Source organism: Pelagicoccus enzymogenes (assembly GCF_014803405.1).
Taxonomy (GTDB): Bacteria; Verrucomicrobiota; Verrucomicrobiia; order Opitutales; family Opitutaceae; genus Pelagicoccus; species Pelagicoccus enzymogenes.
The window spans coordinates 288,358-403,700 of the sequence record NZ_JACYFG010000002.1 but is presented as its reverse complement, the minus strand read 5'-3'; the positions used below and the strand labels follow the sequence as shown (position 1 = coordinate 403,700).

The 115,343-nt window shown below is 57.2% G+C and carries 85 protein-coding genes and 2 tRNA genes (1 of these 87 running past the window's edge); 45 read left to right on the top strand and 42 right to left on the bottom strand.

The window, feature by feature from the left end; translation table 11 throughout:
- Nucleotides 1–33: 33 nt before the first annotated feature.
- Nucleotides 34–1,068, top strand: a complete 1,035-nt coding sequence (locus IEN85_RS01425; protein ID WP_191615277.1) for a Gfo/Idh/MocA family protein — start codon at nt 34–36, stop codon at nt 1,066–1,068.
- Between the two features lie 99 nt (nt 1,069–1,167).
- On the opposite strand, the gene IEN85_RS01420 is transcribed toward IEN85_RS01425, so the two are convergent.
- From IEN85_RS01420 to IEN85_RS01410, 3 genes are read right to left on the bottom strand one after another with little or no spacing between them, the layout of a single operon-like run.
- Nucleotides 1,168–1,608 carry a hypothetical protein gene (locus tag IEN85_RS01420; protein WP_191615276.1) on the bottom strand — a complete coding sequence of 147 codons (441 nt, stop codon included), beginning with the start codon at nt 1,606–1,608 and terminating at the stop codon, nt 1,168–1,170.
- Between the two features lie 18 nt (nt 1,609–1,626).
- Nucleotides 1,627–2,553, bottom strand: coding sequence for a hypothetical protein (locus IEN85_RS01415; RefSeq protein ID WP_191615275.1), 927 nt, complete (start codon nt 2,551–2,553; stop codon nt 1,627–1,629).
- 36 nt (nt 2,554–2,589) lie between these two features.
- Entirely contained in the window at nt 2,590–4,302 is a 1,713-nt protein-coding gene (locus IEN85_RS01410; protein WP_191615274.1) for a hypothetical protein, read from the bottom strand.
- 467 nt (nt 4,303–4,769) lie between these two features.
- Here IEN85_RS01410 and IEN85_RS01405 point away from each other — a divergent pair, with 467 nt between their 5' ends.
- The 3 genes from IEN85_RS01405 to IEN85_RS01395 all read left to right on the top strand — a co-directional run bounded on the left by IEN85_RS01405 (nt 4,770) and on the right by IEN85_RS01395 (nt 7,286).
- Nucleotides 4,770–5,504: a M48 family metallopeptidase gene (locus IEN85_RS01405; protein ID WP_191615273.1), complete on the top strand. Its 735-nt coding sequence runs from the start codon at nt 4,770–4,772 to the stop codon at nt 5,502–5,504.
- A gap of 170 nt (nt 5,505–5,674) precedes the next feature.
- Complete coding sequence (locus IEN85_RS01400; protein WP_191615272.1) at nt 5,675–6,469, top strand: GNAT family N-acetyltransferase; 795 nt, start codon at nt 5,675–5,677, stop codon at nt 6,467–6,469.
- 67 nt (nt 6,470–6,536) lie between these two features.
- Complete coding sequence (locus tag IEN85_RS01395) at nt 6,537–7,286, top strand: lysophospholipid acyltransferase family protein (RefSeq protein WP_191615271.1); 750 nt, start codon at nt 6,537–6,539, stop codon at nt 7,284–7,286.
- Nucleotides 7,287–7,293: 7 nt separating this feature from the next.
- Here IEN85_RS01395 and IEN85_RS01390 read toward each other — a convergent pair whose 3' ends face one another.
- The 4 genes from IEN85_RS01390 to IEN85_RS01375 form a co-directional block, all read right to left on the bottom strand.
- Nucleotides 7,294–8,412 (bottom strand): hypothetical protein, encoded by a 1,119-nt coding sequence (locus tag IEN85_RS01390; RefSeq protein WP_191615270.1) that lies wholly within the window; start codon nt 8,410–8,412, stop codon nt 7,294–7,296.
- 195 nt (nt 8,413–8,607) lie between these two features.
- Nucleotides 8,608–9,975 carry a hypothetical protein gene (locus tag IEN85_RS01385; RefSeq protein WP_191615269.1) on the bottom strand — a complete coding sequence of 456 codons (1,368 nt, stop codon included), beginning with the start codon at nt 9,973–9,975 and terminating at the stop codon, nt 8,608–8,610.
- A gap of 20 nt (nt 9,976–9,995) precedes the next feature.
- Nucleotides 9,996–10,655, bottom strand: a complete 660-nt coding sequence (locus IEN85_RS01380; protein ID WP_191615268.1) for a PspA/IM30 family protein — start codon at nt 10,653–10,655, stop codon at nt 9,996–9,998.
- A gap of 452 nt (nt 10,656–11,107) precedes the next feature.
- The gene (locus IEN85_RS01375) at nt 11,108–12,121 is read right to left on the bottom strand and encodes an aldo/keto reductase (RefSeq protein ID WP_191615267.1); all 1,014 of its coding nucleotides are present in this window, start codon (nt 12,119–12,121) and stop codon (nt 11,108–11,110) included.
- Between the two features lie 211 nt (nt 12,122–12,332).
- Between IEN85_RS01375 and IEN85_RS01370 the strand changes: the two genes are divergently transcribed.
- The 3 genes from IEN85_RS01370 (at nt 12,333) to IEN85_RS01360 (ending at nt 15,991) form a co-directional block, all read left to right on the top strand.
- Nucleotides 12,333–14,243 (top strand): RecQ family ATP-dependent DNA helicase, encoded by a 1,911-nt coding sequence (locus IEN85_RS01370; protein WP_191615266.1) that lies wholly within the window; start codon nt 12,333–12,335, stop codon nt 14,241–14,243.
- Between the two features lie 256 nt (nt 14,244–14,499).
- Nucleotides 14,500–15,063 carry a hypothetical protein gene (locus IEN85_RS01365; RefSeq protein ID WP_224772385.1) on the top strand — a complete coding sequence of 188 codons (564 nt, stop codon included), beginning with the start codon at nt 14,500–14,502 and terminating at the stop codon, nt 15,061–15,063.
- 178 nt (nt 15,064–15,241) lie between these two features.
- The gene (locus IEN85_RS01360; RefSeq protein ID WP_191615265.1) at nt 15,242–15,991 is read left to right on the top strand and encodes a 5'-nucleotidase, lipoprotein e(P4) family; all 750 of its coding nucleotides are present in this window, start codon (nt 15,242–15,244) and stop codon (nt 15,989–15,991) included.
- A gap of 38 nt (nt 15,992–16,029) precedes the next feature.
- On the opposite strand, the gene IEN85_RS01355 is transcribed toward IEN85_RS01360, so the two are convergent.
- The 5 genes from IEN85_RS01355 to IEN85_RS01335 all read right to left on the bottom strand — a co-directional run bounded on the left by IEN85_RS01355 (nt 16,030) and on the right by IEN85_RS01335 (nt 22,216).
- Entirely contained in the window at nt 16,030–16,998 is a 969-nt protein-coding gene (locus IEN85_RS01355) for a D-2-hydroxyacid dehydrogenase (RefSeq protein WP_191615264.1), read from the bottom strand.
- An 85-nt stretch (nt 16,999–17,083) separates the two neighbouring features.
- The gene (locus IEN85_RS01350; protein ID WP_191615263.1) at nt 17,084–18,328 is read right to left on the bottom strand and encodes a tetratricopeptide repeat protein; all 1,245 of its coding nucleotides are present in this window, start codon (nt 18,326–18,328) and stop codon (nt 17,084–17,086) included.
- On the bottom strand, nt 18,325–19,671 hold the full coding sequence (locus IEN85_RS01345) for an ATP-binding protein (protein WP_191615262.1): 1,347 nt from the start codon (nt 19,669–19,671) through the stop codon (nt 18,325–18,327). The genes IEN85_RS01350 and IEN85_RS01345 overlap by 4 nt, the downstream gene beginning before the upstream one ends.
- 111 nt (nt 19,672–19,782) lie before the next feature.
- Complete coding sequence (locus IEN85_RS01340) at nt 19,783–20,484, bottom strand: LytR/AlgR family response regulator transcription factor (protein WP_191615261.1); 702 nt, start codon at nt 20,482–20,484, stop codon at nt 19,783–19,785.
- 7 nt (nt 20,485–20,491) lie between these two features.
- Nucleotides 20,492–22,216: a sensor histidine kinase gene (locus IEN85_RS01335; RefSeq protein ID WP_191615260.1), complete on the bottom strand. Its 1,725-nt coding sequence runs from the start codon at nt 22,214–22,216 to the stop codon at nt 20,492–20,494.
- 150 nt (nt 22,217–22,366) lie between these two features.
- Between IEN85_RS01335 and IEN85_RS01330 the strand changes: the two genes are divergently transcribed.
- Genes IEN85_RS01330 through IEN85_RS01320 form a run of 3 tightly spaced genes read left to right on the top strand, consistent with a single transcriptional unit; the run spans nt 22,367 to nt 27,058 of the window.
- Nucleotides 22,367–22,843: a (2Fe-2S)-binding protein gene (locus tag IEN85_RS01330; protein WP_224772384.1), complete on the top strand. Its 477-nt coding sequence runs from the start codon at nt 22,367–22,369 to the stop codon at nt 22,841–22,843.
- The gene (locus IEN85_RS01325) at nt 22,840–25,014 is read left to right on the top strand and encodes a xanthine dehydrogenase family protein molybdopterin-binding subunit (protein WP_191615259.1); all 2,175 of its coding nucleotides are present in this window, start codon (nt 22,840–22,842) and stop codon (nt 25,012–25,014) included. Before IEN85_RS01330 ends, IEN85_RS01325 begins: the two co-directional genes overlap by 4 nt.
- 58 nt (nt 25,015–25,072) lie before the next feature.
- Nucleotides 25,073–27,058, top strand: coding sequence for a M64 family metallopeptidase (locus tag IEN85_RS01320; RefSeq protein ID WP_191615258.1), 1,986 nt, complete (start codon nt 25,073–25,075; stop codon nt 27,056–27,058).
- Between the two features lie 131 nt (nt 27,059–27,189).
- On the opposite strand, the gene IEN85_RS01315 is transcribed toward IEN85_RS01320, so the two are convergent.
- From IEN85_RS01315 to IEN85_RS01300, 4 genes are all read right to left on the bottom strand, one after another.
- Complete coding sequence (locus tag IEN85_RS01315; RefSeq protein WP_191615257.1) at nt 27,190–28,083, bottom strand: alpha/beta hydrolase; 894 nt, start codon at nt 28,081–28,083, stop codon at nt 27,190–27,192.
- 10 nt (nt 28,084–28,093) lie between these two features.
- A complete protein-coding gene (locus tag IEN85_RS01310) occupies nt 28,094–30,004 on the bottom strand; it encodes an Lnb N-terminal periplasmic domain-containing protein (RefSeq protein WP_191615256.1) in 1,911 nt (636 codons plus the stop codon).
- Nucleotides 30,005–30,107: 103 nt separating this feature from the next.
- Nucleotides 30,108–30,575, bottom strand: a complete 468-nt coding sequence (locus IEN85_RS01305; protein WP_191615255.1) for a DUF3015 family protein — start codon at nt 30,573–30,575, stop codon at nt 30,108–30,110.
- 327 nt (nt 30,576–30,902) lie between these two features.
- Nucleotides 30,903–32,093 (bottom strand): methyl-accepting chemotaxis protein, encoded by a 1,191-nt coding sequence (locus tag IEN85_RS01300; protein WP_191615254.1) that lies wholly within the window; start codon nt 32,091–32,093, stop codon nt 30,903–30,905.
- Nucleotides 32,094–32,381: 288 nt separating this feature from the next.
- Between IEN85_RS01300 and IEN85_RS01295 the strand changes: the two genes are divergently transcribed.
- Entirely contained in the window at nt 32,382–33,101 is a 720-nt protein-coding gene (locus IEN85_RS01295; RefSeq protein WP_191615253.1) for a phosphoadenylyl-sulfate reductase, read from the top strand.
- A gap of 182 nt (nt 33,102–33,283) precedes the next feature.
- Here the strand turns inward: IEN85_RS01295 and rpmB are convergent, their stop codons facing one another.
- Together rpmB and IEN85_RS01285 are read right to left on the bottom strand one after the other, a co-directional pair.
- The gene (gene rpmB / locus IEN85_RS01290) at nt 33,284–33,514 is read right to left on the bottom strand and encodes a 50S ribosomal protein L28 (RefSeq protein ID WP_191615252.1); all 231 of its coding nucleotides are present in this window, start codon (nt 33,512–33,514) and stop codon (nt 33,284–33,286) included.
- Between the two features lie 97 nt (nt 33,515–33,611).
- A complete protein-coding gene (locus tag IEN85_RS01285) occupies nt 33,612–34,616 on the bottom strand; it encodes an SAM-dependent methyltransferase (protein ID WP_191615251.1) in 1,005 nt (334 codons plus the stop codon).
- A gap of 115 nt (nt 34,617–34,731) precedes the next feature.
- Between IEN85_RS01285 and tsaD the strand changes: the two genes are divergently transcribed.
- Complete coding sequence (gene tsaD / locus IEN85_RS01280; RefSeq protein WP_191615250.1) at nt 34,732–35,766, top strand: tRNA (adenosine(37)-N6)-threonylcarbamoyltransferase complex transferase subunit TsaD; 1,035 nt, start codon at nt 34,732–34,734, stop codon at nt 35,764–35,766.
- A 114-nt stretch (nt 35,767–35,880) separates the two neighbouring features.
- On the opposite strand, the gene IEN85_RS01275 is transcribed toward tsaD, so the two are convergent.
- On the bottom strand, nt 35,881–37,080 hold the full coding sequence (locus tag IEN85_RS01275) for an isochorismatase family protein (protein WP_191615249.1): 1,200 nt from the start codon (nt 37,078–37,080) through the stop codon (nt 35,881–35,883).
- A 140-nt stretch (nt 37,081–37,220) separates the two neighbouring features.
- On the opposite strand from IEN85_RS01275, the gene IEN85_RS01270 reads away from it, so the two are divergent.
- Nucleotides 37,221–37,784, top strand: a complete 564-nt coding sequence (locus IEN85_RS01270; RefSeq protein WP_191615248.1) for a hypothetical protein — start codon at nt 37,221–37,223, stop codon at nt 37,782–37,784.
- A 22-nt stretch (nt 37,785–37,806) separates the two neighbouring features.
- On the opposite strand, the gene IEN85_RS01265 is transcribed toward IEN85_RS01270, so the two are convergent.
- Nucleotides 37,807–38,178: a hypothetical protein gene (locus tag IEN85_RS01265; protein ID WP_191615247.1), complete on the bottom strand. Its 372-nt coding sequence runs from the start codon at nt 38,176–38,178 to the stop codon at nt 37,807–37,809.
- Between the two features lie 320 nt (nt 38,179–38,498).
- Here IEN85_RS01265 and IEN85_RS01260 point away from each other — a divergent pair, with 320 nt between their 5' ends.
- Nucleotides 38,499–39,413: a tetratricopeptide repeat protein gene (locus tag IEN85_RS01260; protein WP_191615246.1), complete on the top strand. Its 915-nt coding sequence runs from the start codon at nt 38,499–38,501 to the stop codon at nt 39,411–39,413.
- Between the two features lie 76 nt (nt 39,414–39,489).
- On the opposite strand, the gene IEN85_RS01255 is transcribed toward IEN85_RS01260, so the two are convergent.
- Nucleotides 39,490–40,644 carry a porin gene (locus IEN85_RS01255; protein ID WP_191615245.1) on the bottom strand — a complete coding sequence of 385 codons (1,155 nt, stop codon included), beginning with the start codon at nt 40,642–40,644 and terminating at the stop codon, nt 39,490–39,492.
- Between the two features lie 461 nt (nt 40,645–41,105).
- On the opposite strand from IEN85_RS01255, the gene IEN85_RS01250 reads away from it, so the two are divergent.
- The 7 genes from IEN85_RS01250 (at nt 41,106) to IEN85_RS01220 (ending at nt 48,558) form a co-directional block, all read left to right on the top strand.
- Complete coding sequence (locus tag IEN85_RS01250; RefSeq protein WP_191615244.1) at nt 41,106–41,945, top strand: phosphate ABC transporter substrate-binding protein; 840 nt, start codon at nt 41,106–41,108, stop codon at nt 41,943–41,945.
- 166 nt (nt 41,946–42,111) lie between these two features.
- The gene (gene pstC, locus IEN85_RS01245; RefSeq protein ID WP_191615243.1) at nt 42,112–43,704 is read left to right on the top strand and encodes a phosphate ABC transporter permease subunit PstC; all 1,593 of its coding nucleotides are present in this window, start codon (nt 42,112–42,114) and stop codon (nt 43,702–43,704) included.
- 9 nt (nt 43,705–43,713) lie between these two features.
- Nucleotides 43,714–44,856: a phosphate ABC transporter permease PstA gene (pstA, locus tag IEN85_RS01240; RefSeq protein WP_191615242.1), complete on the top strand. Its 1,143-nt coding sequence runs from the start codon at nt 43,714–43,716 to the stop codon at nt 44,854–44,856.
- 58 nt (nt 44,857–44,914) lie between these two features.
- Nucleotides 44,915–45,697, top strand: a complete 783-nt coding sequence (gene pstB / locus IEN85_RS01235) for a phosphate ABC transporter ATP-binding protein PstB (protein WP_191615353.1) — start codon at nt 44,915–44,917, stop codon at nt 45,695–45,697.
- Between the two features lie 101 nt (nt 45,698–45,798).
- The gene (gene phoU, locus IEN85_RS01230) at nt 45,799–46,467 is read left to right on the top strand and encodes a phosphate signaling complex protein PhoU (RefSeq protein WP_191615241.1); all 669 of its coding nucleotides are present in this window, start codon (nt 45,799–45,801) and stop codon (nt 46,465–46,467) included.
- A gap of 61 nt (nt 46,468–46,528) precedes the next feature.
- Complete coding sequence (locus tag IEN85_RS01225; protein WP_191615240.1) at nt 46,529–47,371, top strand: class I SAM-dependent methyltransferase; 843 nt, start codon at nt 46,529–46,531, stop codon at nt 47,369–47,371.
- Nucleotides 47,372–47,469: 98 nt separating this feature from the next.
- A complete protein-coding gene (locus IEN85_RS01220) occupies nt 47,470–48,558 on the top strand; it encodes a tetratricopeptide repeat protein (protein WP_191615239.1) in 1,089 nt (362 codons plus the stop codon).
- A gap of 24 nt (nt 48,559–48,582) precedes the next feature.
- Here IEN85_RS01220 and IEN85_RS01215 read toward each other — a convergent pair whose 3' ends face one another.
- Nucleotides 48,583–49,287 (bottom strand): hypothetical protein, encoded by a 705-nt coding sequence (locus IEN85_RS01215; protein ID WP_191615238.1) that lies wholly within the window; start codon nt 49,285–49,287, stop codon nt 48,583–48,585.
- Between the two features lie 216 nt (nt 49,288–49,503).
- Between IEN85_RS01215 and IEN85_RS01210 the strand changes: the two genes are divergently transcribed.
- Complete coding sequence (locus tag IEN85_RS01210; RefSeq protein ID WP_191615237.1) at nt 49,504–50,349, top strand: hypothetical protein; 846 nt, start codon at nt 49,504–49,506, stop codon at nt 50,347–50,349.
- Between the two features lie 84 nt (nt 50,350–50,433).
- Nucleotides 50,434–51,237, top strand: coding sequence for an Hsp33 family molecular chaperone HslO (locus IEN85_RS01205; protein WP_191615236.1), 804 nt, complete (start codon nt 50,434–50,436; stop codon nt 51,235–51,237).
- Nucleotides 51,238–51,309: 72 nt separating this feature from the next.
- Here the strand turns inward: IEN85_RS01205 and IEN85_RS01200 are convergent, their stop codons facing one another.
- Nucleotides 51,310–52,275 carry a VPDSG-CTERM sorting domain-containing protein gene (locus IEN85_RS01200; RefSeq protein ID WP_191615235.1) on the bottom strand — a complete coding sequence of 322 codons (966 nt, stop codon included), beginning with the start codon at nt 52,273–52,275 and terminating at the stop codon, nt 51,310–51,312.
- A 255-nt stretch (nt 52,276–52,530) separates the two neighbouring features.
- Here IEN85_RS01200 and IEN85_RS01195 point away from each other — a divergent pair, with 255 nt between their 5' ends.
- Complete coding sequence (locus IEN85_RS01195; RefSeq protein WP_191615234.1) at nt 52,531–53,697, top strand: M24 family metallopeptidase; 1,167 nt, start codon at nt 52,531–52,533, stop codon at nt 53,695–53,697.
- Nucleotides 53,697–54,497, top strand: a complete 801-nt coding sequence (locus IEN85_RS01190; RefSeq protein ID WP_191615233.1) for a DNA-formamidopyrimidine glycosylase family protein — start codon at nt 53,697–53,699, stop codon at nt 54,495–54,497. Before IEN85_RS01195 ends, IEN85_RS01190 begins: the two co-directional genes overlap by 1 nt.
- Nucleotides 54,498–54,543: 46 nt before the next feature.
- On the opposite strand, the gene pdxH is transcribed toward IEN85_RS01190, so the two are convergent.
- Nucleotides 54,544–55,185 carry a pyridoxamine 5'-phosphate oxidase gene (gene pdxH / locus IEN85_RS01185; RefSeq protein ID WP_191615232.1) on the bottom strand — a complete coding sequence of 214 codons (642 nt, stop codon included), beginning with the start codon at nt 55,183–55,185 and terminating at the stop codon, nt 54,544–54,546.
- A gap of 99 nt (nt 55,186–55,284) precedes the next feature.
- Entirely contained in the window at nt 55,285–55,536 is a 252-nt protein-coding gene (locus IEN85_RS01180; RefSeq protein ID WP_191615231.1) for a hypothetical protein, read from the bottom strand.
- Nucleotides 55,537–56,119: 583 nt separating this feature from the next.
- On the opposite strand from IEN85_RS01180, the gene IEN85_RS01175 reads away from it, so the two are divergent.
- The 3 genes from IEN85_RS01175 (at nt 56,120) to IEN85_RS01165 (ending at nt 58,895) form a co-directional block, all read left to right on the top strand.
- Nucleotides 56,120–56,521, top strand: a complete 402-nt coding sequence (locus IEN85_RS01175; RefSeq protein ID WP_191615230.1) for a phnA protein — start codon at nt 56,120–56,122, stop codon at nt 56,519–56,521.
- Nucleotides 56,497–57,399: a 3-methyladenine DNA glycosylase gene (locus IEN85_RS01170; RefSeq protein ID WP_191615229.1), complete on the top strand. Its 903-nt coding sequence runs from the start codon at nt 56,497–56,499 to the stop codon at nt 57,397–57,399. The genes IEN85_RS01175 and IEN85_RS01170 overlap by 25 nt, the downstream gene beginning before the upstream one ends.
- Nucleotides 57,400–57,530: 131 nt before the next feature.
- Nucleotides 57,531–58,895, top strand: coding sequence for an OmpP1/FadL family transporter (locus IEN85_RS01165; RefSeq protein ID WP_191615228.1), 1,365 nt, complete (start codon nt 57,531–57,533; stop codon nt 58,893–58,895).
- A gap of 99 nt (nt 58,896–58,994) precedes the next feature.
- On the opposite strand, the gene IEN85_RS01160 is transcribed toward IEN85_RS01165, so the two are convergent.
- Nucleotides 58,995–60,374: an MATE family efflux transporter gene (locus IEN85_RS01160; RefSeq protein WP_191615227.1), complete on the bottom strand. Its 1,380-nt coding sequence runs from the start codon at nt 60,372–60,374 to the stop codon at nt 58,995–58,997.
- A 196-nt stretch (nt 60,375–60,570) separates the two neighbouring features.
- Here IEN85_RS01160 and IEN85_RS01155 point away from each other — a divergent pair, with 196 nt between their 5' ends.
- Together IEN85_RS01155 and IEN85_RS01150 are read left to right on the top strand one after the other, a co-directional pair.
- Nucleotides 60,571–61,854, top strand: coding sequence for an O-acetylhomoserine aminocarboxypropyltransferase/cysteine synthase family protein (locus IEN85_RS01155; protein ID WP_191615226.1), 1,284 nt, complete (start codon nt 60,571–60,573; stop codon nt 61,852–61,854).
- A gap of 132 nt (nt 61,855–61,986) precedes the next feature.
- A complete protein-coding gene (locus IEN85_RS01150; protein WP_191615225.1) occupies nt 61,987–62,862 on the top strand; it encodes a DMT family transporter in 876 nt (291 codons plus the stop codon).
- Here the strand turns inward: IEN85_RS01150 and IEN85_RS01145 are convergent.
- Together IEN85_RS01145 and IEN85_RS01140 are read right to left on the bottom strand one after the other, a co-directional pair.
- A complete protein-coding gene (locus IEN85_RS01145; RefSeq protein WP_191615224.1) occupies nt 62,833–63,264 on the bottom strand; it encodes a VanZ family protein in 432 nt (143 codons plus the stop codon). The genes IEN85_RS01150 and IEN85_RS01145 overlap by 30 nt on opposite strands.
- Before the next feature lie 114 nt (nt 63,265–63,378).
- Nucleotides 63,379–64,590 carry an MFS transporter gene (locus IEN85_RS01140; RefSeq protein ID WP_191615223.1) on the bottom strand — a complete coding sequence of 404 codons (1,212 nt, stop codon included), beginning with the start codon at nt 64,588–64,590 and terminating at the stop codon, nt 63,379–63,381.
- 389 nt (nt 64,591–64,979) lie between these two features.
- Between IEN85_RS01140 and IEN85_RS01135 the strand changes: the two genes are divergently transcribed.
- Nucleotides 64,980–65,056 (top strand) — tRNA-His (locus IEN85_RS01135).
- Between the two features lie 469 nt (nt 65,057–65,525).
- On the opposite strand, the gene IEN85_RS01130 is transcribed toward IEN85_RS01135, so the two are convergent.
- Nucleotides 65,526–65,927, bottom strand: a complete 402-nt coding sequence (locus IEN85_RS01130; protein ID WP_191615222.1) for a bacteriohemerythrin — start codon at nt 65,925–65,927, stop codon at nt 65,526–65,528.
- Between the two features lie 144 nt (nt 65,928–66,071).
- Between IEN85_RS01130 and trpA the strand changes: the two genes are divergently transcribed.
- Together trpA and IEN85_RS01120 are read left to right on the top strand one after the other, a co-directional pair.
- Nucleotides 66,072–66,914 carry a tryptophan synthase subunit alpha gene (gene trpA, locus IEN85_RS01125; protein ID WP_224772382.1) on the top strand — a complete coding sequence of 281 codons (843 nt, stop codon included), beginning with the start codon at nt 66,072–66,074 and terminating at the stop codon, nt 66,912–66,914.
- Nucleotides 66,915–66,975: 61 nt separating this feature from the next.
- Complete coding sequence (locus tag IEN85_RS01120; protein ID WP_191615221.1) at nt 66,976–67,401, top strand: DUF6941 family protein; 426 nt, start codon at nt 66,976–66,978, stop codon at nt 67,399–67,401.
- Nucleotides 67,402–67,464: 63 nt separating this feature from the next.
- Here the strand turns inward: IEN85_RS01120 and IEN85_RS01115 are convergent, their stop codons facing one another.
- The 3 genes from IEN85_RS01115 to gdhA form a co-directional block, all read right to left on the bottom strand.
- Nucleotides 67,465–69,633, bottom strand: a complete 2,169-nt coding sequence (locus IEN85_RS01115; protein WP_191615220.1) for a thioredoxin domain-containing protein — start codon at nt 69,631–69,633, stop codon at nt 67,465–67,467.
- 65 nt (nt 69,634–69,698) lie between these two features.
- Nucleotides 69,699–73,271 carry a CRTAC1 family protein gene (locus tag IEN85_RS01110; RefSeq protein ID WP_191615219.1) on the bottom strand — a complete coding sequence of 1,191 codons (3,573 nt, stop codon included), beginning with the start codon at nt 73,269–73,271 and terminating at the stop codon, nt 69,699–69,701.
- Nucleotides 73,272–73,703: 432 nt separating this feature from the next.
- A complete protein-coding gene (gdhA, locus tag IEN85_RS01105) occupies nt 73,704–75,041 on the bottom strand; it encodes an NADP-specific glutamate dehydrogenase (RefSeq protein WP_191615218.1) in 1,338 nt (445 codons plus the stop codon).
- A gap of 210 nt (nt 75,042–75,251) precedes the next feature.
- Here gdhA and IEN85_RS01100 point away from each other — a divergent pair, with 210 nt between their 5' ends.
- A complete protein-coding gene (locus tag IEN85_RS01100) occupies nt 75,252–76,664 on the top strand; it encodes a hypothetical protein (protein WP_191615217.1) in 1,413 nt (470 codons plus the stop codon).
- Nucleotides 76,665–76,790: 126 nt separating this feature from the next.
- Here the strand turns inward: IEN85_RS01100 and pyk are convergent, their stop codons facing one another.
- The 4 genes from pyk to IEN85_RS01080 all read right to left on the bottom strand — a co-directional run bounded on the left by pyk (nt 76,791) and on the right by IEN85_RS01080 (nt 81,827).
- On the bottom strand, nt 76,791–78,254 hold the full coding sequence (gene pyk / locus IEN85_RS01095; protein WP_191615216.1) for a pyruvate kinase: 1,464 nt from the start codon (nt 78,252–78,254) through the stop codon (nt 76,791–76,793).
- Nucleotides 78,255–78,370: 116 nt separating this feature from the next.
- Nucleotides 78,371–79,162 (bottom strand): MBL fold metallo-hydrolase, encoded by a 792-nt coding sequence (locus IEN85_RS01090; RefSeq protein ID WP_191615215.1) that lies wholly within the window; start codon nt 79,160–79,162, stop codon nt 78,371–78,373.
- A 100-nt stretch (nt 79,163–79,262) separates the two neighbouring features.
- On the bottom strand, nt 79,263–80,693 hold the full coding sequence (locus IEN85_RS01085) for an ATP-binding cassette domain-containing protein (RefSeq protein WP_191615214.1): 1,431 nt from the start codon (nt 80,691–80,693) through the stop codon (nt 79,263–79,265).
- A 33-nt stretch (nt 80,694–80,726) separates the two neighbouring features.
- Entirely contained in the window at nt 80,727–81,827 is a 1,101-nt protein-coding gene (locus IEN85_RS01080; protein WP_191615213.1) for a LacI family DNA-binding transcriptional regulator, read from the bottom strand.
- A 149-nt stretch (nt 81,828–81,976) separates the two neighbouring features.
- Here IEN85_RS01080 and IEN85_RS01075 point away from each other — a divergent pair, with 149 nt between their 5' ends.
- Both IEN85_RS01075 and IEN85_RS01070 read left to right on the top strand, forming a co-directional pair.
- Complete coding sequence (locus IEN85_RS01075) at nt 81,977–84,133, top strand: glycoside hydrolase family 3 C-terminal domain-containing protein (protein WP_191615212.1); 2,157 nt, start codon at nt 81,977–81,979, stop codon at nt 84,131–84,133.
- A 12-nt stretch (nt 84,134–84,145) separates the two neighbouring features.
- Complete coding sequence (locus IEN85_RS01070; protein ID WP_191615211.1) at nt 84,146–85,177, top strand: NAD(P)-dependent alcohol dehydrogenase; 1,032 nt, start codon at nt 84,146–84,148, stop codon at nt 85,175–85,177.
- Nucleotides 85,178–85,280: 103 nt separating this feature from the next.
- Here the strand turns inward: IEN85_RS01070 and IEN85_RS01065 are convergent, their stop codons facing one another.
- The 3 genes from IEN85_RS01065 to IEN85_RS01055 form a co-directional block, all read right to left on the bottom strand.
- Nucleotides 85,281–87,272 (bottom strand): endo-1,4-beta-xylanase, encoded by a 1,992-nt coding sequence (locus IEN85_RS01065; protein WP_191615210.1) that lies wholly within the window; start codon nt 87,270–87,272, stop codon nt 85,281–85,283.
- 102 nt (nt 87,273–87,374) lie between these two features.
- Nucleotides 87,375–88,010 carry a response regulator gene (locus tag IEN85_RS01060; protein ID WP_191615209.1) on the bottom strand — a complete coding sequence of 212 codons (636 nt, stop codon included), beginning with the start codon at nt 88,008–88,010 and terminating at the stop codon, nt 87,375–87,377.
- Complete coding sequence (locus tag IEN85_RS01055) at nt 88,007–91,090, bottom strand: sensor histidine kinase (protein ID WP_191615208.1); 3,084 nt, start codon at nt 91,088–91,090, stop codon at nt 88,007–88,009. Before IEN85_RS01055 ends, IEN85_RS01060 begins: the two co-directional genes overlap by 4 nt.
- A 286-nt stretch (nt 91,091–91,376) precedes the next feature.
- On the opposite strand from IEN85_RS01055, the gene galB reads away from it, so the two are divergent.
- Both galB and IEN85_RS01045 read left to right on the top strand, forming a co-directional pair.
- Complete coding sequence (gene galB, locus IEN85_RS01050) at nt 91,377–94,115, top strand: beta-galactosidase GalB (protein WP_191615207.1); 2,739 nt, start codon at nt 91,377–91,379, stop codon at nt 94,113–94,115.
- 41 nt (nt 94,116–94,156) lie between these two features.
- The gene (locus IEN85_RS01045; RefSeq protein ID WP_191615206.1) at nt 94,157–96,097 is read left to right on the top strand and encodes a sialate O-acetylesterase; all 1,941 of its coding nucleotides are present in this window, start codon (nt 94,157–94,159) and stop codon (nt 96,095–96,097) included.
- 26 nt (nt 96,098–96,123) lie between these two features.
- Here the strand turns inward: IEN85_RS01045 and IEN85_RS01040 are convergent, their stop codons facing one another.
- Nucleotides 96,124–98,577, bottom strand: coding sequence for a tetratricopeptide repeat protein (locus IEN85_RS01040; protein WP_191615205.1), 2,454 nt, complete (start codon nt 98,575–98,577; stop codon nt 96,124–96,126).
- A gap of 215 nt (nt 98,578–98,792) precedes the next feature.
- Here IEN85_RS01040 and IEN85_RS01035 point away from each other — a divergent pair, with 215 nt between their 5' ends.
- Entirely contained in the window at nt 98,793–102,266 is a 3,474-nt protein-coding gene (locus tag IEN85_RS01035; RefSeq protein WP_224772381.1) for a CRTAC1 family protein, read from the top strand.
- 21 nt (nt 102,267–102,287) lie between these two features.
- Here IEN85_RS01035 and IEN85_RS01030 read toward each other — a convergent pair whose 3' ends face one another.
- A complete protein-coding gene (locus IEN85_RS01030; RefSeq protein ID WP_191615203.1) occupies nt 102,288–102,716 on the bottom strand; it encodes a hypothetical protein in 429 nt (142 codons plus the stop codon).
- Nucleotides 102,717–102,819: 103 nt separating this feature from the next.
- A complete protein-coding gene (locus IEN85_RS01025) occupies nt 102,820–106,503 on the bottom strand; it encodes a TonB-dependent receptor plug domain-containing protein (protein WP_191615202.1) in 3,684 nt (1,227 codons plus the stop codon).
- A 491-nt stretch (nt 106,504–106,994) separates the two neighbouring features.
- Here IEN85_RS01025 and IEN85_RS01020 point away from each other — a divergent pair, with 491 nt between their 5' ends.
- The 6 genes from IEN85_RS01020 to IEN85_RS00995 form a co-directional block, all read left to right on the top strand.
- Complete coding sequence (locus tag IEN85_RS01020) at nt 106,995–108,029, top strand: LacI family DNA-binding transcriptional regulator (protein ID WP_191615201.1); 1,035 nt, start codon at nt 106,995–106,997, stop codon at nt 108,027–108,029.
- A 190-nt stretch (nt 108,030–108,219) separates the two neighbouring features.
- Nucleotides 108,220–109,203: a GTP cyclohydrolase FolE2 gene (gene folE2, locus IEN85_RS01015; RefSeq protein ID WP_191615200.1), complete on the top strand. Its 984-nt coding sequence runs from the start codon at nt 108,220–108,222 to the stop codon at nt 109,201–109,203.
- Between the two features lie 68 nt (nt 109,204–109,271).
- Nucleotides 109,272–109,348 (top strand) — tRNA-Pro (locus IEN85_RS01010).
- A gap of 948 nt (nt 109,349–110,296) precedes the next feature.
- The gene (locus IEN85_RS01005; RefSeq protein ID WP_191615199.1) at nt 110,297–111,553 is read left to right on the top strand and encodes an FG-GAP repeat domain-containing protein; all 1,257 of its coding nucleotides are present in this window, start codon (nt 110,297–110,299) and stop codon (nt 111,551–111,553) included.
- Between the two features lie 292 nt (nt 111,554–111,845).
- On the top strand, nt 111,846–114,827 hold the full coding sequence (locus IEN85_RS01000; protein ID WP_191615198.1) for a TonB-dependent siderophore receptor: 2,982 nt from the start codon (nt 111,846–111,848) through the stop codon (nt 114,825–114,827).
- A 310-nt stretch (nt 114,828–115,137) separates the two neighbouring features.
- On the top strand, nt 115,138–115,343 hold the 5' end (the start) of the coding sequence (locus IEN85_RS00995) for a tetratricopeptide repeat protein (RefSeq protein WP_191615197.1). 1,393 nt of this gene lie beyond the right edge of the window; 206 of the gene's 1,599 nt are visible here — the first part of the coding sequence; the start codon lies at nt 115,138–115,140; its stop codon lies off the right edge, out of view.

The window sequence follows — 115,343 nt, the reverse complement described above, 5'->3', positions numbered from 1 at the left end:
TAGTCCACTTTGGAATACACCATTTTTCTGGGCATGAAGAAGCTCAGGATTGGGGTTATTGGAGCAGGAGCGAACACGCGGTTGCGTCATATTCCGGGGTTCAAGGAGATCGAGGGCGTTAGCGTCGATGTCGTTTGCAACCGCAGCGAAGGGTCTTCGCGTTCGGTGGCGGATGCCTTTGATATTCCTCGCATCGCCAAGGACTGGAAGGAAGTGGTGGCCGATCCGGAAATCGATGCGATCTGCATTGGCACGTGGCCGTACCTGCACGCGGAGATCACCGTTGCGGCTTTAGCCGCGGGCAAGCATGTTTTGACGGAAGCTCGCATGGCCATGAATACCGAGGAAGGCGAGGCCATGGTGGAGGCGTCTTTGAACCGGCCTGAGCTCGTGGCGCAGATCGTGCCTTCTCCTTTCACTCTCAAGTGGGATGCGACGATCAAGAAGATCCTGGCCTCCGGCGAGTTGGGCGAGTTGCGGGAAGTTTCCTTTACCAAGGCTCTAGGCCTCAACGTGGACAGCAAGGCTCCGTTGAACTGGAGGCAGGACCGGGCGCTGAGCGGCAACAACACCTTGATGCTGGGCATCTATTACGAGGTCGTGCAGCGGTGGCTAGGCGAGGAACCTGATCGTTTGCTGGCCAGCGGTGCCGTATTCACGAAGCAACGACAGAAGGGCGCCAACGGAGAGTTGGTCGAGGTGGAGATCCCTGAAACCATCGACGTGATTGCGGAGTACGAAAGTGGTCTGCGCCTCGTCGGTCGCATGACGGGACTGGAACTCGGATCCGGAAGCGATGGATATGTAATCGCCGGCAGCAAGGGAACGCTTCGCATGGACCTGAAGGCAGGTAAGCTGAGCAAGTGTTTGCTTGGTGGTAAGGAGACGGTCGTGGAACCTGCTCCGGAAGATGTTGCGGACTGGAACGTGGAAGCGGATTTCGTGAATAGCATTCGCGAAGGGGCTCCTATCGAACTGACGAATTTTGCGGACGGGCTGGCCTATATGCGTTTCACCGATGCGGCGATCAAGTCGCTGGCGGAAGATTCCGTTTGGGTGAGCGTGTGAAGGGCGGCGAATTTGCTGCTTTGGAGTTAAAAAAAGAGGACGGCTTCGGATGAAGCGGTCCTCTTTTTTATTGTGGGGTGAAAGTTCTGGTTCTTGCTCCTATTTCTTTCCCTCTTCGCCTGTGAGTTCGGGGATGAGGTAGGGGTTGTCGATGTCCTCGGCGACGCCCATGTTGTCCGGAGTGGCGTTGAAGTCGAAGCGGATGATGTCGACGGTGCTGCTGCTCAAGGAGGGATTCTTTAGAACGACCGAGAGTCGGATCTCTTCGAGAAGCTTCTTTTGTCGCCGGGCGTAGTTGAGGTCCTCAAGAGGTCCGTAGAGGTAGGTGAGCAGCTCGTGTTTGTAGCGAATGTACCAGCCTTCGTCGGAGAGTCCGTACTGGGTGACGTCGATTCCAGGGTAGGTTTCGTTGAACTTCTGTTTCGAGAAACGAGCTCCGTCTGCGATGGCTTCGACAGGATAGACGATAATTCTCTCTTGTTGGGCCTGGGCGAGGCAAGTGGCCGCGAGGGCGACAGCGACTGCGAGAAGCGTTTTCATAGTGGGGTGAATCAAGAACTATAGATTCGAAGGGACGGCGACGTCGTCGATTGTTCCCTTGCCGCGTTTGCTACCGGAGGAGCCTCCGATGTCTTCGGGCATGGCTTGGCCATCGCCTTCGGTGGCTTCGTTTTGTTGGTTGCTGGAATTGGGCCGACCTTTGCGGGCGTTTTGGGTTTCCGCGCTTTCTCCGCTTTCGCCGGACTCGCCGCTTTCACCGTCGGAGGCGAGCTCGCCATTTGGGTCTATCTGCTCGCCTTCGCTGCCGATCGCTTGCTCTTCGGGAGCGGGTGGCATCTGGCTGGAAATGGAGGATTGGCTACCGGATTGTCCGCTCTGTCCCTGTTGGCTCTGTGACTGCTGTCCTTGCTGTCCCTGCTGGTTTTGCGACTGCTGCCCTTGTTGCCCTTGTTGCCCTTGCTGACCTTGTTGTTGGGATTGTTGGCCTTGAGGCATCTGCCCTTGTTGTCCCTGTTGTCCTTGGCTGCTTTGCTGCTGGCCCATCGGCGGCTGGCCTTGGCTTTGGGACTGGGACTGCGATTGGCTTTGGGAAGAGGGCATGGGGAAGGGGCTCTTTTGTCCTCCGCTTTGTCCTCCGCCGCTGCCACCGCCCATGATGGGAGGCATTCCCGAGCTGCCGCCGGCTGCTTGGGCTACGGCGCCGGCCATGCCGCCAGGCATGCCGAGCGGGTTTCCGTTGATGCCGGGGATGTTGGTTTGGATCTCGATGGGAGGGAGCTGCGATTCGTTAACCGGCGTGATGCTACCGCCCAAAGGGGTGTTGTTTCCTTTGATCTTGCCTCCGTTGGAACTCGCCCCGTTCTGCACCGCGTCGTAGATCGAGGGATCGGGATCGATTTGGGCTTGGACTGTGGCGAAAGCGCTCAAGCCCAGCGCGACAGAAAACAGTTCTAGGCGACGAAGGTATTTGTGCGAGTTTGCCATGTTTCGAGTGGTCAGGGGTTCGGGAAATGGACGGATTTAGTAATCGTTTTTAACGTTAGCTGAGACGGTGATGGGGTCTTGGCTCATGCCGCCTCGGATTTGAATGCCGAAGCGAACGTCTTGGTAGCCTTTCTTGCGGCCGATGATGAAGTACTTGCCGGGGAGCAGGTCGACTGTGGTGGTGTCGAACTTTTCCGGTTTGCGCATCGAGGGGCCTTGCACGCTGACCCAGGTGGAACCGTCGGAAATGAGGGTAACGGAGACGGGTTGGCTCTGCAGTTGCAGGAACTTGCGGAGGCGTTCTCCTTCCTCGGTCAAGGCGAGGTACTCTGGCTTAGACCGCATTGCCTCGTCAAAGGTTCGTATCGCCAGCTGGAATTCTGTGCGTTGGGCTTCGGATTTGGCGACTTCGATGAGGGTTTCGTAGCGCAGGATGCTGCGAATCATGCGGCCGGTCCGCAAAAGCCCATCCTTGGCTTCCTTAAGGTCAGGTTCCATCTGGACGAGCTCTTGGTATAGGTTGCGGGCGCTTTCCCAGTCGAACTCGCGTTCGAACTCGTAGGCTTGGGTGATGCGAGTGACGATGTCGTTTTGGTGTTTTTCCGCGGCCGCTCTCTCGATGGCCGCCTCGATGTCGCTGCGGTCGGGAAAGATCTCCAGGGCGGCTTGGTAGTTCACGATGGCGTCTTGGAAGCGTGACTCGCTGATCGCGATCTGGGCTGCGGAATAGGCTGCGGTGAAGTCTCTCTCGGCGATCTTGCGTTTGACGCGGGACACCCCGGACTGGGCCTTGGCGGAACCGGAGTCGATTTTAGCTGCCTGCTGGTAGTGCTGCAGGGCTGTTTCGAGCTGGTCGGAATCCTCGCTGGCCTTCGCGGATTCGAGTGCTGCGTAGACTTTGTCTGCGACGCGCGAGCGCTCTAGCTGCTTGAGCGCCTCTTCGTTGGTGGGGTCCAGTTCGAGGACTTTGGTGAAGGATGCGATGGCTTCCTCGCTCTTGCCTTGAGCAATGAAGCGGTTGCCTTGGGCGGCGTTGCTGCGGATGAACTCTTGCTTTGCTTGCTGGACCGCGTCGAGGGACTTGGATGCCTCTTCCATTCTTTGGAGGGCGAGGGTGAAACTTCCGGAATCGAGAAATTTCTTGGCCTCGGATGCGAGCCCGAATGCGGCTTCGAAGCTATCCTCGTCCAAGTGTTTGACGATTTCCAGCTCGCCGGAGCGTACGAGGAATCCGTCGTAGAGCCCGCGGGCCTTTTGCTTGTTTTCGACTTCGGTCGTGAAGTCTTCGATCAGGGCGTCGACGCTGTTGTATTGAGCGATGGCGCGGGCGAAGCGGTTCTTGGCCATGAGGTCGTCGGCCTCGATTTTCTCCTTCTCGATATTGATGAGCTTTTGTCGCAGCACTTCGTTGCCGGTGATCGGCATCTGGCGGGCGGCTTCGAGCTGGCGGTCTACGGAATCCTTTATTCCCTGGGCGCGGGAAACGCTTTCGAAGGCGCGACGAGGGTCAGCCTCGGCGGCGGCTCCGGCGGCGGCGATTTCCTCCGGGCTAGCGGTTGGGGGTGTATAGAAGAACAGGAAGTAGCTGACGATTCCGATACCCACCACGAGCAGGGTTACGATGGCGCCACCCAAGTAGGCTTTCACGGCTGGCTTCGAATTTGCCCCCAAGTCGTCTTCCTCGGGATTCCAGTGGATAACCTTGTGTTTCTTGGGCGTCTGTTGAGAGGGATCTTGGAGATCTGCCATGATTTAAAACTCCTTTGTGAAGGTCGCTTCTTGCGGGGGTGTCGGGTTGCTTGGTTAACGAGTGGTTGAACGAACGATGGGTCACACTATGCCAATTGCGTGCACAAGTGAAGCGTCGTTGAAGGAAATTACGAAAAGCTTAAGAATCTGGATTCAGCCTAAGTCTATTGGACGAGCATTCGGCGGCGGTGTTCAATCGGGATCTGAGGTATTTTCCGCTAGGTAAACGCCTAGTGAAATCGACCTAGGAAGTGGATACGCAGAGTTGGGCTTATCTATTGCAAAAGTGGCCACTTGAGGCGAGGGTCTTTGAAACCAAGTCCTGTTTCCGGACGTATCCCTTGTTGTTACGTGTAGACCCGTTTGTTCCAACCATGAAGACTTCAAAGTTTATCCTGCCCGTTCTGCTTAGCTCCGCCGTTCTTCTCAGCTCTTGTAGTACTACACCTGTTACAGGACGCAAGCAGATGAATCTCACGTCCGACACGAAGGTGGCGGAGATGACGATCGCCGCTTTCGAAGACATGAAGCGGCAAATGCCGATCTCTACCCATGCTGCCTACAACGAGATGTTGCAGTCGGTGGGCAATCGGATTTCCCAGCAAGTGTTTTGGGACATGCCATTGGCGGAGTGGGAATTCGTAGTGTTCGACCAAAACGAAGTGAATGCCTTTGCCATGCCGGGCGGCAAAGTCGGCATCTTCACGGGGCTTTTTCAAATCGTGAAGACGGAGGATGAGCTTGCTTCGGTAGTGGCTCACGAGATCGCTCACGTGACCGCGCGGCACACGCACGAACGCATTTCGCAGCAGATGGTAATCGGCGCCGGCGGGCAGCTCGTGGGAATCGCAGCCGCGGTGACGGGAGCGGGCGTGGCCGGTCTAGGGGGCGGTTCCTACATCAACATGACGCCCATGATCATGGGACTCTACGGCATTGGCACGGGGCAAGCAGCTCAAGCCTGGGACCAGAAGAAAGAGGCGGAGGCCGACCACATCGGTATCATGTACATGGCAAAAGCCGGATACGATCCGAACGCGGCGATCACCGTGATGGAGCGCATGGTCGAGCTGGAAGGAGGAATGGGGGGCAACAACTACAATTCCACCCACCCATCCTCCATGGATCGCCTCAACGCCCTGCATAGCTACTTGGAAGACGCGCTCGCGGAGTACGAGAAGTCGAAAGAATTCTTTTACTGATAGCTGCGAGCCTGAGCGGGCGTTTTGTATCAGAATGGTGAATGCGAGGTGACGCCTGCGTTAAAAGCGTAGCTTCCCGTTTGGGCGATATTGACTCCCTTGTCCTGAAATGGATGATGCGAGACTTAGATGGATGAGGAATCCAGCTCTCTACCTCATTTTTTAAAGCTATGCCCATCAGCGCCAACGATAGGAGAAAGCGGGTCGAACGCTTCATACCTCCGTCACCGACCTCTGCTTACAAAGTCCGCATCTCCGGCAGCGACCTCGACATCGCCCAGGCTCAGCGACTTCGCTACCGCGTTTTCAACCTAGAGCTAGGCGAAGGCCTTGCAGCGTCTGAGGCGACCGGTAAGGACGCGGATCCCTTTGACTTGGTGTGCGACCATCTGCTGGTCGAGCACGTCGTTTCAGGTGAGATCATTGGCACCTATCGTTTGCAGACAGGCGAGTCCGCTTTGGCCAACATCGGCTACTACAGCGAGCAAGAGTTCGATTTCGCTCCTTACGAATCGATCCGGTCGGAGACGATCGAGCTGGGGCGGGCTTGCATCGCCAAGGAGCACCGCAACATGGTGGTGCTTGGCTTGCTTTGGAAGGGGATCGCCCAATACGCGAAGCTTTGCGGAGCCCGTTACCTGATCGGCTGCAGCTCCATTACCTCTACCAATCCTTTGGAAGGGCAGGCAGCGTTTCGGAAGCTGTCCCGCTACTTGGTCGCTCCTGAATTCCTGACGAAGGCCACGGAGAAGTACGACTGCAGCGCAACCGGCGAGGACGAGTCTGAAATCATTGCCCTGTCCCGCACGGTGGACATCCCGCGCCTGATGCGAGCCTACTTGACTCTAGGGGCGCGGATTTGCGGAGAGCCGGCGCTTGATCGGGAGTTCAAGACGATCGATTTCCTGACCTTGCTCGACCTGCGATCGCTGGGCCCGCGAGCCATGTCCAAGTTTTTGGGCTAGTCGCAAGGCCTTTGTCGTTCACGCCAAAAGCTTGTAAAGGAGCTGCTGGTTCGCATTGAAACGATGCGTGAATTTTTTCGTAGCTAAGCTCCGTCAGCTAGGCCGACTTTTGGGTCTCGTCGGCGTATTCGCGATTGCCGGACTGGACTTTCTCTTTCGTGTTGGCCGAAAGCCGAGTCGGCCGGAGCGTTCAGCTTGGTTGCAGCGCAATGCGGCTCGCATGTTGAAGCTGATGGGCTTTCGCGTTTCGGTGGTAGGCCCGGTCCCCGCTGGCGGATTCATTGCTCCCAATCACCTCAGCTACATGGATATCATCGTCTTGGCTTCTGTGACTCCTCAGGTGTTCTTGTCGAAGGTGGAGGTTGATTCTTGGCCGGTGGTAGGCTCCTATTGCCGCATGGCGGGGACGCTGTACATCGATCGCAGGCGCCGATCGGACGTGGCGACAAAGGAAGCTAGCTTTTCCGAGGTGATCGAGGCAGGTTTGAACATGACATTCTTTCTGGAGGGCACTTCCACGGACGGTCGAGCTGTGCTGCCTTATCGAGCCTCCCTCTTGCAACCGCTTGTCGACAACGATTGGCCAATCACTCCGGCGTATTTGAAATATGAATGCGAGCAAGGCGACGTGGCTCAAGACGTTTGCTGGTGGGGCGACATGGGCTTTGCCTCTCACCTGCTTCGCCTTTGCAAGGTTAAGTCCGTTCGAGCTACGATTGTATTCGGAAACCAACGACGGCCCGGTAATGATCGCAAGGCCCTCGCCAAGGAATTGTACGAGGAGGTTCTAGGCTTGAGCGAGAAGTATCGCTGCTAGGGGTTGCCTACTCTAGCTGTTTGGATTTCAACTTTTTTCTGAGAAGCTCTTGGTACTCTAGGATGAGCCTTTCGTTCTTCGAAAACATGCTGAAAAACTGAATGACATTTGGGTAGGCATTGATAGTTGCTTGCGACCCACCCCAATTTTTTATCTGAAATCCACTGTTCCCATCGAGGAAACTCTTTATCTCGAGCTCTATTTGCGAGAATTTACCGGATTCAGCCAGTTGATATAGTTCATCGAGATGTGTAGAGAGTTGATTCGCTGTTTGATTCTCCAAAAGTGTGGGGTATCCCGCTATTCGAGTCTTCGGCAAGAGACTGATTGTGTTGCTGAAGAATATTTTTTCTTGGATGAATGTGCGTCTTAATAATTCGAGAGGTTCGACGCGTATTTGAATCTTAATTATCCCTTCACGTAGCGTATCTTCGGATACGTCGTAGTTTTCTACTATATCCTTTGCAGTCGAAAGGCAAATGAAGGAGACAGCTGTCCATGAGAGCTGCTCTATCAGCGATCGAGCGCATGGCTTTGCTCTCTCTGCAAGGTCTGCATAGTTGTGGAGCTTTAAGAGCGCTTGGTCCGCCGAGTCGTTGTTTGCATCCAGAATCGAATTCCAGGCCAAACTTTTTGCATAGGTGCGAAGATTGCCATAGTTGAATCCTGACGAAAAAGGAAAATCGCTCGGAGCTCCTCCTATCAGATCGAATGCTTCAAGTTCCGTGATGATCCTCTCGGCTTCCTGCAGTTGATCTCGATTGTGTCTAATCTCTTTGGAGTGCTCTTTGAGGTATTCAAGTTTTCCTTCGAATGAGAGATCTTGGATTTTGTAAGGATCGAAGCCTTTTCCTTCATTACGTGTCGCTGCTGCTTCCTGTCTTACTTTGGACTCCCTGCTCCGTATTGAGCTATGTATATAGGGAGAAATCTGAATCTCAGTGAGCTCCCGGATAAGTGCATGGCTTTCTTCAGCACCTTCTGGGTCTGGGTAGTAGTCCTGATAGTTAGTTGAAAAGTTGAGCTTCGGCTCGTCCGTGGCCCCCCAGATGACGACGAAGGTGACGACTAACCAAAAAATGACTCCGATCACGATCGGAGTTTTAAAGGCATTTTTATCCTTCATTGTGTCGGGAGCATGGAGGCAGTGGTGACGAGCGAGGCTTGTTTCGCGTCGTGGGTTTTCGGCTTCATCGAAGCGACAGCTTAGGTATCAGCAGCCCTTTGCCAAACGGAAAGGATGTTCCTGCAAAAACGGCGGGCTCTCGACGAGCCCGCCGCTGCGGTTTTCCAATCTCCAAGTCGGAAAGGCGTTGTTTTCCTAGTTCCAATCGTCGAGCTTGCGGCGGAAGCCCTTGCCTTGGGCGAGAAGCGTCTGCCAGTTTCGCTCGACGTAGGAGGCGGCCAGAATAACGGCGACACCAGTCGCTGCGAGGGATAGCCACAAGTTGTTGCGATAGAGTTCGGCGGCGTAGCTCACGTGGTATGCGAGGCTGAGGCCCGTGCCGGCGAGTCCCATGAAGAGCACGATCTTCTCGCGAATGGTGTAGGAGTATATCGTGCAGCCGATGGCTACGAGGAGAGAGGTGAGAGCGGTGAAAAGGCCGTCGACGTTTGCCATCTGCAGAGTGGCCACGCTGATCGCGGTAGCGGTCGCGATGAAGCGAAAAGAGCGTCCGGATTCGCGGGTTCGGTGCGAGAGGAGAATCACCAGCAGTGCGCTCGGCATGACGAGCAGCAAGAAATACGAGTCCGTACCGAAAATTCGGATACGATCTGCGATCGGAAACCCTATGCTGATGCAGGCGACCGCGAGGGGAGGAAGGCTGAGGTGCTGGTAGAAGCGTTTCCAGGCGACGCTGTTGGTAGCCTGTGGCAGTCCGAAGAAGAACAGTGTGGCAATGGAAGCAGAGAAGAGGGCAACCAGAAGGTTCGAGGTTTCGTAGAGCAGCACGCTGCGTAGCAGCAGGAGGCCGAAAGGCACGAACAGCAGCGAACGCATCGCTCTTCCGTCCCAGGTGCGTAGAACGCTCGATTTCGAGAAGGTTTTGCGATCGAAGTAGGCGAGCAATCCAAGAAGGACGAAGCCCATGCTTGCTACCGTCAATTCGTCACGCAAAGGCACGAGGAGAGCGGTGTTGGCCAATAGGTAGAGGGCGGTCAGCTTCTTGGCGGCAGGCCGTGCCATTGCTGAAAAACCGAAGAACGCGTATGCGGTGAGCAGTACGAATGCCGCCACTAGCGTCAATATGAGCAAGGACGTTCCGATGGGTGAAAACTGGAAGACTTCGAAGTATTCAGGAAACTGGGACGTCGTTCCCTTGATTTGCGCGTAAACGATGGCGCCCAATTGGCAAAAGAGCACGGGGATGAAGGCGGTTCCCAGAGAGAGGAAGGTGCGCGCTCCTTTGTCTTCCTTGAGCTTCAGTCCGCAGAATACGCCGGCTAGGGTGAGGGCGCTGGTGAGAGCGAAGAAGCTGTAATAGCGGATTAAGGGGGCGGCGTCCATCCATCCTCCGAGCAAGAAGGTGATGGCCGAGCCGGCTAGCGAAAGGCCGCCGATCCATCGAAGCAATTGAGGCAATCGACTCCAAATGCGTCGTTCGTCTGCTGATTGGCCTTCCTCGTCTTGTTCATTGGCCCCTGCCTCTGGCAGGGGAAGTTGTTCTAGGGCGCTATCTTGGTTCATTCTGGAGATTGGGTTGGGGGTTATGCTTGGTGAGCTGTTTTGTTCTCAAGGGAGGGCTCGAGTTGCTCGAGTTCCTCTTCGAGGGCGGCGAATTCCTCCTCGCGAAGAAATTCGTCCTCGAGCGAGTCGGTGCAGGCGCTGGATGCGATTTCTGATTCGGCGAGCTTCAGTTCCCAGCGTTCGAAGGTGTCTTCCAATTGCTCGCCGGAGGTGGCCGAGTAGTCTTGGCAAATCTTCATGGCCTTGGCACGGCTGGCCCTGGTGCTGAAGGCGCGCTTGCGCAGCTTGAGCTCGTCGATCTTGTTCTGCAGCTTTCGCAGGTCAGCTTCGATGCTGTCGGCGAGTTGGTTGTGGCTGGGGATTTCTTTTTCCAGCTGAGCGATTTCCGATTCGACGCTTTTGCCGCGGCGCAGGCACTCGATGGCTTTCGCTTTGTCGCTTTCGCGGAGGGCGAGGGCTCGTTCCTTCCAGCGTTCGCGGCTCTGCTCCAACTGGCAGCGTTTGTCCTTCATCCGTCGGATTTCCTGCTTCAGGCGGCCAAGCTTTACCGTGGCGTGGGCGGCGGCGGTTTGCAGTTCCTGTATGGAGCTTGCCACCAAGGATTCGTGGTTCTCGACCTTGCTGATGACAGAGTCGAAGCCGGAGACGATACTGGCGGTCCAGATCTTGAGTTTTCTCATTATGCGTGCGGTTGTGTTCATTGGATGGCGATTTGCCATTTTTCGAACAAGGCTTTGCACGGGGGATGCCAGAGAAGTGACTGATTCTGCGGCGAATGTTTTCTAAGGTGTTGAATTACAGTTGGAAAGGCGGTTTGTTCTTTTTCGGGAGACTCGTCTCGATGGGGTTCTTCGGGTGTTTTTTTGCCAGTGTGAGCCAGGCGTAAAATGTACAGTCGATCCAAACGTTAGTGTTTAGAGGAGACATGACGAAAGGGCTCCAGACTGTTTCTGAAGCGCGGCATTTCATGGGATGCAGGGATAGGCTCTGGTGGGTGTCATTGTAGTTCCTTGCCTAATTCCTATCTGCATTTCCTCCTTGGGAAGCGACCTTGGGTCGCGATTGGAGACCGGTTGATCGCGACGCAAAGTCGCTTCCTACAAAATGTAATAAGTGTTTAGCTTATACCGCTCTAGTAGCCTTTGTAGTGCTCCAGTGAACCAGTAGCTGCGATGGTGGCGACGCGTTGGCTTATTTCTTGGCGTTGGACTTCGTCGAGTTTCGCGAAGCTACGGGCGCTGGCGATGTTTTCCTTTACCTGTTCGACGGTGGCGGTGCCGCTGGTAAGGGAGGCGATGGGGAAGGAAAGAGCGTAGTGGTGAGCCTCCTTGGGCGTGAGCTTTTCGGGAACGATGGCTTGGCGGTCTTCTCCGGCGTTGCGTCCCCAGGGAGCGGCTCCGCCAAAGAAGGACCCGCCGGCCATTGTTTTCATGGCGATTACGCCGAGCTCCTTTTCGAGAGCGACCGGCAGGGCATGGTTGATGAAGCTGTGGTAGCCGGTATCGACGACATTGATTGGCATGAGCACGACCTCGAGCTCTGGCAGGCCGCGTCGCATCATATGGATGTTGGCATCCGGGTGGGTGTGGCCGCTGAAGCCGATATGCTTGATCTTTCCAGCGGCCTTGGCCTCGAGCAAGAAGTCGTAGACTCCGTTCTTGATACGGTTTTCTGCGTCCTCTTCCGACTTGATCCAACGCATGAGATAGATGTCCAAGTAGTCCGTCTTCATGCGGCTGAGAGATTCGTCGAGGTGTCGGCGGGCGGTTGCTCCGTCTTCGGCAGTCGTCTTGGTCATCAGGGTGATATGCTCCCTGTACTTCGGGGTGAGAAACTTGCCGAAACGCTCCTCGCTACGGCCTTTCTGGTAGCCTTGGGCAGTTTCGAAGAAGCGGCAGCCCCCCTCGATCGCCGCTTCGATACGAGCTGCTGCAGACTTTTCCGAGTGTGATCCGATGTGGGCGCCGCCGATGCAGAAGAGCGTCACGTCGAGGCCCGTCTTGCCCAGGGGGCGTTTGGGGAGCACGTAGCCGAGAGCGTCTGAGCTTTCGGCTCGAAGCGGAAGCTGGGCTCCGATCAAGCCTGCCGTCAGCAAGCTCGAGGTTTTCAGGAAATGGCGGCGGTTTATTGGACGGGGGGTATCCATGTTAACTAGCATTTTCGGGCTTTCAAGTCAGGCGTCAACAGGCTGTGGGGCTCAACCGTTTAGCTGAAGGCTTCCTAGGGGGATCCCAACAGATAAGGTGTAATTGAACTTCACCTACACGAAAACTGACGACTTTGGTATTGCTCTATGCGATTGGCAGATATGGTCGCTTGCAACGGACAGGCGACCCTGAGAGCGTCGAAGCGTGCCTATGCCAAAGTTAAAAGAGACGCTGTCCGAAGTCTTCGGGTTTACTTCCTTCCGAGAGGGGCAGGAAGCGATCATCGAGCAAATTCTCGATGGAAATTCGGCACTGGCGGTTTTTCCTACAGGGAGTGGCAAGAGCCTTTGTTACCAGTTGCCGGCGCTGTTGCTTGATGGTCTGACGGTGGTGATCTCGCCTCTGATCGCCTTGATGAAGGACCAGGTCGACTTTCTGCAGTCGAAGGGTGTGAAAGTGGCTCGGCTCGACTCGAGCCTTTCGGCGGAAGAGGCGCGTCAGGTCTACCGGGATGTGAGGGCGGGCTCCTTGAAGCTCCTCTATGTCGCCCCTGAACGTATCTCCAACGAACGCTTTTTTGCGGCAATCGAAGGGAATTCCATATCGCTGATGGTCATTGACGAGGCTCACTGCATATCCGAGTGGGGACATAACTTTCGCCCGGAGTACTTGAAGTTGGCGATTGCGGCCAAGGCACTGAAGGTCGAGCGGGTGCTGGCGCTGACAGCTACTGCTACTCCTTCTGTAGTTGAAGACATAATACGGGAGTTCGGAATCAAGCCGGAGGCCTATGTCAATACAGGTTTCCATCGTCCCAATCTCTTTCTTTGCTTTTCGCCGACTCCTGAGTCGCAACGTATACAGGTTCTCAAGGAGCGCTTGGGGCAGAATGCCCATGGTCCAACTGTGATCTACGTCACGCTGCAGAAAACCGCGGAGGAGGTCGCGGAGGCTTTGGGGACTGCGGGCTTCTCGGCGCGAGCCTATCACGCGGGAATGAAGAGCGAGCAACGCTCGGAGATCCAAGATTGGTTTATGGCGTCGGCGGATGGGATCGTAGTGGCGACGATTGCCTTTGGCATGGGTATCGACAAATCTGACATACGGCGGGTTTATCATTACAATCTGCCGAAAACGCTGGAGAACTATTCGCAGGAAGTTGGACGCGCGGGACGAGATGGAAAGGAATCGTACTGCGAAGTGCTGGGGTCCGACGACGATTTGGTTGTGCTGGAAAACTTCGTGTTCGGCGATACGCCTACGGAGGAAGCGGTCGACTCGTTGGTTGCCTTTATCCTCAGGCAAAAAGACGAATTCGATATTTCGATGTATCATCTTTCCCAGGACACGGATATTCGTGGGTTGGTGCTAGGGACCTTGCTGACATATCTGGAGCTAGAGGGAATCATTAAATTTACGGCTCCCTTCTACAGTGAATACAAGTTCAAGTACTTGCAGCCAAAGGCGAATGTATTGGCTGCCTTCAAGGGAGAGCCGGGCGAGTTTTTGCGTAGCTTGCTTGCCCAGGCGGAGGAGAAGAAAACGTGGAGTTACTTGAATTTGGATACGGCGGCGACCGCATTGGGAGCGGATCGGGCACGTATCGTAAAAGCCTTCAACCACCTCGAGGAGTTGGGGATGCTGGAAGTAGGAGTCAGCGGTTTGCGCCAGGGGATGCGAATCCTCTCGCGTCCAGACGCAGAGAGGGTACGCGCCTCCTTGATCGGGAAGGTTAAGCGCAACGAAGAGGGCAACCTGCGACGCATCGCCCAAGTCGTGGGCTTGATCAATCATGATGGCTGCAAAACTCAGCACCTGTTGGCTTATTTTGGCGAAACGCTTGAGCAGGCTTGCGGACACTGCGAGCATTGCCGGAGCGGAAGAGTCGTTTCGATAAAAGGGGTGGATCGCGGCTTGAGCGATGGGGAGCGAGAGGTCCTGTCCCGTTTCAGGAACGAGCGCCCGGCTGGGTTGGGGGCGCCGCGCGAGGCGGCCCGGTTTCTATGCGGCATCACAAGTCCGAAGACCAGCAGAACGAGAAGCAGCAGGGGGCCGTTGTTTGGAGCGTTGGAAACGGCCCCTTTTCAAGCTGTGTTGGAAGAACTGGAGAAGGGGCTGTGATTGGGCTTGTTTTCGAATTCTCTAAGTCCCTCTGCATCTAAGGGTTGAGCCTTCCAGATCTGTCTGGCTTTTTGTCACTCGTCGAGTTGCCTTACGTATTCTTCGAGAATGAGGGGAACTTGGATTTTTCCTGCAGCTGGAAGTTGCGAAGGGGGAATTACTTATGGAAGTAGCCCGTGCTAGGCTCTACGTGATGGCACTAGTTTTGCTGATAGAGTCAGGACTCTATTCCAAAGTTATTAACCCAAAAAACAGCATGAAAAAATTACTCCAAATATCAGCTCTCATCGGCGCCATCGTTGCCATTCCAGCGGTGCATGCGATTTCGTACGACGTTTACGCGAAGGACAATTCCTCCAATGGGGGAACGCCTGTGAACACTATCTCCCTATCTGCCGGACAGGCGTTCACAACAAACGCATCCCTGGATGATCTGTGGAGCGCGGGAGCGAATCCACGCTGGTCGAATGCTGACGGACTGCTCGGAAACCTGTTTGCGACTGGGACGGATGATTCTGGAGCGAGTGTGGGAACGCTTATCGGACAGGCCTTCGGTCCTTACAATGACGATGGCTTTTCGGCTCCCTACGGAGCTCTGGTAGGCAAGATCGGTTCGAGCTACATTTTGCTCGGAACGTCCTTTGCGGGTGTGGCCCCCGAAGCGGGTGTCCTGCAGCTCATGTACTGGGATTCCAATGCCTATGACAACACCGAGTATATCACCGTTGAGGTAAATGCAGTTCCAGATGCTGGGGGAATTGCTCTCTCGCTTATGGGGATCGCAGCGCTTGTCGGTTTCCGGCGCTTCTCTCGTCGATAGTTGTTAGACTTTCTCTCGAGCCGACCGCGTAACGCGGTCGGCTTTTTTGTATCCGAAATTTAGATATAGCCTAAACTTCGGTGTAATGAAATTTTGGCTGCGTCTTAACTTGCGTGCTTGTCAGGCTGATGTCAGCAAGTTCTGCATGTTTGCGAAGAGGGTTTTTAAGCGAGAAAGTATGAACAGGGCAGGAGCTGCGGTCCTTTTGCTTTTGGGAGTTTGTTCGCGGGTTCCTGTCGCTGCTTCGCTGGACGGTGGCATCAGCGAGTTGCAAGCGGAAGAGTGGGCGTCAATGCCGAACGATTTGCATTGGATGCGCAACGCGGCGGAGTATCAGGCCATGACTCGCCAGCTTTATGCGTCAGCGACGAAGGTGCTGGAGGAACGGGTCGCTTCGGGAGAGTTCGAAGGAAAGCAATGGGGCGTAGCCCTGGACGCGGACGAGACGGTGCTCGATAATTCCCTGGAGGCGAAGGAGCGGCGGGGAGCTGATTTCGACATGGACCTATGGCACGACTGGTGCCGGCGGGAAGAGGCTCCTGCGGTGCCGGGATCGGTGGCGTTTACTCGTCGGGTCAAGGAACTGGGGGGCAAGGTAGCGATCGTTTCGAACCGTAGCGTCGTCGTTCAGGAATCTACGGAAGCGAACCTTATAAAACTGGGAGTCCCTTTTGACGTGGTCCTATTGATGGAAGACGACGACGAAAAGGAACCGCGTTGGGAGCGGGTCGAATCCGGCAACGCGAAGGCTGGTTTGGAGGCTTTCGAGATCGTGATGTTTTTTGGAGATAACATCACTGACTTTCCGGGGCTAACGCAGGATCTGGCGAAGGAAGGCGAGTCGTCTGCATTCTCGGATTTTGGATACAAGTATTTCGTTTTCCCAAATCCGGTTTACGGGTCGTGGGCGACGAACGCCAAGTTTTGAAGGCGTCTTCGGGGAAGCCGCGCCACCATTCGTAACGCCTAAATGACGCGGTTCTCCAATGTTTCGCCTTTTTCGAAGCGGGCGAGGTTTTTGAGGAAGTGATCGATGCAGGCTTCGGCTTCTCCGGCGAATCCTCCAGCAGTGTGCGGAGTGATGAAGCAATTCGATTGCTGGCGTAGGGGGTGATCCAACGGCAGGGGCTCGGGATCTGTGACATCGAGCCAAGCCTCGCGCAATTGCTGGTTCTTCAGGGCTTCGACGAGAGCGTCTTGGTCGACGGTGGTGCCGCGGCCGATATTGTAGAAGACGCTGCTGGGCTTGAGTTGGGCGAATCGTTCTGCGTTGAAGAAATGCTTGGTCGCCTCGCTGTCGGGCAGGATGTTGACGATGTGGTCGGACTCGGCGAGAGCGGCTGGTAGTTCGGATTCGGATACGACAGGCATGCCTTCGTCGCCACGTGGCGTGCGTCGGTATACGGTAAGCTGCATTTCGAAAGGGGCAAGCAGCTCTGCCAAACGACGGCCGATTGCCCCGAATCCGAGGATGAGCGCTCTTTGGCCCCGCAAGGGGACGCCGCCTGAACGGATCGCCTGCCAGGCTTCGGTGCCGTTGGGCGCTTGGGATGCGAGGGCTTGGGGAAGCTGGCGAGATTGGGCGAGCATGAAGGCGAGGGCGTGGTCAGCGCAGGCCTCGTTGAATACGTGGGCGCTGTTGCATATGGGGATTCCGCGTTGTGTCATCGCCTCCCGAAAGTCTGGAGTGTCGTAGCGGGTGATACCGGAAGAGCTGACTTGTATCCATTTTAAGGATGACGCTTTTGCAACTGCATCGGTTTGGGGTTGGCCGAATATGATGTCGCAGTCGTAGAATTCCGGCTCGATATCGCCGAGACCGAGCACGGTTGCAGGCTTGGCGGGGATTACGAGTTGGTGCCCGCGTGTCCCATTTACGATGCGGGACTTGAGTTCAGGAGTAAGGGGGAAGTCGATGTATATCTTGTAAGGCATGGAGAGTGGTGGGGGTGGGCAGCGGCCTTGTGCCGCGATTTTTAGTGTTGGGAGATCGCGGCAGGAGGCCGCTTCCCTCAAACATCTAGTTGCGGAAGAAGGCGCTGAGCCAGGTGAAGGCGACGCCGGTGATGATTGCGATGGTGGCGGGACCGTCGGCAGTGGCGGGATCGCCGGAGAGGTAAAGAGCGAAAGCGCCGAGGGCGCAGAGACACTGGGCGACGATGACGAGGCCCAGCAGTTTTAGCTTCCCCGGATTGGTCGCGTATTCTGCGGCGGCGACGGGAAGTGAGCAGGTGGCAAAGGCGAGAGCTCCGTAAAGCAATCCCTCGATGTTAGTGCTGAAGTGGAGGGCGAGGCTGGCTAGGATCATGGCGACGCAGGCTCCCACGCCAGCGGCGACTTTGCGTTGGCGCTCGGAGAGGGCGTAGCGTCCCATGGGATGGACGAAAAGCAGCAGGTTGAAGAGGCTGCTCGCGGTCCAAGTGAAGAAAGCGAACACGCCGTAGACGATACGCACGGCGGAAGCTACTCCATACTGTCCAGCGGAGGCGAGGCTTTCGGAGAGGATGCGTTGCGCGAAATAGCCGCCAAAGATGATTCCCATTTGCACCCCGGGTTTGAGGCGGCTCATGAAGAAGATGTACTTCAGGAACAGGGAGTAGACGAAGTGCTTGGCTTTGAGGGCTTCGACGAGGCCTTCTTTGGCGTCCTCGAAATTCGGGGCGAGGCGGAGGGCTTCGCAAAAGTGTTTGGCGGCTTCGTCGTATTTGCCCCCTTCGAGCAGGACGTGTCCTTTTTGGTAGTGGGTGTATGGATTTTCTGGATCGCGCTTGAGCGCGTAGTCGAGGGAGTCTTGGGCGTCGTCGCTTCGTTTGAGCTTGGTGAGTGCGTTGGCTCGGGCGTTGGTGCAGAGCACGTGGTCGGAGTCGAAGCTGAGGCCCGTTTCGGCGAGCTCGAGCGACTTTTCCCAATCGGCCTTGCGGGCGGCCAAATACGCGAGCAGTCCGAACATGTCGGAATCTTCTGGATACATCCGCAGCGCTTGGTTGGCTGCGGCCTCCGCCTTCTTCCAATTCTCTAGATGGTAGTGCACGCGAGCGATGTGGGCATGCGTGTAGGGGTTGTCGGGATCGAGGCTGAGGGCCTCCTGCGCGGGAGCGAGAGCGTCGCGGTCCTTGTTCTGCTGCATCAAGGCGGAGGACAGGTAAAGGTAGGCGAGGGCTGCGTTGGGATCGTCTTGGATCGCCAAGCGGGCGTACTCTTCGGCGTCGGAGCCGCGGTTTTGCTCAAGCAGGAGCTGAGCGCGTTCGAGGTTTGGGCTGCTCATCGCTTGATCTTGAGGTAGTCGAGAATTTCGTCGTAGAGGCCGGACTGGTTGGCGTAGAGGGCGTGGTTTTTGGCGGAGGAAAACCAGTCCTTGGAGCTTGCCTTGGTCTTGGAAGCGGCCTTGAGCAGGGCTTTGGTGCGGAGGGGGACGATGTTGCCCGTCTTCATCGCTTCGTCGAGGGTATCCTCCACGGCGACGTCGACGATGGACTTGAGGTCGGCTCCAGTGAGGCCATCGGTTTTCTTTGCCAGCTTGGCGAAGTCGATGTCCTCGGATGGTTTCTCGGCCAGCATGAGCTGCAGGATTGAAGTGCGGGCTTCGAGGTCGGGTGGCGGGACGAATACGATCTGGTCGAAGCGTCCGGGGCGGCGGAAAGCCGGATCAAGGTGCCAAGGGGCGTTGGTGGCGGCGAGGACGAGCACGCCTTCGTTGGAGTAGTCGACTCCGTCGAGCTCCGAGAGGAATTGGTTGATGAGCTGGCGACCGGCGCTTTGGCGCATGTCGGAGCGGTTGGCGGCTACGGCGTCGACCTCGTCGATGAAGAGCACGGAGGGGGCGTTGCGGCGGGCTTGCTCGAAGAGGTCGTGCAGGTTGTTTTCGCTTTGCCCGATCCACATGCTGAGGATTTCGTGCAGGCCGATGCTGATGAAGTTGGCTTTAACCTCGCCGGCGGTGGCGCGGGCGATATGGGTTTTGCCGCAGCCGGGTGGGCCGTAGAGGAGAACGCCGCCGCCGATCTTTTTCCCGTAGGCTTTGAAGAGTTCCGCATTTTTGAGCGGGTGGATGATCTTCATGCGGATCTGCTCCTTTACCGATTCCATGCCGCCGACGTCGGCGAAGGTGATCTTGGGCTTTTGCACGTCGGTCTCGAATTCGCCCGGGTGGTCGCCGGCGGGGAGTTTGTTGGGATGGTCGTGTGGGTCGGAGCTTTCGATGAGGAAGGGTGCGAGCTCGTCGGCTACTTCCTCGTCCTCGCACTTGGGGTCGAGGGCGATGGCCTTCTTGTAGTGCTCAGCGGCGAGGACCAGCTCGGTGGTGTTGCTGAGCAGCTTGGCGAAGAGAAGGTGGCCCTCGGCTTCGAGCTGGTTTTTCTTCTCGAGGCTTTCGAGCACGACGAGTGCTTCGGAGTGCTTGTCCTGCTGGCTGTAGGCTTTGGCGAGGGCGATTTGCAAGTCGCGATTGCCGGGGTCCTGCGAAAGGCCTGACTTGAGTTCGCGCTCTGCGGAGGCGAAGTGCCCGTACTTGAGGAGGGCGTTGGCGAGGTGTCCGATCAGCGGAATGTTGTCTGGGCTGAAGGCGAGGGCTTGTCGGAGGGCTTGGATTTCCTGCGGTTCTTCACTCATGGCATTTGTTGGGATAGTCTGATCCTTAATTGGCTAGGCGAATGTACGAGGCAATCCCATTGTCACATGCGTTTTGAAATAGCGTATTCTAGCTTAGAATACGTGTCGTCTTCAGTAGCCGAGCTTTGCTTTGAGTTCCTTGGTCTTGCTGCGACTGAGGGGGATGCTGCGTCGGCTGGAAAATTGGAGGAAGTTCTTGTGGTCGGGACCCATTGCGAGGCCGCTTACGGCGGCCATGTTCGCGATGTAGGATTTGTGGACGCGCTCAAAGCTGGGAGGGAGAAGAAGTTCGAGATCCTTGAGCATCTTGTCGTGGGCCCGCCTTGAGCCGTCGGTTTTGATGATGTGGGAACAAGGGCCGTCGGCTTGGATGTGTTCGATCTCATCGAGGCAGACGAGCTCGATTCGTCCGTGGCAACGGACGGCGAGGAATTTGGCGAAGTGGGTACGTTGCGTATCGTGCCCGAGAATGCGTCGAAAGGACTGGGCGAGGCGTTCCTCGTCGAAAGGTTTGGGCACGAAATCGATGACCCCGTGTTCGTAAGCTTCGATGGCCCGCGAGGTGTAAGCGGAAATGACGATGGTGTGAAAGGAGCGGCTAGCGAGCTTTCTGAGGAGTTCGAATCCGTCTCTTCCGTTCAGGTTGAGGTCCAGCATGAGGACGTCGCACGCGGAATTATTCAGAGTCGCCTCAGCTTCGGCCAAGGATTGTGCCGTAGCAAGATTTTGGAGACGTTCGCCCAGGATGTTCCGAGTGAGTCGCTTGAGGCGATCCATGATGCTCGCTTCGTCTTCTACGATAAGGATATTCAATTTCGGACTAGGGTTTGGAGCTTGTAAGGTTTAGGTCTATTGCGGCCGCCGTTCCTTGCTTTGATGGGGTGATTATGGCGCTAACCCACTTTCCGTTTTCAGGGCCGTGATGAAAACTCCACGTCTTGTAGGATTCGGCGAGGCGGGCCTTGATGTAGCGAATGCCCGTGCCGTCCTCGTTTGTTTTGGGTTCGCTCGTTTCTCTAGCGGTAGGCGCCGCGAAGCGAAGGATCCGTTGGCCGTCTTTTTGGTGTTGGGACAGCTCGAAGGTGACGCTTGCTTCGCCGAATCCGTTGTGGCTGATGGCGTTCTCGAGCAGGTTGCGGATCAGTGAAGGAGGGAGTTCCGCTGAGAGGTCGACGTTTATGAGCTCAAGCTGGTACTTCGCTTTCTTGCGGTACTCCATGATGCGCAGGTAGGTTTTGCAGGATTCGATTTCGGTGGCGAGGGGGATCAGTTTCTGCTCGGAGATGGAGGAGAGCAGATCGAATTCCTTGGCGAGCTCCTGGATGAGTTTCACTCCTTGTTTGGGATTGGTCTCTATCCATTCGATGGCGGAGGTGAGAGAGTTGAGCACGAAGTGCGGTTGGATTTTACTCTTGAGAAGCTCGAGCTGGAGGCGTGTGTTCTGCAGCTGAGCTTGGTGGCGTTCCTTGTATTCTTTGACGAGTAGGTTGATTATGGATACGAGAAAAATGAGCATGAGCGCTCCAAAGCCCAATGCTTGATTTTGGGCGAGAAAGGGGAGTTCGTAGGTAAGCAGCAGGATGGTGGAAATCGAGGTTGCGAAGATTGCGTACCGTTTTTGGAGAGCGATGGATATGACGGAGAGGGCGAGGCAGACGTAAGCTGTGGCTGGTATGGGGCCAAGTGGCTCAATCGATTTGGATAGGATGTAGGGCAGGGCTGCTAGCGAATAGATCAGCTTTTGTCGGTATCCGAGGGTGTAGAGCAGAGTGGCGGGCGCGATGATGCTGAGCAGGAACGTGCAGGTATTTGCGACGTAGCCGATGTAGTCGAGGTAGGTATAGGGAACGTTGATCTGATAGTAGATCAGCTTGTTGACTGCAAAGATACCGAAGAGGACGCAGGTGCAGCCGAGGAGAAGGTATTGGTGCTGCGTCCGGTTTATGAAGAAGTAGGCCAGCAAGTAGATCCCGAATAGGGCGAAGACGATATAGAAGGAATAGGCGATCGCTGTCGAGCGGGCGAAGTGGAGATTGTCTTCGAGTGGCGTGACGCCGAGGATTAGGGCGTGACCGGTGTTTGGAGCATGCGTATGGCTGCCGCGAATACGGAGGGAATGGGTATCCTCGATCGAAGCTTTTACGGGAAGGTTGAAGGTCTTTATGCTTCGTCCCACGGCCTCTTCCTGTCCAGTCGAAGACAGCTGTCCGTTTTTGCCGATGAGAGTTTCGTCGAAATAGACCTCGTAGGTGCTGGGGAAGTGGAGAGAAAGGGTGTGGGATACGAGGTCTTGCTTGTGGTGTCTGAGGGTTGCTTGGATTTCGAAGCGCTGCGGAACGTTTTTGCCGAGTGATTCCCAAATTAGGTTTGGGTTCGAGACTTCGAGTTCTTTGAACGGTGAGAGCCCTGTTTGTGAGGATTCTTCGGATACGTCGAAAATTGCTACTCTCTCAATCGAGTAAGATGCAGTGGCAGTCGCTAGTTTGCAACCTGCGACTATGATCGCGATCAAGGGTAACAGGCAATTTTTTGAAAGAAGGGGCATAGGGAATTGGGATTGGTTTATTGGATTCGTGGATACGAATCGAGTGAAAATAGCGTCTGGCTGACGCTTGGTTGGCCGCGCTGACCGTTCATGATCTTTCGTTTGAGTTCTCAAGCGCGTCCTAGGTTTCGTGTCTTTGGAAGGATCGCTATGGAAATAATCTCTTTGCACATAAATGGTTCGAGACGCGAGCTTGAGGCCGATCCGGAGATGCCGCTCCTCTGGGTACTCAGGGATCTGCTCGGGATGACTGGCACCAAGTACGGATGCGGGGTCGGTCGCTGCGGTTGTTGCACGGTTCACCTGAACGGAGTGGCAGTGCGGTCTTGTCAGACTCCCGTTGTCGCGGCTGGAGGTATGCCAGTCACGACGATTGAAGGTCTTTCGGAACAAGGCGACCATCCGGTCCAGCAGGCGTGGCGGGAGGAGAACACTGCCCAATGCGGCTATTGCCAAGCCGGTCAGATGATGACGGCGGCGGCTTTGTTGATGCAAATCGAGATTCCGGACGATGCCGCTATCGATGGGGCGATGTCGGGTAACCTCTGCCGTTGCGGAACTTACAAACGGATTCGGAAAGCGATCAAGCGTGCGGCGGCGGAGACCGGAAAGGAGCATGCCTTATGAATCGTCGCTATTTCCTGAAAGTTGCCGGTACCCTCGGGGGCGGCTTGTTGGTGAGCGGATTTCTTGCGGGCAAGGAAAAGAAGCCCGCGTTCGCTGAAACCGCGGCGGACAGTCCGTGGTTCTTCATTGAACTGAAGCCGGACGGCGGGCTTCACCTCCGATTGGGAAAGCAGGAGATGGGACAGGGGGCTCCATCGGGAGTGGCTATGCTCTTTGCTGAGGAGTTGGGCATGGATTGGGAGTCGGTAACCGTTGATCAGATGGAGTTGAGTGCGGCGACGAGCGCGTTTTACCAAACGCCTCAAGGTTCGGTAACGGGCGGGAGTTGGACCGTTTCGAGCCTCTGGGAGCCCATGCGTTTGGCTGGCGCGAGTGTGAGGGAAATGCTGATACAGGTGGCTGCGGAGCGTTTGCAGGTCGAGCCGAAATCCTTGGAGGCGGAAAACGGCGCGGTGGTGAGCGTTGCCATGGGCGTTCGTATTCCGTTTCACGAATTGGCAGCGGCAGCGGCGCAGCGGGAAGTTCCCGCTGAACCGCGGCTGAGGGATCCGGCGTCTTTCAAGATTATCGGAAAGCCGAAACCGAACGCTCGGAGCTTTGAGCTGTCGACCGGAAGGGTGCCGTACTCGATCAACAAACGCTTGCCCGGCATGCGCCACGCGGCGATTGCTCGCTGTCCGGTATGGGGTGGTCGCTTGCTTGGTTTCAATGCGGACGCGGCCTTGGAACGCCCGGGGGTTGAGGCCGTTTTTAGAATTGAGGCCCCCGAGGGGATTACGAATCCGTATCAGTATTACAAACCGGGGGTAGCGGTGGTCGCGGACTCCACCTGGAACGCGTTCAAAGCCTGCGAGCTCTTGGAGATTACTTGGGAGGAAGGGAATAATAGTAATGTAAATATGGATACATTGAGGCAACGCATCGCCCGAAAGGAGTTTCTCAAAACGGAGTTGCCCTCGGATTGGGGAGATCCTGAGACGGTGTTGCAAGCTGCGGCAGTTACGCACGAGGCGGTTTACGAAACGCATTTTCAGCCTCATGCTCCGATGGAACCTCTCAATGCGACGGCGACGGCGGATGGGGACTCGATAGTGATATGGACCTCCTCACAGGACATCAAACGATGTTGCGATTCGGTTGCTGCAGCCTTGGGTATACCAGTCGACAAGATCGTGATGCACAGTTGCCCGTGCGGCGGTTCGTTTGGTCGTCGGTCTGCGGTAGACTATGTAGTGGAGGCGGCCTTGATCGCTCATCGATTGCAGGGACCGGTGAAGCTTACTTGGAGTCGCGAGGACGATATCGCCCATGATCTCTTCCATCCCTACGAACGCAGCGTCTGGAAAGCGGGGCTTGACCGGAAGGGCGATTTGAGCGCCCTTGCGGCGAGCTATGCGATCACGGGCTCGCCCGATTATTGGTGGCTGCTTCATGGCGGGTTCATGCCCTATGGCTTGAAGGATTGGAAGGTAGAGGGCAACCTGCTTGACCATCCGGTGCCGACGGGCGCGTGGAGGAGCGTTGTGGAGCATATCGGTGCTTTTCCCGAAGAGTCTTTCATCGACGAGATGGCTCATCTGGCGGGACGCGATCCCTTGGCGTTTCGTCTCGAGCAAGCTCGGAAGGCGGTGGAGCAACATGGACAGGACGACTATTGGGGCAGCATTCTGGCTCGGGTGGTACGGCTTTTCGAAAAGGTGGAGGTGACCCTGGATTGGCGATCGCCCTTGCCGCCTAATCAGGGCCGTGGGATTGCTCTCTCCAAGTTTGGTTCGACGGTGGTCGCCCAGGTTGCAGAGGTCGAAGTTTGGGAGGGAGACTTCAGAGTGAACAAGGTCGAGGTCTTTGTGGGCGCCGGTTTGATCGTGAATCCTCAACTCGCGGAGAACCAGATCGAGGGGGCGGTGGTTTGGGCCCTGAGCGCTTTGAAGCACGGAAGGTTTACCCTCGAGAACGGCCGCATTTTGGAAAGCAATTTCGACCAGTTCGAATTGCTCCGAATGAATGAAGCACCCGAGATCCGTGTTCACTTTCTTCAAGACGACGGTCCGATGGGCGGGATCGGGGAGCCAGGGGTACCAGCCCTCGCTCCCGCGGTATTGAACGCTATCTTTGCGGCGACGGGCAGACGCCTGCGAAACCTGCCGATCGAAAGCAGCGCTTTGCTTTGAATCGGGGCAGCAGATTCTTGCGTCTTCTAGGGAAGGGCTATTGTCTTTGGCCTACCCTATGTCCGCTCTGTTACCTTCGCGTTTTTGTGTTGCGCTGCTCCTTGGCTGGCTCGCGGCAGTCGGTGGTGTCACGGGGCTTGCAGTTGTCGAGGGTGCGTCGATCTGGCAAGTGACCTTGCGCTACGAAGCGGCCGGTGAATGGGAATTGTTGGATGCGAAAGTCGCTCCATTAGCCAAGGAAGGCTCTTTAAGCGCTGGCACAAGGACGACGCTTGCCCGCTGGGAGTGGATCGATGCCCAGGGGGAAACGCTGCTCGATTCGGAGATTCGCTTGCCCTTGCAGGTGAGCGTGCCCCTAGCGGAGTCGGGGCCGAGCCCCGTTTCTTGGGTGACTCCCCCGTCAGGAGTGCTGAGCGCTCGGGTTTGGGGGCCCGACGATCCGGAGGCCGTGGCGGGCGCTCGCCTTTTGATGGAGGCGTCAGATGGCATGACTGCATCTAGCTACTCCTTGAGCTTGCCGGAGGAGCGCCTTGCCTTATTGTCGACGGACGGAACGGGGCCGGTAGGGAGTTATCAACTACGCGACACGGGGGCGAATGCGGAGCGGCTGGTTTTTGTGCTGATGGGAGATGGCTACCTGCAGGAGGACATTGACAGCGGACTTTATCGCGAGCATGCGGAAGCAACCCTTGCGGCTTTTGAGAACGTGGCTCCATGGGATGTGTTGCTGAATGGCACGAACGTTCACGTCGTGGAGATCGTGAGCGCGGAGAGGGGGGCTTCCAAGGAGGACGGTCCCAATGGAACGATGCGCGACACTTACTTCCAGACAGCGTTTCACAGTGGTGGTATCGAACGTTTGCTGGTTGCGGAAGGGAACGGGGTCGCCCTGGCGCGCGCTGCGGCGGACGAGGCTCTAGGCGTGGGGGCATGGGACCAGATCGTGATGATGGTCAACTCAAGCAAGTACGGAGGCTCGGGGGGCTCGATCGCGGTTCACTCCATGAACGTGAACGGACCGCGTGTTTCCATTCACGAAGTGGGACATTCGTATGCCGGATTGGCGGACGAGTATGACTATGCGGATGGAGAGAGATGGAGCGGGTCTCGTCCTGGTGAGGCAAATGTGGATACGGATTTGGAGAACTTGAAATGGGCGGATTGGCTGGACGGCGGCGTGCCGGTGCCCACGCCCGACGCGTCGGAGTGGAACGGTCGTGTAGGGGCTTTCGAGGGGGCGAAGTACAAGGAGTTCGGTGTCTACCGGCCGCAGCGCCATTGTATGATGAGGTCGATCAGCAGCCCCTTTTGCAAGGTGTGCGTGGAGCGGCATGTGCAGCGTTATTTCGAGTTGCTTGGCGACGAGCTCGGCTACGCGAGAAGGCCCTTGGGGGAGACCCCGGTATTGGTCGCGAACGTGAAGTCGTTCTCCCTGGCCTTGCCTGAATTTTCGGGAAATCGCGTACGTTGGTATCTTGATGGAGAGCTCTTGAACGGTGCGGAAGGTACGGCGTTTGCCTTGAGTCGAGGGCAGCTGGGTGGAGGGACGAAGACCTTGAGCGCGGAATGGAGCTATGACGATTCAGTGGTGAAGAAAGGGGCTTTGAAGACGTACTCGTGGGAAGTGCTGCCCTTTGAAGGCACGGTTTTAGGGACGCCATATTGGTGGTTGGAGTCTTTTGGTTTCGATGCCCGGATACTAGGCGTTGACGCCGTAGACCATGACCGGGATGGTTACACGACAGCCGAGGAATACCTTGCCAATACGGATCCGACGAATCCGGCTAGTCGGATTGCTCTGCTACGATTCGGTTCGAGCGATCCTGAATTTGGATACAGTCTTTTGTGGGCGCTCACGCCAGATCGGGCTTTTACTCTGGAGCGTTCGCAAGACCTTGCGAACTGGCTGGCCGTTCCAGGTTTCGAGGCAATTGAGAGCCCTTTCGCAGGAGGGGTATCCTACGAGGTTCCGAGGGATTGGCTGGCCTATTATTACAGGCTGAAAGTTGAGCTGGGCGAGTCTGGGGCAGACGCCACTGATTAGGTTTCCGCTAGGTTGATCAAAGCGGCAAAGGCGGCGTGCTGCGGCCGGTTTAGGTCCCTGTAACCATGCACTGTCGCCTTTGAAGGGAGAGTGAAAGCCTACGAGGAAGGCGGAGTGAAAGCTCGATTAGGTCAGCTGTCTGAGGCGGGCGATGGCTCAGGTTCGTTTTCCGGGAAATCGTTTGAGGTGCACTGATCGAAGAAGCGAAGAATGCGCGGGATGAAGATTTCTCGGTTCGTCGTGAGCGCATTGGTGTGCTGCCCGCCCTCAATGATCCAGAGGAGTTTCGGGTGCTTCGCTTTTGCGTAGAGGAGGTCGACATGTTTGTCTGAAACGACTTTGTCGGCGGTTCCGTGGACGAAGGCGATAGGCGTTCCATCGAGTTTGTCGACCCAGTCGATCGGGTCGAATCCAGAGCTAACGAGCAATGGAAGGCTGAGCTTTAGAGGGGATTTGCCCAGCTTTTCGGATGCGATTGCCTGGTAGGATGAAAATGCGGAATCGGATACGATTCCATCGATCTTGAGATCGCTCGTTTGGGCGATGGCAACGATCGCGTTCGCGGCTCCTAGGCTTTGGGCGATTACGAATCGTGGACTTGTTTTTCCCTCTGTTTGCTTTTCGAAGTATCGAAGGGCGGCGACAGAATCTTGGTAGAGACCTTTTCTTGAGGTGACACCCTCAGACTTACCGTAGCCTCTGTAGTCAAACAAGTAGAGGGTGTATCCGTTTTTTGGTAACCAAGAGACGAAGGCGTAATGGGAGCTTAGGTTTTGGGCGTTTCCATGGAAATGAAGCACAGAGCCTTTTTCCTCTCCGATCGCGGGTATGCGCCAAGTGTGGAGTTTTGTGCCATCTTCAGATTCGAAGTAGCTCTCTTCGAAGGTGTATCCATCTTGCCTGGGCGAGCGGTAATCCTCTTTGTCAGGATGGTAAAAGAGTTGGTTGGCGCAGCCGGACAGGAGCAGACCGAGGAGGAGGGGGATGATTAGCGGATTGCTGGGGCGTTTTAGAAGTCGGTTCATAGAGCCGGGATTACCAGTAGAAAACGAACGAGAGGGAGTGGCGGTTGGAGTGCCTGTTTTCCGTCTTCAGGCGTATGGCTTGGTTTTGCTTCATTTGGTATTGGGCTTGAGCGCTCCAGACAAGCTCGGCTGACTTGGCTTCGTCCCACTCGCTGCCCAAGGTGAGCTCGGCTCGGACATTCTTCCAATTACTGGATAAACCGATCTGTGGAAGTAGCCGAAACTCCTCTCCCACGCTATGGAGTTCGCCGTGGAGGAGAGCTCTGAAACGAGTCGAATTTCCGAATTTCCATGCCCTGCCGTAGCCAAAAGTGGAATTCCAATCCAGCGCATCGCCGCCGTCCACATCAACTCGGTCGGTGGCGATGCGGAGTTGCCATGAGGATTTGGGCTCTCCGGGGATGCTCAGAGGCGGAGTGTTTAGTTTCGTAACGCGAATGAATTCCAAGCTATCGAGGAAGACGTCCTCTTCGCTCCAACCGATGCTGGCGCTGAGGGCTACGAGCTCGCCTCCCTCGAGGGAGTTGGGCGAAAGGGAGTCCTGGCTGAAGGCGGTCCAATCAGCCTTGAAATAGAGGTCGTCGCTAGAGTCTGACCCGACTCCAGCCGCGAGGAGCATGGGGCGGCTGCCTTGGGTTGGGGTCATGGGCAGAGAGGGCTTTGTCTTGTTCGCTGAGTTCGATTTGGGAAGTTGCAAGCGTTGGATGAGGATGGCGCGAATGGCAGCTTTTCGTTCTTCGCTGGCTTCGGGGCCTTCACCCGCTTTAAGGTACTGTTGGTAGGCGAGGAGTGAATCCAAGGCCCTTGCTTGCCCGCTTGGCCCAAGTTTTTTTATCTTCGAAAAGTCAGTGTCCTCTTTTTGTTTTATGGTCTCGAAGACGGCTTGGCGTTCTTCTTCGCTCAAGCCCGCCAAGGAATGGTAGAGGTTTCGTTGGTTCGATGGGATCGTCTCAATCTGTTCGATAAGTCGCGGTTGACCTGATTGGATGCGTTTTTCGTCGATTTCTACGATGCGATGAAAAAGTTCGACTGGGACGTACCACGCATTTGCGTTGGTCAGTATTGGCTCTTCAACTACGAGATCGACCAGGTCGGCAATTCGGTAGGCGCAATTCTGTTTCAGAAAGTAGTAGGTGAACTTTTTCCCGATTATTTCCCAGATATGCAGGATGAGAAGGGTGCGTTCCTCTTCGGTGAGGTTTAATCGATAGTCCCAGATGTCGCGGAATTCCGTGCGGGTGTAGACCCTGTCTTGCGTATAGTAGTATTGGTCCGAAAAACCGGCGTCGTATCCTCCTGTCAAGCCCCTGAAAACGTAGAGGGGGATGAGTTCGCCTTCCGGTACCATCGCCCCGAAATTGATGGTCAGATCGAAGAAATCTGATTCTCCTGACTTGTCCGAAGTGTTTAGCTTGAGAAGCGAATGCCCAAAAGTGGATGCGGGATTTCCGAAGTATCCACTGACCAAGTACAGGCTTATGGAGTCGACTTTATCGAGAAGGGCCCAGCGGTTGAAGCGCGGGCAATCGGATGCTCGCGGATCGTAGCCGGGTAGGTCGATGTACTTCGATAGCCAGTAGTAGCGGGCGGGAAAGCGGCAGCGAGCGCTGTTGTTTGGCTTCTCCTCGTCCGAAACGAAATAGGCCCTTAGGGTTGCTTCCAATTCTGCCTGTGGGTCGGACTTTCCTGCAGCCGAGAGGAAAAACTCCTCCGATTTGATTTCGCTCTTTTTCGCTCCGTCTCTGAAGTGCAGGAGGCGTCGCCAGGTGCGTTGCTCGTGCAGCGATTGGTCTTGGGCGTCGAGGATTAGTTGTTCGATCAACAGCTCGTCGCTCGCTTGGAGCGAGGCAGCTGCGAGAGCAGCAACGAGGACAAGTAGCGAGAGGAAGACCGGGGATTGCTTGGGAGACTGCTGGTGCACTACGGAACAAGGGGAAGCTGGGCATGAAAAAGCTGCTGCGATAGAAACCGCAGCAGCTGGAATGTCGAAGTCTATCGATTCCCAAAGAGGGTGATGGACGCGCTTATACGTTGCTTCCGTAAACCAGACCGTAGAGTTGCTCGACCTTTTGGTAGTGAGTCAAGCTGTTGTAGGTTTCGGAAGCGACTGCTTCGGCAAAGTCTTGGCGCAAGAACGCGGCGGCTTGAGCTTGGTCTTCGGAGGCGTAGCCAGCGATTTCGAGAAGCGCTGTGAGGTGCTTGCCTTCGCCGCTCGCCAGATCAGCTGCAATCGCGTCGTAGGATTGGTAGATGAAGGATGCAGTCGACTCCTGGCCACCTGCGCAGCTGTCTGGGCTGCTTACGTTGGAGCTGATGGCGGTTGTTCCCCAGTCCCAAGTCACGTTGGTTACCGCGGCTACGGCGTCGTTGTTGGGGGCGATCAAGGCGCCGAGTCCGCAATCTGTGTAGATTTCAGCGAAGGTGCGAGCGTTTGCGGCGGTGGAAAGGGAAAGAGCAGCGGCGGAGAGGGCGAGAAGAGATAGTTTTTTCATAGTATGATCTGATTACTTTGGGTTTACGCACGGGTCGTGCGAAGGTGAGAATTACGTGCTCAACAAGGAATTCAAGTTCTAACTGAGTAAGTACTTAAGGATTTGGGATGACAATGCTGGCGAGCTAATCCGCGCTGTTAGTGGAATTGTCATCAGGGATTTCGCGGTGGCTGGGGTTAACCAAGGCAAGCCGCTTGAGGCTACCCCGCCTTTGGACAACCAAGTCCTGCTCTTCTGAGATGGGAATCCTGTGGAGCAGCAGGGATAGCATTTCTTACAGAAATTAGCCGTATCCTCGTGGATACGGCTGTCTCGCAAAATGGCTTTTTAGTTGAAGAGGACTTCGTCCTTGGAGCGATCTGAGCTCAGGTCGAAGCTGTCCCAATCTGTCTTTTTTGCGCAGGCGGCCCGGCGGGGCGCGGCGGCGAAGCTTTGCGCGGCGGCCGACTGGCTTTGTCCGCTTAGGATGCGTTGCAGGTCGAGCACGGTTTGCTGCAGCATCTCGGCTTGTGAAGAGAGTTCTTCGGAGGTGCTGGCCGTCTCCTCTGCGGTGGCGGAGTTTGCTTGGATGTCGCGGTCGAGCTCGCTGACGGCGGTATTGATTTGGGAGATGCTGTTGGTCTGCTCTTGGCTGGCTGCGGAAATTTCCTCGACGATCTCGTTTACGTTACGAGCTTTGCCGAGAATGTTGTCGAAGCTCTCGCCAACGCGGTTGGAGATTTCCACCCCGCGTTCGGAGCGTTGGATGGAATCCTCGATTTGGGAAGCGGTGTCTTTTGCGGCTGCGGCGCAACGTTGGGCGAGATTGCGTACTTCGTCGGCGACCACGGCGAAACCGGCGCCGGCCTCGCCAGCGCGAGCCGCTTCGACGGCTGCGTTAAGCGCTAGGATGTTGGTTTGGAAGGCGATTTCGTCGATGGCCTTGATGATGTTGGCGATGTTGTCGCTGGAAGCCTTGATGGCGTTCATCGCCTCGAACATTTCATGCATGCCCTCGGAACCGTCCTCGGCGGCGGCGCGCGTTTCGTTCGCCATGTTGCGGGCCTTGGAGGCGTTGGCGGCGTTGCGTGAAGTCGTACTGGAAAGCTCGGAAAGGGCGGCCGAGGTCTGTTGGATGGAGGCCGCCTGGCGGCTGGATCCGTCGGCGAGGCCTTGGCTCGAGGCGGAGACTTGGGCGGCGGCGCTGCCGGTTTGCTGCGACATGGCGAGCAGGGTGGTTTCGACCTCGTTGAGCGGCTTGGTAATGGCCTTGATTGAGGTGAAGGCGAAGAGTCCTGAAGCCGAAAGACCCAGCGCTAGCAGAGCGATGGAAAGGGTAGAGTAGGAGCTGGCCGAGGCGGAGAGTTCAGCCACCTGGGCTTGCGCCTGTTCGAGAGACTGGGCCTTCTGGACTTGCTCGACGGTGGAGGCGATCGTTCTGGAACCCGTTATGCTAACGGCGCTTATGGCTATGACAAAGAGGCTGAGGGTGCCGATTAGGATAAAGAGCCGAGCGCTGATGGAGAGGTTTTTGGTCATTTAAACGGGGATTTTGGTGTTGCTTCGCTTTTTGACGAAAGGGATGGGTTCACGTCCGATTGGGGGCTCGTGGTGGCTATTAGATCGGCTGTTCGCGCTAGGTCTTGATGCGGAAATTGCTCATGTTTTACATTTTTGCTTGGGGAGATCCCCCGTGGCTTGGCCTAGGGTAAGCAGCTCCGCCTTTCCGCTAGGGATGTGCCTTCCGCAGGCAATCAAGCTTTCCTCGAAATCGTGCTTGATTTAGATAAACCTGCATAAGATAACCAATTTACTAAAGATAAGACGATGAGTGCCGCAACTGATATCATGGAACTGAAGGACATCGACCTGGAAAAGGCCTCGGCGGTGGAACGCGTCCGCTGGGCGGCGGCACGGTTTGGGGACGAGCTAATCATGACCACGAGCTTCGGCACTCACTCTGCGGTGATGTTGCACTTGGTCACGTCGGTGGTCCCGGACATTCCGGTGGTTTTCATCGATACTGGTTACCTGTTCCCCGAGACCTATCGTTTTGCGGCCTCTTTGACGGAGCGCTTGAACCTGAACATAAAGAAGTACCAGGCCAAGATTTCGGCGGCCGAGCAGGAGGCTCTTTACGGCAAGCTTTGGGAAAACGGTGAGGAAGGACTCAAGAAGTACGGTCTCATCAACAAGGTCGAGCCGATGGATCGGGCTGTGCGCGAGTTGGGCGCCAAGGCTTGGTTAGCGGGCTTGCGTCGTTCCCAGGGAGCGACGCGCAGCGAGCGTCCCGCGTTGCAGGTCCAGAACAAGATGACCAAGGTTTACCCGATCATCGACTGGGACAACCGGAAGATGCACGAGTACCTGACCGCCAACGACTTGCCGTACCATCCCTTGTGGGACGAAGGTTATGTCTCATTGGGGGATTGGCACAGCACTTCCAAGTTGATGCCGGGCATGGTGGAAGCGGATACCCGTTTTGGCGGAGTCAAGCGCGAGTGCGGACTGCACGAGCTTTCCGGTCAATCCGACTTCCAGATTTAGGTCCCGCCTGTTTCAGTTTCCTGATTTTCGGAGGTCGACGCGGTTAAGTACGTGTCGGCCTTTTTTTATAGTTGGGAACTGCGGACGAGGTGGAACTCGTCCCTCCTTATTTAGCTCGGGCACGAAAAAACCGCTCTCCGATTTGGATGAGCGGTTTATGAAAGTGTTTATGGTGGAGGAGCTTACGCCTTTTCAACGAGACCGGCCTTGATCGCCTTCACGCTTACCCACATGCGCTTTACTTGGCCGGACGCGAGGCGAACCTTCACGCGCTGCACGTTTGGACGGAACTTACGCTTGGTAGTCTTGGTTACGTGCGTGCCGATGCCGCCGCTCTTCTTGGACTGACCTTTGCGGTGGATGATAGAGCCAGTAGTTGGACGTTTGCCTGTGATTGCGCAGATTCTTGCCATGTCGGAAATTGGTTGAGAAACGGGGAAGAAATGGTTCGGGAGGGGCCTTGGCAAGAACCAAATCGAATTATTTGGGATTGGTCGCTGCGTTTTGTGGTCAGGCACGTATCGCGGAGAGGGCTTGGAACTTTTGCCCCATCATTGCTGGGTGCATCAACTCCTTGAGCTTCTGACGGATAGGAGCGAGGGCGGGGAGGTTCGGGTCGAACGCTTTTTGCAGGAAAGCGGGGGCCCGGTGGACGATGAAGGATTCTTGGCTTTGCAGGGAAAGCTCGCGAAAGGAGGCGTTCTGGAGTGCGTTTTCGAGATGATCCCAGCAAATGTGGTGAGTAATGTCGATGGATCCGGGCGCCTCCAGGATATTAGGCAATTGCTTGTGGCGGTAGTAGCCGCGGGCGCTCCCCTGAGGCGTGTCGCATGCGAGGGAGCTCCAAGTCTTTCCGTAGTCGAAGGCGACAAATGCTCCGTTCCACTTTTGGGAGAGAATGCTTCGAGCCAGGGCTAGGGAGCCCGTGGGGAGATCGACGGTGTAGTTTGTCGGCAGCTCGGAGGGAAGGCGCTCTATATAGTAGAGAGCTTCGGCGCTGGGACTAGCGCGAGGGGTCCAGCTGAATCGGTCGCCTTGCATTTGCACGCCGTACTCGACCCAATTGCTTCCGTCGAAGCGAACTTGGCGAAAGGCTTGAGCGTCGAAGAGCTCGTTGGAGAAAACGACTGCGTTGGCGGGGATTTCGATTTCTTGGCCGATTCCGACGGTGGTGACGGATTGAAACGGGGAGGCTTCGGGCGAGAGTAAAGTTCCGCCCGGCTCTGCTCCTAGCTCGACCCAGTCGGTTTGGGCGGGGGAGAGCCCCGCTTTTTCCAGCAACGCGCTCGATGCTTCGACCACGATCTCCGCGAAGGCCTCCTTGAGGCTGAGCGACGTATAGAAGTCGGATTGTGGATTTTTTCCGACGCGGCGCTTTTTTTTGCAGTAGTAGCCGTGTTGGGGGTGGTAAAGGGCTGTCTCGATGAAAACGGGGAGTTCGATAAAACCGTTCGCGTCGGCTCGATCGGCAAGGGCGGCGATGATTTCGGGAGACTGTTTTGGCGATTCGCTCATCGGGGAAAGTTTGACGTTTGGCAACGAGACAGATCTCGCCGCGGGAGTCACGCACTTTGATTGGACTCTATTATTGTTGCGGGAGCGGGTACGAGTCGTAAAGCAGTGAGGCAGCATGCTATTGGCCATCGAAAGCTCCTGTGACGAATCAGCCCTCGCTCTTTTCGAGCGCGGCGTCGGCCTGCGTGGCGAGTGGATCAGCAGCCAAGTGTCATTGCACGCTGAATACGGTGGCGTGGTTCCTGACTTGGCCAGTCGCGAGCATCTGAACAATTTCGCCCCGCTGCTTGAGGCAGCTCGCCGGGAGGTCGGTTTTGAAGGCGTTGACGAAATCGCGGTAACGACGGGGCCGGGCCTAGCGGCTTGCCTGGCGATGGGACTAGCGGTTGCCAACGCGCTTTCGCTAGCGTGGAAAGTCCCGGTTTTCGGCGTGAACCATCTGCGAGCGCACGCCCACTCGCCTTTCGTTTCCGTCTACGAGGAGCAGCCTGCGGCTTTCGATCATCGGCTAGCGGACGAATTGCTTCCGCATCTGTCTCTCATCGTTTCAGGGGGGAACACGATTTTGGCTCGAATCGAAAAGGACCGAAGCCTTTCCATCCTAGGGCAAACGATCGACGATGCGGCGGGAGAGGCTCTGGACAAGGGCGCGAAGCTGCTGGCGCTGGGTTACCCGGGAGGGCCGAAACTGGAGAAGCTCGCGGTTGGCGGTGATGTGAAAGCCTATCAGTTTCCACGAGGTTTGGTGGGCAAGCCGCACTTGGACTTCAGCTTTTCTGGCTTGAAGACGAGTTTACGTTACCAAGTCGAAAAAATGGGCCCAGAAGCGGCTGGAGCGGATATCAACAACCTTTGCGCGTCCTACCAAGAAGCCGTAGTGGATGCATTGATACGCAAGAGCGACAAGGCATTGAAGCGTGGTGACTACAAGAGTATGGGGCTTTCGGGTGGCGTTTCCAACAATAGCGTGCTGCGGGCTCGTTTCGAATCCCTAGGAAAGAAGCGAAGGGTGCAGAGCCTTTTGGCGAAGCGTTGCCACACCGGCGACAATGCCGGAATGATCGCTTTCAGCCATGTATTTGAAAAGCAATCACGTGGAGCGGAGCTGCTTGATATCGCGCCTAGCTTGCCGCTCGACGCGCTTGCGTAGCTGGACGCCTTGACAAGGAGGGGGGCTGCAACGAGGAGCGAGTGGAGGATTCGTTAATCGGGCCCCTCGGGATGTCGCGCATCCGTCGAAAGGGCCGTGGCTGACGCGTTTTGCCTACTCGGTCTCAGGCTGTTTCGCGACTTTCTTCGCTACCTTTTTTGCGGCTTTTTTGGCAGCCTTCTTTACTGCCTTTTTCGCCGCTTTCTTGGCTGCCTTCTTAGCTGCCTTTTTCGCGGGCGCTTTCTTGGCGGGCTCTTTTTCTACCGAGGTGTCCGGAGCGGGTGGCTTTGGAGCGTCGGAAGCCTTCTCCTTGGGCTCCGCTTTGGGCGCTGTCGCTCGTTCGGCGGCTTGGGGCTCCGGAGTTTTCGGCGCGGGCGATTCGTTTTGCGGCTGAGGCTTGTTGCCCGTGTGTTCTGAGCGTTGTGGGCGCTCGCCGGAAGCTTGGCGGTTTTCGCGTTGTTTTTCGCCGGAGGAATCCGAGTCGCCTTCGCGTCGATCTCGACCGCGCCCGCGCCCGCGACGGCGGCTGCGCTTGCGATTGCGGCGTTCGTCTGGATTCCCGTCGTCTTGTTGCTTGTTTTCGCGCCCGTCTTGGGGGGCGTTGTGGGACGGCTTGTCTTGCGTTTCGGAGCGATCGCTTCGCTCGCCGCGGTCGTCACGCTGCGGTTTTTGCGGGCGCTCGGGTGTTTCGTCCACCTCGGCGGGACGGTTTTTGAGGTAGGCTTGAAGATCGAAATCCTCCGCTCCGAACGCTTTTACGATTTGAGTGAAGGCACGGAAGTAGGGGTTCTGAGTGTCGGAAAGGAGGGAGTAGAAGATGGTTTCCGAAGGCAGGACTTGGCAGCCCATGCTGCGCAGCGCGTCGAGCACCGGCGCTTGGTCTTCCGGGCGGCGAGCTCCGAGGCAGTCGCTGAGGAAGGTGGTGTCGATGTCTTCGTCGGTGGCTTGCAGGCCGGTTTGGTAGACGCAGATAGGCGTTTCGAGGCCGACGATGAGAAGATTGTAGATTTCCTTTTCGCGCAGGAATCGATCGAGGCCGGTCGCTCCGAGGGCGGAGAAGGTTTGCTTGCTGAAGACCCGCGGGTTGCGGGCGAGCTTGAAAAGTTCGCTGTTGGTGCGGCCCAGCTTTTCGGGCGCTTGCTCCGTGAACAGGGTGAGGATCTTCAGGCAGCGGGCGGCTTCGATGGCGAAGGCGGCGCGTTTCTTGAAGGTATCCTTGTCGCTGATGGCGTCGATGAAGACGTCTTGGGCGTCGATTACGAGCAGGGCGACGGAGTCTAGGATTTCGGGGCGAACCTTGCGGTTTAGTTGCATGCCAGGTTGGTATCGGTTGAGTTGCGGAACGGTCTCGTCCCGTAAGAGCCTGACCTTAAAGAGCATTCTCCGCGCATAATCAATCCGAAGACCGAAAATTTTCTAGCCAGTTTGGCTCGGTGAATAATAGTGGGTGGCTTATGGAATGGCATATCACCCCTATCGCTCGTAAGTCTTTTCACTCCCACGTGGAATTTGCGAAGGATGACGCGATCGCGTGCGCTTTGGTGAAGACCGAGGAGGGCGAGTTGGTGCGGGTGGACGTGCTCATTTCCGAGGCCAACAAGGTGGAAATGCCAGGCAAGGTGTTGTGTCGCTGGACTCAGAAGTTCAAGCCGAAGCCTACGGATGGGAAGGAAGAGGAGGAGGCCCTGAAGCTGACGGCGGACAACTTGTTCATCAGCTTTTTCGAGGGGGAGGAGGAAGGCACGCTTTCCGAGGAGAATGCGGAGCTGAAGCATTTCCTCGGTCTGATGCTGGAGCGTCGCCGCGTGCTCAGGGTCAAGGCGCGGACGCGGAAGTATACGCGCTATGTGCACCGACCGTCCAAGCGGGAGTTTCTGGTGCCGGCGGTGGACTTGGATCCGAAGTTTTTCTTGGAGAACGAAGAGAAGCTCGCCTTCCTGGTTGACGGAGCGGACGGGGACGAGGATGCGTCTGCTTCCGAAGACGTGGACGAGGGCGAGGGTAAGGCCGAGTCCTAGGCTGTCTCTCTTTTTTCTCTCTTCAGCGAAGGTCCAGCAAGGCGGCGTTCACGAGCAGCGCGGCGGCTTTTTGTTGTCGGCTGGATTGGCAGGGTGGCTGATGGGCGAGGGAAGCGAGTTCGCGTAGTAGCTCGATGGCCTGCGTTTGGCAAACGGGCTGGCGAGCCGCCTTTTCGAGTTCCGACGAAAGCGCCCGGAGCGCCTCGGCGAGGTTGCGGTGAGGCGAAGAGGGGGCGGAGGGCTGTCGGCAGTAGCGGAAGCGCTGGACCTTGGCCTTCAGGGCGTAGGCCAGCACTTGCTGGCAAAGAGAATTGAGCGTAGGTTCTCGTCGGTGGGGCGGATCTTCGGGTAGCGAAGGTTGGCGTAGGGATGAGGGATTGGCTAGGTTTTGCATCGTTGTAAGTTTCGGTTGTTCAGAAGCTTGGTTTGGAAAACGAAAAACGCCCGAGGCGTGGAAGCCTCGGGCGTTTTTAAGAAAGTGATGGTTGTCGGATATCGTTTAGTATCGACGCATGCCACCGGCCCGAAGCGTGTTTGCTTTGGTCATCATAATGATGGTGGTGGCGGTGATGGAGTTCATCGAGTCTGCGGGGAAGCTAGATCGTCTGGCTGATCTGTCAAGGCGAGGCTTGCGAGTGGAGCGCATCTGCGTGAGCCTTCTGCTCGTAAGCTCTCAAAGTGAACCGGAAAAGCTTCCTCAAGCAAATTACCCCTTTGTTGATATCGCTCGTGGTGATGGGCGGCTTGTCCTTGATGGTGCGGAAGTTCGAGCGTGAGGCGCCGCGTCCTTTTGACCGCTTGATTGTGGAAGTCTTGCCGGAGTTGCCGGACTTGACGGGGCGTCCGCAGGAGTTGATCGAGCGATTGGAACTTGCCCACGGCAATTTGCATGTGGGCGAGCTGCAGCGGGAGGCCTTGGTCGAGCTTGCGTACCTCTATCATGCGAACGGTTTCTTCTCGCAGGCCGAATCCTGCTACCTTGGGCTGGAATCATTCGAGACCGAAAACCCGCGATGGCCATATCTCTTGGGCATTCTGAAGCTGGACCGCCAGGATCAAGCTGTCACGGCGACGCATTTCGCTCGGGCGATCCGGCTAGATCCGACCCATTCCCTGGCCTACCTTAGGTTGGGAAACGCTTATTTAAAGGGCGGACTGCTTGAGGAAGCGGAAACGGCGTTCGAATATCGCTTGCTTGGTTCGCCGCGGGACGCCTGGGGGCGGGTCGCTATGGGGCGCGTCTCCATCGCGCGAGAGGACTGGAGCGCCGCTCGAGATTGGTTGGAGCAAGCGAAAGACCAGAGGCCGGAGCTGGGGATTGTCTATGACTTGCTCCCGGAGGTGTATTTGGAGACTGGAGACGTGGAGGCTGCGAAAAGCTTGCGGCGAGAAGGGGAGGCTTTGGACCTCGTGTACGAGATGAGCGACGAGCATCTCTTGTTCTTGCAGGACTATTGCTACGATGCGGACCTGTTGCTTCGCTTCGCCCGAGAGGCCCGCTCGCAAACCGATTTCGACCGAGCCTTGGAATTATTGCAACGGGCTGTTGCGCTCAACTTGGACAATAAGGACGCGTTGGCGGAACTGGAGAAGTTGATTGTCGAAATCGAAGGGCAACCTCCGAACTAGGGCGCGGCGAAGCCAAAAAAAGATCTTCGCCCGGTAGGCGAAGATCCAAAGAGGAAGAGCTGATTTGGGTAGCGATTCAGAAGTAGCTGCGGAAGGCGGCCCAGAACGTGACTCCTTCTACTCCGAGCCCGGGAGCTCCGTCGATCGATTCGTATTCGACGCCAGTCATGATCTTAACGTAGTCGTCTTCGATGTAGTAGTTGAGTCCTGCGTAAAGCGTGTGGTTGGTGTCGCCGGAGCCTGTTCCCACTCCGTCGTTGCGAGCGACGCGACGTAGTCCACGGCTGCTGCTGCTCTTGGGAACGCCTGTCTGGTCGGTAGAGTGGCCGTACTGGTAGCGAAATGCGGCTTCGAGCTTGCCGGTAATGTAGAAGCTCGGAACGACGACGAAGCCGTAGATGTCTTCGCTGCCCTCGTTGCCGTAGGTGACGTTCGCAAGCACGTTAACGTCGCCGTAGGTACGGTTGTAGGTGAGCGAGGTGGCCCAGTCGAAGTCGAAGACGGATTGGTCGTTGGCGGAATCGTCTGCGTAGATGAAGTCAGCAGTTACGCTTCCCTCCATTGCGTCGAACTCAACGCCTGCCTGGAAGGCAGTACCGTCGGACCAGCCTGCCAAGGTTTCCGAATCGCTCTCGGTGGAGAAGATTCCAAAAACGTAGTTAACGTCGTTCTTTTCGCCGTTGAGTACGATGCCGGTTGGGCGAAGGCTGCCGAAGCGGTTGTTGATGTTGCTGCGTTCGACCGTCTTGATCTTCTTGGAAGAGACCCGTTCTTCGCCGCCGAAGAGAACCTTGTAGCGACCGTAGCCGATGCTTGCCTCGTCGAAACCGAAAAGGCCGTCCTTGCTGTAGTCCACATAGAGCTCGTCGAAGCTGCTGTAGCCGATGCTCGTGTCGCGGAAGCCGCCCTTTTCGAAGTTGGCGCGGCCGAGAGCCTTGAAGCCGTCGAGGAACTTGACGGATACGCCAGCGCGGAGGCGTCGCAGCTCGTCGCCGTTTCCGCTGAAGTCGTTGCCGGCGCTCTCGCCGTCCGAATAGTTCCACTGTTGGTGTACGCGACCAAAGAACTTAACCTCCTGGATGGAGGGATTGTTTTTGTCCGAGTAGACTTTACCCATGGATTTAAGGGTGTCAGCCCAGCTGCTTTCTCCGTCGGCCGCTGAAGCGGTTGGGACGGACAAAATGATGCCAGCTGCTAGCGCTGTGATTACGAGGTCTGTGAGTTTGTCCATGGATTCGTTGATGAGCCTGTTTTTTTTGATTGGGCAATCCGATAACTCGAAAACTACACAAACGTAACGCGGCCGTAACAAAAAGGGCGGAAATCTAGGGAAAATCCTTCAATGTCACAGAAACGAATCGCAGATGTCACAAAGGAGCTGACGCTGTAACATTGTTATTCGTGTGTCATTCGCGCCTTTCTGAAACCAGCTGGAGCGGATCTGAGCGCTCTGTCATGGGGCATTGGATACCGTTGCGAAGCCGATAATGGGAGTAATGTTACGACGAGGTTACGGAAGTGTTACGGCCAAGTGAAGAGTTCGTCCGGGCGACAGAATCCACTCGCTAAGCGGGGATCGGGTCTATTCGTCTGCTGTCGTAATCAGTCCAAATGTCGGCTGCTCGGCTTTTCAATAAGCATGCCGCTGATGCAGTGGTCTGAAACCTCTTACAAACAAGTTGTACTACAGAAATGAAAACTAAGGTCTCTAAAACTATCTCCCTGAAGCTTGCCGCTTTGGCGCTCGCTTTCGGTATCTCAGGAAATGCGTTCGCAGCTGAAAAAATCGTAATCAAGGGTTCTGATACTCTCGGAGCTAAAATGGTGCCGCAGCTGGCTGAAGAATTTAAGGCAATCAAGGCCAAGCAAGGAGTTGAAGTTATTTTCGAGATCGCTGCGGAAGGGTCTTCTACAGGTGTGGCTGCTGTCATCGACGGCACTGCGGACCTTGGCATGTCTTCCCGTGAAGCCAAGAAGACTGAAGAGTCCAAGGCTCTTCTGAAGGGCGTCAAGATGACTCCGATCGAAGTCGCCAAGGATGGTATCGCTGTCGTAGCTAACGAGAAGAATCCCATGGATGGAATCACTTCTCGCGAAGTAGAAAAGATCTTCACCGGCGATGTGGAAAACTGGAGCTCGATCAACGGGGTTTCCGGCGACATCTCGATTTACACCCGCAACACATCCTCTGGCACTTATGCGGTATTTCAGCAGATGGCCCTGCGCAAGCGCGACTATGCCCCCGCTTCCCAGAAGATGGCAGGCAACGAGCAAATCGCTTCCGAAGTTGCCAAGAACCCGAACGGAATTGGCTACGTGGGCCTCGCCTACCTCAGCACGCCAGGCATCAAGACGCTCCCTGTTGATGGAATTACTCCAGAAAAGGCAAGTTACCCATTCGCTCGTCCGCTCTACTACTATTACAACGGCAACTCAGAGATGCGTCCCATCGTCAAGGAGTTTGTCGACTTCTGCTTGAGCAAGGAAGGCCAGAAGATCGTCAAGGACGTGCACTTCATTTCCATACTCTAGAAGAGGTCTCCGAATTGCAATTTGGCGGCGTTCTCGAGCTCCTTTGAGGACGCCGTCTTTTTTGGGCAGCCTCTGTCGAACGACGCGCAATCGTGTTACGAAAACGGTTTGCGATTGAACTCGATTGTACCTGTAACAGCACTGACTGTCTCAATCCTCCAAGCACATGACCAACGAAGCACAGACCAATCGCTACGATTTGCACTCTCGCAGGAGGCGCTTCCTCGGCCTGGACAAGGACCAAGCCCTCAAGGGCCTTTTTGGCGGTAACGCCTTGGCGTCTATCATCGTCCTCGCCCTGATTACCTTCTTCCTTTTCAAGGAGGGATCTGGCTTCTTCGGTCAATACCGACACGAGATCGAGCTCTACAGGGAGTCTGGGCTCGAGTACGTCGAGATTATGAAGCAAGAGAGCTCTGCGTTCACTGAGCTCAACAAGTATCTCAATTCCATCAAGAGCGAGCATGCCACTCTCTTGCGAGATCAGGGAATACCGTTTTCTGAAGCGAAGGCGGAAATGGCGGCTTACGAAGACTTCATCTACGACTTCGAAGACTTGGGATATCCGCTTCGCGAATATGTGCTCGAGATGAACGAGGTGGCGATCGGGGCTCGAAACATGTTCGTGGAGGCTGCCAATTACCGCGAGCACCGGGAAAACCTTCTCGAGCTGGGCCGAGTGCAAGAAGCCGCGGAAGTGGAAGTCTTGGACGTGGATCTCAGCATGTTCGTTGGAATGATCAGGGAAGGGGAGTCGGACTTCATCGCGATCAACGACAAGCTGGAAGCTGGAATCCGTGAGCTCACCAGCGATCTGCCGACCATCGGGGTCGAGAGCTTGGACGAAAAAATGCAGCGCTTCCGGCAGCTCGCCCTCATGTTCGTCGATGAGATGGATGGTTACGAAACGAGACTTGCCGAGTGGAGTCCGGATGAACCCGTTGGCATGTCAACGGCCTTCACCTCGTTCGTTTTCGGTAAGGACTGGGTCACCAATTCCTCGATTCAGGACTGGTACGGAATCCTTCCGCTATTCACAGGATCTCTGCTTGTGGCGTCGATCGCCATGGTCATCGCCATTCCGTTGGGAGTGGGAGCTGCCATTTACATCAACCAAGTGGCCACGCCCGCGGAGCAAAACTTCATCAAGCCATACATCGAATTCATTTCCGCGATACCGTCCGTAGTGATCGGCTTTTTCGGCATCGCCGTGTTCGGGGAGTTTGTCCGTCAAGCTTCCGGATGGGCTATTTTCTCGGGCTTCGACATGTTTCCGATCAGCGAGCGCCTAACGGCTTTCACGGCCGGTTGCTTGCTCGCCCTGATGGCTATCCCTACGATTTTCACCTTGGCCGAGGACGCTATCAACAACGTGCCCAAGGCTTTCAAGGAAGCTTCGCTGGCCATGGGCGCGACCCGCTTGCAGACGACGATGCGTATCATCGTGCCGACCTCGCTTTCCGGCATCATTTCCGCCGTGCTCCTGGGCTTTGGCCGAGTGATTGGCGAAACGATGGTGGTCTTGCTCTGCGCGGGAAATCGCATCGAGATTCCCGATTTCACCCATGGTCTGGGGGCCTTTTTCGAGCCAGTGCATACGATGACGGGCATCATCGCTCAGGAGCTTGGCGAAGTCGTTAACGGAAGCATCCACTACCGGGCTCTTTTCATGGTCGGCATGGTGCTCTTCCTACTCTCTCTCCTAATCAACTACCTGGCGCAGAAGATCGTTCTGAAGTACCAGATTTCTCGAGGCTAAGGCAGAACGATGTCAGCAACCGCCACAGTACGCAAGAGCCGCCCACAAGAAGGGCTCGGCTTCCACAAGAAACCTTCCAAAGCCAAGTCCACGGAGAAAGCGGTCTTTTGGCTTTTTCGCCTGAGCACTTACTTCATCCTGCTCTGCGCCTCGGTTATCTTTCTGACGATTTTCTACAAAGGAAGCCAGACGGTGTTCCAAACGGAGTTTCCCTTCGTGAATGTGGAATTCCTCACCGAGGCTCCCCAGACTTTGCACGTTTTCGAGCACGAAGGTGAGAAGTACGAGCTGAGCGATACGAATTTCCGAGCTTTCGAGGAGGAGAAGGGCCTCGAGATCGATACGGTCACCTACGCGTACTCGGGAGGCGGCATTTGGCCCTGTATCGTGGGCACGGTGTTGCTTGTCTTGGGCGCCATGGCGATCGCCCTGACGCTGGGCGTGCTCAGCGCCATCTTCCTCAGCGAGTACTCGAAGCCAGGCAAGACCTTGAATACGATTCGACTTTCCATCCTGAACTTGGCGGGAGTCCCTTCCATCGTATTCGGAATTTTCGGGGTCGGCTTCTTCGTGTTGGCTGCTCCCCAGTTCGCGTTCCAGCAGGACGCGGCCGCTACCTTCACGGAGTTGGGCAATACCGGCTTCTACTACAAGTTTGGCTGGGGCGTCTCGCTGTTGGCGGGTTGCTTCACCTTGGCGTTCATGGTGTTGCCCGTCATCATCTCGGCGAGCGAAGAGTCCTTGCGGGCGATTCCACAAGGATTGCGCGAAGCGTCCCTGGCATTGGGGGCCAGCAAGTGGACGGCCATTCGCACCAACGTCTTGCCTTACGCGATGCCGGGGATTTTGACCTCCTCCATCATCGGTGTGGCTCGGGTCGCGGGTGAAACCGCTCCGATCATGTTTACGGCGGCCTATGCGATGCGCGACCAGCTTCCATGGGAAGGCCTGGAGAAATGGTCCGACTTTTTCTTCCAGGGCGTGATGGCCCTTCCGTATCACATCTACGTAGTGAGCGCCAAGATCCCGCAAAACGAATACACCGAGCGCATGCAGTACGGCACTGCCTTTGTGTTCCTGGTTATCGTAGCTGGTATCGCTCTTGCTTCCATCCTCCTAAGAATCCGCATGCGGAAAAAATATCGCTGGTAAAATGGCACTCGTTAAAGACAATCCATCCGTAACTACTTCTCCCAAGACTACTTCGTCCATGGCCAACGAAAAGCCTGAACCCAAACGCCCGCTCATTCGCGTCTCCGATTTCGACTTCTATTACGGGGAGAAGCAGGCTCTCTTCGATATCAACATGGATATGCGGGAGAACGAGGTCACCGCGTTCATCGGCCCGTCCGGTTGCGGCAAGAGCACCTTGCTTCGTTGCATCAACCGCATGAACGACCTCGTCGAAGTGGCCCGCATCGGTCGCGGCAAGATCGAGGTCAACGGCGCCGACATTTACGATCCGCGCGTCGATACCATCGAGCTCCGCAAGCGCGTCGGCATGGTTTTCCAGAAGTCGAACCCCTTCCCGAAGTCGATCTACGAAAACGTGATCTACGGCTTGCGCATCCAAGGCATCAACAAGAAGTCCACCTTGGACGAAGCGGTTGAGCGCTGCCTCAAGGGAGCTGCTCTCTGGGACGAAGTGAAGGATCGTTTGGATACCAGCGGCCTCAGCCTTTCCGGTGGCCAGCAGCAACGCCTTTGCATCGCCCGCGCCCTCGCGGTCGAGCCGGACATCCTCCTCATGGACGAGCCGTGTTCGGCGCTCGATCCCGTGGCAACCGCCAAGGTGGAAGAGTTGATTCACTCCCTGAAGAGCGAGTACACCATCGTGATCGTGACCCACAATATGCAGCAGGCGGCTCGCGTTTCCGACAAAACGGCATTCTTCTACTTGGGCAAGCTCATCGAAATGGCCAAAACGGACCAGATCTTCATGAGCCCGAAGAACGAGCAGACCGAAGCCTACATCTCGGGTCGTTTCGGTTGATCGGCCTGATTGAAACTCCGATTCTCCATCCTCCTCCAACTTTCACTGTCCTCTAGAAGTCGAGTACCCCTTGGGGGCTCCCATTTCTCGTATACTGATTTATGAAGCGCTATTTCCACGAAGAGTTAGAAGACGTTAGGTCCCATCTCATGCTGATGGGCGAAAAGGCCATCGCCAACGTCAACCTCGCGATGCGCGCGATGCTCGACTCTGACCTAGCGACCGCTCAGAAAGTACGGGCGGCGGACGATCGCATCGACGAGATCGAAAAACAGATCGATGACGAGGTTGCTCGCTACATCGGTTTGCGCGCGCCGGTTGCCCGCGACCTTCGCCTGCTCTTCGTAGCGATCAAGGCCAGCCATGACTTGGAGCGAGTGGGGGATGAGGCGACCAGTATCGCCAAGCGCACGGCCAAGATTCTCAAGACAGGTCGCTCCATTGACGATCTGGGCCGACTGCCGCGCATGTGCGAGCTGGCGGTAGGCATGCTCAAGGATGCGCTGCATTGCTTCATCGACGAAGATTCCAGCCGAGCGATCGCCATCTCCGAGCGGGACAAGGAAGTGGACTCGCTCAATCGCGAGAACTTCCGCTATTTCCTTGGCCTCATGAAGGACAACACGGCCTTGGTCGATTTCGCCACCGAGATGGTTTTTATCTCCAAGTCGATGGAACGCATCGCGGACCATGCCCAGAACATCGCGGAGGAGGTGTACTACCTCCTGACCACGCAATCGCTCAAGGAAGTGATTGCCGAGAAAAAGTAGCAGTAGCCCGCGGAGTTCAGGCTTTACCGCAGCTGCGGCTTCGCTGCACTGTGAGCGGCGAATGAAGTCCGCTCATGTCCATTTGCTTTCTGCAGCTCTCGCCGAGTTAAAGGGAATCGGGGCGGGTTTGAGTCGCAGGCATCCGCCGATTCGCGTCCTGGACATCGGTTGTGGCCATGGCCAGCTCATGATCGACCTAGCTGAGCATTGGTCGCGCTCTGCAGCTTCGCTACCGGAGCTGCAGATCTACGGCTTCGAGGTCTACGACCATCGGGCGGGAATTCCCGGTTTTGCGGAGAGCTTGATTGATCGCCTTTCCCGTGCTGTGAGGGAGGTGGCTTGGGACGACCGCGTTCGCTTTGCTGCAGCGGGTGATCCTTGGCCCTTCGAGGAAAGCTTCTTTGACCTCGCGATTTCCAACCAAGTGCTCGAGCACGTGAAGGACCTAGGGGCTTTTTTCGCCCAAGAGCTTAGGGTGCTGCGGCAGGGAGGGAGTAGTGTACACTTTTACCCTTCGAAAGAGTCGTTGGTCGAACCGCATTGCGGCGTCCCTTGGGCCCATCGGGTAGATCGCGATGGCTTGTTGCGCTGGCTAAGATCCTGGAGTCGCTTGCGAATCGGCAAGTTTCCGCATTACCGCCGCTCTCGCGGCAGCACGCTGCATGGGTTTTGCGAGGAGTTTTTCGACTACCTTGGCCGCTACGTTTTTTTTCGCCCGAACAGCGAGATTCGCTCCCTTGCGCTTGAGGGGGCGAGGAAGGCGGGATTTGGATACCAGTGGGACTTGCTAGGGCGAGGCTTGCGGGATGAATGGGAATTGTTTCCGTACTCTTATTGCGAAGGGCTTTCGCGGCGCAGCCTGTTTGCCGCCCTAAGCTGCAGCACCTTGGTGCGGCGCTTTTAGTTTGGAGGCTGGGCTGGTAGAAAGCGCCGCAGAAAACCTTGCCTAAGCTCGCTTGCATTAGCCAGTGTAGCTAGCCCCAATACCTTTCTTGAATTTCAATGAAGTCATCTTTGTTCCTACCCCTGTGCGCCATTCTCGGCGCTTCCATCAGTTTTTCCAGCTCCGCTCAGGATGCGGCGGTTTCTCCGGACAGCGCGGCTGCTCAGGAACGTTCCTCGGCAGCGGACCCTTCGGATCGCGAAGCCTTGGTCGCCAAGATTGCCGCCTTGCTGAAGGACGTGGAAGAAAACGGCGCGAGCTTGGAGAAGCTGGATCAAATCGGTGACTTGTATTTGCAAGGTGGAGACGCCCAAAGGGCGATTCTCGTTTTCGAGAAGGCCATTCAGGAGTTCGGGGGGAGCGAGGAGCTTTTCGTGAAGGTCGCGCGGGTCATGCAGATCGTAGGAGGGCCTGAGCATGCAGTGAACGCCCTCGCCCTAGGCCTCGAGAAGTTTCCCGATTCGGAATTGCTAACCTATGAAATTGGCAAGGCCTACATCGGCCTCGACAAGCCTTACGCGGCGATCTCGAATCTCAAGAAGGTCATCCAGCTTTCGCCGGAAAAGGAGTCCTATCGCTACCATCTAGCCGATGCTTACCGCTTGCAGAAAAAATGGGAGGAATCCTCAAAAATCGTAGAAGACCTGATAGCCAAGGACACGGAGATTCTCGAAGTCTACCTCATGAAAGGCGATCTTATGCTCTCGCAGGGCGAGCACCGGGACGGGGTGAGGTTCTTGGAGGATTTGCTGGAGGAGCATCCGGATTCGCAAAGCGTGAAAAAGGTGCTCGTACATGCGTATCAGCTTTATGCATACGCTGAATCCGAGTCAGGGCGTTTGAGCCGAGCGGTTCGCAGCATCCGCAGCGCTTTGGAAGTCGAGCCGAAGAACAATGAATCGCTCTTGGCGCTCGCTAATTTTCTCAACCAGCTCGGCGAGTACGAGGAAGCGGAAACGACCTTCAAGTCCCTGCTGGAGGAGAACCCCAACTACCTTGACGCTTATGTTTTCTATGGCCGCATGCTGGAAGCGCTCGATCGCACCCAGGAGGCGGCGGCTCAATACCAGAAGGGGCTGTCGCTAGCCAGAGACTTGGGCGTAGAAGGGGCGATCACCGCCTTCCGCCAGTTGTTGCGCATCAAGTAACCAGCGGGCCTGCAACGAGACCCATTAGCGGGCTTTGCCGGTGAGTTCGAAACCGGCAATTTCATGGTCGAGGCTTTCGGAATCGCTCTGGAAAACGATGGCGAACTGGCCGGACAAGTCCTTGTTCTTGGGGTTGTAGAAGTTGAAGACGTAGTGCCAGAGGCGGCGCTTGTCTTTGTTGTCCTTGTCGGTGGGCTGACCCATGACCACGGAAATGTCTGCCAAGGTCGGAAGCGGCACCCCGTCCAAGGTATCCCGGCTCATGGCGGCGGTGGCGCTTTTGCGCAGCTTGTTGATCTTGGCCTTCCCGAGGCTGCGGAAGAGCTCCACGATGAAATCTTCAGGGATCGCCTCCAGCAGCTTTTCGTCGAAATCGATTTGGGTGAGCAGGCCGTCTTGGAAGCGGGTGCGGAAAATGATGCTGAAAGGGGTGCCGTCCTCGGTTTGCATCTGCTTCTCGAAACGCCAGTCCCAGTCTTCTATCCGGGGGCTCTGGGAGACTTCGACGATGCTGCTGGGTTCGGATTCGGTGATGAAGACGAAGTCCTCGTCTCTCACCACCGGTTCGGGAAACTTTAGGGATAGGCCCTTGTCCAGCTCGACGACCACGTGCTTGTCGAAGTCGTGCAGCTGGTTTTTGAAACGGAGCAGCCTCAGGTAGACGCAACCTGAGAGGAAGGAGAGAAGGAGACCGAGGACAAGGAACTGAGCGAGGCGTTTTCTTAGCATTCGTGGGACGAAGGGTCGAGGTTGCGTTGGGCAGCAAGCAGTGGGGTAGGGATTGAGTATTCCCAGACTCTCGCTTTTAGCAAGCATTCAGGGAATCCGCTTGCTTTTTGGCTTCGTAGAAAGAGTTGAGACCAGGAATTGAATCCTGGGTTGCGCGTTTGCAGATTTGGACCGAGGATACTGACTAGCTTTGCCCCTTACGCTTCTCGACTTATCATGAACACCCTTACCCCTTCGCGTCTCGTTTTGTGCATTCTCCTTCTTTGCTGTGGGACGGGAGCAGGCGGGCAGGAGGAGGAACGCCCGATATGGGAGCAGGAGGTCATGCTGGTCTACAGCGATCGCTCGACCGAGTTCAATCGCCTCCGTTCCATTGGAAAGGAGAACAAGCGTTTGTCGCTCTACACCACGGCTCTCGATACCTTGCACGGAAAGGTGCCCGTGGAGGAGGGAGAGAAACCTTACCAGGTGGCCCAGCGGATCTTTCGCTTGATCATCGCGGACAACGACAGCGACGCCATTGGCCTGGCTTCCGCCTACTACAACGCTCGCATCACTCAGTCCAACCCTTACGAGCAGGACATTGCGGAAGCGAAGAAGCTTTATTGGAAGCTTTATGAACGCTGGCCCCAGCGGTTTTTCGGACAGATGGCGTTCGTAAAGTACGCGACGCTGCACATCTACGACGACGATGGGAGCGGGGATGGCGTTTGGCAGCGTATCCAAAATTTGGAGCCGATTGTATCGGACATTTCCATTCCGGAGCTACGGCAAAACGTGCACCGCATCATGGGCGAGGCCTACTTCGGTTTCGAGCTGGATTCGCAGCTCGCCTACGAGCACATGGTGGAGGCCTATCGTTTGGGAATCCCGGTTGGGTCCATCCGCATCGAAGTGCTGGAGCGGATCGCCTCGCTAGGTGAAGAGATCGGAGAGTACGAGCGGGCGTTGCTGGCCTACGACGAATTGGTTCGCTCTGCTCCGCGACATGAGCGGTTTGTAGAATTCGTGGAAGCGGCCCAGCGCTTGCGCAAGCAGGTGGCCCAGCCAACGGCCGAGTAGGGGCGGGAGCAGGCGATTCGCGGGAATTTGAGGATTCGATTTCTGGGGCTTGAGATCTGCGCGTGGATTGCCCAATACCGTGGAATGCCAGATAATCTGCCTTCAGACGAATCGGAGCTCCTTGCCATCAAGTCGCGCTTCGTGCGCGGTCGCAACTTGCTGTACGCGAGGGCCAACTTCAGCCAGCTCTACGTCGACTATTACCTGCACCAGAAAGACAATGCCCTTTCGTTGACTCCGGAGTTCGATGAGCGACTGAAGAGCGCGATCGCGTTGTTCAGCTTGCACTGCATTTCACGTCCGAGGAACGACATTTTGGCGTGGACGGTGAATTTCCAGCAGCCGCTGCATAACCTATTTCTAGCCGGGGACACGGGTACGGGTGACGTGACCGGACGTATTTACACTGAGGGGGTGAAGCAGGCGGAGGAGAACGTTTTCTACCAGGATGTCGTGCGTCGCAACCGCGAACCGCATCGCTCGATCGTCGGTTTCAACGGCCCCGACTTGATCCACGCCGTGGAGGAGTTCTACAAGTTCAGCGAACAGCGTCCGGCTCGCTTTTTCCAATTGGCGCCTGACGAATTCGCCATCTTGGCCGCTCACCCGGACTATGACGAAAATTGGTTCGAATCAGTGACCCTGGAAGACATTCGCCGCATCGAGGAGACCGAGGAGGTGGTGGACCTCGAAACGCGTTTCGTGCGTTGGCATTGCGGTTGCAACCAGGAGCGGATTCTGGGGGCCTTGTCGGCTCCTTTCCAGAGCGACCCAGAGGACCTTTTCCTCGGCGAGGAATTGATCGAGGTCAATTGCCCGCGCTGCGCGGCCAAGCACCGTGTTTCCCGAGAAATGATGGAGGCCTACGTGGCGGACAAGGCCAAGTAGGCGCTGAGCGGGTGGAGCAAGGATCGAAGGAGCCGACGGCCGCGGAGCGGACGTTCCACCCAAAAATCAGCGTTACCCTTTCAGCTTTCTGGAGACGGCTACGATGCCTACGAGGGCGGTCGCTATGAGGGCGAGCGTGGATCCAGTGTCAGGAATGGGCGCTGGGGAATTGGGGTCGCCCTCGAAGATCACGTCGTGCATCTCTCCGCTGCCCCATTGGGCGCCTTGGAAGGAGTTGACGATCACCTGACCGTCGACGTTGCCGCTCGTGAAGGTGAGGTCGGCTAGAGGGGCGAGGATGGAGCCGGTTACCCCGATGCCCACCATGTCGAGTTGAGTGGCTTCGAAGAAGTTGAAGAGGGTCTTTGGGGCGGTGTGGGTTCCGAAGAACCCCATGTTGCTCATCTCGGCAACGGCGCCCGAAACGTTGATCAAGGCTTTTGCTCCGGTGGGCACGAAAATTTCGAAAGTGTGAGCTGCGGCGAGGGTGGCGGCGTCGATATTGAAGATGTTCAGCCCGTCCTCGTTGCCTTCCAGCGTCAGGGTTCCCCATTGCGTCGTTGAGGAGCCGGTTGCGCTGAGGGCGCCCCAGTCGGTGGATTTGGTAAGGAGGGCGGCTTGGGCTGCGTCGAAGTTGAAAGGCAGGTTGCCTTTGCCGAGGTTCGACTGGGTGGTGGAGCCGGCGGCCGAGTGAAGGTTGTATCCGGGGCTGGTGTAGTTTCCGCCAACGTAGATGCTGCCGTTGTACACCTGTCCGCCGCCGGAGCCGTCGAGGTTTCCGCCCACCGTCAGCTGGGCTCGCGCAGGATCGCCAGCTGTACTGGAGTAGCCCACAGAGTAGGAGCCGAAGGTGGCGTTTCCGCCTACTGCTACGCGTCCTTCGGTATCCGAATTCTTCAAGGTTGCGTCGCCCCATGTGACGAGGTTGTAGCCGCCGGCTTCGTCGAGATTTACGTTGATGGCGTGCAGTGACGCGATGGATAAGGTGATTCCGCAAGCGAGGGCGGAGGCTTTGACGATTCGTTGGAGGCTGTTCATGGTGCTCGAGCGAGTTGCGGCTTTTGTTGATAGCCCCATCGGCAGAACTCGATTGTTAATCAAGGGTAAACCCTCCGGAATGTGGCAAAATGAATAATAGTCCCTATCGTTAACTTTGGCGGCTGCTAGATTAGCTCCTACCTGAATCTGGCGCTGGCAGGTCAGAGTTTCTGTCTGAGTACTATTTGCGTTGAGCTTGGGGCGCGTCTGCACTCGGACATTTACAATTTCAGTTTGCCCGCCTTCCATGTGCGCATGCCAAAGAAGAAAGCCACTGCCAAGCGAGCCAAGAAGGCTCCCGCCTCCCCATTGCTTTTTGCGGATACGCAGAAGAGCGCTGACCAGCTTTACGTGGGGGGCTTCACGGTCCCGGATGCTTTTGTCTCCTTCAAGAAAGGCCGCAATTGGTATGCGGTGCTCAACCAGTTGGAGTACGCCCGGGCCTTGAAGGAATCGCGTTTCGACGAGGTGTTGCAACTGGAACTCTGGCTGGAGATGGCGCGGGAAAAGTTCCAGCGAGCGAAAGTGGGATACGCAGAGTTGGTGGCGACTTTGGCGGAAGAGTTCGAGATCGAGAGCTTCAAGGTGCCGGGCGACTTCCCAAGCTCGCTGGCATTCCGCTTGGTGGAGATGGGGGTGAAGCTCGACGTGTGCGAAGGCACTTTGTTTCCCAGCCGCGAGAAAAAGAGCGAAGAAGAAATCGCCATGATCCGCGAAGGGAACCGCTGCAGCGCTACGGGCATTCGAGCGGCCGAAAAGGCGATTCGCCAGAGCGTGATCAAGAAGGGCAAGCTTTACTTGGGCGGCAAGGTCCTTAGCTCCGAACGGCTTCGTGGAATCATTGAAGTCGCGTGTTTGGAGGCTGGTTCGCTCTCCATGGATACGATCGCGGCGGGTGGAGACCAAGCTTGCGACCCTCATTGCGCCGGACATGGCCCCCTGCGGGCTAACGAGCTGATTATCGTGGACGTATTTCCACGCGTATCCAAAACTGGATACCACGGCGACATGACGAGAACCTTCCTCAAAGGCAAAGCCAACGAGGCTCAAAAAGGAATTGTGGACGCGGTTTTCAAGGCCCAGCAGGATGCGATTCAAAAAGTGAAGACGGGCGTGAACGGAAAGGACGTGCACGGTTCCGTAGTGGAAACCTTTTCCCGCTTGGGATACGAAACCCGTCGCAGCGAAAATGGGGCGGAAGGCTTCATCCATGGAACTGGACATGGACTTGGGCTAGAGGTGCATGAAGCGCCTCGCGTTTCTATTGTATCCAACAAGCTGAAACGAAACGCGGTGGTGACGGTTGAGCCAGGGCTTTATTATCCTGGGGTTGGCGGTTGCCGCATCGAGGACGTGGTTGCGGTGCGGGACGAAGGTCCCGAGCTGCTGAGCAAGTACCATTACCGCTGGCAGCTGAAATAGTGCCTGAACTCGCGGAAGTTTATTACCATAGTTCGCATTGGAAAGCGGCCCAAGGCGAGCGCTTCCGCTTGGCTTGGTTGCACGACAAGACTCGCTGCGCCAGAGGTTTGGCCTCCGAGGCGCTTGCGGGTAAGCTTTCGTCTTCGACATTGCTCTCTGGATACACCCATGGAAAGCGCATGCTGTTCGCGTTTTCGGGTAGTTGCTTCCTGGAGGTGCATCTTGGAATGACGGGCTCGCTGCATCGGATGGATGTCGATTACGAGGAGCGAAAGCACGACCACCTTGCGTTGAAAAGCGAAGCGTCAACCTTGTTGTTTCGCGATCCGCGTCAGTTTGGAAAGCTTGCCTTGCACGAAACGGAAGGTGGCAAGCTGCCTGATTGGTGGGAGGCCTTGCCCCCGGAGCCGCACGATGTCGCTTTCACGAGCGAGCGTTTCGAAAGCGTTTTGAAGCGAAGGGAAAAGGCGGTGCTCAAAGGGCTCTTGCTGCAGCAGGAATTGTTTCCCGGCGTTGGAAACTGGATGGCGGACGAGATCCTGTGGCGGGCTCGCTTGAGGCCGGACCGGCGATTGGGAAGCTTGAGCCAAGCTGAACGCGACGCGCTCTACCGGGAGCTCCGCTGGGTTTGTCGCGAATCGCTGCGAATCATCGGCAAGGACTACAGCGATCCACCGAAAAGCTGGTTGTTCACGCACCGCTGGAAGGATGGTGGAATTTGCCCGAAGTCGAAACTGCCGCTCAAGCGGGAGACGGTTGCAGGGCGAACGACCTGTTGGTCGCCCGAGGTGCAGCGGTAGTGGGAGGTCGCTTTGTCGCCCGCGGAACGGCCGACCCAACTAGGTATCAAGGGGCGAGGCGTTCGATGGTCCAGCTACCGTCGCTGGCCTTGCGGTAGAAGATACGGTCGTGAATTCTCGACTTTCCGCCCAGCCAGAACTCGATGGTGTCCGGAACGATGCGGTAGCCGCCCCAAAAGGAAGGTAGAGGAACGTCGCCGTCTTTGAACTTGTTCTTCATCTCCTCGAACTTAGCGAGCAAGATGGAGCGGGAGGATACCACGGAGCTCTGTTGCGAAACCCAAGCGCCTAGGCGGCTGCCGAAGGGCCGGCTTGCGAAGTACTTGAGGGACTCGCTGGTGGAGACGCGTTCGACCGAGCCGGTGACGATCACCTGACGCTCCAGTTGTATCCAAGGAAAAAGGACGCAGGTCTTGGGGTTGTGGGCCAGTTGCTTGCCTTTGCGGCTTTCGTAGTTGGTGTAGAAGACGAAGCCTTTGTCGTCATAGGCCTTCAGCAGCACGGTTCGCTGCCAAGGTTGGCCCGTCTCGTCTACAGTCGCCAAGCTCATGGCGTTGGGCTCGGGGATCTTCTTGTCGACGGCGTGATCGAACCAGATTCGAAACTGCTCGACCGGATTTGGATGAACCGAGTCTTCGCTCAGTGAATCGTGACCGTATTCTTCTCTCAAATCGCCAAGATCTGCCATGCGAGAAGGGTCTACCGCCGCGTGAGCGATGTGCAATGCTTTTGCCGGGAAACCTCAGCGCCCGCGGCAAATTTCAATGGCTCGGTGTGCGAAGGCTGTTCAGCTGTCGATCCGCTTGAGCGACTGCTCGGCCATCTGGGCGATGGCTTCGAGGTTGCTTTGCAGTTTCAGGAGGGCGTCGTCGTCGAAGAGGTTCGAGTAGGCTGCGTTCTCGGCCGGCGGCGTCTGGCTGTTCCTCAGTTCGGAGGTGGCGAATGCGTTGTCGACGGATGGATTCGGCTTCTGCTGCGGCTGCTGATTCTGGTAGAGGCGAGCGGAATTGAAAAAGGGATTCGAATTGATCGGGTCCATCAGTCGTTGTTGGTAGTTGCTTTTCGGTCGGCTGGGTCCGATAGGGGCGGAGGTCGTGAATCCGAGCGGCTACCGGTTCCTTGTGGAAAGGATAGGCATGTTGAATCAGGTTAAGCGAATGCCGCAACAGAATTCACTGCCACTAGAGGGAAGTCTCTATTGGCGCAGTAAGCGCATAGAGGGGAGGCGCTGGGGAGTTTTCCGAAATCGCTCAATCGTCTGGGGTGTTGTCCGGGGTGTGGGCCAGAGGATCCCTTGACTCTTGGCTTGTTGATAGGGCATCTGCGTCGTTTTGCGGGGCTTGTTCTTAAAAGATCGTAAATAGCGAGCCCTCGGCATTGGGGGCGGACTCTTAGTATCCGGCGCTAAGTCGGCTTGCGGTGTCTTGGCGGCATCCGAAAGAAGGAGCGATTCCTAGGAATCGCAGCCGTTTTGGGGCAGCTCTTAATCGAGCGACAGCGCTGTTGGAACTCTTGTGACCTCGGCTGCGTCGCAGGATTCGTCCACCTTTTCGAACGCTGAGCCTGCAAAAGGTTGCCAGAGTTCGATTGGGCGGGCATTGTATAGGGTTTTATCGACTACCATGGCAAAAGGACTTGAAAAGCACCAAGCCAAGCAGGCGCAGCTCAGCGCTCTCGGCAAAGACCTAACGCGTCGCTCAGGATCGAAGTGCGAACTTTGCGAGGCCTCGGGAGTCTCCTTGCGTCCGTACCCCGTTCCGCCGGAAGAGGACGAACCTCGGGTCGATACTTGCCTTTTTGCCTGCGACCTCTGCCGGGAGCAGCTTGAGAATCCGAAGCGAATCGATGCGTCTCATTGGCGTTGCGCCGCTCAGTCGGTTTGGAGCGAAGTACCTGCCGTACAAGTTGTAGCGGCTCGCGTCCTGGATCGTTTGGGTAAGACGGAACTTTGGGCGAGGGAAGCGCTTGATGACGTTTTTTTCGAGGAGGAGGTTGAGGAGTGGATCGCCAAGCAAGTTTTGTAGTTGAGGACCAAATACAGGTTCTCGAAGAAACAGAATGGAAGTCGCTGGCTGCTGCTCACGAGGAGGGAGTCGGTCCCTACATCGATGCCTACCGCAAGCGTCGAGACAGCCGGCAAAAGCATCCGGTACACGATTTCCTTTTCGCTTACTATCAAACCAACCGAACCACGCTGCGTCGCTGGCGTCCCGCTGCATTCCAGTTTCTGAGAGGCGATGCCGCTCGCGGCTTTTTGGAAGACGATCGGTATCACGAGACCGAATACGGTATCGGTTTGAATCTTGATCGGTTGGAGGAAAATGTCAGGGAGCGCATCTGCTGGGTACGTTCTCTGATTCAAGCAGCGAAGTCTCGTCCGCCACGCTTCAATTGCTTCGGTCTGCACGAATGGGCGATGGTCTACAAGGCAAAGGAAATTCGCCATGAAACCACACCGCTTCGCCTCAGTCCGGAAGAAGTGGCAAAGGTCGTGGAAGGAAGTCCGATACGCTGCTCGCATTGGGACGCATTTCGCTTCTTCACGCCAGCGGCCCGACCATTAAACGAACTGACACCTGAAGCGGAAGGTAGGGAGGAGAACGAGCAGTTTGGCTGTATCCACTTCAACATGGACCTCTATCGATGGACCTACAAGGGCAGCCCTTGGTTGGGTTCCGAGCTCTTGCGTGCCTGCTTCGAATTAGCTCTTGAAGCTCGAGAGCTCGATATGCGTGCAAGTCCGTACGACCTTTCTGAATACGACTATAAGCCGATTTACATAGAAACGGCAGCGGGTCGGGAAGAATACCGAGAAGAGCAGCAGCGCATTTATCGTTCCGGGCAAGTTTTGGCTGATCGACTGATGCGCGAATGCGATTTCGTGCTTTCTCGGCGTAAATAGTCCGCGAAAAGCAACTACAATTGCCTCGCCTGCTTGCCAAAAGGGGGAGGTGGCATGTAATCCCTTCAGAAACGTCGTGGGTCTCGCTGAGAGCTTCGACTGCGCCTCAACCCCGTCCCGAAAATTGATTCATGAGATGTCGTCCCCAGACCTTCTGCGTTTGCGCTGCCCTGGCTGCTAGCGTGCTCGCCCCAGCAGGATTTTCCGCCGGCTTTGCCATCCAAGAGCAAAGCGTTTCTGGCTTGGGCAACGCCTATGCGGGAGGAGCGGCCTCGGCCGAAGATGCCTCCACCGTTTACTTCAATCCCGCGGGCATGTCCTTGATCGAAAAGCCTCAGCTGCATGCTGGGCTGCACCTTATCTTGCCGGAAGCAGCGTTTACGGATTTCGGCTCCACTACTTTGGCGGCTCCGACGCAGGGGAGTGACGCGGTTTCCGAGGAGGAGGCCTTGGTGCCGAATCTCTTTTACGTGGCTCCCTTCAACGACGATTTGGTTTGGGGTTTGGGCGTTTCCGCGCCTTACGGGCTGACGACGGACTACGGTGAGGATTGGGTTGGCCGCTACGTGGCGCGGCGAACCGAATTGAAGACGGTTTTGGTCAATCCCTCGCTGGCCTATCGAGTGAACGACAAGCTGTCGATTGGCGGGGGGCTTGACTACGTCAAGGCCGATGCGGTCCTGAGCAATGCCATCGATATGGGGCTGGTTTTCTTGAACCAATACCAGTCTGGCGGTATCCCCTCGAATTCCCAAACCATGGCCATTGCGGGCGATGTGCAAGCGAACCTTGGCGGCAGCAAGTACGATGGCGGAATTCGCTTGGAGGGCGACGGTGACGGTTGGGGGTTCAACGTCGGAGCCCTCTACGAGATCAACGATGACTGGCGTTGGGGAGTGCACTACCGTTCGAAGGTTGAGTTGGCCCTGAGCGGTCAAGCTGACTTTACCGTGGGAGCGCTGGAAGGGCTGCTGGGGCCTGCCTTTGCGGACCAAGGCGGGGGCGTGGATATCACTCTCCCGGATACGCTTTCGATATCCTTCTATGGAAACGTAAACGAGCGTCTGAGCCTGATGGCGGACGTAACCAAGACCTCCTGGAGCGAATTTCAGGAGCTTCGAATCGTATTCGAAAACCCATCACCGCCGGCCACTGTGATTCCCGAGCTTTGGGAGGACGTCAACAAGTACAGTCTCGGGGCTTCCTACCGTTTTAACGATAGGGTGACCGGGCGCTTCGGATTGGCTTATGACGAGTCTCCTGTGCCCAACGACGATGTACGTTCCCCACGGATACCCGACGAGGATCGCAAGTGGATCGCATTGGGGCTCAGCCTGGCCGCTACCAAGCAGCTCGATTTGCATTTCGCTTACGTGAACATTCTGGTGGATGACCCGATGATCGACAACAGCAGCCACGCAGCGGGACAACGACTCCACGGCAAGATCGATGCGTCCGTGTCGCTGCTGAGCGTGGGCCTGAGCAAGCGCTTTTAGAATCGAGTCGAAGAGCTCGCGAAATCTGCGCGGGCGGCGAGTCCGGGAAGGGGCCAGAACCGGGTCCTGTGGGGGGGGCGTTGGCCTTGCTGGATTTGTTTACTCGATCACTTGGTTATCCTTCCACTTTCCGCTGCGGAAGCGCAGGTAGAAAATGATGCTCAGGCAGATCTGGTTCACCGCCAAGATGCTCCACGCGTAGTACAAGGGGAGCCGATAGACTTCGATGATCAGGACGGTGGGGACGATCACGAGAATGACCGACGTGAGGGTGAGGGTACGCATGACGAACTTGGTGTCGCCTGCGCCTTTCAAGGTTCCGCTCGTCAAGATGACGAACGCGTCGAAGAAGGTGAAGAGGGCTACGAACTTGAGCAGGTTCGAGATGAGCTCCACCAATTCGGGGGATGGAGGGTCTTGTCGGGCCAGGAAGAAGGGGCCGATGAAGAGCAGGGGCAGGAAGAGGTAGCAGGAGGCGGCTACGATGTTGTAGGCGGTTGCCAGCTGGATGGAGGAGTAGGTTGCCTTGACGGCGAGGGGGCTGCGCTTGGCCCCTTGGTACTGTCCGACCAATATCGAATTCGCAATCCCTAGACCGACCAGCGGCAGCAGTCCGAGAAGATGTATTTGATGGGCAATGTTGGTGGCGGCGGAAGCGGCGATGCCGAGTCGGCCGATGAGCATGATGAAGATGGTGAAACCGATCACATCCAAGAAAAAGTGCACGCCCGCTGGCAGGCCGAATTTGATCATGCGGCGGATGAGGTCGACCTCGAGCTTCCAGGATCGTTTCGTCGAGTAGGTTGCGTCGTTGGCCGAGCTGAGCACTAGCACGAAGTAGACCGCGGAGCCGATGCAGGAGCTTGCCATGGTGGCGTAGCCCGCTCCGCGGATGCCCATTTCAGGGAAGCCCCAATGTCCGAAGATCCATGCGTAGTCGAACAGCGTGTTGAGGAACATGGCCAGCAAGTTGATCCAAACGATGGTCCACGACTTGCCGCGTCCGGAGTAGAAGCTGGAGAGCACTGCGTTGGTAAGGAAGAAGAAGGAGCAGAAGCAGAGGATCTTGAAATAGCTCGACTCCATTTCTTGGATACGAGGAGCGTGCCCGACCAAGGCAAAGAACTCGTCTGCCAAAGGGGAAAGCGCGGGTAGCGCTAGCGAGCCGATCAAGCAGAGGTACAAGCCTTGCCAGATGGAAGCTCCCACGCGTTCCGGACGATTGGCCCCAGTGTATTGGGCCACGAAGGTGGAAGTGTACATTGCCATTCCGAAGAAGGGGCAGATCAGCGTCCAGTGCAGGAGTCCAGCAGGCAGGGTTGCGGCGATGGCTTCGTTCGAGTACCAGCTCAGCAGCATGCGGTCGATGAACAGCATGAGGGAGGTCGAGCCCGAGCTGACGATCAGCGGAAACGCGACTTTGAGAAGTTGGCGGTAGCCGGCCTCCTCCTGCCATCTAGCTTTGAAACCTGTGAACATTGAGAGAGAGGGACCTAGGGAATCTATCGCCATTGGGAAGACAAATACGAGATCCGCTTTTTTTGCCTCTCGCTTTCAAACGAGCGGTTTCCTTGTTGTGCGGAGGGGAAAGCTCGGGCAAGCTTCCGGCCTTTCGCGATTTGTCGCTGCCAGGCGCGGCGGCAGTCTACTAAATCAACCCTTGCTTATTCCCTTAATGAATATCGAAACGAAGTGCCTGCACGCAGGACAAGAGCCTGACCCGACTACCAACTCGCGTGGCGTTTCCGTCCACCGTACGACCTCCTACGTCTTCAACAGCACCGAGCACGCCGCGAATCTTTTCGCCCTCAAGGAGTTGGGCAACATCTACACCCGTATCATGAATCCGACGCAGGACGTGCTCGAGCAGCGGGTCGCGGCCTTGGAGGGGGGAGCGGCTGCCTTGGCTCTTGCTTCTGGAACGAGCGCCATTTTCTACACGGTCATCAACATCGCCAAGGCGGGCGACAACATCGTATCCGCAAACAACCTTTACGGCGGTACCTACACTCAGTTCGCCAACATCCTGCCGGACTTGGGAATCACCGTGAAGTTCGTCGATGCCAACGATCCCGCCAAGGTCGCCGAGGCCATCGACGAGAACACCCGCGGCGTGTTCTGCGAGACGGTGGGGAATCCTGCTCTGGAGGTTACGGATATCGCCGCTTGGGCGGAAGTCGCTCATGCCAACGGCTTGCCCCTGATTGTGGACGCGACCTTCTCGACGCCCTACCTGACGCGTCCCATCGAGCACGGGGCGGACATCGTGGTTCACTCCCTAACCAAGTGGCTGGGCGGCCACGGCGCGGGAATAGGCGGTATCGTGGTTGACTCCGGCAAGTTCAATTGGGCTAACGGAAAGTTCCCGCTCTACGATCAACCCGACGAATCCTACCACGGTCTGCGTTGGGGACATGACTTGCCGGAGCCGCTGGCTGCCCTGGCATTTATCCTCCGCATGCGCACCGTGCCGCTGCGCAACCTCGGCGCCTGTATTTCTCCCGACAACGCTTGGATTATCCTGCAGGGTATCGAGACCTTGCACCTCCGCATGGAGCGGCATTGCGAAAACGCTTTGGCGGTGGCCAAGCACTTGCAAGCCAGCGACTCGGTGGAATGGGTCAAGTATCCAGGACTTGAGGACAACGAGAACTACGCCAAGGCTCAGAAGTACTTGGAAGGCAAGGGCGGTTCCATGGTGGTCTTCGGCATCAAGGGCGGCGCCGCGGCGGGCTCGAAGTTCATCGACTCGCTGAAGCTCTTCAGCCACCTCGCCAACGTCGGCGACGCCAAGAGCTTGGCGATCCATCCCGCGACTACCACTCACAGCCAGCTATCGGAAGAGCAGCAGGCGGCGGGCGGCATCACTCCGGAGTTGATCCGTCTTTCGGTGGGTATCGAAAACATCGAGGATATCATCGCCGACATCGACCAAGCCATCGCGGCGGCGGGAGCCTGATTGCAGGGCTGTTAATTGCGTTCATTTCCAGTGCGTCGAGCTTGCTCGACGCACTTTTTTTGGAGCCAAGGCAGCAAAGCCCGACAGATTTGTAGGCTTGCGCTCGAGGAAGCGGGAACGAGTGTTCGCTGGATGCAGCCTTACCAGTGGATACCGTTGTTGAACGCCGTCGTTTACACCTTGGCTGCCCTGTGCCTGAAGCGAGCGACCACTCATGGGGTGGGCCCTTGGCGGACCACATTCATATCAAACTTAGCCATGTTCTTGGCCGCGTTTCCCCTTTGGTTTTTTGGGGAACCGATCGAGTCGCCCAGCGCCTTGCTGATACCTTTGGGGGTGGGGGTGGCCTTTTTCGTAGGTCAGCTGCTGACCTGCCTGGCGATCCATCGAGGGGACGTCAGCTTGCTCACTCCCTTGTTAGGCACCAAGACGGTATTCGTGGCATTGATCGTCTCGTTCGCGATGGGGGAGCGTTTGGAACCCTCCGTTTGGCTGGGTGCGTTTTTGAGCGCGATAGCGATTTTGTTGATGGGAGGCGGGAGCACCGCAGATCGGGGCAAGGTTACGCTGACCATTTTCTTGGGCGTGGGCAGCGCCTTGTGGTTTGCGGGGGCGGACTCCTTGGTGGCATCCGTAGGGCTTGAATTGGGCTTCCACACGATGGTGGCTGGAATGTTTACCGGCGTGATGCTGTGCTCCTTCGGCTTGGTGCCGCTGTTTAAGTCCAACATGAGCAGCATCAGCCGCTCTACTTGGAAGTGGATGGGAGCTGGTGCTGTCTTGATGGCGGTACAGGCTGGATTGATGGCCTTTGTCCTCAGCACTTACGGCAAGGCGACGGTGGTGAACATCTTGTACAGTTCGCGAGGGATCTGGAGCGTGTTGCTCGTTTGGTGGATTGGCCACTGGTTCTCTAACGAGGAACAGCGACTGAGCCGTGGGGTGCTGCTGAGGCGACTTGTCGGGTCGGTGCTCCTGCTAGCGGCGATCCTGTCGGTGGTCGGCTAGCTCGCTCTTGGCTGGGCGCGGCCAAAGGATCGCGGGAACGGAAAAGGCTAGGATGCCCGCGAAGTTTGCGAGGGCGTCGTAGATGTCCAAGGACCGAGTGGGCAGGAAGTATTGGCTGGCTTCCTCGATGATGGCAATTGCGAGGATGAGGATCGAGCCGTAGGGAACCGATAGCCGAGCGAGGCGCCAGCATCGGTGGCGAAAGAGGAAGTTGGCGGTCAGGGTCAGGATGCCTGCGAGGAAGAAATGCCCTATCTTGTCGCCGTAGGGGGTCGCCCTCACCGTCTTGAACAGGATGTTGTCCCGGCCGATATTGGCTTCGTGGATGATCCAAACCGTGAATACGAGAAAGGCGATGGCGCAGCAGGTGGCTGCAAGGGTGATGATCCGCCGTTTTGACATGTTGCGAATTGAGCAAGCTTTCCGGTATCTCTGGCAAGCTTATGTCGCGACAACAAAAAGCCCTTCGCTCGGGGAGCGAAGGGCTTTGTTCGAAGAAATCTGGGTTTAACTTCCTCAGACTACTGCAGCTTTTTGCACCTTGCCGCGCAGTGCGAAGAGGATGGCGAAGGCCACGATCAGGATACCTGGGAAAAGCATCATGTTTCCGAGGGTTGCCTGGCCTGCTGCCAGTTCAATTTCCTCCGCAGGGATACCGGCTGCTGTCGCCTCTGCGCGTGCCGTGTCGATCCAGCTCCCGATTATCGGATTCCAGACGCTGACAGAGAACATACCGGCGCCACCCATGAGGGACATGCCGAGAGCTCCCGTCTTGGGCTGGTATTCGCCGATGAAGCCGATCATGGTTGGCCAGTAGTAGCAGACGCCCAGCGCGAAGACTGCGGTCGCTAGGTAGATGACGCTGCCCGTTGCGGTGCTGAGGAGGTAGATGCCAAGGCAGGTGATGATCGAAGATAGCAGCAATACGCCGATGGGGTTCAGCTTGTGGACGATCGGGCCAGCGAATTGGCGACCGAGAGCCATGAGGCCGGTGCCAAGCGCGAGGATGATCATAGGCGAAGCTCCACTCTCGGAAAGGAGGCGGCCGACCCATTGTTGTGGGCCGAATTCGGAAATGGCAGTCATGAACATGCAGAGGATCATGAAAATGTAGAGAGGGGAGAAGAGCGACTTGATGTTGGTGCCGGTGTTCGTCTCGATGTTCTCCGAAGCAGGGAAGGCTTGGGTGAAGACGTAGATACCGTAGATGATAGTCGGGACCAGCATGATCGCGATTTGCAGCTGCCAGCCAAGCGACGCGTCGGTCATGAACTTGGAGGCTAAGGCTCCGATCACGATCCCGCCGGGGAACCAGACGTGGAAGCGGTTGAGCATGGTCGTCTGGTTTTTCGGATACATGTCCGCGATGAGCGGGTTACACGCTGCCTCGACAGAACCGTTCGCGAAGCCGATGAGGAAGGTTGAGATGAGCAAGCTCCAGAAACCGCCAGCGTAGATGGTGAGCAGCAAGCCGGCGAGGTGACCGACGAAAGCGATGATCATGAGGTTACGGGCGCCAAGGTAGTTGTAGGCCAACCCGAGAATCATCATGGCCACTGGAAAGCCGAGGAATGCCATGGAGTTCACCCAACCCAATTGGGTGTCGGACAGGCCGAAATCAGTAGCAAGTTCGGAAAGGATGCCGGCTCGGATAGCGAAGGTCATCGCTGTCACGATCAAAGCGAGACAGCTCGCGGTGAACAGTTTGGAGGGATTTACATTACTCATAGTTGAATGCTCGACGTAGTTAGGTTCTGTTGAGGGATCGATTCAGCGATTCGCTTAGGTCAGGTAGGGACTGGGGCAGCTGATCATTTCGTTTAACGGGGGAAATCGCTGCAGTTGGGGAGCGTCGCTCAGCTGGGAGCTCTGACGCGTTGGCTGCGGCGAGGAGTCACACGATTATGAAAATTGTGTAAGTGTCCACAACTAAGACACTAGACGATCTACTAGTTCGTCCAGATCACCCCATCGGGTGAGGGAATGGAGCGCAAGGTTGCGTCAATTTTCGTTAGAATGGGTATGGCGGGGGATCGCGCGAATGATCAAAATTCCTCGCTAAAATCATTGACAAAGGGGGGACCCGATGAAACTTAGTGCTCCTCTTTTTTAGGATGGTGGTAGTAGCTCAGTTGGTTAGAGCACCGGATTGTGATTCCGGGGGTCGCCGGTTCGAGTCCGGTTTATCACCCCATCCTGAGAAAAGCCGAGCTCTCGTAGTCTCGGCTTTTTTTGTGCCCGGAATCCGAGGACGGAGGACTTGAACCGGCGAAGCCGCGTTCGGTGAGCGGCAGCGAACGGGGCGCGACGCAGGAGCGAGGGCGGCAGCCCCGAGACGAAGCCGTAGGCCTCGCGAGCCAATCCGGTTTATCACCCCATCCTGAGAAAAGCCGAGCTCTCGTAGTCTCGGCTTTTTTTGTGCCCGGAATCCGAGGGCGTAGGACTTGAACCGGCGAAGCCGCGTTCGGTGAGCGGCAGCGAACGGGGCTTCATTCTACCTTGCCGCAGGGAGCTATCCTGCACTGCGGACTGGCTGGCGCCGAAGCGACACGTTCACTGTTCTCTCCTGGGCGATCGAACAGGAGGGACACGCTTCGTGTCGTCTGGGCAGCGAGAGCGCCCTGTCGATGTTTTGGCTGCGCCCTTTGGGGCCTAGCGCGAGACTAGGCGCTCGCTCGACGTGGGCGATCTCTGAGGTGGCGGTCGATTTTGCAGATGTGGTTGCTGAGCCACTTCTCAATCGTCCGCATGAGTTGGCTCGCGTCCTCGTAGGTGTAGCCGACTTTCTCGTACTGTTCGGAATATTGGAGCAGCACGTCCTCGAAGGCTCGATGAGCGTCGATGTTTTCCTGCGCCTTCGGGCAGTTGTATTTGGCCATGCACTGCTCCTCTACTTCGAAGTGCTTTTTAACGTATTGGCTCAAAAATCTTAGCAGGATACCGTAGACCCGTTCCCCTTGGCCTTCAACGAGCGCATCGTTAAAGTCCTTAGCCATCTTGAAGATCATCTTGTGCTGATCATCGACGGAGGCGATGCCAGTGGCGTATTCCTCTTTCCATCTCATCCCGTGGTTTCGTCTATTACAGCACGATCTGATGTCAACGGGGTACTGGGCGGTAATCTTACCGCGTTGTTGAGCTTAGCCGGCAAGGAACTCGGGGGCAAAGCTCCGATCCAGACTTAATGCGGGCAGGGCCTGGCCAGGCGCTTGACCTCTCTCGACGGGTTCTCCATGGCTTGGGCGATGAACCGTATCGAGTCTGCATTTTCCAAAGCTAAGTCAGAAGGGCGTTCCGCCTTCGTTTCCTACGTCTGCGCTGGCGACCCGGACATCGATACCTCTCTGGAGGTTTGTCGCACCTTGATCAAAAGTGGCGTCGATGTGATGGAGCTGGGCGTACCGTTTTCGGATCCCTTGGCCGATGGCTTGACCAACCAGTTGGCGGCGCAGCGAGCGCTGGAAGCGGGCACCACGCAAGCGGACGTTTTTCAGCTGGTCCGCAATATCCGCAAGGAGAACGACGAGGTTCCCATCGTTTTCTACACCTACTACAACTTAATGTTCAGCAATGGCTTGGACCAATATATCGCCGATGCGAAGGCTGCTGGGGTGGATGGGTTGCTGGTGCTGGACCTGCCGCCCGAGGAGGCGGAGGATCACATGGCATCCTGCGAGAAGCATGGCATGAAAACGGTTTTCTTGATCGCTCCGACGACTCCGGCCGCTCGCGTGGGCTTCATCGCCAAGCATGCGACCGGATTCATCTACTACGTTTCCCGTACCGGCGTGACCGGCGTGCGCGAGGATTTGGCGGACGACTTGAACGAGATGGTGGGAATGATTCGCGAAGCGACGGACAAGCCCTTGGTGGTGGGATTTGGCGTTTCTAAGCGGGAGCAAGTTAAGACCATTTGCGAGCTCGCGGACGGAGTCGTTGTTGGTAGCGCGATCGTGAATACGATCAAGGACAACTTGGGCGACACTGCGGCGATCACGTCTCGCATGGGGGAGCTGGTGAGCGACTTGGTGGCAGGTACCAAAGTTCGCTAGTTGCAGCGGCTAGAACTCGGGGCGTTGCGTTTTTCCTTGGCTAGCCTAGCGTAATTCTTCGATGTTTGTTGAGATTTTCACCATCTGCGACGCTGCGACCGACTACGGTGGCAGGCTAAATATCCTTGGCGCCTTCGAAGGGATCGCCGCCTTATCGGCTCCGGTCAAAAGGGATCGCTGCTCTTTGGCGGTTCGCATGCGTTTCGATGCGGCTGAAACCGGTGAGCACGCGATTGAAATTCGATTCGAGGACCATGAAGGCCAGGTCGTCGGTCCCACCATGTCTGCGAAGGTGGACGTGAAGATCCATGCAGGGCGGACGAGCGGCGCCCACAATTTGGTGCTCAACATCAACGGGATGAGGTTCCCGCATTTTGGAACCTATGACATCCGACTCCTCGTGGATGGCGAAGTTCGCAGCAGCATCCCGCTCTTGGTGGCGCAGACGCAGAAGCGTAATCGCATGCGCGGTTCTATGGAAAACTAGATGACACCCGCCCTCATGTCATCTAGCTTTTGCGCCATGCGTCGAATGCCGCAGCGCGGCGCTTCAGCGTTTGGCGTCGAGCTGCTGGGCAAGGACCTTCTGGTCTTCGGTGGGCATTTGGCAGACGAAATTTTCGCAGACGAAAACGGTGGCTTGATTGTCGTAGGACCTGGCGGTTTGGATGAACTCTAGGTGTTCGCCGAGAAACGCTTGTCCGTCCGCTTGGTCGGCGTAGATGAGCATGCGAGCTGGCAGCAAGCGTCGGTTCACTTCGCTCAACATCGTTTTCACGGAGTCTGATTCGGGATCCCCGGCGATCACTATCTGTAGTGGTTTCCTGGCTACGTAGAGGATGGCTTCACGAAGGGTAGGGAAATTTGATCCGGAACGCTGCAGGTCGGCCCCGAACGCTGCGATCGCAGTCTCCGCTTGCTTCAGTCGTATCTCGCTGTCGTAGAGCTGGGAAAGGCGAGCCAAGTTTTTAGCGGCGACGGAACTGGGTGAGGGAAGAGCTGAATCGGAAGGTCTTTTGCTGCGGTTGAAGACGATGTCCTCGGTGGATTCGAAGAGATAGTAGCCTCCTTCCTCTTGGTCGGCAAACTTTGCGTCCTGGGCGTCTTGCAGCGTATTCGCTTTCTGGATCCAACGGTGATCTGCAGTGGCTTCATAGAGATCGAGTAGTCCTTCGACTAAGAAGGCGTAGTCCTCGGCGAATCCGGTCACGGGTGAGGTGTTCTGGCGAAAGAGGCGGTAGAGCGTTTGGGAGTTTTCATCGTAGAGTTCCTGGAGGATGAATTGCGCCGCATCGCTGGCGACCTGGGTGTAATCCGGTCGCTCGAAAACGAGTCCAGCTCGAGCGAAGGCGGAGATGGCAAGGCCATTCCAGGATGTGATAACCTTGTCGTCCAAATGTGGGCGCGCTCGTGTCGCCCGTTCTGACTTCAAGATGGCAAGGCCGTCTTGTAGCCATTCTTGCTGCTCTGGAGTTGAAGTGGAAACTAGGATACGAAGCGTGTTGTACCCTTCGAAGATTTCTCTGGGAAAGTTGCCGTAGGGCGCGTTGCCGGCTTTCTTGACGCCAAAGTATTGGATGAGGAAAGCGCGTTGGGCTTCGTTGGGGAACAGTCGTTCGAAGTCTTGGTGCGTCCAAAGGTAGTAGGCGCCTTCTCGCTTGCGGCTCGGATTTTCGGGGTCGAGGCTTTCGGCGTCCTCGGCGCTGTAGAAGCCTCCACGCTGGTCGCGCAGGTCGCGGCTGACGTAGTCGAGCGTCTCGGTTGCCGCCTGTTTGTACCGATCTTCTCCGGTAAGCTGCCAAGCGTCGATGAGGGCGTTGGCCAGCATGGCTTGGTCGTAGAGCATCTTTTCGAAGTGGGGCAGCTTCCACCCGGCGTCCACGGTATAGCGATGGAAGCCACCTCCTAGATGGTCGCGAATCCCTCCTGTGATGATGGCGTCGAGAGTCTCAAGCCCAATCCGTCGCGCGGTCTCGCGGTCCTCGGGATGTAGTTGGGTTGTGGCGGCGGAGCGCAACAGGAAGCTCAGGGTATTGGCGCTGGGGAATTTCTCGCCTCGTCCGAAGCCTTTGTTATCCTCGTCGAAAGCGAAGAGATGGGCGGAGATCGCGTCGGCGATGCGGTCGATGGAGATAGCAGTGGTGTCTGCTTCGCTCGTTTGGGCTCCGTCTTTTGCGTTAAGGGTGCTGACGATGCTCTCGCTGCGGGAGAGCAAGCCGTCGGGATCGTTTTGCCAGAAACCGTTAATGTCTTTGCAAATCTGCAGGAAACCGCGTCCGCGTCTGGGATCATCCTGCGGCGGAAAGTAGGTGCCGCCGAAGAAGGGCTTTTTGTCGGGGGTAAGCCAAACGTTCAATGGCCAGCCTCCGGTGCCGGTCAGGTTTTGCACGAAATTCATGTAAACGCTGTCAATGTCGGGCCGCTCCTCGCGGTCGATCTTTATGCAGATGTAGTTGTCGTTCAGATACGCAGCGATTTCCTCGTCGGAAAAGGACTCGCGATTCATGACGTGGCACCAGTGGCAGGTGGAGTAGCCGATGGAGATGAAGACAAGCTTGTTCTCGGCTTCTGCCCTCTCGAAGGCCTCGGGACCCCAGGGATACCAGTCCACCGGATTGTCGGCGTGTTGCAGCAGGTAGGGGGATTGCGAGTCGCTCAGGCGATTTGCGCCAAGGCAGAGGGGCCAAGCGAGGAGGGTAAGCGCGATTAGTCGAAGCATGGAGATACGAGGCTGGCCTGTCGGGGACAGGCCAGCAAGGGGGAAAGTTCGAAGGGAGCTCTCGCTCAGCGAGCAACCAAGCTCGTGGGTTGCTCGATGAGTTGCTTGCGTTGCTGCGTATCGATCAAGGCTTGGCTGCGCGTTCCGTCCGGCCATGCGACTTGCACGCTTTCTGGGGTTCGCTGAGAATTGAAGCCAAGAAAAATGCTGGCCTCGTTTTGGGAGAGGTAGCCGGAGTTGGCGGTGAGCTCGAAGGCCCGTTTCGTCTTGTCCGAGTAGGTGACGAGGATCTCGGCCCCGAGGGCTTGGGGGTTGCCCCGGATGTGGGAGTGGAAGGACAGCGCGAGGGACTGGTTTTGTTGCTCGCCCGCATTGAGGTAGGCTTGAGCTTGGTTGTTGGGGCGGCTTGTCAGCAGATCTGGCCAGCCGTCCGCGTTGAGGTCCACCACGGCCATGCCACGGGCTTCGTCTTCGATGAAGATGCCGCTCTCGTTGGCCTCCGTTCCGCGGAACTCGCCATTGCCTTCGCCCAGCAGGAGGAGTCCGATGCCGCCGTCGTAGCGGCCCGTTTCGACTTGGGGGCCGTTGAAGTTTTGGGCGAGGGCGAGGTCGATGTTTCCGTCGCCGTTAAAATCGGCAGCAGCGATTCCGTAGATGGGGGCAGTCTGAGCGATGCGGGGAAGGCGCTTGAAGGTGAATTTCTTGTTCTTCCCGTTGTTGATGAAGATACCGCTGCCCAGTTCGGTGGCTTCCTTGACCAGCGACTCTTGCAACTTTTCCGGCGCGTAGACGCTTTCGAGGCTGGCTGCCCCAAAGTCATGGAAGGTGGGGAACTTCTCAGCGATGTAGGGCATGGCCCGCGAGCTGCAGCTACGGCCGCGCACGGGGAGAAGATTGTCGCCCTCGTACTTTGCCTCGACGATGTTGCACTTTCCACTGCCTTCGAAGTCGTTGAAGTAGATGCGGAAGGGGTGGTCCGAGTTGGCTTTGTACTTGGTGTTGAGACCGAGGTTCCCGGCGATGTAGTCGATGTCTCCATCGTTGTCCACGTCCGCAGCTGCGAGCGAGTTCCACCAGCCTTTCAAGTGCTTGAGGCCGTTGTCGTAGGGCGTTTCCGCAAACTTCCCGCCGACGTTTTGATAGTATTTGGGGGCTTCGAGTTCGGCCAGCACCAGCAGGTCGCGCGACGCGTCTCCATTGGCGTTTGTCCAGAGGGCTGCGGTCACCATGCCGGAGTCGGCGAGTCCGGGCGCAACGCTGTCGGTAACGTCAACGAGCGTGCCTTCGTCGTTGCGAAGCAAGGCGCTGCGCGGCGCTCTCGGGTACTCTCCGGGAACGACCCGTCCGCCTACGAAGAGGTCGAGGTCGCCGTCGCGGTCGTAGTCCGCCGCTGCCACGACGGAGTTGCTGGTCGCGACAGGACTGAAGATGCTGCTGTCCGCTTCGCTAAACTTTCCGTGTCCATCGTTTAGATACAGCGAGTCGTTCAAGGAAGGGTCTCCCGCCTCGGTTTCCACGCTTCCGGAAGAAACGTAGAGGTCGAGGGCCCCATCGCGGTTTATGTCGATCCAAAGAGGAGCCATTTCCTCGCTCTGGACTTTTCGGGACCAAGGTTGTTCGCGCGCGTCGGCGGTATAGTGGCCGTTGCCATCGTTCAGGTAAAGGGCTCCGGTTTGTCCTGCCGCGCCTGAGAAATAGATGTCGGAGTCACCGTCGCCATCGGCGTCGCCGATAGCGATGCCGCCTCCGAGTGTGTTCATGCGGTGAGGGAGCAGGGGTTGGCGAACCATGTCGTTGAAAGTCTCCTCCTTGTGCGTGAAATCGAGTCCAAGCTCCTTGGCGCTCTCCGTAAACAGTCCAGAAACAGGATTTACGGCTCTCTTGGCTGGGAGGGCGGTGGCTCCTGTGGTTGGTTCTTGGATACGTATTTTCTGTTTGGCGGGGACGGCGGAGAAGCTCTGCACGGTTCCGCTTGGCCAGTGGACCGTCACGGATTTTGCAGCCGTATCGGAGCCGAGTCCGAAGTGAGCGATGGCCTGCGAGGAGGAGAGCACGCCGCGAGCGACCGTGAGCTTTCGAATCTGGGTGCCCTGGCTGCTCTCCACGATGACTTGGGCTCCGATGCCTTGGCTATTGCTGCGAGAGCCTGCCAATTCGACGATGAGGGAATTTCCTTGGCTATCGTTGCGGTAGAAGGAGAGCTCGTCCTCGTAGTTGGAGTACACGAGGTCGAGGTCGCCGTCGTTGTCGAAGTCTGCCGCGACGGAGCCGAAGGAAACGCCCTCGTGCTCGAGGCCCCACTCGCTGGTCACTTTGGAAAAGTGCAGCGTATCTGCTCCGTCGTTACGAAAGGCCAAGTTCTTTTCGCGCAGAACGGGGCTGTTTTTGACGAGCGCGATGATTTGGCGTTTCGACTGGAGGGCCTTGATTTTGTTGACCATATCCGAGTCGGTAAAAGAGCGCACCATTCCGTTCGTGACGTGCAAGTCCAGCCAGCCGTCATTGTCGAAATCCTCGAATCGGGTGGACCAGGTCCAGTCGGTGCTGGAAAGTCCGGTCATCTTTGCGACTTCCATGAAGCGATGGGTTCCGGAGTTCAGGAAGAGGGCGTTCTTCATGTACTGGGGCGTGACTTGCGCGTCGAAGAAATCGACCCAGCCCCCCATGTCTCCCATGGTGACCTTCGACTTGAAGTGGGTGGTGTTGGCCATGTCGGAGGTGAGTAGGTCGAGGCGGCCGTCGTTGTTGATGTCGCCGAAGTCGGAGCCCATGGAGTACCATGCGGTGTGGGGGAGGGCGAGGTCTGTAATGTCGGTGAAGGTGCCGTCTCCGTTGTTTTTGTAAAGGTGGTCTGGCCCTTCGAAGTCGTTCGAGACGTATAGGTCCGGCCAGAGGTCCCCGTCAGCGTCCCACCAGGTGGCGGAATGGCCTTTGCCGCGGTCGTTGGCGATCCCGGCTGAATGGGTAACGTCTTTAAAGGTGCCGTCGCCTTGGTTTTGAAAGAGGTAATCGGGTTCGCCCTCAGGATGCTCGGTGGCGTCGAGGACGTTGGTGAGAAGGAAGAGGTCGAGATCTCCGTCCCGATCGTAGTCCTCGAAGGCGCCGATGACGCTGCCCGATTGCAGGTCGAGGCCAGCTGCGGCAGCGGCCTCGGTGAAGCGACCTCGGCCGTCGTTGATGAAAAGGAGGTTGGGGGCGTCGAACTGGCAGACGTAGAGGTCCAAGTCTCCGTCGTTGTCGATGTCTGCGAAGGTCGAACCGGTACCCCAGGAGGTCCCTCCCGCAACGCCCGCCTGATCGGTGATGTCTTCAAATTTCAGGGGAGCGACTTGGCGGTAGAGCTTATTGGGGCCGGTTTTGTGGACGGCGTAGAGGTCGACTTGTCCGTCGCCGTCGACGTCTCCCACGGCTAGGCCAGTCCCTACCGCTCCACCTTGGAATTCGCTGTACTTTTCTCCCCACATTTCGGGGTCGGCGTAGGCGTTTTTTCCTTGGAGGCCGGTATCGCTCGGCGTCAGCTGCGTGAAGAGGGTGTCTGCCGCTGGCACGCTGGACGGAGCGAAAGGCAGGCTTTGGTAGGTGGCATAGATGGATGCGGGGAACCACAGTCCAGCAAGGATCAAGGGGACTTTTTTCATGACGGGTAGGTAGTATTGGGGGTAGTTTTATCGAGACTACAGGGCTCTCGACTGGGGAAAAGAACATTCCCTTATATCTTTTGACATAGGAATTTGAGGGAGTGAGGCCTTAAGGAACGTTAATAGTTGGACGCCATGGGAGACTGGCCATCTCGAGGGTAATCTGCGACACGCTTCAACGGTTAAAAACCGTGGCGGCAAAATCCACTTCAATGCTCCAGCTGGATTTCGACGGCGATTTTCGGCGACCAATTTCGGCTGGTCGAACCTAGCGCTGGAGAGGCTAGAGGAATCAGAGGCATTCTCCTCAAGCCTAGGCAGCTTTGGTCCCGGAGTTGAAAGGACGTATCCGACTTGTGGACACGAGTCGTTCGATCTGAGCCGGAGGCGTTTTCGGAAATCGAGGCAGGAGGCTGCTTCCCGCAGCGACAGTCAGGTCACGCCGTAGCTTTTGACGGCCTCGGCGACTTTCAGGAAGCCAGCTACATTGGCCCCGAAGACGTAGTCGTCGGGGCGGCGATACTTGTTGGCGTAGAAGACGCAGTCCTTGTGGATGTGGGCCATAATGGCATTGAGGCGTTCGTCGACTTGGGCGAAGCTCCAGTTTTGCAAGGCGGCGTTTTGCTGCATTTCGAGAGCGGATACGGCGACGCCTCCCGCGTTGGCTGCTTTGCCGGGGGCGAAGAGGGCGTCCTTCTTGCGCAGCAGCGCGATGGCGTCCGGCGTGGTGGGCATGTTGGCGCCTTCGACGACGGCGATGCAGTCGTTGTCGAGCAGCGACTTGGCGTCCTCCGCGTTCAGCTCGTTTTGCGTGGCGCAAGGGAAAGCGATATCGCAGGGGAAGTTCCAGACCTTTTGGCCCTCGAAGTACTTGGAGCCGTGTCGACGATTTGAATACTCTTGGATGCGGGCGCGTTCGACTTCCTTCAAGGAGGTGACGATATCGAGGTCGATGCCGGCGGGATCGTGAATGCTGCCGCCGGAGTCGGACATGGCAATGACCTTGCCGCCGAGCTCGCAGATCTTGCGGGCGCAGTAGATGGCGACATTGCCGGACCCGGAGACGACGCAGTTCTTGCCTTCGAGACTGTCGTTGCGGGTGGCGAGCATCTCAGCGGCGAAGTAGACGGCGCCGTAGCCGGTGGCCTCTTTACGGGCCAGCGATCCTCCGAGACCGACTTGCTTGCCGGTAAGCACGCCTTGGGCGAAGCGTTTGGTGAGCCGTTTGTATTGGCCCGACAAATACCCGATCTCCCTTGCTCCGACGCCTATGTCGCCTGCGGGCACGTCAGTGCCCTCGCCGAGGTAGGGATAGAGCTCGCTCATGAAGGCTTGGCAGAAGCGCATGACCTCGCCGTCGGATTTGCCTTTGGGGTCGAAGTCGGAACCGCCCTTGCCGCCGCCGATTCCGAGGCCGGTGAGGCTGTTCTTGAAGATTTGCTCGAAGGCGAGGAACTTGATGACGTCGAGCTTGACGGTGGGGTGGAAGCGCATGCCTCCTTTGTAGGGGCCGAGAGCGGAAGAAAAGCCGACGCGGTAGCCACGGTTTACTTGGATACGGTCTTGGTCGTCGACCCATGCGACGCGAAACATGATCTGCCGTTCCGGCTCGGAGATGCGCTCGAGGATGGCGTTGGCCTGGATGTCTGGAATCTCTGCCAGCAAGGGTTCGAGCGATTCGAAGACCTCGGTGACGGCTTGCATGAAGAGGGTCTGTGCCGGATTGCGCTCCGAGAGGGTGTCGAGGGAACGTTTCAGATAGGTACTCATTTCAGGGCGGGGTTGTCGCTTTCTCCCTACAGCATAGTCTGTGGGCTCGGGATCGCAAGTGGCCGACTACAAAGGAGTAAGCTCAAATTACGCTTTTATTTTCTTATTACACGAATCAAACCGCATATTGCTTGAGTGCATCGCGGAAATGCTAAGAGTTGGGGCTGGCTGTCGTCCCCAAGTTGGCAGCCCTTTGATTCTTAGCCCTTTATGCGTGGGAATTCGGCAGTCTTTAATCAACCGGGAGGCAATTCTCGAAACGGCTCGTTTTACCGGACGAAGCGTCGTGACTACGTGTTGCCGTTCTTGGCGGCGGCTCTGGTGCTGTTGGGGAGCTTTCGCTTGGTGGGATTTTCGGATTTGGGGCTTCCGGAAAACGTATCCAAATTTCAGATCAGCTTTGGTTTCATCGCGCTGGGGTACTTGCTCTCTTGGCATTTTGCCAAGCGCCTGACCTGGTTGATGCTCTTGGTGGCGGCAGTAGCTCGTATCGCTCTGTTGCCGGTGGAGACGGGGGACTTGCTGAATCGGCGTTTGTGGGACGCCAAGATTTTGGAAGCGGAGCACAATCCCTACGAATTGGCTCCCAACGAGGAGAGGCTGGTTCCGTTTCGCGGCGAGAATTGGGAGTCGGTTCCGGACAAGCAATCGCCCTCGCGCTACTTGCCCGGCTTGCTTTGGGTATACAGCGCTTTCGAGGAAATCGGGAATCCGGAGGACTGGTTCAAGTCATTGCTGGTGGTTGTCGACCTTGCCCTCTGCTTGCTTTTCGCTTTGCGCTTCGGGGCGGACCGGGCAGCTCTCTACGCTTGGAACCCCTTGGTTATCTACTCGGTGGGTGGTTTAGGCATCGACTACTGCCTCTACCTTTTGCCCTTCGTAGCGGGCTATTTGATTTGGGACTTTTGGATCGACCAAAAGGGCGGCGTCTCGGTGATCAAAGCGTCTGGCGGCATTGGCAGCGCCTTGGGCCAGATGGTGTGCGTGTCCGCTTTGCTTATGGGGATCGGGGCTGCCATGAACGTGTTGATGGTGCCGGGCCTGCTTTGGCTGGTTTGGCACGTGCTCAAGCGTTCGGGGATTCGAGCCGGCTTGGTGGCGCTCGTCTTTGCGGCGGCTCCCTTGGTGCTCTCTTTGATGTGGGCATCGATCTCGCTCAACGTCGACTTCTCGAAGATCGTGGCGCCTGAGTTTGGGCTTGGAGATCGCAGCATATCTTTGATTCCGGCCATGGTTTCGTTCGTCTCCGGCGCTTCCTTGAGTCCCATGATCTTCCTCTCGATATTGGGAATCGCCACCATTTGCATGGTGCACACTTGCGAGAGTTTGGAGCGATTTATGTCCTTTTATCTGGTTTGGACGATTGCTTTGGCGACGACCATTTACCCATGGAGCTTCCTGCTTTTGGCGATCGTGGGAGTGGGTAGCGGCAACTACGTCTTTCGGGTGGCGAGCCTTTCGGTGTTCGCCTATTTTGGAGCGTATCGGATTTTTGGCGACACGCAGGTTTGGTCGATGCCGTGGACCTTGCAGCTTCTTATTTGGCTGCCCTTCCTGTTTGCCGCGGCCCACTATACGGTGGGCAGCCGGACGAAGCATGGCTTTTACGTGCACCATTTCTAGTGGCGGGTGTGTGGACGGCGTATTGCGGATTCTCGCTCCCATGGGTGACAAAAAAACGCGAGCCTGTCGGGCTCGCGTTGGAGAATTCGAAGCGCTTTTGCGGACGCGGTGGACCGCGTCCCTCCGTTAGTCCGCTGATACGGTACGGAGCTGGATGGAGTCGATGACGGAGTCGGATGCGAGGATGTCGGATACGACCACGATTTTGTCGCCGGGGATGAGGTAGCCCATCTTCTTGAGGTGCTTCATGGCGCGGCTGACGGTGGCGTCGGGCTCGGTGCAGAAGATCATCTCGAAGGGGATGACGCCATGGTGCATGCGCAGCTGCTTGATGGTGTCGTGGGAATTCGAGAAGGCGAATATGGGCGAGCGCTCGGGGCGGAGGGCAGAAACGCCTTTTGCCATGTTGCCGCTGCGGGTGAAGCAGATGATGGCAACCGCGTTGAGCTCGTTGGCCATGACCACGGCGGAGTGCTGGATCTTCGCCTTGTCGCTGTTGAGCGAGAAGTGTCTGGCAAAGCCTGTCTTTTCTCCCTTGCGGTCGACTTCGGTGGAGATCTTGGTGATGGCCTCCACGCATTGCTCAGGGTATTGGCCAACGGTGGTTTCGCCGGAGAGCATTACGCAATCCGCCTCTTCGAGTACGGCGTTTGCCACGTCGGAGACTTCGGCGCGAGTGGGCATCGGGCTGCTGATCATCGATTCCAGCATGTGGGTGGCGATGATGACGGGCTTGCCAAGGGTGAGGCAGGCCTTGACCGCTTTACGCTGGATGGTGGGCAAGGTTTCGAAGGGGCACTCGATACCGAGGTCGCCGCGAGCGACCATGAGGCCGTCGCAGTCTTGCACAATGCTGTAGAGGTTGGTGATGGCGGACTGGTCTTCGATTTTGGCGATGATGAGGGAGCGGTGGGCTCCGTTGGCGTCGAGGAAGTCGCGCAGAAGTTGCAGGTCGGAGCTCTCGCGCACGAAGGAGAGGGCGTAGAAGTCGACGCCTTCCTCGATTCCCACGCGGGTGTCGTTGCGGTCCTTCTCGGTAAGGGCGGGGAGGTTGACCTTGACGCCGGGGAGGTTGATGTGGCGACGGCTGGTGAGCTCGCCTGGGATGAGGACCTTGCAGCGGATGCGGTTGTTGATCTTCTCGAGGACTTCGAGGCGGATGAGACCGTTGTCCACGAGAACGATGGATCCGACTTCGACGTCGTTGATGAGTTCGGCGTAGTTGACGTCGACGGAGCGGATTTCCTCTCCGCTGCTGCCGCGCGCGTCTTCGCCTCCGGGCTTAATGGTGAAGTCGAAGATTTGGCCTTCCTCGAGCTCGATGGGAGCTTCCAGGTCGCCGGTGCGGACTTCGGGGCCTTTTACGTCCATCATGATGGGGATATGGCGGTTGAGACGCTCTCCCACCTTGCGGATGCGGCGGACTACGGTGCGAACGTAGTCGTGGTTAGCGTGCGCCATGTTGATGCGGCAGATATCGACGTAATGCTTGCCGATGAGGCTTTCGAGCATCTCTTCGCTGTCGGTAGCGGGACCGATGGTAAAGATGACTTTCGTACGTCGAGGGATGCGATGTGAGTCCTGATACATGATGTATGAGTTCTGAGTGTGAAGAGAGTTTGTTTAGGTTTTCACCGCTGCCGCTTAAGGCAAGGTGTGGGATGTGGCGTTTGCGCGCCACGGTCACGATCGAGCGTAGGTGGGTCCTACACGGCGGCGAGGGCACTGCCTCCGCCTGAATGGATCGTTTCGATTTGAAAGGGCGCCGTGCGGCGCAGTTCTGCAAAGGTAGTGTCGACAGCAGCGGAGCTATTGCAGTCGCTGCTCAAGTGGGCGAGGTAAACGCGGTTCCATCGGGGGCGCTCGATCGAGGAGAGCAGGTCCTTGGCCGCGGAATTGGACAGGTGGCCGTGGCGGCCGCTGATCCGTTGCTTGAGGGCCCAGGGGCGACGGGTGTCGTCCTGCAGCATTTGGTCGTCGTAGTTCGATTCGACGACGAGCGTGTCTACGTCTTGGATACGCTGGGCTATGTTTCGGGGCGCGAAGCCGAGGTCGGTGACCCAGGCCATTCGCTTGATAGGCGAGAAAAGGTCGTCTCCCCGGCCGGAGGTGAAGGTGAAGCCTACCGGGTCGTGGGCGTCGTGGGGGATGGAAAAGCTCTCGACGGTGAGGTCTCGGAACTCGAATTGGGCGCCGGTCTGGAAGAGGGCCCAGTTTGGCTTGTTCTTGAGCTTGGGCTGGAGGGCCTTGGCGGTAAGCGGGTTTGCGAAGACCTTGGGGCCAAATCGCTTAGCGAAGGTGGAGATGCCTGCCGTGTGGTCGCTGTGCTCGTGGGTGACGAAGATGGCGTCGATTTCCTCGGGCTTGACGCCGCGTTCTTCGAGCATGCCGCAGAGGCGCTTGCAGCTGAAGCCGGCATCGATGAGGACCTTGCAATTTTCCGTGAGCAGCAGGCCGGCGTTGCCGGAACTGGAGCTACCTAGAATGGAGAATTGCATGGTCATGAGGAAATTTTGGGCGGGATTAGGTATTAGAGATCCGAATTATGGAACCTAAAAATGAAGGCGAGGCCGCGCGGCTGTAACCGTTAAGCGGAAATTAGCTGAGCTTACGGATGCGAAAACGTGGGCTTTCCCGATGGGTCGCTTCGAAATGGAGCCGCTTTTCGAAGAGCGGAAGATGCTCGTCCTCGCGGTGGCTGACGAAGAGCAGCGTGCTGTGTCTTAGCGATGCCAATTTCATGAGGCAGGCGAGCACGAGGTGGCGGTTCAGGTCGTCGAGCCCTTGGGTGGGTTCGTCGAGGATGACGAGGGCGGGCTGCTTGACGAGGGCGCGGGCGATGAGGGCGAGTCGCTGATGTCCGTAAGACAGTGAGCGGAAGGGACGTTGGCCGTATTTCGAGAGCTCGAAAAGAGATAACCACTGGCGTGCGGTGGCGAGCTCTTGGGCGTTTGAGGCTTGGTAGAGGCCGATGCTGTCGTGAAATCCGGAGAGCACCGTCGTTTCCACGCTGCAGCTCACGCGATAGTCGCGGTGCAGGCTGGGCGATACGTAGCCGATGTGGCGCTTTATGTCCCAAATGCTTTCCCCACTGCCGCGTCGGTAGCCGAATATCTCGATTTGGTTGCTGTAGCACTGAGGATGGTCGCCGGTTAGCAACGCCAGCAGCGTGGACTTTCCGCAGCCGTTCGGTCCGGTAATGAGAGTGTGATCGCCCGTATTGAGCGTCCAATCGAAGCGTTCGAATTGGGATACGCCACTATAGTTAATAGATGCATCTGATAGCTTAACAAGCGGAGAGAAGCTTGTGGCTCCTGGTCGAAGCGTAGGGGGCAGTCGTACTTGAGCGGATGGGGCGCTCCGGGCCCGGGCTGCGAGAGCGGGTGCTTGCAAAACCTCTGAGCGGGGGCCGGTAGCGGCGAGCTTTCCATTGTGCAAGACGGCGAGATGGCTGCTCCAGGGAGCGACGTCCTCGATGCGGTTGACGAGCAAGAGGATTCGTTGGCCGCTTTTTATCAAGGACTCGAAGAGGGTGGAGCATTCGGCGTAAGCTTGGATATCGAGGGCGTCGAAGGGTTCGTCGAGGATGAGCAAGTCGGGCTTGCCCAGCCAGTGGGCGAGGATTTGCACGCGTCTGAGTTCGCCGCTGGAGAAGAGGCGGCATCCGCGGTTGAGCAAGGGGGCGATGCCGAAGCGTTCTGCTTGTTCGCGGATTTCCGTTTCTGAGGCCCCGGATTCGAGCAGGATCTCGAGTCCGGTGGAGCCATGGTCGAGTCGATCGAGGAAATCGGTTTCGTCGTTGGCGAGTTGCTGCTCGTAGTCCGATTGCAGCGTCTCGAAGCCGACCCAGGCCGCTCTCGAGGGGGCATCTTCGATTTCGATTTGGCCGGCCACGGGTTCGCCGCAAAGCGCGGCCGCGAGCTGGCTTTTTCCCGAGGCGTTGTTGCCGAGCACGCACCAGGTCTCGTCTGGAGCCAGTCGCCAGTCGTGGATGTTGAGTTGAGCTGTGTGCAAGGCGCGGATGAGCATGTGTGTGAACGTTGTTTGAGCGGCAGGGGTAGACTAGGGCTTGGTAGGCGCCGAGCTTGAAAAGTCTGCGAGGGAGGCCCCTTCGCTCCAATTCGCCTCTACAAGAGTAAGGGTGGGAATCTCGGGTATGCCGAAGCTGTTGCGGACGAGTTGGCCCGCTAGCAATTCGACTGCGGCCGTTCCCACTTGCCGGTGGTTTTGCAGGAGTCCGGCGAAGGAAGGATTTTCTTCGTAAAGGAAAAGGTCTATCAGGGAAAAGTGCTGTGGAATGCTAAGTTTGCAGCTGGGAAGGGCGTCGGCGAGGAAGCTGTGGCAGCCGATGATGACCTCTGGCTTCCAGCGTTGGTACCAGGATCGAAAGGCATCGGGAGAGATTCGTACCTCGGACTCCGTTTCGTTTTCCCAGGCGCTGCGCGGCGTTTCCTCGGGAAAGTAGCAAATCGGGATGCGATCCGCCTCGGGGAGCAGGGCTTGTTCGACGAGAAATCCAGCGGTCCAACGTCGGTCGACGCTCATGTCCCAGCCACGGTGCATGACCAGACCGATGCGGCGGGCTCCGCTCTCCAGGGCTTTGCGAACGGCGAGCCGCGCTACTTGTATTTGGTTGTTAGTGACACCCGAAAGTTGAGGCTCATGCGGGAAAAAATCGATTTTGACTCCGCTGAAGTTCGGCCAATCGAGCTTGAGTTCCGCTTCCATCTGGCGGCTGTGGGAGGCGACGATGAGCCCGCGGATGCCGCGGTGCTCCAGTATCTTGCTGAGACGCTGATGGGAGAGGTGAGGCTCGCTGAGCCAAAAGTGCTCGAGGCGATATCCCATGCTTTCAGCGGTGGCAGTCGCTCCCTCGAAAAATTGGGCATGGGCGGGATGCTCCTGCCAGCCGAGGCGGCTGGTCCAGTTGGTTATGTAGGCCAAGGTTTCGCTGTTGGGCTTCGCCTTGCTTCCCCGTCGGTAGGCGACCAAGGCATTTAGGGCGGGATCGGGCACGTAGCCCATTTCGTCGGCCAGCTTTTGGATACGAGCTCGAGTGGCGTCGTTCAGCTTAGGACTGTTGCGCAAGGCCAGCGAAACGGTGGTGACATGGGTTCCGTCTCGATCAGCGATTTGTTGCAGGGTCACACGGCCTCTATCCATGGATACCAACTTCCTCGCAATCCCCTCCGAGGTCGATTTCTAAAGTTAGAAATTCGAGGCCGTTGTGTGGACTTGGCTTTTCTGGGAGCTTCTTGTGGCGGGCAATCGGCGCCGCTTCACCCCTTGTTTCCCAAAAAATATTCCCCGACATGCACCAAGGCTCGCGCGATGCAGGAACTTTGACGAACGAGTCTAGCGACTGGAAGTTCAAGGACCCGGAGGTTCCCCTGGAGGAGCGCCTCGAAGCGTTGATGGGGCTACTGACGCTGGAGGAAAAGCTCGGGCAAATGCTGCACAGCAATCCTGCCATAAATCGTCTCGGCATACCTGCTTACAATTGGTGGAACGAGGCTTGCCATGGAGTCGGGCGAGCAGGGCGGGCGACCGTTTTTCCGCAAGTGATCGGAATGGCAGCCACCTGGAATCGGGGATTGCTGCGCCGGGTGGCAGAAGCGACTGCCTTGGAAGCCCGGGCTAAGCATTTCGACGCGGCCCGGCGCGGCTGGCGAGGACAGTACCGGGGGCTCACGTTTTGGACGCCGAACATTAACATCTTTCGCGATCCGCGTTGGGGCCGCGGGCAGGAAACGTTTGGCGAGGACCCCTACCTGACCGCTTCGCTCGCCAGCGAGATGGTAAAGGGCTTGCAGGGGGAAGAAAAGGAACGCTTGCGAACGGCGGCTTGCGCCAAGCACTTCGCGGTACATAGCGGCCCCGAATCGAAGCGACACGAATTCGACGCTCGGCCGGAGGCCAAGGACCTTTGGGAAACCTACTTGCCAGCCTTCGAGGCCTTGGTCGGAGTCGGAGTGGAGTCGGTGATGGGCGCTTACAACCGAACCCTCGGCGAAGCGTGCTGCGCGAGCTCGTTCTTGATGGAGGAGGTGCTGCGCGGCCGTTGGGGCTTCGACGGGCACTACGTCAGTGACTGTGGCGCGATCGACGATTTCCATTTGTATCATGGCGTGACCAAGGCTCCTGCCGAATCGGCGGCCCTCGCAATTGGGAAAGGCTGCGACTTGAACTGCGGAAGCACCTATGGAAGCGCCTTGGACGCGGTCGAACGCGGCTTGCTGAGCGAGCATGAGGTCGACCGTTCGGTGCGTCGCTTGCTCAGGACGAAGCTGAAGCTTGGTCTTCTGGATGCGGTGCCGCGCGATGTTCCACCGCTCGAAGTGGTTGAATCGCCTGAGCATCGGGCTTTGGCGCGTCGTGCGGCGTCTGAATCGATTGTCTTGCTCAAGAACGAAAATGACGCTCTGCCGTTGTCCCGCTCTCCGGAACGTGCGCTGGTGGTAGGGCCAACTGCTGCGAGCATCGGCGCCTTGTTGGGGAACTACCATGGAATTTCCGGGAGCTTGAGCACGATCGTGGAAGGCATCCTTGAAGCATTGCCGCCCAACACGGCTGTTAAGTACCGCCCCGGTTGCCCGTTGCTGAGCGAGCAGTCTCCAGGAGTCAACTACACCTTCGAAGCTGCCAACAACTCGGACTACGTCATCGCCGTGATGGGGCTTGATCATACCTTGGAGGGGGAGGAAGGGGACACGGTCGCGTCTGCGAGTGGGGGGGATCGCGATACGATCGAGCTACCTGCAGTGCAACGGGAGTTTTTGAGACAGCTTCGTCCCTACTGCCGAAAGCTGGTCTTGGTTTTGACGGGAGGTGGGGCGATTGCGGCGCCGGAGGCCCATGATTTGGCCGACGCAGTCTTGCTCTGTTGGTATCCCGGATGCGAAGGAGGTCGCGCGGTCGCGGACGTTTTGTTTGGGGATGTCGCGCCATCGGGGCGACTGCCTGTCAGCGTTCCGCGCTGCACCGAGGATCTGCCGCCTTTCGAAGACTATTCGATGCGAGGGCGGACGTACAAGTTCGCGACAGCGGAGCCCCTCTATCCGTTTGGCTTCGGCCTTGGTTACGGTAAGGTCGAGTATGTATCCGTGAATGCAGACAGAACTCACCTGGGGCGATCGGATCTACTGAGGTTGGTCGTTACGGTTCGCAACTCCTCCGAACGCCCATCTTTGGAAACGGTTCAGTGCTACATGGTTCCCCCGCAGGATTGGCCGGATGCGCCGCGGGCTCAATTGCTCGCATTCGAAAAGATTGAGGTCTTGGAAGGAAGATCGAAGGAAATTCGTTTCGATTTGTCTGCTGAGCAGTTCGGACTGTTCGACGCTGAAGGGGAAAAGCAATTCGTGCCGGGCGAATACCGGATCCACATTGGGTCTTCGTCCCCGGGCGCCCGTTCGCTGGAGCTAGGCGCTGCGGTGCCGGCTACCGTATCCGTAACACTCAAACCTTAAGCTATCCATTTTATGAACGTGCTTGTACTTGAAAAGGTAGGACAGCTCGCCTTGCGGGAAATTGAAATCGAAGAGTACCTCGGTCCTCGCGATGTGCGTGTCGATATCAGAGTCGTCGGTATTTGCGGCAGCGATGTCCACTACTACCAACACGGATCGATTGGACCCTTTGTCGTCGAGGAACCGATGGTGCTTGGACACGAGGCAGCTGGGGTCGTTGCGGAAGTGGGAAAGGACGTGCGTTCGCTGAAAGTGGGAGATCGCGTTTGCATGGAGCCCGGGATCCCCAATCTCGAGGGGCGGGCAACTCGTCTCGGCATGTACAACCTTGATCCCGACGTTCGTTTTTGGGCGACCCCGCCGGTGCACGGATGCTTGCGGGACTCAGTCGTCCATCCCGAAGCTTTCACCTTCAAGCTTCCCGATCCGGTTTCCTTCGCCGAAGGAGCGATGGTCGAACCTTTAGCTGTCGGCATGCACGCAGCGAACAAGGCGAGGATTAAGCCTGGCGATGTGGCAGTGGTGCTCGGAGCCGGACCGATTGGGATGTTGACGGCGCTCTCTGCTCTCGCGGGAGGATGCAGTCGTGTATTCATTTCCGATATACAAGATGCAAAACTCGAGATTGCGGCAAAATTAGGATCGGTCGTGCCGGTAAACGTGTCCAGCCAGTCCTTGACGGAGACGGTGCTCGAGGCGACGGCCGGCTGGGGCGCCGATATCGTATTCGATGCGGTGGGAGTCCCCAACGCCCTATCGCAGGGGGTGGAGGCGCTGCGTCCGGGAGGATGCCTGGCGCTGATCGGTATGCCGGGAAAAGCGATCCCCTTTGACGTGGTAGCCGCGCAGGTAAAGGAAGTTCGGATCGAGACTGTGTTTCGTTATGCTCACGTTTATCCGAGAGCCCTTGAATTGTTGGGCAGTGGAGCGATCGAGGTGGCGCCGCTGATCACGGATCGCTACCCGTTTTCCGAAGCGGTGGAGGCATTCGACTACGCCTGCAAACCGGAGCCGAGGAGCGTGAAGGTGCAGATCGAGTTGTGAGCTATTGTTAGGGCTCAATTTCAGGTTGAGCCAAAGCAGTTTTGTTCAAGGTTGAAGATTCGCCCGTCGACGTTTGTTAGGTAGCTTCGGCGGGCGTTTCTTTCTATTGGGGAAGGGAGAACTTGAGGCGGTAGTACAAGGCGGGCTCGCTGAACGCGTTTCCTTGAAACCTCAGCACCGGCGACTCGTCGCTGCCTACGATCTCCATCCCTTCCGCTCTGCGAAATCGCAAGTCATAGCTTGCTTCGTCCTGCCAGTGTTTGAGGTCGACGCTCGATTGGATGGTGACCTTTCCTTCTCCTGTATCGGGGGAGAAGGGCAAGGTGAGCTCGCCACGCTTCATGGACCAAGCCCAGAGGGGCGCGACTTCGTTGAAAGGGAATTGGGGATCCGAGCCCAGCAGGAATTCCAGGCCCGTGGAAAGCTTGTCTCCATCGGCGTCGTTAGTGAAGGCATGAACTTGAGAGTCCAGATCTCGCTTGGATAGGTAGCCGGAGAAGCTGGTCCAACCGGAGTCTGCCACGTATTCGCGCAGCCACTGCAGGGCGAGGCGCTCGGTGAAGTTGTCGTTCACCAGTACGGCGCCTTGATCGGCTCGCCAGTTGCCGATGTGTCCGCTGATGTTGACTCCGATGACGCTGGGATGGTCCCAGTAGATGGGGAAGACGCGTTGGTACTCGGCGAGTTGGACGTAGTCGTCGTGTCCGTCTATTTCCATCTCGGTAATCATGATGGGCAGACCGGTCGACGCTATTTTGTCCAGGATGGTGGACAAGTCTTGGGAGCTGGCAAACTTGGTGGAGAAGGCGTGGCCTTGGAAGCCGACGAGGTCGATGAGGTCCTCCGCCTGCAGGGTTTGGATGATTTCCAGATAGCGGTCGGAGCGGTCGTGGTTGCCTTCGATATTGTACTCGTTGATCATGAGCGGCGTATCCGGGAAATAATGACGAGCGAGGCGAAAGGATTCGAGAATCCAGTCGAATCCCGTTTCGCCGGTTCCGCCGAGGGCGGCGATATAGTTAGCTCGGGAGCTCCCTCCTTCGGGGGAAACGCTGCCGTCGGGAGGAGCGTTGATGGGTTCGTTTACGACTTGTAGGTAGTCGATGTCTGGATACCGGTTTGCGACGAGAGACATCCATTCCTCGATTTCTTCGAGTTGTTCGGCTGGCGGAAGGGCGCTGATCCAGCTTGGCTGTTGGGCTCCCCAGAGCAGAACGTGAAAGTTGAACTTAACGCCGTTGGCCTTTGCGAACTGGTATCCTTGGTCGAGGTTTGACCAGTTCATGTTGTCGCGCGTGCTCTCTACGGATCCCCATTTGCCGCCGTTTCCGTGCCACATTCCATTCCAGTAGAATTCGAAGTCCTTGTTGTTGGAAGCGGTGGAGGACCAGACGCTGCCGAGGAACTTGCTTTTTCCGTGGGCGAGGATGGGGCCGGTCGCTTGGAAGTCTTGGCCGTCGTTCGGCTGTCTTTGATCCCAGCCGGCGAGTCCGTTGTCGAGTTGGTCGACCGTGAAGCTTACGCGGAGCGGGCCGAATGCAATCTTGTCGATGCGAAGTCCATCTTCGCGGCTCGCGAGCTTGTAGGTCTGGGCCAGCTGAGAGGAGGGAACTGTCAGCAGTCCGACGTCAGAGAATGTGGATACGCGTATCCATTTCCATGTGGTTGTTCCGGTGTCGCCGACCGAGAGAACGATTTCGTCGGGATCGGAGAACCCGGCGTTCCAAAGTCCGTTGGCGGCGCTCCAGTCGTCGTTATTGCCGACAGTCGCGTCTCCCAGGTCATTTGCGGGAATGAAGCTGTCATCGTTCGCGGCTCCGTTGCCGACGTAGATGCGGGCGAAGAGCTCGTAGTCGCCGGCTTCCGGAAAGGTGACGCTGAAGCTCGCCACAGTGCTTGCGGAAGTGGGGGCCGAGCCAGTGAAGTTGACGCTGGGCGTGATGTAGGTGACTCCGTCTGCGGTAGCGGTGGAAAAGGAGCTGCCGAGGGTCGCGTTCTCCGCTTCCATGACGATAGCTGTCGCATTTTGACCGTTGAGGATGGAGGGCGCGAGCAAGGCGATCGCGAACGAGCAAAGAGGGAGACGTTTTTTCATGGGGCAAACGTATGAGGGCGAATCGATCGCGCCATGGAAGGCCACCGCATGGTCGTGTTCAAGAAGGGCTGAACTAGACGTTGACCGAGCGCTTGCTCCGCTTCAGTCGATGCTGATGATACCGCGCTTGACCGCGGCGAGGATCGCTTGGGTGCGATCGGAGACGCCCAGCTTTGAAAGAATGTTCGTGATATGAACCTTTACGGTGCCCTCCACGAGGTGGAGCTCGTTGGCGATTTCCTTGTTGCTGAGACCGCGGGCCACGAGGGAGAGGACTTCCAGCTCGCGTGGGGAAAGCTGGGAAATGACGCAGCTGCTCAGGCGAGCGGAAATTTCGGGCGGCATGAATTGTTCGCCCTTATTCACTTTTCGGATACCGTCGAGAAGTTGCTCGAGCGGCATTTCCTTGACGACGAAACCGAGAGTGCCTTCGCGAAAGGCCTGTAGGACTTCGTCGCCGTCGGCGTAGTTGCTGAAGACGAGGATACGGGCGCTGGGGGATTCCTTCTTGATGAGGCGAATGGTTTCGAAGCCGTTCATCTCCGGCATGCGTAGGTCTAGAACCACTACATCGGGGTTGGTCTCGCGAAAGGCTTCCAGGGCTTCGGCTCCGTTCTCGGCTTCGCCGACGATTTCCATGTCGGGCTCGCCGTTGGTAGCGGTAACGAGTCCCATGCGAAGGACGATGTGGTCGTCTACGAGAAGGATGCGGATCTTGGTTTTTTTCTGGGTTTTCATGTTTCGGAGAGGGGGCAGGTGATGCGGACTTCGGAGCCTTGGCCCGGCTCGCTTAGGATCTGGAGGCGACCTTTGACTTTAGCGGCCCGACCTTTCATGCCGCGCATGCCGAAGTGGCCGATGCGGTGGGTGAGTACCTCGTCGGGTTGGAAGCCGACGCCGTCGTCGCGGACTTGCAGGCTTACGGTCTCATCGTCGAAAACCAGCTGCATGATGATTTGCTGGCAGTGGGCGTGTTTGATGGCGTTGGTGACGGCTTCTTGGGCGATGCGCAGGAGGTGGTGCTGGGTGCTGGGGGCGAGCTTCCGTCGTACGCCGGAGCTGTGGAATTCGATGCTTGGGGAGCCGGAGTGGAGGAGTTCGACCATCTTTTGCAGAGCGCTGGCGAGGTCGGAGTTTTCGAGCAGAGGGGACTCTAGGCCCCAGATGGCTTGCTGGACTTCGTGGCGGGTGAAGGAGACCATGTTTTTGGCTACGTCGAGCCGGGAGCGCACGGACTTGACGAGTTCGGGGAGCTTGAGGGTCGCTTCGAGCTGGAGGGCGAGTCCGCTGAGCCCCTGTTGCACGCTGTCGTGGATCTCGCTGGCGAGGCGGTTGCGTTCGGAGAGGATGGCGGCCTTGCGTTCCTTTTCGTTGAGCTTCTCGAGGGTGCTGCGGAGTTCCTCGGTGCGTTCGTTCACCAGGGTTTCTAGGTAAGCGTGCCGGCGTTTGCTGCGGGTAGCGACGATGAGGGCGAGGGAGAGGATGGCGACGGCTGAGATTGCCCAATAGCAGGCGTAGGCGAGACGGGTGCGAAACCAGGGCGGGATGATCACGAAGTTTGCGAGGAGCGGTTCGCTGATTGGGCGCCGGGCAGAGTCGGAGAGTTGGGCGGAGAGGCGGTAGGTGTCTTCGCTGAGGTTGGAGAGCTCGAGGGTGGATTCGGTGCTGCGGATGGTCCAGTTGGTGGCTCCGCTGGCCAGCTCGAATTCGTAGAAGAGCGAACTGGCGGAGGAGTAGCTGCCACCGAAAAACTGGAACTCCAAGTCGTTGAGCGAAAAGGGGAAGCTATCGGGGGTCGGTACGGATCCAAAAACTGAATACAGGATCTTATTGGTTTGGGTGTCGGTGATGGATACGAGCAAGGGCTGGTGCGGCGGTGGCGTACGGGAGGCGCGTCGCTGGGTGACGTGAAAAAGGGTGGAGCCGTTTGTGACCCAGATGTCGTGGGTGCCGGTGCGTTGCAGGATCGGTACGTGGGCCCGGATGGTGCGGTAGGAATCGCTGTCGAAATGGTAGCGTCCGTTCCTTTTTTCGATGGCGTAGATCCCGTAGTCGTGGGCGGCCCAGATGGTGCCGCTGGCGTCTTGGATGGGACGAAAGATGGGAGTGGGGGCTTCGGCGATCAATTGCTCGAGCTCTGGACTTTCGGTGAAGGCGGCTCGACTGTCGTCGTAGAAACGGTGTCCGTCTCCGTCGCCTACGAGCACGACGATACCGTCGACGACTCCGATGTGTACCCATGAGGGTTCGCTCCAAGGATAGCTTTCGAAGACTTGAGCCTGGATGCTGCCGTCGACGAGGGTGACGCGGGCGCTGCGATCGTTTCCGAGCTCGATCCATGCGGCGTAGTCGGTGGCGATGCAGATATAGGGGAAGCCGACTCCGGGGACGCTGGGAGCGGCCTCGATCCAGCGGCTGCCGTTCCATTCGAGGGCGGCGATTTTGGCGCGGCCGATTGCGAGGCAGCGGTCCGGGCCGATCTCCAGGAGGCGGTTCACTTCGATGTTGGCCAGCACCTTTTCGAATCCGTCATAGGTTTTTCGATATACCCCTTCTCGATTTCCTACGAGTAATTGGTCGGCGAGATGGATTGCGGCGAGGACGCCGGAATCGGGCAGATTTGGGAGACGTCGAAAGCGGGGCGAGAGTCCGTGGTTTCCGGAGTCGATTGCGTAGAGCGCTCCGTGGGAAACGATGAGCGGGCTATCGTCCTTATGCTCGATCAGTTGCGGCCAGCTGACGGTGACGCCTGAACGTTGGTCGACTAGGGTGACGGGGTCGCTGTAGAGGATCTTTTGGATTTCGCTTTCGGTAACGACCCAGAGCACGCCTGCTTCGCGGGCGGCAAGGTGGTTGATTAGGTGGTATTCTGGGGTGGTGAAGGCCTGCTTGCATTCGCCAGCGGGAGTCAGGATGAAGAGTCCGCGATTGTCGATGGCGACGGCGAGGTCGCCGTCCGGCAGGCGCAGCAGGTTGGAGATCTGGGTGGATTGCTGGGAGCCGAGCTCGTTGGGCCAATGGAGGAGTTTTTGGCCGTCGAAGAGGGCGAGTTCGTGGTCGGTGGTGGAGACGGCTGCATATCCCTCTCCGATGTCAACGGCGTCTAGGAAAGTGGTGCGGGCGGAGAGCCCGAGGTCGATGGGGCGCAGGGTTTCGGTTTCGATATCGATCTCGCAAATGCCGAGGCTGTGGGAGGAAAGGTAGGGCTTCGATCCAAGTTGGAAGAGCTGCACGAGATCGGGGGCTTCGATGAAGCGCTGGCTGCCGGAGATCCGCTCCCAGTATACGAGTCCGTTTATGCCTGCGAAGAAGATGCCTTCCCGGAAGGTCATGAGGTGGGAGAAGGAGGTGGAGTTGACCCAGCGAGGAGCGTTTTCCGGACGAACCGAGACGCGCTTTAGCAGACCGTTGGAACCCGGTTGCAGGGTTCCCCAGGAGGAAAGGCTGCCGTAGTAGATGGTGCCGCTACGATCGACGGTGGAACTGGTGTAGCTCCTCGATACCTGGTCCGCTTCGAGGAGGTTTATCCAGGTGGAGTCGTTGAGCACGACGTACTTGTTGCGGTCGATGGCGGCGAGCCGCCCGATTGGATCGAAGCCGAGTTGAACGCCGCGGGATACGCCGACCTCTTCGAGGGAGTAGGATCGGTTGAAGGGGAAACCGATTTCGATGGAAGCGTGCAGGGAAAGCGGAAACAGGAATAGGAGGGCTGCGAGAGCGGCGCCCGCGAAGAGCTGGTGAAGAGCCTTTCCGCGAAGTCTTTTCGTGCTGCTGGGGAGAGCGGTCCTTGCTTTGAACTGCGGAAGAACTGGGCGCATGGAGATTTCGTTTCGATCGGCAGAGGGTGGGCTTGTTTAAGGGGCCTGACCGAGACGGGAGGTATCCCTTGGTTTCAGGCTGGAGGGCAATGGCGGCGGAGGTCTATCGTGTGCAGTATGACTATAGTCATAGTGATGCTCTGCCAATCATATGCTTGTGGAGGCGACTTGCTTCCCGCTCTATTTATAGGCTTAGGATAGCGTTGCATCGTTGCTTATGCTAGCACTCCCTTAGCATCAGGCGGCCTGACCTGAGTTCACTTACCCCATTGCTCAATATTTCCCTATGAAAAGATATGCCCTTTCAACCTTGCTGGCGATGATCGCCTCGGCTTCCCTCGCAAGCTCCCTGGTGGCCCGAACCGAGGGAGCCATCTCTTCTCGCGAACGAATTTCGATCAACGACGAGTGGCGCTTCATGAAATACGCGTCGGCCGAGCAGGCTGATCGACTCATCTACGATGTGCGTCCGGAGGTGACGGATGGCGAGGACGGAAAGGCTGCCGACGCGAAGCCGACCGCCGCGGTAGAGGTAGAGGCGAAGGAGCCTGTGCTTAAAGATTGGATACTGCCAACAGCGAACGACTTCATAAAAAATCCATCCGATCGGCACCAGCGACCGGAAGGCAATCCAGGAAGCGACTTCCCGTTCGTGCAGGAAGATTTCGACGATAGCACTTGGGAGCGGGTGACCTTGCCGCACGACTGGGCGATCGAGGGTCCGTTCATGGAAGGCTGGGACGCTCCGGTGGGAGGGGGCATGGGGCGCCTACCAAGTCCGGGCGTTGCTTGGTACCGGCGGGCCCTGGATATCCCAGAGGCCGATCAGGCTCGGTCCATCTTTCTCGATATCGATGGAGCGATGTCGTATGCGATGGTTTGGTGCAACGGGCATTTGGTGGGCGGCTGGCCCTACGGATACGCGTCGTGGCGAGTGGACTTGAGCCCGTATTTGAATTTTGGAGGCGCGAACCAAATTGCGATTCGGGTGGACAACCCTCCCTTTTCCTCTCGTTGGTATCCGGGAGGAGGCCTCTATCGCAACGTCTGGCTGACCAAGACTCCCAAAGTGCACGTTGCCCAATGGGGGACTTACGTGACCACGCCGGAAGTTTCTGAAAAGGCGGCGACGGTTTCCCTAGAGGTTACGGTGGATAACGACGGCGACAGCGCCGCGAGCGTTGTGGTGAGCACTGACATTTTCCGGGCTGACGAAAACGGGAAGGCGAAAGGACGGAAGATCGCGTCCCTCAAAGCTCTTGAAGGCGAACTCGAGGCGGGAGCGAGCGCCACCTTTGCGGATTCGGTCGTGATCAAGAACCCCAAGCTCTGGGGGCCGTATCCGAATCAAGAACCGCATCTGCACGTGGCGGTCACGAAAGTGCGCGCGGCCGACGGGAGCGTTGACACCTACGAGACTACCTTTGGCATTCGCGACTTGCGCTTCGACGGCGAGAAGGGGTTGTTCGTAAATGGCGAGCGCATTTACCTGCAGGGGGCGAACCAGCATCACGACTTGGGAGCCTTGGGTGCGGCCTTCAATGTGCGAGCGGCGGAGCGTCAGCTCGAGATCTTGCGGGAGATGGGCTGCAACGCGATTCGCATTGCCCACAATCCGCCAGCGGTCGAATTGCTCGAGCTGACCGACCGTATGGGCTTTTTGGTAATCGACGAAATTTTCGACTGCTGGGCCCGCAAAAAGACTCCGCTCGATTTTCACCTGATTTTTCCGGAGTGGCACGAGCCGGACCTGCGGGCTTTCATTCGACGGGATCGCAATTATCCGTCGGTGATCATGTGGAGCATCGGCAACGAAGTCGGCGAACAGTATACGGAGGAAGCCGGCTCCGCCTTGGCCCAACGCTTGCACGATATGGCGAAGGAAGAAGACCCGACCCGTCCGACCGCGGCTTCATTCAACTTTGCCAAGCCGCACATGCCGATCACCGCGGTAATGGACACCGTCAGCTTAAACTACCAAGGGGAGGGAATTCGCAACGCTCCTGCCTATGCTCACTTGAAAGGAATCAACACGCCGCCCTTGTATCCAAAGTTTCACGACGCGTATCCGAACAAAATGATCATCAGCAGCGAAAATGCCGCTGCGGTGAGCTCGCGCGGCGAGTACCTTTTCCCTGTGGCCGATGGCATCAGCGCTCCGGTGGCTGACGGAGCGGGTGGGGATCCGGTGTCGGCCCATGTGAGTTCCTACGAGCTGTATACAGCGCCCTTCGGTTCCTCGGCCGACAAGGTGCTCGGATCCTTGGAGCGTCACCCTTATGTGGGAGGTGGTTTCATCTGGAGCGGTTGGGATTACTTGGGTGAGCCGACCCCATACTACTCGGCCCGCAGTTCCTACTTCGGCGTGATCGATCTCGCCGGATTCAAGAAGGATCGCTTCTACCTCTACCAGGCCCATTGGCGTCCAGACTATCCGATGGCCCACATCCTGCCGCATTGGAATTGGGAAGGACGCGAGGGAGAGGTGACGCCGGTTCACGTATTCACATCTGGAGACGAAGCTGAGCTTTTCCTCAACGGAAAATCCCTTGGTCGGAAGGTGAAGGGTGAATTTGAATACAGGCTTCGTTGGGATGAGCTCGCTTACGAGCCCGGAATACTCGAAGTGGTCGCCTACAAGGAGGGAAAGCAGTGGGCCCGCGCTGCGGTGGAGACGACCGGCGCCGCAAGCGCTTTGGAATTGAAGGCGGATCGAGCGAAGATCAAGGCGGACGGCAAGGACCTATCCTTTGTCACTGTAAGGATCCTCGACGATGCGGGTCGCTTCGTACGCAACGCGAAGACTCCTTTGACTTTCGAACTGGATGGACCTGGCGAGATCGTGGCGACCGATAACGGCGACCCAACCAGTCTAGTATCTTTCAAGTCGCTTGAGAGAGAGGCCTTCAATGGCTTGTGCTTAGTCATCGTAAAGGGGAAGCCGGGGGAGGCGGGCGACTTGACCTTGAGGGTTTCCGGCAACGGAGTTGCTTCTGCGATGGCTTCGATTGTGACCACTAAGTGAGTTGATTTCCTCTGTATCCACCCCCCCTTAGTTCGAATTCTATGAATGCGAAACGAAGCTTTTCGTTGGCGGCATTGGCCTTCTCTCTCTCCTGCTGCGTCGGCGGCTTCGCTGCGGTACGGCTTCCGAAGGTACTCAGCGACGGCATGGTTTTGCAACGCGGGGAAGAGGCTCGTATCTGGGGTTGGGCGGACGCATCGGAGCGAGTGACCGTGACCTTTCGCGGCAAGGCGTTCGAAGCGATTGCTGACGAACGAGGCGAGTGGGCGGTGGGCATCGAACCGCGAGCTGCGGGGGGACCCTTCGAGCTGCAGGTGGAGGGAGAGAACCGAATCGTGTTGCAGGATGTGCTGGTGGGCGACCTATGGTTGACCTCCGGCCAGTCCAACATGGAGCTGACCATGGAGCGGGTTAAGGAGCGGTTCCCTGAGGAAGTGTCTGCGGCGAATAACGATCGGATCCGCTACTTCAAGGTGCCTACCAGCTACGATTTCAAGCAGGAGCGAAACGACGTGCAGTCGGGCTCTTGGATCAAGGCGGAGCCGGACTCTATTCTCGATTTCAGCGCGGTTGGATACTTCTTCGCCAGGGAGATCGAACGCGAAAAGGGGGTGCCGATCGGGATCGTGAATTCAAGCGTAGGCGGTTCTCGGATACAGTGCTGGTTTAGCGAAGCGATGCTGGAGGCGTATCCAGAAGAGTTGGCGGAGGCAAAGCGATGGCGCGACGACGCTTTGATCGAACGTACGGAATCTTCGAATGCCGCCATCTACAGTGATTGGGATCGGGCGGCGCGGGAGAAGGATCAGGGATTGCGCGGCGAGACGCCTTGGTACGATCCGGACGTTGCGGACCGCGATTGGCCGAGCATGACGCTGCCCACGTTTTGGGACGAAGGTGGACTGGAGCCGATGAATGGCGTGGTTTGGTTCCGTAAGTCTTTCGAGGTTCCGGCCGGGATGGCTGGGAAGTCCGGTATGTTGTACTTGGGTACTATCGTGGATGCCGATGAAACCTACCTCAATGGAGTTAAGGTCGGGGCGACGACTTACCAGTATCCACCCCGCAGATACGAGGTGCCGGCCGGATTGCTGAAGGAAGGGGAGAATGTAATTGCGATCCGAGCCTTCAGTCATTCGGGAAGAGGCTCTTTCACGAGAGACAAGCCCTTCGACTTGGTGGTGGACGATGCAACGATCGATTTGCGCGGAGACTGGAAGTACAAAGTAGGAGCGGTTTTGTACGAGCGTCCCGGTACGGTTTTTATCCGCTGGAAACCAATGGGCTTGTACAACGCGATGATTGCCCCGCTAGTGCCGCTCGATTTGAAGGGCGTGCTTTGGTACCAAGGGGAGTCGAACGCTTGGACGCCTGACAACTATCAGGAATTGTTGAACCAATTGGTTGGGGGGTGGCGCGAGCAGTGGGGGCGGGCGGACTTGCCTTTTGTCTGGGCCCAACTGCCGAACTTCATGGAATCGAGGGAGGAACCGGGCGAGAGCGCGTGGGCGCGTTTGAGGGAGCAGCAGCGCTTGGCCTTGGAGCTCGAACATACGGGCATGGCGGTGACGATCGACGCAGGCGAGTGGAACGATATTCACCCTTTGGATAAGGAAACTGTGGGGAAGCGGCTCGCTTTGGAAGCGCGTCGCGTTGCTTACGGAGAAACGGAGCTGGTGAGCTCGGGGCCTTTGATCGATTCCGCGGAAAGGCGTGGCCGTCAGGTGGCGTTGAGCTTCCGGAATGTGGGAGGCGGCTTGCGGGCGAACGGCGGGGAGCTGATGGAATTTGCGATCGCCGGTGGAGACGGGAATTTCGTTTGGGCGGATGCTCGGATCGCAGGGGACGAGATTATGGTGTGGAGCGATGCGGTGCCGGAGCCTACACGGGTGCGCTACGCATGGGCGGACAATCCGGAACATGCCAATCTCTATAACGCGGAAGGTCTGCCGGCTTCGCCGTTCGAGATTGAAGTCGAGTAGTTGAGTGCGTTTAGGGCGCCGCTCTCTTACTTCGCCAGTTCCGATCGAAGGCTGGGAGCGATGAGCTCAAGCGCCTGCGCCTTCAGCTTCGGGTCGGGGAAGGGGATTCCGAGGGACTTTGAAAGGAAGAGCAAACTCGCGGTCGCGGTCGGAGTGAGCAGTCGCAGCGTTTCTGTATCCAAATCATCGAGACAGGCCTGAAGTTGCTTTTTCGCGAGTTCGATGCGTTGGGTGCGGACGAAGAGGGAGGCGAGATTGATTCGGCGATCGGCGGGAAGATCGCGGGCGGATCTACGGGAGAGGTAAGGGATCAGCTTTTCCAAGGATTCCTCCAGCTGTTGGGGATCGCCGAGTGCATGGTCGATGTTGGCGATGGCACCGAGGGCGTTGAGGTCTCGAGGGTAGTTGAGGAGAGCTCCGCGAATGGATTTAGCCTCCCACAGCTGCCCGTTTTCGACGAAGATGTCGGCCAGCCGACTGAGGCCAAGCTCGGGGGATTGTTCGGGGCCGAGGGCGAAGCTGCTGATGCGGTAGTCCTTAAAAGGGGCGGCGTGGGGCGTTTGGTAGTTGAGGGTGCGAAGCCAGACGGGAACTTCCCAGTCCCGCAGGGCCACGGCGAAGGCGTTGGGAGGAAGCTCCTGTCCGGAGGGAACTTTCAGGCCGATGCGGACGAAGTGGTTTAGCATCGGATCCCAAAGCGGGAGGGCGATATGGGTGATTCCCGAGGCGTTGAGCAGGATGCTGGTCTCTTGGGCGGATCCGGCGCTCGCGATGCGGATGGCGGTTTGCTTGCCCTGTTCGTTTTCGTCGTCGGTAGAGGCGATCGTACGGAATCCGCCGTAGTAGGCAGCCGTGGCCGAGAGCAAGGGCGAGGAGAAGAGCGTGATGGGTTCTCCGCCTGAGCGTTTGTTGAGCCAGTAGGCGAAGTCCTTTTGGATGATGAGCTGGGTTTCGGTCGGTGACAGTTCCAGGCTTGAGGTTGTATCGACTTTTTGGGGAAAGCCCACGATCAATCCCGGGATGAAGAGGAGCAAAGCGGCTAATCTTGCCAACTGCTTGTCCTTGCTGGCTTCGTGAACGAGCAAGACGAGAGCGATAATGGCAACGATGTCGAAGAGGTTCCACCAGCGTAGTTGAAAGATGCCGAGAGCGATGCTTAGCAGGAGCGGGACGAGGCCGAAGGCGAAGCGGGCTTTGGCGTCTGCGTCGCATTTTGCAGAGAAGATGCGGGAAAGGAAAAGGAGAGGAAGGGCTAAAGCAGGCATCAGGCAGGCGAGCTTCGCAGTGCCGGACGCTTGTCCTAGCCAGGCTCCGAGGTGAGGATCGATCCCCCCGGCCGGATGGTTTGCCAGTTGCCGCGCGTAGAAATCGCCAGCGAAAAGCGTGGCGGAATCGGTAAGGAACCCGGCAATCGGCCAAGCAAGCAGGGCGATCGCGCCAAGGGCGATACCGGGAAGACACTTTTTGTCGAAGCCTTTGAGTCCGTTCTTGCCCCGGGCATTGGCCGCATGGAGCCATTCTCCAATTCCGAGGATTGTGATGGCGTGTATCGGGCTTATGGATTCAAGCGAATTCGTGAAGGAGGAGAGGCCGAACTCGAAGAGGGAAGCGGCCAGGGTGAGGGCGGCGCCTGCGAAGGACCACGCTCGCCAGTGGGATTGCCTTTCGCTCGCGGGGGAGGCGGATTTGCGGAGCAGTTCGAAGGCGATGCCTCCCACGAGGATGGCGAGGAGAATGGGAAACTGGCTGGCTGCATCGTTCCAGAGGGCAAGGGCTCCGGCGCCGCCCGCTAGGAGGGAGTGGGACCGTTTGTTGCGAGCGGAGCCAAGGCTGGCGAAAAGGGGGAGAAGGCTAGCCATTGCCAAGGTCCAGGCTAGGGAGTGGTGGTCTGGTGCTCCGCCCTGGAAGTTTGCCGATAGTGGATAAATGGATACGCAAGCGATCGAGTAGCCTGCCGAGGCCGTTGACGAGAGGTAGCGTCGGCAATAGAGAGCTCCGACGACGAGAAGGAGGGCGAGCAGGATCGGATCCGCGTAGAGGCTGGCCCGCTCGATCGCGTAGCCAAGCGGAACGTCGCTCGCCAAAGCGTGGATCCAGCCAATCGAGATCAACCACCAGCGGTACGGCGAGGTTCGCGAAGTCGTTCTGCCGTCCGGGGCGGAGTCGTAGTCGATATAGCGAATTTTCCATAGGCCCTTTTCGGCAGCCTGCTGCGCTTCCGTTATCCATGCGAAGCTCGGATTGTGGTGGCCGGTGACAATGAGCGAGCGCTGTCCGCCCTCCAATCCGGTGGGACTGGTGGCGTCGGTTGCGGGCGCTGGGGTGGACCAAGTGGGATAGCTGCTCAGTGCTTCAACGCGCTCGATACGCCGCGAGGTCGCTGTGATGAGGAGCGCGGATGCGAGGACTAGGGAGACCCACCATAGATGGGGTTCAAGTTTGTGGAAAAGGGTGCGGGAAGCTTGTTTGGCTTGAGGCATGTGGGGCGGATCTAGACGGGGCCTTGCCCTTGACTTGGTGCGGGCGGAAAGCTTTGTTTGGGGTAACTAATATGATTCGTTTGAGACTGCCCCGAGAGGAGAAATTTGCGAGGAATAATCAGCTTCGAAACAGGTGTTTTTTTCTTTTGGGTATGGTGGGTAGCGTTTCTCCGGGCTTTCTGTCCGAAGCGAGCGAGAGCTTGTCCTCCACGGCCTTGAATCCGCCATCACTTGCGGCAAGCGAGACCCTGTTTTCCAAGCTTCCGGAATCGCGTACTGGTATTGTGGTTACGAATGACTTCGACGATCCGAGCATGTGGCGACAGCTGTATCGCGAGTATGCCTTGGGAGCGATCGGTACGGGAGTTGCGATTGGAGACTATGACAAGGATGGATTGGCGGATGTCTATATAGTGAGCAAATTAGATACGGGTCGCCTGTTTCGCAATCTGGGGGATTTTCGCTTCGAAGACGTCACCGAAGCGGCGGGCCTCGTGGATGCAAGTGGAGCTTGGAAGCAAGGGGCGGCGTTCGTGGATGTGAACAACGACGGTTTTTTGGATCTTCATGTCTGCCGGTCGCGAGCGGCGAACCTATTGTATTTGAACCGTGGTGACGGACGTTTCGAGGAAGTCGGTCAGGAGCGCGGGCTCGCGGTCGTCGACGGATCGGGCATGGCCTGTTTTGCGGATTACGATCGCGACGGCTGGCTGGACATGTACCTGCAGACGAACTTGATGGATTCGGTGGCAAGTCCGGATGGGCAGCGAGATCGGCTGTTTCGCAACGAGGGCCATGGCTATTTTCGGGAAGTCACTGAAGAGGCGGGGATTTTGGGGACTTTGACGCAAGGGCATTCCGCGACCTGGTGGGATTTCGATGAGGATGGTTGGCAAGACCTTTATGTGGCCAACGATTTTGGGCCTCCTGACTTTTTGTATCGAAACAACGGTGACGGAACTTTTACCAATGTCTTAGACGAGACGGTCCCTCATACCTCCTTTTCCTCGATGGGTGCGGATTTAGGGGATGTGAACAACGATGGACATATCGACTTTTTCGTATCGGACATGGCAGGATCGACTCTCGAGAAGGAGCATCGAGGGCAATCCGATTCGCGAGCTTTGTTGGATGCGCGGCGGAACGAGAGCAAAGGGACGGCGCTGCAGTTGCTGAAGAACGCGCTCTATGAGAATTCGGGTAAAGGCCGCTTTTACGAAGCTGCGATCTTAGCGGGGATTTCGGCTACGGATTGGACTTGGTCGACGCGCTTCGAAGATTTGGACAACGATGGCCGGCTCGATTTGTTTGTGACCAATGGAATGGATCGCGAGCAGAACAATTTGGACTTGATAGAGAAGCGTATGGCTTCGGTGAACGCTTGGGGGCGGATCGGGATCCTGAAGGCGAGCCCAGTGCTCGAGCAGGCGAACTTCGCGTTTGCGAATCGAGGCGACCTGCAGTTCGAGGAGGTGGGCGAACAGTGGGGCTTGCATGAAAAGGGCGTGAGCTTCGGAGCTGCCTTCGGCGATTTGGACAACGATGGCGATTTGGACCTTGTTTATACGAACTACGAGGCAGGGCCCACGGTATTGCGTAACGACAGCCAGGCGGGGCAACGGGTCATTGTGCTGCTGAAGGGAGTCCACTCGAATCGCTTCGGATTAGGAGCGCGGATTGAACTTGTATCGGAATCGGGACTACAGGTACGTGAATTGGTGTCGGCTCGCGGCTATTTGTCGACGAGCGAAACGATCGCGCATTTCGGCTTAGGAGAAGATCAAGGAATCGAGAGCTTGACGGTGCATTGGCCGAGCGGGATCGAGCAGCGATACGAGGGCTTAGCAGCCGGTTTTCGTTATACTATCGAGGAGGAAGGGGAACCGGTCTTGGGGGCGAGAAGTAAAGCAGCGGCTCCTGTTCGGTTTCGCGAGGTTTCGGAGCAGATCGGGCTTTCGCTGGCGCAAGAGGAAGAGGTCTTGGAGGGAACGGTTGCCCAAGCGCTATTGCCGAAGCGATTCAATCGTCGCGGGCCTGGCCTGGCGGTGGAAGATCTTGATGGAGACGGTCTCGATGAAATTCTGCTGGGCGCGACAGCGAAGTCGGGAGCGAAGGTTCTGAAGCTGAGCGAAGGAGAGTACCGGATTATGGATACGGGGCCGCTTGGCGAAGCCCCTCCTATAAACGATGGACCGCCTTTGATCTTCGACGCGAACGGAGATGGGCTGAATGATATTCTCTTTACGGGGGGCGGAGCGGCCTTGCCGGCGGAAGAGCCGGAGTACGAGCCACGACTTTGGCTGAACGCTGGCGCTCGCGGTTTCATGCGAGCGAAGGAGGGGATTTTGCCTTCTACGCCGATCAGCGCCGGCGCCGTCGTGTCTGCTGATTTCGACCGGGACGGGGCTTTGGATCTGTTTATCGGGGGACGCCTTTTTCCCGGCTATTATCCGGAACCGGCCTACAGCGCTTTGTTGATGAGGAAGGGAGACGCTTTTGAAGATGCGACGGATTCCCTGGCTCCGGGATTAGCGGAAGTTGGGTTGGTGACTTCCGCTTTGGCCAGCGACGTGGATGGCGACGGGTGGACCGACTTGGTGGTCGCTCTTGAGTGGGGCGGCGTGCGCGTCTTTCGAAACGAGGCGGGACGAAGCTTCGCGGATGTATCGGAAAAGTGGGGATTCGACAACGCTGGCCACGGGCTTTGGACGTCCTTGGCTTCGGGCGACTTCAATGGGGACGGCATTTTGGACTACGCGTTGGGTAACCACGGTTTGAATACAATCTACTCCCAGTGGGGCGAGGGCGCTCTGAATTTGTTCTACGGCCGGTTTTCGCGGAGTTCGGAGTTGATGACGCTGCTGGCCTACGAAAGGGAGGGCGCTTATTATCCTTTGGCGAGCAGGGGTGAGTTGATGGCTAAGATACCGGAAGTTAGATCGCGGTTTCCGTCGAACGACGACTTTGCGAGGGCGAGCTTGGCGGAAATAGTGGGTGAGGAGGCCTTGGCAGGGGCATCGGTTTTTTCGGCGGAGGAATTGCGTAGCGGGGTACTGTTAAGCGGTGGAGCGGATGGTTATGCCTTTGAGCCGTTGCCGCGTGTCGCTCAGCTGGCGCCAGTTCAAGGGATGCAAGCCGGCGACTTCGACCTGGATGGACACTGCGACTTGCTCTTGGTGCAGAACGACTTTTCCGCGATTCCTGCTCATGGCCGATTCGATAGCGGTTTGGGCGGCTTTTTCAGAGGGGATGGCTCGGGTGCTTTCGAGTTTGTGCCTGCGACCTCGAGCGGATGGTTGGTAGCGGGCAACGCGAAAGCTCTAGTGAAAATCGATTTCGACGGCGATGCCGTTCCCGATGCGGTGGGCACCCGCAATGACGACCGGAGCTTCGCCTTTCGTAATGAGATCCCGAGCGATCGGCTTTGCTTTGCCTTGCGCTTACAGGGCAAGGGTGGAAACGGAAACGGGGTCGGCGCGAGGGTGTCGGTGCTTTGCGACGGGCAACTTTCGTGGCTGGAGGAGGTTCAGGCCGGTGGTGGCTATGCGAGTCAGTCTGCAGCGTTGGTATACTTTTCCGTTCCGAGAGAAGCTTTGGAGAGCGCTGAGTTGCTTGTTCGCTGGCCGTCGGGAGGGAGCTCAAGGCATGAGCTCCCTAGGGAAGCGGGTTATTTCAGCATTCAAGAGTAAGCGATTTAGCCGCCTAGAAATCTAGTCGGTGATTTCGTTTTCCATTTCCTCTTCGACCTTCCAGCCGAAGACCTTTTCGTCGATGACGTAGAAATAGAGGGTGCGAGTTGTGGTTCTCGTCTTGGGGAGGAAGACCGGCTCCTTGATGGTTCGTTCTTCTAGGGTGATCGGATCGAAGTAGGGAGTCTCTTCGTAGCGGCCGGTGATCATTTCGGTTACCGAAGATTCGGTTTCGTAGACCCAAATCTTTACGCGTTCCGGATCGTCCGCGTAGGCTTCGATTCGCGTGGGTTTTCCGAGAGCGGCTATGAGGTCATCTTGGTGGCTTCCTTTGGCGATGTCCAACAATGTGGACCTGATTTCCCTTCCGGCTTGGGGTTCGGTTGTTTGGCAACCGAACAAGTAAAGCAGGGCGGCGAGGAGGGGGATCGTTAGCTTTAGCTTATTCATTGAAAATGTGTATTTGAAATGATAATACGAGGGGAGCTGGTATGAAAAAGCCCCCCGCACGAGGCGAGGGGCTGCTATCACGAAAGACAACTTCGTTGAGGAATTAGAAACTGAAGGAGTTGGTAATCATCCACTCCTGGACAGGAGCTCTGCGCGCGGCAGCCCAGGTTTCGTTGTCCGGCTGCACGGAGATCGGAATCAGGCTGTCGTCGGCGAAGGCGTTCTTCACGTTGATCTGGATTTTCCAGTCGATGTTGTCCGACAGTTTTTTCCGGTAGCTCGCCCAGAGGTCTATGAAGTCCTCGGATGGGCCATAGATCGGATTTGCGATATCGAATCCGAACAGGTCGCCTTCCGGCACGAGTGGGTAACCGATGCCGACCTTGTCCTGCCAGCGGTAGCTGCCGCCGATGCCTACGCCCTTGAGATTGCCATCCTTGAAGGAGTAGTTGGTGACGACGTTGTAGCGCCATTTGCGAAGCTCGGGAACGGCGGTGCCTTCGGAGAGCTTCATGGCGACGTAGTTCGCGCGCCAAGGCAGGTACATCTGGCTGAAGACCGGGTTGCCGCCCCAACGGGTGATATCGCCGGCGGGGCCGGAGAGCTCGGTATCGAGGTAGTCGATGAAGTCGTTGATCAGTTCGCCGCCAACGTTGTTGTTGCTGGCTTCCGTCTTGGACATGTTGAAGGAGATTCTCCAGTTGTCGGTCGGGTTGGCGATGGCCTCGAATTCGTAGCCTTCTGAGATCGTGTCGGATGTAACAGCGAAGTTAGCCGGCGGCGTATCCGAATTTGAATACTGGTAGACGGTATCCAGATTGGAAGGAGCCCAGGCTGCAGGATCGCTGATATAGGTCGAACGGTTGGTGAGCTGGTCCAGCGGAGTAACGTTGGTGATGCCCCACGCGTCGAGGAAGCCGCTTGCGGTCAAGTCGCCTTGGATCTTGTTCCAGGCTTCGATGATCGAATCTTCAAGGGCGAGCTCTTCGGGGGAGTCCTCTTCGACTTCGTACTTTCTGTCGCTACCGACGCTGTAGTAGTTGGAAGCGCGGTTGCGGTAGCTGGGTTGGTCCCTGGTGTCGTAGGAGTAGCCTCCGAGGTCGTAGAGGTAGATGTTTCTCCATTGCAGACCGTTGGCGATGATATCGCCAAGGGCGCCGGCTTCGAGCGAGGAGGAGGCCAGGTTGATCTCCGACTTGTACTTGATGGCGCGAAGCGAGTAGCGCTGGTCCTTGGTCGAGAGGACGAATCCGTAGTCCTTGGAGGTTCCACTTGGATTGTCGATCGGAGTGCCGAGCAAGTCGCTGCGGACGTTTCCAACCTCGAAGTTGCTCGATTTGTTGTAGGTCAAGCTGAGGTTGAAGGGCAGTGGGTCGTCGTTCAGGATCTTGTTCAAGTGCAGGACGAGTCCGCCGCTGACCGACTGGTCCTTGAGGATCTTGCCCGCTTCGTACTGGGCGGGGAGACCGAAGGCGTCGGGGGAGAGGTCGAGTCGACCGCGATTGCTTGCGATCTTTTCGGCGACGTCTTCGCGGCTCTTGATCTCGTCCTGGCGCCAGCCGAGGGTGGTGACGAGCGCTCCGTCCCAGAGGAAGCCCTGCCAGGTGCCGGCGATGGAGCTAGTTTCCCGCTGGTCCATTTTCCAGTCCGTCAGGAGGTCAGGATTTTGGCCCATGCCGTAGTTGTTGACTACGCCGACGGGGTAGCGGGTCCAGCTTTCGTAGTTCGCAGGGTTGGACGCCTGGGTCCATCCGCCTTCGGGAGCCTCGTCGCTGAACATGAGCTGCGCGGCGGCAGGCAGCGTGCTCGGCCCGGCCCAAGCTGCTCCGGGGTCGACGCCACCGCCTGCGATCCACTTGGGATTAAAGAGGTAGGCGTTGGCGCTGGTGTTTTCGAAGGAACGGCCCTGGATGCCAGGGATGTTCGCCATGGAGGCGGAGGAGGTGCTGATGAGGCTGTCGCCTAGGTAGATGATGGACATGGGCGGGCGGTTGTTGATGCCCGAGCGGGATCCATCCGTACCGTTCCAAAACGCGTCCCATGTCTGGTCGGTGGAGTTGTTTTGCCAGCTGCGGGACTGGGTCTGGAAGTCTTCCTCGCTGGAGACCGCGTTGAAGCGGTGCTTGCCGAGGATCTTTGCCAGCAGGCTGTCCGAGTCGAAGAAGTCGTCGGCCCGTAGTTCCGCGAAGAGGGTGGCTCGCAAGTATTCGCGATTGGTCTCGTAGGAGCCGCCGCTTCCGCCGCTGGAGGTGACGATGTAGGGACGTCCAACGTTGGGATTGGGGCTGCCGTCTTCCCAGCGTTCTAGGATGTCCATGTTGATGCGCGGACGCCAGCCGAGCAGGCCTTGGTTGGCTCTGCTGTAATCCTGCTGGTCGTAGATCACCTGGAAGCCGATGCGGTCGTTGAGGGCGGTCTGCTGGAACTCGAGGTTGATCGCGTCGAAGTTCTCGTACTCTCGCTTGGTATCGCCGTCGATCAGGATGTTGTTGTAGTCGAAGACTCCTGTGTCGGTGATGGTTTGCGAGCGGTATTGTCCGTACTCGTTGAGGTAGAGGTCAAGGTCGTCCGCAACGCCGCTGAGGCTGTTGACTCCGACGAAGGGGCCGGAGTAGCGCTTGCCGATGAGGCCCTCGCCGGCGCCGCGGGCGGAACCGTCGGGGTTGAGGGCGCCGACGTTGTAGAAGCCGCCGCGCACGTCTTGGAGTTCGCCGGTGCCGCCGTCGAAGATCCAGTAGGGCTGCTGCACGTTGTACAGTCCGCCGCCGAGGTAGGGCTGCCATTCCGCGCCGGCTTCCTCCTTGTCGCGGAGACGTTCCGCGTCGAAGAGATCGCTGACGAGGACCTTGCCCATGCCGCCGAAGGGATTGCTGTCGCTTACTTCCTTAGGGGCGAACCAGGCCGATACGCTGTCGTAGGGAGGCACGTTGCGAGGGCGGTTGGCTTCGATGTCGCCGGTTTCGTACTTGGCCTTGAAGGTGGTCTTCATGGAGTCGTTGCCGAAGAGGTTCGGCTCGTACCGAAGGGCGATGTAGGCGCGGTGGTCGTCTTCGAAGGCGGGATCCTGCTGGAACTTGCGATCGTCCATCAAGGCGGCGACCCGTACTGAGAGCTGGTCTTCGATCAAGACCTTGTTCAGGTTGACGCTGGTTCGGATGGAACCGTAGGAACCGAACCGAATGGTGGCGTTGCCTTCGTTCGTATAGGTGGCGTCCTGAAGGGAGGCGTTGATGATGCCGGCCGGCTTGCCGAGGCCGAAGAGGATGGAGTTCGCTCCGCGCTGCACGTCGACGCGGGTTACGTTGTACCCGTCCCATGGAATGTTGGAGACGAAGAAGTCGCGAGTGTTTTCGGCGGCGCTGAGCCCGCGGACGCGATTATTGGAGTTAGGGCTTTGCAGGGCCGCTCGTTCTTCCACGTCGGTACCGTTTCCGGTGCCCGCGTAGGTGCCCTGGGTGCCGCCCACTTCCGCATTGGTCGTGTATTGGAGCAGGGTGGTGTTGTCCGTGGCTCCGACGTCCTTGAGGAACTCGTCGGTGTAGACGGAGATGGCGGAACCGACGTCCTTGAGGTCGGTGCGGATGCGCGTGCCGGCAAGGGTACTGCTGGCGCGGTAGCCTTCGTTGTCTTCTCCTGTGACCTCGAAGGGGCTGAGCTCGAAGACCTCCTCGTCCGCGTCGTCCTGGGAAAAGGCGAGCGGGGCGAAGCCGATCATGCCGAGCGCGCAGGCGAGCCGGAGGGATCGCTGGCGATCGGGCGCAGTGTTGTCTGTAGCTTTACGATGCATAGTTGTAGCTTGTTTTGGGTATGGGTTCGTTTTTTTTCGTTTTGCCGCTGGCGTTTGCCATTGGCGAAAAAGGGGTAGAGTCGAAAAGGGGTGGGGCGGTGCGGCGGCAGGGTGAGTCGTGCGCTGGAAGTCGGCGATAGGGGGAGGTAGCAGTGGTTTGGCTCGCGGGGGCCCGGAAGTTTCGGGGAGCGTCGGTGGGTAGGCCGCTAGGCAGGGGGAGGCGTTGGTGGGGATTTTTGGTTTTAGGGCCGAACTTTTAGCATTTCTGAGGCTTATCAACCTCGTGTAAGGTAGACGTTGAATTTTCCGACTAGGTGCGTGGATATAGCCGTGTTATGACTAAAGTTATAGGTAAGGACGTAATCGGGACTCATCGTTTCGAGCATGAAATCGGGAATTTTTAGGCAACGAATTTTACATTCGTTAGACGTTGACCTTCCTGTTTTTTCGAAATGGTGTCGGGTATTGCCCCAACACCTCTTTGATTCCCCATGAGCGTTCGAAAAATTGCCAGTAAGCTAGGCCTGTCGCCTTCCACGGTTTCCCTTGCCTTGCGCAGCAGCCCGAAGATTTCCGCGGACACGCGGGAGCGGGTATTACGGGAGGCGGAGGGCCTCGGCTACAAGCCTAACGCCAAGCTGAACGAGCTGATGAGTCACTTGCGCCTGAATGGGAGCGGGCCGACGGTGGCCTGCTTCGGGGTGATTTCCTTCTACGACACCCTGCGACCCTGGGAGGGGTCACGGCACCTGACTGCGGTCTACGAGGCCATGCGATCGCGGGGCGAGGCTTTGGGGTATCGCCTGGAGTCCCTGGGATTGAAGGCTCCCGGGATGAATGCGGCGCGTTTCAGCTCGGTTCTGGACACGAGGGGAATCCAAGGACTGCTCTGCTTCGGCAGTCCGAACTTCGAGGAGGAATTCCCCAAGGAGCTAGACCACTACGCTGTCGTGACGATAGGGCTGAGCATTTCGACGCCGTTGCATCGGGTGACCAGCCATTTTTTCAACGACCTGTATCGCACCTTGGAGCGCCTTCACGCGATGGGCTACCGGCGGCCGGGGCTGTTGTTGAACGAGTACGAGGAGGGGCGCACGGCCCACTCTTATCCCAGCGCTTACTTGGGGTGGTGCGAGCATGCTCTGGGCAACGCTTCGCTGATGCCGATCTTGCGCACGACGGAGGTGAGCGCGGAGCGTACCTTGGAGTGGGTGCTCAGCAACCGTCCCGACGTCATCGTCTGCGTGCACCATCGCCGGGAGGTGGAGAAGCTGCAAATGATCTTGGAGGGCAACGGCATGGAGGTGCCGCGGGACGTGGGGATCGCAGCGGTTACGCAGCTTTTGGATGGGACGCGTTTTTCGGGTATGCAGCAGAACCAGCGCTTGATGGGGGAGTGGGCGGTGGAGCTTTTGGTCTCGCGCATCATGAATCAGGATCTGGGCATCCCCACTAATCCGCGCATCGAAATGGTGGAAAGCGAGTGGATCGAGGGGGAGACGCTGCTTCGGCGCCAGTGGCGCTAGGGCGGCATAGGGATTGTTCCCAATCGAGGGCCGGGCCACCGCTGTTTCAGTTGCGCAGCCTTACGGTACGCCTTTGCGTTGACCTTGTTTTCTTGCTTTTTTTCTGACGAAACCTCTACTGGCGGCTCGATTTTTTGTAGGCGGCGGCGGGAGCGAGTCCTGAAGCAGGCTGCAAAGAACCACATTTCCGATGTCGATTAAGAACAAACCAAAAATGTACCTGCACAAAACCGATCCCGCGGAAGCGGCGCCGGTCAAGCGGTCGTACGATGCCGACTTCAAACCTTCCGAAGCCTATCGGGAGTCGATGCCGGACATCATGGAGGCGGTCGAGTCGGAGCAAGGCGCGGCGGTGCCGATCCAGCAGGTAGGCGTGTCCAACTTCAAGCTGCCGCTGACCGTTCGCGGCGCCGGCGGCAAGCTGCTCACCCTGGAGGCGAGCATCACAGGTTCAGTATCCCTAGAGGCGAACCTGAAGGGCATCAACATGTCGCGCATCATGCGCTCCTTCTACGAGCTAAAGGACGACGTTTTTACCATCGACTCGGTTAAGACGGTGCTCGACCTCTTTCGCGACAAGGTGGTGGCCTTCGACGCCCGCATCATCATCCGCTTCAATTACCCGATTGTTCAGCAAAGCCTGCGCAGCGGCTTGGAGGGCTACCAGTACTACAAGTGCGCTTTCGAGGGTCGCCTGTCGAAAGACGGCACTTTCGAGCGCTTGATTCATTTCGACTTCGTTTATTCCTCTGCCTGCCCCTGTTCGGCAGAACTGGCCGAGCACGCCCGCGACCTGCGCGAGGCGTACTCGATCCCGCACTCGCAACGCAGCAAAGCTCGCGTCTTCGTGAAGCTCGCGGAAGGGGCCAGCCTCGACATCGAGGACTTGCAGCAGCACTTGGCGGTGGCTCTCAAGACGGAGACGCAAGTGATGGTCAAGCGCGAGGACGAGCAGGCCTTTGCCGAGCTCAACGGCGCTTACATCAAGTTCGTGGAAGACGCGGCACGCCTCGTCTACGAGCAGCTGGCCGGCGACGACCGCATCGCAGACTTCCAAGTTGCTTGCTCGCATCTCGAGTCGCTGCACTCGCACGACGCGGTCTCGGTCATCTGCAAGGGCGTGCCCGGCGGATTCCAGGCGGATTTCTCGGATTTCGACTCTCTCGTTTGCTAGTGAAAATTCGCGTAAGTTTTCATTGATCTTCGTGGAGTGGCTGTTCACATTGGCCGCTCTTTCAAAAACGGGCTATGGCGCAGCCTGGTAGCGCGCTTGTCTGGGGGACAAGAGGTCGTGGGTTCGAATCCCGCTAGCCCGACCATTTAAAGCATTGATATACAGCACCTTGAGTGGTTTTAACCTGCGGGATAAAATCCCGCTGGCCCGATTGTTTGAAAAGAAAGCCTCTTTCGTAAGTTGTTACGGAAGAGGCTTTTTTGTGGGCTGATTGGCGGTGCTCTGGACGGTAGTGATTGGGCTTCGGCGAACTGTTGGAGAGTTTTCAACGAAAATCTCCCACGGCATTCTGCCGGTCGAGCTTTTCGCAAACTCATTTCAGTTTACCGGGCAATAGGACAAGAGGGCTTACTGCCCGGAAGGTTTGTATTCGTGCAAGGAGAAGCCTCCGGCTTTTGGTTCATCTAGCAGTTGTCGTCAGATTCGTTTTTCTGAGCCTGCCGATTCGTCGTTTAATGAAGCGTCTTTGAATTTTTTGGATTCTTGATTGTTCTATCCTGTGCCTAAAGGCACCAGTCTCCGCGCTCGCGGCCCAGGATGGATGCCCCAGATTCGCGTCAGAGGACTCCCTGCCGATCGTGTGGTCGTTATGCTCAGTTTGCCTTCAGGATATGAGCCTGTCTAGGGGCATCGATGAAAAAAGATTAATGAAACCAAATGTCCGAATTTGGGCATAAGTTGGGTTTCGTTTAATGGGGATCGTTTCGAAGCGCAGACGCTTGCCATGAAATCCTCCGAAAAATTGAATTGAGGGAGATAATGCGATCGCGAATCACGCCAGTCAGACCATTCAAAGAAATGATGTACAGTGCTCTGTGTGGTTTCAATCCGCGGGGGGTAAATCCCGATGCCCGATGGTCAGATCGTTTGAAAAGAAGGCCTCATTCGTGAGTCATTACGGAAGAGGCTGTTTTTGTGATTCGTTACCATTTTGAGGAGAACCCTTCTAGTCTGATTTACTGCCTCTAGGGTTGTTCACAATAATCTGGATTCGTTGTAGCGTCTGATTCAGAAGAACGACATGCGCTACCTTATGGCTAATAGTCTAGTTGGGCTTAGTTTTCTATTGGTCTCTTGTGGCAAGGAGAAGAGTGGTCTTGAGGATGAGCCGGTGAATGGCGTCGAATCTGTACTGAATGTTGAATACATGAAGTGGAAGACGATAGGTGATCCCATAGAAGGGCGTCCTTGGGTGACGGACTTGTCGATTGTCGATCTGGATGGGGATGGGTTGGTGGATGTCGTATTCACGGAAGGGCGATTGAATATGGTGGGATGGATGCGACAGGTCGAGCGGGGTGTTTTCGAGGAATTGACACTCGCAGATGGAGTCGCTGGAGCGGCTCATGTGGAGGCATGCGATTTAGATGGGGATGGAGATCTTGACCTATTGGTGGCGAGCATGGGAATTGTGACGCCAAACGATCAAAAGATTGGAGCCGTGGTCGTCTTGGAGAACGACGGGCGAGAGGGTTTCTCTAAGCGCGTTTTGGTGGAGGGAATTGATCGCGTGACGGATGTGCAGGCGGGGGACCTAGACGGGGACGGGGACTTGGATTTGTCGGTTGGCGCGTTTGGATACTTCGAGGGCGAGATTCGTTGGCTAGAGAATAGGGGAGATTTGGAGTTCGCGAGCCATAGCTTGCTGGGCCTTTCCGGGACGATCCACACTCCGATCGCGGACGTTGATGGGGACGGAGACCTCGATATCATCGCTCTCGTTTCCCAGGACTGGGAGGAAATTTACCTGTTCGAGAACCTAGGAGAGGGGCGTTTCGAGGCGAAAGTCCTTTTTGGTTCAACCAACAAAGATTTTGGCAGCAGCGGTATCCAATTGTTGGATATGGATTTGGATGGGGACGTGGACATTGCCTACACCAATGGCGATGGCTTCGACTATGCCACTCCCGGAGCTCGGCGTTGGCACGGTGTCCAGTGGCTGGAGAATGATGGCTCGGGCGAATTCGAGTATCGCCGCATTGGGGACTTGTCGGGCGCTTACGCTCCCTGTGTGGCCGATATCGACGGCGATGGGGATCTGGATTTTCTTGCTACCAGCGCCTTCAACGATTGGTCGGACGCGAACGCGATATCCTTGGCCTGCTTCGAAAATCTAGGTGGAGGACGCTTCGAAAAGCGCATCCTCGCTCACGCTCCAACTCATCTGATCGCGCTCGAAGCAGGAGATTTGGATGGTGACGGTAGGGTCGAGTTAGTAAGCGGAGGCTTTTATTTTTATCCTCCCATGATCCATGTCAGCCGCGTGAGTCTTTGGCAGCGTAGCCAGTAAGTCGGTTCGCTTGGGGCTGCTTTGCCGATCGCAGAACAAGGGGGACGAAACGTCCCAAGAATTTGCTTGATCTCGTAAAAGTAAAACAGTTTAACTAAAGATCTAACAGATTATCTATTGTCGGATTTCTTCGACTTTCACGCTTTGTGCCCCGGGCCGAGTCCAGGCTCACCCGCTGAACGCTACCCCTCATACCTCCACCCCACTAATCCAGATCTGCTGCAAATAGGGACTCCGAGTCTCCTTGCGGAGCTTCCGTTTGCAGACGCTTTGTCAAACAAGCTAACTAAATATGAAACAGACAGAAAAGTACCCCTATGCTCCACGATTGCTGGCCCGAAACGCTGCGATTGTTGCCCTTGTGTCAGCCGTGCCGCTTTCACTTGGTTGGGCTCAGGACAATGAAGAGGACGATGAAGTTTTCACGCTCTCTCCATTTGAAGTGAACGCGGATGAAGACCAAGGCTACCGCGCGAACAGCACCTTGGCGGGCAGTCGCATCAACACCCAATTGAAGGACGTCGCCGCTTCGATCAGCGTGGTGACTGAGGACTTCATCGAGGACGTTGGTGCGGCCGATTTGAACGACATCCTCGTGTACACTGCCAATACGGAAAGTACGCTAAACTACACCAACGCGGGAGGAAACGGTACTCAGGACTTCGTGTCCGACAACCCGAACATCCAGAACCGTGTGCGCGGCCTAGGCAGCGCCGAGCTTACCCGTGACTTTTTCCGCTCGATTGGCGGAAGCGTCGGTATCGACGCTTACAACCTCGAGCGCGTGACCGTCAATCGCGGCCCGAACTCCATTCTCTACGGGATGGCTGATCCAGCGGGCGTGGTTAACTACGCGACCAAAAGCGCTCTGGTCGCGGAAGACAGTACGGAATTGTCGCTTCGAGTCGGATCCAACACCGACTTTCGGACGACCGCAGACTTCAACCGTGTGCTCATCGACGACAAGTTGGCTGTGCGCGTCCTAGGGCTTTGGGCCGATCGGGGCTACCAGCAGCAGCCTGCGTACTATCACGACAATCGCTTGAACCTAGCGACGACCTACAAACCTTTCGAGAACTCAACCTTCAAGCTGAACTACGAAGTGGCGCGTCAGGAGCAGAACAACCCGAATTCCATCACTCCGATCGACTACGTGTCTGAATGGGTGGAGCAGGGAAGGCCCGCTTGGAACGCTGCGGAGCAGCTGTACAGCGAGTCTCCGGACTACCTCACTCGTCCGCAGAACGTGGGGGCCGTAGCGATTACCGACTACGATGGAAACACGGTTCAGTTTCTAACTGGGGGCAACGACCGCTGGTTTACCGGGGTCGTGCAGCAGCGCGGCGACGCCGACAACTTCACCTCGGTCGCTTTTTCCGACAACAAGATCGCTCCCTTCCATGACATGAATCTCAATCCCAGCCTTCGCAACCACGACTTCGAAGCCCTTACCTTCACTTGGGACCAGAAGCTCGCGGAGAACTTGTATCTGAACGTTGGATACTTGTCTGAGGACTACGAGGAGGATACCCAACGATTCACCTGGGGCTTCCAGATTTGGGTAGATAACAATTCTCACTTCATGGACGGTACTCCGAATCCGCACTTCGGCGAGACCTACGTTCCTCAGAGAACGCTCGACAGCAAGTCGATCCGCAACGTCGACAATGAAATGCTGCGCGGTACATTGACCTATGAGCTGGATTTCCGCGAGCGCAACAAGTGGCTCGGACGCCACAACTTTACGGCTTTGGCGGAGCGCCAAGAAACGGGCAACACCAATACGGTTTTCAATGAGATCCGCTCCGAGCTGGTGGACTACCTCCCCACCAACAATCGGGTGAACGAGGACTTGTGGCAAATGACGCGTATCCGCTATCTCGGCGGCACCGCCGATTCTCCAGCCACCATGGCTCCGGGCGTTCCGGACCTGACGCCGTCAGGCGTGCCCAACCTCTATTGGGATGCGGACGCTGGCATGTGGGCGACCGATAGCTACAGCTCGATGTTTACGCCCAAGCGTCGCGATGTTCAGGCGGAAACCGTCGAATCAACCGGCTTTATCTGGCAGAGCTACTGGCTCGAAGGTAAGGTCGTAGGCACCGCTGGCTGGCGCGATGACACCCAGGAGAAGGCCACGAACTCCTACACAGCGCTCGGCGACGACGGATTGCTGATCCTCGGCGATTCCGCGGGCGATCCTGCGGAATCAGGTGGCCCCACCACCACCATGGGTGTGGTGGTTCACCCGCTCGATTGGCTTAGCTTGCATTACAACGAGTCGGAAAACTTCCGTCCTGCCGCTACCCAGGTTAACATGTTCAACGAGTCCGTGCCCCCGCCAACGGGAGAGGGCGTCGACTACGGCTTCGGGCTCAACCTGCTTGAAGGCAAGATGAACCTGCGCGTCAATTGGTACGAGGTCGAGCAGACCAACAATCGACTGCCTTGGGGACCCGCCATGCGCCTTGCCCAATGGGAGCTGCTCTTTATCGACCAAAACGTGATGGCTGATGTGGCCGCTCTAGAGGGCGTTTCCTACACTCCGGTCTCACCTCTCAGCGTAGGCGATATCAATATCGTGACCACCTCTGAAATGACCTCGAAGGGCATGGAAATCGAGATGATCTACAACCCGACTGAAAACTGGCGCTTCATGGCCAACGTTTCCCAGCAGGATGCGGTTTCCTCCGCTATCGCTCCAGCTGTTACACGGTTCCTGGAAGAGGCTCTTCCATATTGGCAGAACGTAGGCGGCGGTTCCGTCTGGAATAGCGATTTCACGTATTCTACCTGGGGCTTCGAGGGGAATCCATCCGAGTTCTACGATGCGTTCCCTGCATTCTCCGCGGCGACCTACAACGCGGCCGAGGGTACCACCAATCCTCAGCTTCGCGAGTGGCGTGCCAATGCCATTACCAACTACACCTTTACTGATGGTGGTATGAAAGGCTGGAACATCGGTGGAGCCCTTCGTTGGCAGGATGACGCTGCGATCGGCTTCCCGACCATCAACAACGAAGCGGGCGATGTGATTGGTCTGGAGCTCAACAGCCCTTACATGGACGAGGCGACTCTCGACGTCGATTTCTGGATCGGTTTCGACAAGAAGATCATGAACGACCGCGTCGACCTAAACGTCCAGTTGAACGTGCGCAACCTCACACGCAACGAAGGGTTCCAGGCGATCAACGCCAACTCTGACGGACAGGAGTCTGGTTTCCGTATCGAGTTTGGCCCTACATGGACCTTGCAGTCGACGTTTAGCTTCTAATCGGGCTATTTCTTTGCGGTGGGCTGCCCAGGCTTTGGGGCTTGGGCATCCTTCATTTTTTTTAGAACAAAGGTCTTCTTCCAAAGACTGAATCAGCTTTTTCCTGGGCCTCGCCTTTTTGTTTTATTACGGTTCGATGGCCTGCAAAACCCCGATGCTGCGTTCGAAATCAAAATTATTACTCTTTGTTTCCATTGGTTTCTCTGTGGCGGTAGCGATAGCGGTCGGGCTCTTTTGGGGCGGTGCCGATGGTAGGGCAATCCGTTCGGCGCTTCCAGATCGTCCGGACACCGAGGGCTTTCCCACGGAATTGGATCATCGTATAGACAGGATCGAGAGCCGGCTCCTGCTGCCGTGGAACGATCATGGGCAGTCGATTGTCGAGCTGGCAGGCCTGTATCATATAAATGGATTCAACGTGGAAGCACTAGCGTGCTACAAAATCGCGTTGAGCGAGAGCGATGTAGCAGCGGATATCCTGCTTTACCGTCGTGCTGATCTAGCGAGCCAGATGGG

Coding starts and splice junctions, on each gene's coding strand:
- IEN85_RS01425 (WP_191615277.1), top strand. CDS start 34: ATGAAGAAGCTCAGGATTGGGGTTATTGGAGCAGGAGCGAACACGCGG.
- IEN85_RS01420 (WP_191615276.1), bottom strand. CDS start 1,608: ATGAAAACGCTTCTCGCAGTCGCTGTCGCCCTCGCGGCCACTTGCCTC.
- IEN85_RS01415 (WP_191615275.1), bottom strand. CDS start 2,553: ATGGCAAACTCGCACAAATACCTTCGTCGCCTAGAACTGTTTTCTGTC.
- IEN85_RS01410 (WP_191615274.1), bottom strand. CDS start 4,302: ATGGCAGATCTCCAAGATCCCTCTCAACAGACGCCCAAGAAACACAAG.
- IEN85_RS01405 (WP_191615273.1), top strand. CDS start 4,770: ATGAATCTCACGTCCGACACGAAGGTGGCGGAGATGACGATCGCCGCT.
- IEN85_RS01400 (WP_191615272.1), top strand. CDS start 5,675: ATGCCCATCAGCGCCAACGATAGGAGAAAGCGGGTCGAACGCTTCATA.
- IEN85_RS01390 (WP_191615270.1), bottom strand. CDS start 8,412: ATGAAGGATAAAAATGCCTTTAAAACTCCGATCGTGATCGGAGTCATT.
- IEN85_RS01385 (WP_191615269.1), bottom strand. CDS start 9,975: ATGAACCAAGATAGCGCCCTAGAACAACTTCCCCTGCCAGAGGCAGGG.
- IEN85_RS01380 (WP_191615268.1), bottom strand. CDS start 10,655: ATGAGAAAACTCAAGATCTGGACCGCCAGTATCGTCTCCGGCTTCGAC.
- IEN85_RS01375 (WP_191615267.1), bottom strand. CDS start 12,121: ATGGATACCCCCCGTCCAATAAACCGCCGCCATTTCCTGAAAACCTCG.
- IEN85_RS01370 (WP_191615266.1), top strand. CDS start 12,333: ATGCCAAAGTTAAAAGAGACGCTGTCCGAAGTCTTCGGGTTTACTTCC.
- IEN85_RS01365 (WP_224772385.1), top strand. CDS start 14,500: ATGAAAAAATTACTCCAAATATCAGCTCTCATCGGCGCCATCGTTGCC.
- IEN85_RS01360 (WP_191615265.1), top strand. CDS start 15,242: ATGAACAGGGCAGGAGCTGCGGTCCTTTTGCTTTTGGGAGTTTGTTCG.
- IEN85_RS01355 (WP_191615264.1), bottom strand. CDS start 16,998: ATGCCTTACAAGATATACATCGACTTCCCCCTTACTCCTGAACTCAAG.
- IEN85_RS01350 (WP_191615263.1), bottom strand. CDS start 18,328: ATGAGCAGCCCAAACCTCGAACGCGCTCAGCTCCTGCTTGAGCAAAAC.
- IEN85_RS01345 (WP_191615262.1), bottom strand. CDS start 19,671: ATGAGTGAAGAACCGCAGGAAATCCAAGCCCTCCGACAAGCCCTCGCC.
- IEN85_RS01335 (WP_191615260.1), bottom strand. CDS start 22,216: ATGCCCCTTCTTTCAAAAAATTGCCTGTTACCCTTGATCGCGATCATA.
- IEN85_RS01330 (WP_224772384.1), top strand. CDS start 22,367: ATGGAAATAATCTCTTTGCACATAAATGGTTCGAGACGCGAGCTTGAG.
- IEN85_RS01325 (WP_191615259.1), top strand. CDS start 22,840: ATGAATCGTCGCTATTTCCTGAAAGTTGCCGGTACCCTCGGGGGCGGC.
- IEN85_RS01320 (WP_191615258.1), top strand. CDS start 25,073: ATGTCCGCTCTGTTACCTTCGCGTTTTTGTGTTGCGCTGCTCCTTGGC.
- IEN85_RS01315 (WP_191615257.1), bottom strand. CDS start 28,083: ATGAACCGACTTCTAAAACGCCCCAGCAATCCGCTAATCATCCCCCTC.
- IEN85_RS01305 (WP_191615255.1), bottom strand. CDS start 30,575: ATGAAAAAACTATCTCTTCTCGCCCTCTCCGCCGCTGCTCTTTCCCTT.
- IEN85_RS01300 (WP_191615254.1), bottom strand. CDS start 32,093: ATGACCAAAAACCTCTCCATCAGCGCTCGGCTCTTTATCCTAATCGGC.
- IEN85_RS01295 (WP_191615253.1), top strand. CDS start 32,382: ATGAGTGCCGCAACTGATATCATGGAACTGAAGGACATCGACCTGGAA.
- rpmB (WP_191615252.1), bottom strand. CDS start 33,514: ATGGCAAGAATCTGCGCAATCACAGGCAAACGTCCAACTACTGGCTCT.
- IEN85_RS01285 (WP_191615251.1), bottom strand. CDS start 34,616: ATGAGCGAATCGCCAAAACAGTCTCCCGAAATCATCGCCGCCCTTGCC.
- tsaD (WP_191615250.1), top strand. CDS start 34,732: ATGCTATTGGCCATCGAAAGCTCCTGTGACGAATCAGCCCTCGCTCTT.
- IEN85_RS01275 (WP_191615249.1), bottom strand. CDS start 37,080: ATGCAACTAAACCGCAAGGTTCGCCCCGAAATCCTAGACTCCGTCGCC.
- IEN85_RS01270 (WP_191615248.1), top strand. CDS start 37,221: ATGGAATGGCATATCACCCCTATCGCTCGTAAGTCTTTTCACTCCCAC.
- IEN85_RS01265 (WP_191615247.1), bottom strand. CDS start 38,178: ATGCAAAACCTAGCCAATCCCTCATCCCTACGCCAACCTTCGCTACCC.
- IEN85_RS01255 (WP_191615245.1), bottom strand. CDS start 40,644: ATGGACAAACTCACAGACCTCGTAATCACAGCGCTAGCAGCTGGCATC.
- IEN85_RS01250 (WP_191615244.1), top strand. CDS start 41,106: ATGAAAACTAAGGTCTCTAAAACTATCTCCCTGAAGCTTGCCGCTTTG.
- pstC (WP_191615243.1), top strand. CDS start 42,112: ATGACCAACGAAGCACAGACCAATCGCTACGATTTGCACTCTCGCAGG.
- pstA (WP_191615242.1), top strand. CDS start 43,714: ATGTCAGCAACCGCCACAGTACGCAAGAGCCGCCCACAAGAAGGGCTC.
- pstB (WP_191615353.1), top strand. CDS start 44,915: ATGGCCAACGAAAAGCCTGAACCCAAACGCCCGCTCATTCGCGTCTCC.
- phoU (WP_191615241.1), top strand. CDS start 45,799: ATGAAGCGCTATTTCCACGAAGAGTTAGAAGACGTTAGGTCCCATCTC.
- IEN85_RS01225 (WP_191615240.1), top strand. CDS start 46,529: ATGAAGTCCGCTCATGTCCATTTGCTTTCTGCAGCTCTCGCCGAGTTA.
- IEN85_RS01220 (WP_191615239.1), top strand. CDS start 47,470: ATGAAGTCATCTTTGTTCCTACCCCTGTGCGCCATTCTCGGCGCTTCC.
- IEN85_RS01215 (WP_191615238.1), bottom strand. CDS start 49,287: ATGCTAAGAAAACGCCTCGCTCAGTTCCTTGTCCTCGGTCTCCTTCTC.
- IEN85_RS01210 (WP_191615237.1), top strand. CDS start 49,504: ATGAACACCCTTACCCCTTCGCGTCTCGTTTTGTGCATTCTCCTTCTT.
- IEN85_RS01205 (WP_191615236.1), top strand. CDS start 50,434: ATGCCAGATAATCTGCCTTCAGACGAATCGGAGCTCCTTGCCATCAAG.
- IEN85_RS01200 (WP_191615235.1), bottom strand. CDS start 52,275: ATGAACAGCCTCCAACGAATCGTCAAAGCCTCCGCCCTCGCTTGCGGA.
- IEN85_RS01195 (WP_191615234.1), top strand. CDS start 52,531: ATGCCAAAGAAGAAAGCCACTGCCAAGCGAGCCAAGAAGGCTCCCGCC.
- pdxH (WP_191615232.1), bottom strand. CDS start 55,185: ATGGCAGATCTTGGCGATTTGAGAGAAGAATACGGTCACGATTCACTG.
- IEN85_RS01180 (WP_191615231.1), bottom strand. CDS start 55,536: ATGGACCCGATCAATTCGAATCCCTTTTTCAATTCCGCTCGCCTCTAC.
- IEN85_RS01175 (WP_191615230.1), top strand. CDS start 56,120: ATGGCAAAAGGACTTGAAAAGCACCAAGCCAAGCAGGCGCAGCTCAGC.
- IEN85_RS01165 (WP_191615228.1), top strand. CDS start 57,531: ATGAGATGTCGTCCCCAGACCTTCTGCGTTTGCGCTGCCCTGGCTGCT.
- IEN85_RS01160 (WP_191615227.1), bottom strand. CDS start 60,374: ATGTTCACAGGTTTCAAAGCTAGATGGCAGGAGGAGGCCGGCTACCGC.
- IEN85_RS01155 (WP_191615226.1), top strand. CDS start 60,571: ATGAATATCGAAACGAAGTGCCTGCACGCAGGACAAGAGCCTGACCCG.
- IEN85_RS01150 (WP_191615225.1), top strand. CDS start 61,987: ATGCAGCCTTACCAGTGGATACCGTTGTTGAACGCCGTCGTTTACACC.
- IEN85_RS01145 (WP_191615224.1), bottom strand. CDS start 63,264: ATGTCAAAACGGCGGATCATCACCCTTGCAGCCACCTGCTGCGCCATC.
- IEN85_RS01140 (WP_191615223.1), bottom strand. CDS start 64,590: ATGAGTAATGTAAATCCCTCCAAACTGTTCACCGCGAGCTGTCTCGCT.
- IEN85_RS01130 (WP_191615222.1), bottom strand. CDS start 65,927: ATGAGATGGAAAGAGGAATACGCCACTGGCATCGCCTCCGTCGATGAT.
- IEN85_RS01120 (WP_191615221.1), top strand. CDS start 66,976: ATGTTTGTTGAGATTTTCACCATCTGCGACGCTGCGACCGACTACGGT.
- IEN85_RS01115 (WP_191615220.1), bottom strand. CDS start 69,633: ATGCTTCGACTAATCGCGCTTACCCTCCTCGCTTGGCCCCTCTGCCTT.
- IEN85_RS01110 (WP_191615219.1), bottom strand. CDS start 73,271: ATGAAAAAAGTCCCCTTGATCCTTGCTGGACTGTGGTTCCCCGCATCC.
- gdhA (WP_191615218.1), bottom strand. CDS start 75,041: ATGAGTACCTATCTGAAACGTTCCCTCGACACCCTCTCGGAGCGCAAT.
- IEN85_RS01100 (WP_191615217.1), top strand. CDS start 75,252: ATGCGTGGGAATTCGGCAGTCTTTAATCAACCGGGAGGCAATTCTCGA.
- pyk (WP_191615216.1), bottom strand. CDS start 78,254: ATGTATCAGGACTCACATCGCATCCCTCGACGTACGAAAGTCATCTTT.
- IEN85_RS01090 (WP_191615215.1), bottom strand. CDS start 79,162: ATGCAATTCTCCATTCTAGGTAGCTCCAGTTCCGGCAACGCCGGCCTG.
- IEN85_RS01085 (WP_191615214.1), bottom strand. CDS start 80,693: ATGCTCATCCGCGCCTTGCACACAGCTCAACTCAACATCCACGACTGG.
- IEN85_RS01080 (WP_191615213.1), bottom strand. CDS start 81,827: ATGGATAGAGGCCGTGTGACCCTGCAACAAATCGCTGATCGAGACGGA.
- IEN85_RS01075 (WP_191615212.1), top strand. CDS start 81,977: ATGCACCAAGGCTCGCGCGATGCAGGAACTTTGACGAACGAGTCTAGC.
- IEN85_RS01070 (WP_191615211.1), top strand. CDS start 84,146: ATGAACGTGCTTGTACTTGAAAAGGTAGGACAGCTCGCCTTGCGGGAA.
- IEN85_RS01065 (WP_191615210.1), bottom strand. CDS start 87,272: ATGAAAAAACGTCTCCCTCTTTGCTCGTTCGCGATCGCCTTGCTCGCG.
- IEN85_RS01060 (WP_191615209.1), bottom strand. CDS start 88,010: ATGAAAACCCAGAAAAAAACCAAGATCCGCATCCTTCTCGTAGACGAC.
- IEN85_RS01055 (WP_191615208.1), bottom strand. CDS start 91,090: ATGCGCCCAGTTCTTCCGCAGTTCAAAGCAAGGACCGCTCTCCCCAGC.
- galB (WP_191615207.1), top strand. CDS start 91,377: ATGAAAAGATATGCCCTTTCAACCTTGCTGGCGATGATCGCCTCGGCT.
- IEN85_RS01045 (WP_191615206.1), top strand. CDS start 94,157: ATGAATGCGAAACGAAGCTTTTCGTTGGCGGCATTGGCCTTCTCTCTC.
- IEN85_RS01040 (WP_191615205.1), bottom strand. CDS start 98,577: ATGCCTCAAGCCAAACAAGCTTCCCGCACCCTTTTCCACAAACTTGAA.
- IEN85_RS01030 (WP_191615203.1), bottom strand. CDS start 102,716: ATGAATAAGCTAAAGCTAACGATCCCCCTCCTCGCCGCCCTGCTTTAC.
- IEN85_RS01025 (WP_191615202.1), bottom strand. CDS start 106,503: ATGCATCGTAAAGCTACAGACAACACTGCGCCCGATCGCCAGCGATCC.
- IEN85_RS01020 (WP_191615201.1), top strand. CDS start 106,995: ATGAGCGTTCGAAAAATTGCCAGTAAGCTAGGCCTGTCGCCTTCCACG.
- folE2 (WP_191615200.1), top strand. CDS start 108,220: ATGTCGATTAAGAACAAACCAAAAATGTACCTGCACAAAACCGATCCC.
- IEN85_RS01005 (WP_191615199.1), top strand. CDS start 110,297: ATGGCTAATAGTCTAGTTGGGCTTAGTTTTCTATTGGTCTCTTGTGGC.
- IEN85_RS01000 (WP_191615198.1), top strand. CDS start 111,846: ATGAAACAGACAGAAAAGTACCCCTATGCTCCACGATTGCTGGCCCGA.